Source organism: Streptomyces sp. NBC_01294 (genome assembly GCF_035917235.1).
In the GTDB taxonomy this organism is placed as follows: Bacteria; Actinomycetota; Actinomycetes; order Streptomycetales; family Streptomycetaceae; genus Streptomyces; species Streptomyces caledonius.
The window spans coordinates 625,197-738,314 of sequence record NZ_CP108423.1 but is presented as its reverse complement, the minus strand read 5'-3'; the positions used below and the strand labels follow the sequence as shown (position 1 = coordinate 738,314).

Sequence of the window (113,118 nt, the reverse complement as noted above, 5' to 3'; positions counted from 1 at the left end):
GGGCGCTCCAGAAGGTGGGCCTTGGCCAAGGGATCTCAACATATGCCCATGCCCTCCTCGCCGCCTTCGAGCCAGACGGCAGCCCCGGGATCGCGGCGAACGCCGACCTCACCGACCCCGGCGCCGTCCAGACCATGGTCGAGCTCGTCCGCGCCGAGATCGGCCCCATCGACATCCTCGTGAACAACGCCGGCTCCTACCCCCGCGTCCCCTGGAAGGACACCGACGAGGCAGCCTGGAGCTACTCCCTCGACGTGAACCTCACCGCCCAGTACCGCACCTGCCACGCGGTGACCCCCGGCATGATCGAACGCCGCTGGGGGCGGATCGTGAACATCGGCAGCGTCAACGCCCGCGTCGGCCGGACGAACCTGGTCGCGTACAGCACCGCGAAGGCCGGGCTACTGGGACTGACCCGCTCCCTCGCCCGCGAACTGGGCCCGTACGGGGTCTGCGTCAACACGGTCATGCCCGGCGCCATCCAGGTTGAGGCCGAGAACGCCATCCCCGCCCAGCACCTCGCGCGCCCGGAGGACCAGATCAAGCGCCAGTGCGTCCCTCGCCGCGGTCGACCCGAAGATGTTGCAGCCCTGGTGGCGTTCCTCGTGGGCCCCTCCGCATCGTTCATCACTGGGCAATCCGTCCACGTCGACGGTGGCCGGCTGCTGCACTGGGACCGTCAACAAGCAAGGAGACAGACCGACATGATCGAACGAGTCCGAGCCGTCCTCGTCACCGCTGACGACACGATGCTGGTCATCCGCCGAACCAAGCCCGACATCCCCGTGTACTGGGTACTGCCCGGCGGCGGCGTCGAACCCAGCGATGAGTCGCGGGAGGCCGCTCTCCACCGGGAGATCCACGAGGAGATCGCGGGGAAGGCCGACATCGTCCGGCTCCTCCACACGATGGAGTCCGACGACGAACGTCAGCTCTTCTACCTCGCCCGCATCGCCACCTGGTCCTTCGAGGATCGCACCGGGCCCGAGTTCAGTGCAGAAGGCCGTGGTGAGTATGCGCTGGAGGAGATCCCGCTGACCGTGGAGGGGATCGACGGCATCGACCTCAAACCCGAGGAGATCGCCCATGTCCTCCGGGGTGCTATCGGCTCCGGCACCGTTCGGGCAGGGGCTGCGAAGTAGCCGTCCGGTTGTGTGGACTTGCCGTCGGGGACCGACGCCGAAGTGCATCGGGCCTGACGGCGCCTACGGAGTGCGGCGGCTGTTGGTTGCTGTGAGCTGCTCGGGTTGGGACGGACGCAGTGGGGTGGTACGGGCCAGACGGCGGGCGTTGGCCAGGGATCTCAGTGGTCGTTAAGTCCGACTTCTCTTCGTTCGTGATCGCTCGATCGTGGTACTGATCGCGGTCCGGGCTGCTCGATGGGCATGTCCATGTTGAGATGCGGGGCGTGATGAGAGAGCCGTATCTCAGCGATTTGTCGGATGGGCAGTGGGCGTTGATCGAGCCGATGATCACGGCCTGGAAACAGGGCCGGGTGGCGCGGTCGGCGACCGGGGATCCCGGGTCCTGTGACCTGAGGGAGGTCGTGAACGCGATCTTCTACCAGAACCGGACGGGCTGTCAGTGGCGCATGCTGCCGCATGACCTGCCGGCCTGGTCGGCGGTGTTCTACTACTTCAGGTTGTGGCGCGAGGACGGGCTCGACCAGCGGATTCAGGAACTCCTTCGCTGCCAGGTCAGGGAGAAAGCCCGCCGATTAGAGGACCCGTCCCTCGTGATCATCGACACCCAGTCCGTCCGCGCTGCGGCGGGTGTCCCCCGGACCACGACCGGGCTGGACGCGAACAAGAAGGTCTCGGGACGCAAGCGGGGACTGGCCGTCGACGTGCTGGGGCTGATCATCGGCGTCGTCGTCATGGCCGCCTCGGCGCACGACAACGCCGCCGGCATCGCCCTGCTCGACCAGGCCGCCGAGCGGTGCGGAATGCGCCTGGAGAAAGCCCTGGTCGACCAGGGCTTCAAGGAAGCGGTCATCGTTCACGGCGCACTGCTGGACATCGGCGTCGAGGTCGTCCGCCGCAACCCCGCTGACCAGGGCAAAGGGTTCGTCCCGCAGCCCAAGCGGTGGGTGGTCGAGCAGACGAACGGCACGCTGATGCTCCACCGGCGCCTGACCCGTGAGTACGACCACCGGCCCGACACCTCCGCCTCACGCGTCTACTGGGCCTCCACCGCCAACATGGCCCGCCGCCTCACCACACCCACGCCGACCTGGCGCGACACCATCGGGCTGGCCGCGTGAACATCACCGAACTCCTGGTGGACCTTCACCTCCGGGAGAACGAGGCCACGGCCCGGGCAGACGAACTCCGCCATCAGATCGCGCACTTCACCGCCGCCCTCACCGAGACCGAAGCTCGCCTCGCGGACCTCGCCACCACCCGCAAGGTCATCACCGAACTCGCACCTACCGGCACCGAACCCGATCCGCCCGAGTCGAGCACCGCCTACCAGACCATCGTCGACGCCTTCAACCAGCACCCCGACCAGGCGTTCCGGGCCCGCGACCTGCACGAACTCCTCGACATGCCCACCGACGAAGCATCCGTCAACATCACCCGCAGCCGCCTCGGACGACTCACCCGCCAAGGCTTCCTCACCCAACCCGGACGAGGCCGCTACCAGAAACGGACTTAACGTCCACTCAGTGGCCTGGCGGGCCGGTGGTGACCGGCGCGGGCTTCCACGGTGCGGGGGCAGGCGATGGCTCGAACGGTCCGGCCCGGTTGGCCATGAGGATCAGCATCGTCCCGACGACGAGCACCGTGAGGACGATGAGGGCGAGCCCGACGGGGTTGCGAGGGTTGTAGTAATAGCGGTTCGTTCCCCACTTGCTCCGCTTGAAGACCGGTTCGTGGTCGTGATGCACAGGCTGCGTCCTACGTCGAAGGGTATGGGGCGGCGCGGATTCCCCAGCGGCCGTTCCGGTCAGGACGCGCAGCCCACTGCCTTCTGGGCCGCGGGGAAGTACACGGTCATGAGACGGGTGAGGGCCTCACGGCGTGCGGGTACGTCGGAGGCCATGATGGGCGGGTAGATCTCGACGACGAACTGGCCGGGTTTGCCCTCGTAAGTGCACCGTGCGACCGCGACGGCCATGGAGTCGGCAACGCGGGCGGCGTCGCCCACGTCGATCTGTGCGGGATCGCCGGAGCTCGCCAAGCGCTGTCCGATGCCACCCATGACGTCTTCGTCCGGCGTGGTCACGTCGCCTTTTACGGTCAGGACGGTGTTCTTGTCCACGGTCAGTTCGCACCGCGGAGCGTGCGGCCTGGCTGAGTACGTCGACTGCTCCAGCTTGGCGCCAGGCGGAAGCAGCGGTGCGATGAGGGCCGAATCGACGACCACGCCGCATATGTCGCCTGGCAGCGCGTACTCCCTGCCCTCGCTGCACCCGGTCACTGCGATCAGTGCCGCGGCCCCCGCAGCGGCCATCATGGCCGTGCGCAGGCGCCTCACTGGGTGCCTGCCAAACCCTTGGCCGAGACGTTTCCCGTCACCGCGGACGTGTTGATCTCCTGCTCCAGCGTGCGCGGAGTGTAGGAGTGCCCGGGGTTCGCCTTGGCCCATTCCTCGGAGAGCGCCCTCAGCTGGTTCTCCCGGTGCGTGAACGTCTTCGCGTTCTGGTCCTGGACTCCCGCGTCGATCCGCGCCTGTTCGTCGAGCTGCCACTGGTAGGCGAGGGCGTCGACACCCCGTTGTGCTATGTCGCCGACCACGGGGATGAAGTTGGCTGCTCCGCCGAAGCCGTGGTAACGCCACTTGGCTTCCCACGTGGGGTCATCCTTGTCGGTCTTGAGGGCCTGGTAGCGGGCCTCTTCGAGGAAGCCGACCGTACGGCCCGCATTTTGCAGCGTCTCGTTGGGGTCACGCGGGTGTTCTGCGTGGACGTCTTTGATCATTTCTCGGTTCATGGCCTCGTTGAGCATGCCGTAGGAATTCTGGTCGCGGGAGACCTGCTTGCTCACCTCCAGGAGGTGGTGGCGGTCGAGCTGGCGGGGGTCGTCCGGCGTGTCCGACATGGCGCTGGCCGAGTGGTGTACGACATCGCTGTGGGCGGAAAGGACCTTGGCCATGTCGTCGCGCATCTCGGAGGGGAACTCGTCGCCGCGCTCGGAGAGGTACTTCAGGGAGCGGTCCAGAACCTGGCGGTGTTCAGGCGTGAGGTCGTCGGGACGCGTTGTCATGTTGTTGGGGTCGACTCCCGTGGCTGCAGAGACCAGGGCGGCGCCCGTGGCCTCCCGTGCGGCGTTGCCGTCCTTGGTGTTGAGGGGCGTGTCGTCGAAGGTCTGCCGGTCGCCGAGGACGTACTGGGCGTTGTCGGTGGGCTGGGTGGTGTTGAAGAACTCCGTCGCCGCGTTCGGGCTGGCGGCCAGAGCCGTCATGAAGCCGGTCAGGGGGTCGCGGCCGAAGTCCTCGCCGATGAAGTTCATCTTGGGGACAGGGGGGACGCCGCCGTTCCAGTAGTTGGCGGGGAGCTTCATCTTCTTCTCGGTGGCGACGAGGGCGTTGCCGTATTCGTTCAGGAAGCGGTTGTCCCAGTCGCCGCTGCGCATGAGGTTGCTCATCACCTGGTAGCCGTAGACCTGGCTGCCGCGGGTCTGGACGCGCTCCTCGCCGAGCTTGACCATGTCGTTCTCCCAGCTGCGCATGGCCGGGCTGTCGGACTGGGTGGCGCCGGCCAGGGTGAGGGAGAGGTTGCGCTGGAAGTCGCCGAGCTGGTCGTGGCGGGAGCGCTGCAAGGTGCCGCCGTCGGAGGGGTCGGCGAGGTCGGCCCAGAAGTCGAGAAGGCCGCGCGGGCCGATCGTGGTGGCGAGCTTCTCCTGGAAGAGGCAATCGTCCCTGTACTTGGCGAGATCGCGGTTGAGTCTGTCGAACTCCTCCGGGGACATGTCGTCCCCCTTGGCCCCCATGAGTTTGGCGATCCGGTCGGCGTCCTTCATGGCGTCCGCGGCGCGGTCACGGTCGTAGTACGCGGCGTCGGGGAACCCGTACGGGGTCTGGCCGACCAGCATCGTCAGAGCCTGTGCCGCAGTCGTATCGCTCTCGGTCGCCCCTTCCAGGATCCGCTGTACTTCGTCGCGCAGGGCGGTGGCGTCGGCCTCGGTGTGCTCGGGCACAGTGGCGCCCTTGGCCGCACGGTCGGGGTGGATGTTCATCGTGACGGTGAAGCCGCCGCCCGTCGGCACCACGGTCAGGTTCTTTTCGAGGCCGCGTGAGATGGCCTCGTTCAGCCGCTTCTTGTAGTCGACGAGCTCGCTGTGGGTGTCCCGCAGGATGTTTCCGATGCTGGTGGCCTCGGTGGCGGCGTCGCTGAACTCCTTGGCGGTCTTGCCGATGAACTCCCGGGTCACGGTCGCGTTCACGCCCGCCCAGTCGGCCTTGGCCGCCTTCCCGCCGAGGTCGCCTCGGGCATCCGACTCCAGCTCCCACAGCTTCGTGGCCATGGCCGTCCAGTCGGCCACCGCGGTGGACAGCTTCGAGAAGTCCGCGAAACGCAGTGCGTCCAGATCCATCAGTGCTGCGCCCTTTCCTCGAAGCCCTTGTCCAGCTGGGCGAACTTGAACTGCGTCGCGATCCGGTACTCGTCGCCGGCATGAGCCTTCTGCGTGTAGTCCAGGTGGTTGGAGATGTGGGCGCAGGCGTCCAGCAAGGTGCCCACCTGGTCGTGCCACTTCTCCGCGACCGTCGAGAGGGCGGCGCCCAGGGCGAAGTCCTTCTTCAGCGTGCCTGCCGCCTCGTGCGTGCTCGTCTTGGCGTGGTCCCCGTCGGTGCCGAGCCTCTGCCGCAGTGTGAATGCCGCGTCGCCGACCGCAGCCAGGTCCTTCTGGGCGACCACCAGATCCCCCTGTGGCCCCGGTCCGCCGCCTCCTCCGGGATCCAGGTGATTGAGCCGCATCGCAGTCTGGTTCCGGGCAGCCGCTGACCTGAGCTCCGCCCATTCCTCATCGAATGACATAAGACCCCCATGGTGAAAATGACGTAACCGGACCGGACCGGACCAGGGTTCAAGGTGACCGGCGCCGCGATTCCGGTTCAGGTGAGATCGATGGCTGGAAGTGCCCGGAGGCTCTCTCGTTGCGACGGCAGGACGACCGTGATGGTCTCGCCGCACACGGCGTCGAGGCCCTGTGCCGCGCGGTGCGCGAAGCCGTCGTCCCCGCAAACGACCACGTGATGGGCGTGATAGCCGAGTCCAGCTCGCAGGTGGAGAGTGCGGAAGGATGAGGACATGCGATCAGGACCGCCCTGCTGTCACAACGGTGGCAACGGGCAGGGACAGGACCATGGTCAGTCCTCCTCCCGGGGTGTCCTCGGGGGTGAGCGTGCCGTCCATCGCCTCGGTGAGTCCCCTGGCCAGGGCGAGCCCGAGCCCGAGTCCGGCGGTGTTGTCGCGGTCGCCGAGGCGCTGGAAAGGCTCGAACGCGCGCTCGCGGTCGTCGGTAGCGATCCCGGGGCCGCGGTCGGCAATCCTTATGTCGACCCGCCCGGCCAGGGCGCTGGCGGTCACCAGCACCGGGCGGTCCGCGGGTGCGTGGCGGACCGCGTTGCCGACGAGGTTGGCCAGTACCCGTTCGAGCAGGGGCGGATCGGCCTGAAGCGCCGGTACCGATTCGAGGTTCTGCACATCGATGGCGGGCCCGCTCCCGGGCGTCAGGTCCAGCGACTCCAGTGCGGCCGGCAGGACCTCCTCCAGCGTGGTGGCCCGCAGGTCGAGCGTGAGCGCGCCGGCTTGCAGGCGGCTGAGATCGAGCAGGTTCTCCACCAGGCGGTTGAGCCGGTTCAAGGACAGCTCGGCGGACTCCAGGAGTTCCGCGCGGTCCTCGGCGGAGAACTCGACCTCCTGGTTGCGCAGCGAGCTGACCGAGGCCAGCGCCCCTGCCAAGGGGGTTCGCAGGTCGTGGCTCACGGCTCGGAGCAGGGCGGTGCGCAGGCGGTCGGCGGCCTTGATGGGTTCGACCTCGGCGGCGGCCTCGGCCAGCCGGGCCCGCTCGACCGCCGCGCCGACATGCGCGGCGAAGGCGGCCAGCACGCGTCGCTCGGAGGACGGCAGCGTACGACCGCGCAGGACGAGGAAGGCTTCGTGCCCGGCCGCCACCGCAAGGGCGGGGCCCGCCTCGCGACGGGCGGGACGTCCGATCTCCGTTCCCGGACCCATGTCGGGCGGTTCGGGAGTCAGTTCGACGGTGTCCATGCCGAACGTCTCCCGTGTACGTTCCAGCAGGGCCGGAATCGTCTGGTCGCCTCGGATGATGCTGCCCGCGAGCGACGACATCGTTTCCGCTTCTGCCGTGGCCCGTGCGGCACGGCGGGAGAGGCGCAGGGACCGGTCCGCCGCTGCGGCCACGGTGGCGGCGACGACGGCGAAGACCACCAGCGCCAGCACACTGTCCGGGTCGCTCATGGTGAACTCGCCCACTGGCGCCATGAACCAGTAGTTCAGGAGCAGGGCAGCGGTGAGCGCCGCGATCAGAGCGGAGACCACCCCGCCGATGCAGGCCACGCCCACGACGGCCACCAGGAACAACAGCGCCTCGCTGGTGAGGTTCAGCGTGCCGCGCACGCGGTCGAGCGTGAGGGTGAGCAGTAAGGGAAGCAGCAGGGCGGCCACCGGTCCGGCGATGAGGCGGGACGTGGGGAGCGTACGGCGGCGGGAGGGGAGCAGCCGGCCGTGGCCGGCCCGCTCGTGCGTGACCATGTGGACGTCGATGTCCTCCGACAGCGCCACGACCGTGTCGCCGATGCCCCGGCCGGTGAGGAATCGTTCCAGCCGACGGCGGCGGCTAGTACCGAGGACCAGTTGGGTGGCGTTCTCCGCCATGGCGAAGTCCACCAGGGCGGTGGGTACTTCGTCGCCGACGACGGAGTGGTAGCTGCCGCCGAGGCCTTCGACGAGGGCCCTCTGTCCGGCCAGCGCCGCATGCGAGACGCCGACGGCGAGCCCGTCGCTCCGGGCGACGTGTACGGCGAGCAGTTCGCCGCCGGCGGACCGGCTCGCGATGCGTGCCGCGCGGCGGATGAGGGTCTCACCCTCCGGGCCACCGGTGAGAGCCACCACGACCCTCTCCCGGGTCTCCCAGACGTCCCCGATGCCGTGCTCGGTGCGGTACTTGTGGAGGGCTTCGTCCACACGTCCCGCCAGCCACAGGAGCGCCAGCTCCCGCAGTGCGATGAGGTTGCCGGGACGGAAGTAGTTCGCCAGCGAGGCATCGATCCGCTCCGGCGGATAGATGTTGCCGTGCGCCATCCGGCGCCGCAGCCCCTCGGGCGGTATGTCGACCAGCTCGATCTCGTGGGCGCGGCGCACGAACTCGTCGGGTACGGTCTCCCGCTGCGGCACCCCGGTGATCTTCTCGACGACGTCGCTGAGTGATTCCAGGTGCTGGATGTTGAGCGTGGTGACGACGTCGATCCCGACGGCGAGGATGTCCTCGACGTCCTGCCAGCGCTTCGGGTGCCGCCCGCCCCCGGGGACGTTGGTGTGGGCGAGTTCATCGATCAGCACCACCTGCGGCCGCCTGGCCAGCAGCGCCTCCCCGTCCAGTTCGGCGTACCGGCCACCGCGGTACTCGCGGGCGGCCAGGGGCAGGGTCTCGAGCCCGTCGAGTTTCGCTTCGGTGTGCCGGCGCCGGTGGCACTCCACGAAGCCGGCCACCACATCCGCGCCACGGGCAGCCCGGCGGTGGGCCTCGTCGAGCATCCGGTACGTCTTGCCGACTCCGGGGGCCGCGCCCAGAAACACCTTGAGCCTGCCGGGGGGAACGACGGACCGCCCCGCCTTCGCCTCCGGGGCGGCCTCGTGCGTGAACGCCATCGTCAGAACTTCTCCGGGAAGAACAACGCCAGGACCAGATAGCCGACCAGACACACCGCGACGATGACGCCTACGACAGTTTCCGTGCTCACCCGTACCCGACTCCTCCGTGCGCCCTCGACCTCACCAGCGAACACCAGTGACGCAATGAGGAGAACGCCCCTGACGCACTCCTGACGCCCCTCCGCCGGGACTTTGACGGTGCATTGACGGCCAGGAGGCCGATAGGGTGAAGGCGGTGTGCCGGGAAGCCTGGTCGGCGTCGCGGGCCGCGTGGCCTGCGTCGACTCGGTGGGGGCGTCATGCGCAGTGTCGGTACGGTCTTGTTCCTCGTGGTGCTGGCCACGGTCGTGGCCACAGGGGCCCGGCGCTGGCGGATTCCCGCGCCCTCACTGCTCGTTGTGGCGGGCCTCGTCGTCGCGCTGACACCAGGTACTCCGGAGATACGGGTCAGCCCCGAAGTGATCGGTCTGGTCGTCCTCCCGCCCCTGCTGTACGCGAGCGCGGAGGAACTGTCCTGGCGCGAGCTGCGCCTGGTGTGGAAGCCGGTCAGTGTGCTCGCGGTCGGTCTGGTGCTGGCCTCGGCAGCCGCGGTCGGGGCCGTGGCGTCGCTGCTCACTCCGCTGACCTGGCAGATGGCGCTGGTCCTGGGTGCCGTCCTCGCGAGCACGGACCCGGTCGCCGTCACTGCCCTCGGCCGCCGCCTCGCCCTGCCACCCCGCGTCCAGGTCCTGGTACAGGCGGAGAGCCTCTTCAACGACGCGACGTCGCTCGTGCTCTTCCGAGTCGCGGTCGTCGTAGCCGTGGCCTCCGCCGGGGTGTCCTGGCAGGCCGCGGGCACCGAGTTCGCGCTGCTCGCCGGCGGCGGCGTCCTGGCCGGGGGAGTGGTTGCGGGTGTGGTGGCTCTGATCCGCCGCAGGACCGAGGACCCGGTACTGGAGACCGTCATAGCCCTGGTGACCCCGTACGCCGCCTACGTGCTGGCCGAGGAGGTGCACGCGTCCGGCGTGACCTCGGTCGTGGTGGCGGGCGTCGTGCTCGGCGGTCAGGCGGGCCGGTTCACCAACGCCCGCATCCGGATCCAGCTGCACGCCGTCAACGGCACCGTTGTCTTCCTGTTGGAGAGCGTCGTCTTCAGTCTCATCGGCCTCACCCTGCCCGGACAGGTCGCGGCGCTGACCGATGCCGACCGACTCTGGCCCCTGTACGCCCTCGTCGTCGCCGCGACCCTGATCGCCGTGCGCCTGCTGTGGGTACTGCCGCTCTCGGTCATCGTCCAGCGCGGTGCGGGTACGCGGCCCTCTTGGCGGGTGCCGGCCGTGCTGACCTGGGCGGGCACGCGCGGCGTCGTCCCGCTGGCCGCGGCTCTCTCCATCCCTGCCGCGGCGGACGACGGCAGCCTGCTGGGCCAGCGCCCGCTCGTCCTCGTACTGACCACATCGGTGGTGGTCGTCACCCTGGTCGCCCAGGGCTTCACCCTGGCCGATGTGGTCCGCCGCTCCGGCATCGCCCTCGAACCGGACCACACCGAACGCGAGGAGGCATCCGCCCGGTGCGGCCTTGCCGCCGCCGGGATCCGGCGCCTGGACGAGATGTCCGACATCGAAGCCGTACCGGACGTCGTGGCGGACCGTTTGCGACGCAGCCTGCAGGCCCGCCTCGACCATGCCCGCGACCGCTTGGATGAAGCCGACCTGGCGGAGTCCGCAGACCATGTCTACCGGCTGCTGCGCCGCGACCTGATCCGGGTGGAGGCCGTCGAACTACAGCGGCTGTACGACGAACGCCACATCAGCGACACCACCCGCCAACGGCTGCAGCGCTCACTGGACCTGGAGGAGGCGCGGCTGGACCTGGTGACCTGAGCCGTGCTCCCCAGCGCCGACGCCGTGCGTTGCGGAGCGGGCACGGCGAGCCCGGCTACGCGGGTACTGGCGTTGCCCGGGCCTCGGATGCCACGGCGCGTCCGGTGGCGTGGTGGACGTATTCGAGGGTCAGCCGGAAGCTGGCCGTCCAGGCCAGCAGCCGGCTCGGCCGGTTGTCGCGCGAGCAGCACCAGCTCGCCGTGTGTCCACGGGCCTGGATGTCGGCCGTCAGGCCGGCGACACAGGCCAGTGCGGTGGGGGCCCCTCCCAGCGGTAGCTGGGGGAGTTCGCGGCGGCGATCCGGCACGGTGACGACCGCGATGTCCTCGTAGGCGCTGCCGAGGAAGTAGGTGCAGGCGACGGACAGGATCCGGTCCTTGGCGAATGCGGCCCAGCCGTGGCCGGAGGCGGCGAGGCCGCCGGGTCCGCCCCAACTGGCGTGGATCCAGGCGTTCCCGGAGTGCAGTTCGGCCAACGCCGCAGCGTCCCCGGACGTCAAGCGTCTCACCGTGACGCCGCGCGGCGGGCGGGTGAGGGTCGCAGGGGCCTGGTGGACGTACAGCATCCGTTCCCAGGGGACGACGCGCTCGAAGGCAGGGCCGAGCGTGGGCCAGAAGCGCGCGGGAGTTTCGACGTACTGGCCGGCGAACCGCTTCAACGAGTCCGGTGCGAGGACGCCCGGGTCGCCGCGCAGCAGCACGTGGTCCGCGCAGCTGACGGCGAGGACACGGGGCTGATCCGGGCGGTCGGCCCACCAGTGGCCGACGCCCGTGGTCAGCACGTGCTCGGCGAGGGCGCCGGGACCGGGCGAGCCCGTGGGGAACCAGCGGCTCAGGGCCGGAAGTTGCCGCGGTGCGATTTCGATCACGACGTTCTCCAAATGGTGCTCGGCTACGAGAGCGGGGAGGCGGGGGCCCATGCGGGCACGCGGGTCCGATCGCCGACCGGGGCGGGCGAACGGGAGGAGGCGAAGGGTGAGGCCCCGCGCCGCCCCGGAGCGGGGGCAGGCACGGGGTGGAGCGGCCGCCCGCGCAACGGGCGGGGGCGGGCGGCCGCGGATGGGGCGGTGCGTCAGCGCACCGGCAGGTGAGCAGCGTGCGAGGCCGGGCGCACCGTATGCGGCGGCCGGTCGTCATGGCGCAGAGCGCTGTTCACACCGCTCATCCAACTGGTTCGCGAGGCGGGGCTCAAGGAGGTATGCGAGTCCTTGACGCAGCTCTGATGAGGAACGTTGACCTGGTCGTACGCGGCTCACGCCCCGCCCGCCGGGCGAGTCGTGGCGTAACAAGGGCGTCAAAGTAGCGCCCACGGTCGTATGGACGTCGTCAACGCCTGCCGAGGCGGCCGATAGCCGCTGTTTCCTCTGGTTGACTGCCCTGTCCGAAGCTCGTCAGCAGCTCACGACGGCCGGATCTCCAGGGGACGTACGACAGGAAGGCGGCACGCCGATGACCCGGGTGCTGGTGGTGGATGACGAACCGCAGCTGGCTCGGTTGCTGGTCATCAATCTGAAGGCGCGGAAGTACGAAGTGGACTCCGCCCAGGACGGGGGCGCGGCCCTGGACGCCGTGGCGGCGTGCCGCCCGGACGTGGTCCTGCTCGACCTCGGGCTGCCGGACATGGACGGCATCGATGTGATCAAGAACCTGCGTAGGTCGTCGCAGGTGCCGGTCCTGGTGGTCTCCGCCCGCCACGGCTCCGAGGAGAAGATCCGGGCCCTGGACGCGGGCGCCGACGACTACGTCACCAAGCCTTTCAGCATGGACGAACTGCTGGCCCGCCTGGGAGCCGTCATCCGCCGCACGCCGCGTCAGGAGCCGGCCGCCGCGGAGGAAGCGGTCGTCGAGACCGACGAGTTCACCGTCGACCGGCCTGCCGCCGCTTTCCCGGTCGCCGCCGGTCTGCCGACGGCGTAGTGGGCGTACTCCAGCTCGGGGCGGAAGCCGGCGGTCCAGGCGAGCAGGCGGCCGGGGCGGTTGCCCGCCGAGCAGGTCCAGCTGGGCTGAGAGCGCGCGTGTCCCGGGCGGTCGGCCTGCGTACGGTCACCCCCCTGGGCGGCCGGGTGGCGGGCACGGGGGAGCGCTTGACGTACACCACGCGCTGCCAGGGCGCGACCCTGTCGAACGCGGCCCCGATCAGCGGAAGGAAGCGGCCCGGTGCCTCGATGGAGCGGTCCGCGAAGACCCTGAGATCCGTCGGCGTCAGGGCCTGCGGGTCTCCGCGCAGGAGTACGTGGTCCCCGCACTCGGCGGCGATCACGCGCGGCTGGATGACGCGGTCCACCCACCAGCGGCCGGCCTCGGTGGTCAGTACGTGCTCGGTCAGGGCGGCCGAGCCCGGGGCCCCGGTGGGGAACCAGCGGACGAGCGCCGGGAGTTCGGTGGGACGGCAAGTTGATCACGAGGGTTCCTGTCGGGACATGGAGGCGGGGCGGCCCGGTTCGGAGGGCCGCCCCGCGGATGGGGCCTATGGCTAGCAGGAGGGCTTGCTGCCGTGGTTGGAGCCCTTCTTGCGGCGGGCCCTCTTCTTGCGTGCGCGCTTCGACATGTGCGGGTATCCCTTCAGGCGGTGTGGCCGACGAGGAGGTCGGCGAGCTTGTTGAGGCGCTTGATCGTGCGGTCCTCGGTGGCGGCGGCGGCCGGGGCGACGCGCTCGGAGCGGTCGTAGTAGGCGCCGTTGACGATCTCGGTGGCCGGGTCGCAGAGACGAACGACGTGCTGGGCGCCCTCGGCGGCGGATTCGCCCTCGTTCCCGTACAGCGGCAGGAGACCGGTCGCGCAGACACCGGGGTGGACGGAGACGGCGGTGACGCGCGGGTCGGAGGCGAAGACGGTCAGGGCCAGCTGCGACTGCGCGTAGGCGGCGAGCCGTGAGTAGCGGCGCTCCCGGTTCGGGTCGCTCCACTGGATGGCCGCGGTGCGGTGGAGGGAGGAGGAGACGTTGACGACGCGCCCGCCGGGGTCGGTGGTGAGGGCGGATTCCAGGAGGTTGGTGAGGAGGTAGTGGGCGAGGAAGTTGACCTGGAAGGCGACCTCGTTGCCGTCGACGGTGAGCGTGTGACGCTCGGGGGCTGCGATGGCCGCGTTGTTGACGAGTACGTCCAGGCGCGGGTGCTCCCGTACGACGGCGTGGGCCAGGTTCTCGACTTCCTCCAGGCGGGCGAAGTCGGCGGCGAGCGGTCGGAGACGGGCGCCGTCCACACCGGCGGTGGCAACGAGCCGGTCGGCGGCGGCCTGGGCCTCCTCGGGTGTGCGGCCGTGGAGGAGGACGGTGGCGCCCCGCTCGGCGAGCTGGCGGGCGGTCTCGTAGCCGATGCCGGCGGTGGCGCCGGTGACGAGGACGGTACGTCCGGACAGGGAAGAAGACATGTCGGATTCCTGGAAGCAGGCATGGCTGACGCGCCCGGCGCCCCGGCGTCGGCAGGGGCGAGGGATCAGGTCATGCGGTGAAGGGGAGGACGCGTACGGAGCCCCGGCCGGAGTCCTTCGGGACGCCGGCGGCGGGTGGTACGCGCAGGACGCGCGGCCGAAGTCAGAGGGCCGGGCGGACAGCGGGCGCTGTCGGCTGCACCTGATTCGGTGGCCGATCGTCGTAGCGCGGACCGCTGTTCATGAGCCCATCCCAGCGCATCAGGGATGCCGGGGCAAGATCCCGAACGGGACCTTGACGGCCTTCTGATGTATGTCGGGTGACGGTGCGAATCCGGCTTTCGCGCAGGTCATCAGGGGCGCGTCAAAGATCGGCAGCCGGGTGGAAGGAACGCGTCAAGGAGCGTTGTCACGGAGGTCGGCCGGGAGCAGACTGGCGGAGCGACGGAGCCGGTGACGGTCCGGTGGCACGCGGCTGGAGGCCGGTGACCTGAACACCGACCAAGACGCGCACGGTCCGGCCGTGGGGGTACGGGCCGGTGCGACCGCGTGCTGGTCAACCGTCGCACAACACATGAGCCGTCCAGCTCTCGGTGTGGGGATACCGGAGCTGGGCGGCTCGCGTGTTTCGGTCGTCGACGTGTGCACCGGGCGAAGTGGACTCGCGGCCCTTCCCGCGCCGGTTGTGCGTCTGTCGGTCGTCGTGGCTCTCGATTTTCGGGCCCGCCCGCGGGCCGATTCAGGTGACCGCCGAGGTCGGGAGATCCGCGGTGACCGGCGGTGTGCCGCCCGCTATGGGGAGGGTGATGACCATGGTGAGGCCGCCGCCGGGGGTGTCCTCGGCCGTCAGGGTGCCGCCGATGGCCTCGGTGAAGCCGCGGGCGACGGCGAGGCCGAGGCCGACTCCGGCGCCCCGTGGGGCGTCGCCGTGGCGCTGGAAGGGTTCGAAGATCCGGCTCTTGGCCTCGTCAGGGACGCCAGGGCCACGGTCGACGACGCGCAGTTCCACCCGCTCGTGCAGGGCACTCGCCGTGACCTTGACCGGCTGTCCGTCGGGGCTGTACTTGACGGCGTTCTCGACGATGTTGGCGACCGCCCGCTCCAGCAGGCCCCGGTCGACGGCGACCATCGGGAGCGTTTCCGGGATATTGAGGTCGACACTGTCCTCCGGTACGCCGCGCAGCGCCATCGGGACGACCTCGTCGAGGTCGGTCTCCCGGATGAGGGGGACGACGGTGCCGGTGTTGAGGCGGGACATGTCGAGGAGGTTCCCGATCAGTGCGGCGAGACGGTCGGCGCCGTCCTCGATGCCTTCGAGGAGTTCGGCCTTGTCCTCCTCGGACCAGTCGACGTCGTCGGAGCGCAAGGAGGTGACGGAGGCCTTGATCCCGGCGAGCGGGGTGCGCAAGTCGTGGCTGACGGCGGCGAGCAGGGCGGTGCGGATGCGGTTGCCCTCGGCGAGTTCCTTGGCCTTGCCCGCCTCGTCGACGAGGCGCTGGCGATCGAGTACGACTGCGGCCTGGGCGGCGAAGGCGCCGAGCACGCGCCGGTCCTCGGCGGGCAGTACCCGGCCGGTGAGGGCGAGCGCCATGTTGTCGCCCATGGGCAGGTCCACGTCCGCGTCTTCGGGCCGGCTGACAGGGCTGGTGCCGACGGACGAGGCGGTGTTCCAGGGATCGACCTCACTGCTCCGTTCGAGGAGGACGACCGACTGCATGGCGAAGGTCTCGCGCAGTCGCTCCAGGAGGGCTTCGAGGGAGTCCTCGCCGCGCAGGACGCTGCCGGCGAGGAAGGAGAGGATCTCGGACTCGGCGCGCAGCCGGGCGGCCTGGTGGGTCCGGCGGGCGGCCAGGTCGACCACGGAGGCCACCGACACCGCGACGCCGACGAAGATCGCGATGGCGACGATGTTCTTCGGGTCGGAGATGGTGAACTCGTGCAGCGGCGGGGTGAAGAAGTAGTTCAGGAGCAGGGATCCGAAGGCCGCCGAGGCGAGGGCGGGCAGCAGGCCTCCCAGGAGGGCCGCCGCCACCGTGAAGGTGAGGAACAGCAGCATGTCGTTGGCGAGCCCGAGGTCGGGAACGACCTGGTTCAGCAGGACGGTGAGGAGCGCGGGTCCGGCGATACCGGTCAGCCAGCCCCAGATGATGCGGGACCGGCCGAGACGGGCACCGCGGGCGATCGGCAGGCCGCGGCCCTTGGCGGCCTCGTCGTGGGTGACGATGTGGACGTCGAGGTCGGGTCCGGATTCGCGGGCGACCGTGGCACTCACGCCCGGTCCGAACACGTACTGCCAGGAGCGGCGGCGGCTGACGCCGAGGACGATCTGGGTGGCGTTGCAGCCGCGGGCGAACTCCAGCAGCGCGTCGGGGACGCTCTCGCCTATCACGTGGTGGAACGTGCCGCCCAGGTCCTCGACCAGGGTGCGCTGGACGGCCAGCTCCTTGGGCGAGGCCGAGGTCAGTCCGTCGCTCGCGGCGATGTAGACGGCGAGGACCTCGCCACCCGCTCCCTTCTCGGCGAGGCGCGCGGCGCGTCGGATGAGCTGACGCCCCTCGGGGCCGCCGGTCAGACCGACGACGATGCGTTCGCGGGCCTGCCAGGTGGAGCGGATGTTGTGCTCGCCGCGGTACTCCTGCAGGTACTCGTCCACGCGGTCGGCGACCCACAGCAGCGCGAGCTCACGCAGGGCGGTCAGGTTCCCGGGACGGAAGTAGTTCGAAAGCGCCGCGTCGACCTTGTCCGGCTTGTAGACGTTGCCGTGTGCCATGCGGCGGCGCAGCGCCTGCGGGGACATGTCGACGAGCTCGATCTGGTCGGCGCGCCGGGCCACCTCGTCCGGGACGGTCTCGCGCTGCCGCACCCCGGTGATCGTCTCGACCACATCACCCAGGGATTCGAGGTGCTGGATGTTGACGGTCGAGACGACGTCGATGCCAGCCTGGAGCAGTTCCCCGACGTCCTGCCACCGTTTGGCATTGCGCGAGCCGGGGACGTTGGTGTGGGCGAGCTCGTCGACCAGCGCCACGGCGGGGCGGCGGGCGAGGATCGCGTCCACGTCCATCTCGGTGAAGGTGCTGCCCCGGTACTCGATCTCGCGTCGCTCGATGAGTTCCAGGCCGTGCAGCATCACCTCGGTCCGCGGCCGGTTGTGGTGTTCGACGAAGCCGACGACGCAGTCGGTGCCCCGCTCGATCCGGCGGTGCGCCTCGGAGAGCATCGCGTACGTCTTGCCGACGCCCGGTGCCGCGCCGAGGTAGATGCGGAGCTTGCCGCGTCCCATGTTCCGACTCTTCTTCTCTGCTGACGACGGGGGTTCGTGCCGTGGATCGGGCGGGTGATCAAGGTTCGAAGCGGTAGCCCATGCCGGGTTCGGTGATCAGGTACCGCGGATGCGAAGGATCCGCTTCCAGTTTGCGCCGTAGCTGGGCCATGTAGACGCGCAGGTAATTGGTGTTCTCGCCGTAGGTCGGGCCCCAGACCTCCAGCAGAAGCCGACTTTGGGTGATCAGCCGGCCCGGGTGGGTGATGAGGATTTCCAGCAGGTGCCACTCGGTCGGGGTGAGCCGTACGGTGCGCTCGCCACGGCGAACCTTCTTCGCGACCAGATCGACGGTGAACCCGTCGGTCGTGACCACGGTGACTTCGTCGGCCTGCGAAGCCGTGGGCGCTTCATGTCTCCGCGCCGCCGCCCGCAGCCGTGCCAGGAGTTCGTCCATGCTGAACGGTTTCGTCACGTAGTCGTCGGCGCCGGCGTCCAGGGCCCGGATCTTGTCCTCGGAGGTGTGGCGGGCGGAGAGGACCAGGATGGGGACCTTGCTCCAGCCGCGGACGGCCTTGATGACGTCGATGCCGTCCATGTCCGGGAGGCCGAGGTCCAGCACTATGACGTCCGGCTTGCGTGCGGCCGCGAGCCGCAGGGCCGAGCCGCCGTCGGAGGCCTCTTCGACCTCGAACCTGCGCGCCTGGAGGTTGATCTTCAGCGCGCGGACGAGCTGAGGGTCGTCCTCCACCACCAGCACCCGGGTCATCGGTGTGCAGCCTTTCCTTCGTAACGGGCACGGTGAGAGCCGGCGGGGGCGGGGCCCTGCCCAGCGGCAGCTGGGGGAGACTCCGCGCCCTGCCGGCTCCCGGTCCGTGCGATGTGGAGCTCAGCTCTTGGAGAGCGCCTTCAGGGCGATGTTCAGCTCCAGGACATTGACGCGGGGCTCACCCATGAAGCCGAGCGTGCGGCCCTCTGTGTGGTCCTCGACCAGCTTCTCGACCTGCTTGACGTCGAGTTTGTTCTGCTCGGCGACGCGGTGGACCTGGAGCTTGGCGTATTCCGGGGAGATGTTCGGGTCGAGGCCGGAGCCGGAGGAGGTGACGGCATCGGCCGGGACGTCCTCGGGCTCGACCTGGTGGCCCGTCGTGGAGTTGTCGGCGATGACGGCTTCCTTGGCGGCGACGACCTGCGCGCAGAGGGTGCCTTCCTCGGCGTCCTTGGTGCACCGGCCGCCCACGGCACCGTTGTCGGCGGACCGGTTGGTGGCTCCGGAGAGGATCAGCGAGTACTGGGTGTTGACGCTGTTGGAGCCGAGGCCGTTGGAGGGGCGCGGCTGGAACCACTTGAGGTCCGGCCTGGCGGCTTCTTCGGCGTCGTTCGGGTCGTTCTTCGGCAGGTTGTAGCTCTGCCCGATGAGGGAGGAGCCGACGACCTGGCCGCTCTGGTCCTTGATCTCGGAGCCGTTGGCCTTGTCGTTGAAGAGGGCCTGGGCGACGCCGGTGACGGCGAGCGGGTAGAGGACCCCGCAGATCACGGTCAGGACGAGCAGGGCTCGCAGGCCCGCGCCGATCAGCCGGACGGTGTTGCCTACTGAGTTGTTCATTGTCGTCTCAGCCGATTCCGGGGATGAGGGAGATGAGCAGGTCGATGAGCTTGATGCCGATGAACGGGGCGATCAGACCACCCACGCCGTACAGCCCGATGTTGCGGCGGAGCATCTTGTCGGCGCTGGTCGGCCTGTACTGGACGCCCTTCAGGGCGAGCGGCACCAGCGCGATGATGATCAGCGCGTTGAAGATGACCGCGGAGAGGATCGCCGACTCGGGCGAGGCAAGGCCCATGATGTTGAGCTTGTCCAGGCCCGGGTACACCACCGCGAACATGGCCGGAATGATCGCGAAGTACTTCGCGACGTCGTTGGCGATGGAGAAGGTGGTCAGAGCCCCGCGGGTGATGAGGAGCTGCTTGCCGATCTCGACGATCTCGATGAGCTTGGTGGGGTTGGAGTCCAGGTCCACCATGTTCCCGGCCTCCTTGGCGGCCGAGGTACCCGTGTTCATCGCCACGCCGACATCCGCCTGCGCGAGCGCCGGGGCGTCGTTCGTGCCGTCGCCGGTCATCGCGACCAGCTTGCCGCCGGCCTGCTCCCGCTTGATGAGGGCCATCTTGTCCTCGGGAGTGGCCTCCGCGAGGAAGTCGTCCACGCCCGCCTCCTCCGCGATCGCCTTGGCCGTCAGCGGGTTGTCACCCGTGATCATGACGGTCTTGATGCCCATGCGGCGCAGCTCGTCGAACCGCTCGCGCATGCCCTCCTTGACGACGTCCTTGAGGTGGATGACACCGAGGACGCGGGCGCCCTTGTCGTCCCTGACGGCGACGAGCAGCGGCGTACCGCCGGCCTCCGAGATCTTGTTGGCGAGGGTGTCGGCGTCGTCGGAGACCTGGCCACCCTGCTCCCGGACCCAGGTGATGACGGATCCGGCCGCACCCTTGCGGGTCTGCTTGCCGTCCACATCCACGCCCGACATACGGGTCTGCGCGGTGAAGGCGATCCACTCGGCCTGGGACAGTTCGCCCTGGTGGCGTTCCCGCAGGCCGTACTTCCCCTTCGCCAGGACCACGATGGAGCGGCCCTCGGGGGTCTCGTCCGCGAGGGAGGACAGCTGGGCGGCGTCGGCCAGCTCCGCCGCCGTGGTGCCCTTGACCGGGACGAACTCGGAGGCCTGGCGGTTGCCGAGGGTGATGGTGCCGGTCTTGTCGAGCAGCAGCGTGGAGACGTCGCCGGCGGCTTCCACCGCACGACCGCTCATCGCGAGGACGTTGCGCTGGACCAGGCGGTCCATGCCCGCGATGCCGATGGCGGACAGCAGGGCGCCGATGGTGGTGGGGATGAGGCAGACCAGCAGGGCGGTGAGCACGATCATCGACTGCTCGGCGCCCGCGTAGATCGCGAACGGCTGCAGGGTCACCACGGCGAGCAGGAAGACGATGGTCAGCGAGGCGAGCAGAATGTTGAGCGCGATCTCGTTGGGTGTCTTCTGCCGGGCGGCGCCCTCGACGAGGGCGATCATGCGGTCGATGAAGGTCTCGCCGGGCTTCGTCGTGATCTTGATGACGATCCGGTCGGAGAGGACCTTGGTGCCGCCGGTGACCGCACTGCGGTCGCCGCCGGACTCCCGGATGACCGGGGCGGACTCGCCCGTGATGGCGGACTCGTCCACCGAGGCGACGCCTTCGACGACGTCACCGTCGCCGGGGATGATGTCGCCGGCCTCGCAGACCACCAGGTCACCGATACGGAGCTCAGCGCCGGGCACCTGCTCCTCGCCCTTGCCGTCCTTGGTCAGGCGGCGGGCGACGGAGTCGGTCTTGGCCTTGCGCAGCGTGTCTGCCTGGGCCTTGCCACGGCCCTCGGCGACGGCCTCGGCGAGGTTGGCGAAGATCGTGGTCAGCCACAGCCAGGCGGTGATCGCCCAGCCGAACCAGTCCGTCGGGTCCTTGATCGCGAGCACGGTGGTGACCACCGAGCCGATCAGAACGACGAACATGACCGGCGACTTGATCATGATCCTGGGGTCGAGCTTGCGGATCGCGTCGGGGAAGGACTTCAGGAGCTGTTTGGGGTCGAAGAGACCGCCGCCGACCCGCCCGGCCGGCTTGTGGCCTGTCGGGATGTCTTCGTGTGGTGCGCGGGTGGGGGTGATGGTGCTCATGAGGCGAGCCCTTCGGCAAGCGGGCCCAGCGCGAGGGCCGGGAAGTAGGTCAGACCGGTGACGATGAGGATGGTGCCGACGAGCAGCCCCGTGTAGAGGGGCTTGTCGGTGCGGAGCGTGCCTGCCGTCTCCGGTACGGGCTTCTGCTCGGCGAGCGAGCCGGCCAGCGCCAGGACGAACACCATCGGGAGGAAGCGGCCGAGCAGCATGGCGATGCCGATGGTGCTGTTGAACCACTGGGTGTCGGCGTTCAGGCCCGCGAAGGCGGAGCCGTTGTTGTTGGCGCCCGAGGTGTAGGCGTACAGGATCTCCGAGAAGCCGTGCGCCCCGGTGTTGGTCATCGAGTTGGCCGGCGTGTCCAGCGCCATCGCCGCCGCGGTGAAGCCCAGCACCAGGGCGGGCGTGATGAGGATGTAGCAGGCCGCGAACTTGATCTCACGGGTGCCGATCTTCTTGCCCAGGTACTCCGGGGTGCGGCCGACCATCAGGCCGGCGATGAACACCGCGATGATCGCCATGATCAGCATGCCGTAGAGGCCGGAGCCGACACCACCAGGGGCGATCTCGCCGAGCTGCATGCCCAGGAGCTGGATGCCGCCGCCCAGGCCCGTGTACGAGGAGTGGAAGGAGTTGACCGCGCCGGTGGACGTCAAGGTCGTCGCCACGGAGAAGATCGCGGAGGCGCCGACGCCGAAGCGGGTCTCCTTGCCCTCCATCGCCCCGCCCGAGACGTCGAAGGCCGGGCCGTGGTGGGCGAACTCGGTCCACATCATCAGCGCGGTGAAGCCGATCCAGATGGTGGCCATCGTGGCGAGGATCGCGTAGCCCTGGCGCAGGTTCCCGACCATCCGGCCGAAGGTGCGGGTCAGGGAGAACGGGATGACGAGGATCAGGAAGATCTCGAACAGGTTCGAGAACGGGTTGGGGTTCTCGAAGGGGTGGGCCGAGTTGGCGTTGAAGTAACCGCCGCCGTTGGTGCCCAGCTCCTTGATGACCTCCTGCGAGGCGACGGCGCCGCCGTTCCACTGCTGGGTGCCGCCGAGGAACTGGCCGACCTCGTGGATGCCGGCGAAGTTCTGGATGGCGCCGCACGCGACGAGGATGACCGCACCGATCACGGAGATGGGCAGCAGGATGCGGAAGACACCGCGGACCAGGTCGGACCAGAAGTTGCCCAGCTCACCGGTGCGGGAGCGCGCGAAGCCCCGTACGAGGGCCACGGCGACGGCCATGCCGACCGCGGCGGAGACGAAGTTCTGGACCGCGAGGCCGCCGGTCTGCACGACGTGGCCCATGGCCTGCTCGCCGTAGTACGACTGCCAGTTCGTGTTGGCCACGAAGGAGGCGGCGGTGTTGAAGGCCTGGTCAGGGTCGATCGCGGAGAAGCCGAGCGAGCCGGGCAGGATGCCCTGGGCCCGCTGGAGGCCGTAGAGGAACAGGACCGAGACCGCGGAGAAGGCGAGGACGGCGCGCAGGTAGGCGGGCCAGCGCATCTCGGCGTTCGGATTGGCGCCGATGGCTTTGTAGATCCACTTCTCCGGCTTGTAGTGCTTGTCGGAGGAGTAGACGCGGGCCATGTAGTCGCCCAGCGGGCGGTAGGCCAGCGCGAGCGCGGCGATCAGTGCGAGGAGCTGGAGCACACCAGCGAGAACGGGACTCATCGGTGGCTAGAACCTCTCCGGGTACACAAGCGCGAGGACGAGGTATCCGAGCAGGGAGACGGCCACGACGAGGCCGATGATGTTTTCGGCGTTCACAGCTTGGTCACCCCCCGGGCGATGAGAGCCACCAGCGCGAAGACCGCGACCGTGGTGACGACGAAGGCCAGATCGGCCACCGTGAGCTCCTGGATGAATGAGGAAGGAATTGAATCGGCCAGATGGCCGATGTCGAGATAACCGTGTCTTCATCCCGGCGTTAAGACACCTTGATGGGGTCCATACGGAAGCAGGGGAACTCTTAACGCGGCGCATACGCGAGTGGTCGCGAACCGCCGGTCAGCCCTGGTGGGAGAGGCCGGCCGTGTCCAGCGCGGCACCGGCCTGAGCGGCCGGCGCGACCGCGACCAGGCGGGCCTCCTCGGGAGGCAGGGGACGGTCCGGGAGCGGATCGAGGAGGAAGCGGCCGTAGTAGTGCCCGCCGCCGACGACGCGCAGCTCGGTCTCTCCGTCCGGCCAATCGGCGTACTCGACGATCCGGCTGCGGCTGCGCAACCACAAGCCACCGTCGTGCTCCAGGCGCGGCCGGTGCCCGAGCAGCCTGCCGTATTCGAAGCGGCAGCCGCGCAGCCCCAGCAGGCTCACGAGCTCCCGACGCACGTACTCGACCACCGCTTCCGGTGAGGCGCCGTCCTCGACCAGACGGGCGGTTCCCTGGAGGCTCGACAGATGCGAGGCGTCAGTGACCACGACCGTCCGGAGCCGCTGTACCCGAACGGCCAGCTGCGAGACGATCAGGCCGACGACGAGCAGGAGGACAGCCGTCTGGATCTCATCACGGTCGGCGATGGCGAACTGCTGGTAGGGCCTGGTCAGGAAGAAATCGAACCAGGCAGCCGCAGAGAGTGCGGCCAGCGCCCCGGCCGCCCGGGTCCCGAGCGCGGCGACGGCGACCACCGCGACGACCATGATCAGAGCTTCGTTCGTCGCTGAAATGCCCGTGCGGAACGGCACGAGGGCGAGCGCCACGAGGAACGGCACCACGAGGGCGGCGAGCAGAACGGCACGGTCGTGCAGGCGGTGCGAGGATCCGGACATGTGATGCCTCCCGTCCGGACGGGGCGGTCTTGAATCAGAACCTCTCGGGCCTGATCAGGGCGGCCACGAGGTAGCCGAGCAGAGCGACGGCGACGATGAGCCCGACCACGTTTTCCGCGTTCATCAGCGTGTACTCCCTTGACTTCGGCGGACGTGTGTCGCGCCTTTCAAGCGTGCCCCCGGCCGATGAAGGAGCCACGTGCCCTGTTGAGATCTTGACGCACCTCGTACGACTTTGCGGCCCCGGCGTCAGGAGCACGTGAAGAGTGGCGCGGCGGTCATATGGAATTCGCCAAGAGCACTGGTCATGCGGCCACGCCATCCGGACGCTGTCCTCACTTTGCCCAATCGGAGGAACAGCGAAGATGGCCATAGACATGGGAAAGACGACCGCGGCCGGGCAGGCACCGGGCACGGAGGAACCTCCTGATACCGGCGTGCGGACGCCTCACGAGGCGGGGGACCGGCACCGGCTGACCGCCCTCCAGGGCCTGGCCGCGCTGTCGCTCGACGCGATGGCCTCCGTGGCGTACGGGCCCGAGTCGATCGTGCTGGTCCTGGCGGCAGCCGGTGCCTACGGCCTCGGGTTCACCCTCCCCGTCACCCTCGCGATCGCAGCTCTGCTCGCCGTGCTGGTGGCCTCGTACCGGCAGGTCATCGCCGCGTTCCCGGACGGTGGCGGTTCGTACGCCGTCGCCAAGAAGCATCTCGGCCGGCGCACGAGCCTGGTCGCCGCGGCCTCGCTGATCCTCGACTACGTCCTGAACGTCGCCGTCTCCGTCACCGCCGGCGTCGCGGCGCTGACCTCGGCGTTCCCCGAGCTGTACGGGGAACGGGTGTGGATCTGCCTCGGGGTCCTGGTTCTGGTCACGGCGGTGAACCTGCGCGGGGTCGTGGACTCCGCCAAGGCGTTCCTCGTACCGACCGCGGTGTTCGTCGGGTCGATCCTCACCATGGTGGCGGTCGGTCTCTTCCGCGACGGCCCGGTCAGCACCGCCTCGGCCGCCGGCCACGCCTCCGCGCTCGGCGAAGGGGCCACCGGGGTCGGCGCGCTCCTGCTGCTGAAGGCCTTCGCGGCCGGCTGTTCCGCCCTGACCGGCGTCGAGGCCGTCGCCAATGCGGTGCCGGCCTTCCGTGCCCCGGCCGCGCGACGCGCCCAGCGGACCGAGGTGGCCCTCGGCGCCCTGCTCGGCGTGATGCTGATCGGCCTCTCGGTCCTGATCGGCCGCTTCCACCTCCAGCCGGTCGAGGGGGTGACCGTGCTGGCCCAGCTCGCGGACGCCTCCTTCGGCCACAACCTCGCCTTCTACGTGGTCCAGTTCGCGACGATGGTGCTGCTCGCGCTGGCCGCGAACACCTCCTTCGGCGGGCTTCCCGTGCTGATGAGCCTGCTGGCCCGGGACAACTACCTGCCGCACGTCTTCGCCCTCAAGGCGGACCGCCAGGTACACCGGCACGGGGTGGTGTGGCTGGCCCTCGTGTCCGCCGCCCTGCTGGTGTTCTCAGGCGGCGACACCAACACCCTCGTTCCGCTCTTCGCGATCGGCGTCTTCGTCGGCTTCACCATCTGCCAGGTCGGCATGGTCCGACACTGGTACGGCGAACGCCCCAAGGGCTGGCAGGCCAAGGCCGGCCTCAACGGCTTCGGCGCCCTGCTCACCGGAGTCTCGGCGGTCGTCGTGACCGCCACCAAGTTCACCGAGGGCTCCTGGCTGATCGTGCTCGCCCTGCCGCTGATCGTCCTCGGCTTCGAGAAGGTCAACCGGGCCTACGCCCAGATCGGCGCACGCCTGGAGCTCGGCCGCATCCCGCAGCCGCCCCAGCGCTCCCGCTCTCTGATCGTCGTGCCCGTGTCGGGGCTGTCCCGACTGACCTGTCAGGCGCTGACCGCGGCCCGCTCGCTCGGCGACGAGGTCCTCGCCGTGACCGTCACCCACACCGGTCCTGAGGACCGGCAAGCGGCCGAAGCGCTGCGCCGGGACTGGGAGTTGTGGAAGCCCGGCATCGAGCTGATCGAGGTCGCCTCCGATACCCGCTCGCTCGGCCGGCCGGTGTCGGCGTACGTGCGCGAGCTCATGCAGAAACACCCGGATGCCCAGGTGACCGTCCTCATCCCGGAAACGGAACCCACTCACCTGTGGCAGCGGATGCTGCAGAACCAGCGTGGCTCCGTGGTCGCCCACGCGGTACGCCGCGACACCGACGCCGTCATCTGCCGACTTCGCTTCCGCATCACGGCCGACGCGCGTTGACGTGCCCTTGACGGCGGCTTGATGCGTCTTGTGCGCCGCCGTCAAGAAGGTGCCAAATCCCCTGCCCACAGGGGGATTTCCGCTGGCACGGGCAGTAGTTTCCTGCCTGTTGCGCCGCCGGGGACCTCGACCACTCACATGACGGCCGAGGGGGTCCATGCGAGACAGTCCCCGGCGGCGACACCTCTCACCCGCACCCGCCGCGTGCCGACCGGCCCGGCAGGGGTGCCCCGCCGAACTCACCAGAAGGTCTCCTCCCCATGCCTCCCGCCGCCGCGCAGCACGTGCCCCCGGGTCTAGGGACCCCTCCGCGGACCCCGCTCAACCGGCCGTCCCGGAAACGCTCCGGCCAGGTGAACGTGCTGGAGCCCGAGCTCCTCGCCACCTCCGCCCGGGAGGCCGTCGCCAAGCTCCACCCGCGCGAACTGGTGAAGAAGCCGGTGCTGTTCGTCGTGGCCGTGGGCTCCGTCCTGACGACGCTCTCGGCGCTCATCCACCCGTCCGTCTTCACCTGGGTGATCAGCGTCTGGCTCTGGCTGACGGTTCTGTTCGCCAACCTCGCCGAGGCCGTCGCCGAGGGCCGTGGCCGAGCCCAGGCCGAGTCGCTGCGCAAGGCGCGTACCGACACCGTCGCTCTCCGGCTGAAGCGCTGGACGTACGGGACGAACCTGCGCCACGCCGAGACCGAGGTGGTGACCCCGGCCGAGCTCCAGCCCTTCGACTTCGTCCTCGTCGAAGCGGGTGAGCCGGTACCGGCCGACGGGGACGTGGTCGACGGCGCGGCGATGGTGGACGAATCGGCGGTGACCGGTGAATCAGCCCCCGTGCTCCGGGAGTCGGGCGGCGACCGGTCCGGAGTCACCGGCGGCACGACCGTACTGTCGGACTCGATCGTCGTACGGGTCACCTCGCGCTCCGGGAACAGCTTCATCGACCGGATGATCGCGCTGGTCGAGGGTGCGTCCAGGCAGAAGACCCCGAACGAGATCGCGCTGAACATCCTGCTGGCCGCCCTGACCGTCATCTTCATCCTGATCGTGGTCAGCATCCAGCCGATGGCCGCGTACGCGGGCGCCGCCCAGTCCACGACCGTACTGGTCGCGCTCCTGGTGACCCTCATCCCCACCACGATCGGCGCCCTGCTCTCCGCGATCGGCATCGCCGGCATGGACCGCCTCGTGCAGCGCAACGTCATCGCGCTGAGCGGCCGCGCCGTCGAGGCCGCGGGTGACATCAACACCCTGCTCCTCGACAAGACCGGCACCATCACCCACGGCAACCGCGAGGCCGCCGCCTTCATCCCGCTCCCGGGCATCGACCACACCAAGCTCGCCGACGCCGCCCAGCTGTCCTCCCTCGCCGACGAGACCCCCGAAGGCCGGTCCGTCGTGGCCCTGGCCCAGCGGTACGGGCTCCAGCCGGCCGCCGCCGAGGACCTCAGCAACCCCCGCTTCACCGAGTTCAGCGCCCGCACCCGGATGAGCGGCGTCAACCTGAGCTGGGACAACGGCGCGGGATGCGCCATCCGCAAGGGCGCGGTGGTGGAGGTCATGGACTGGGTGGTGATGCGCGGCGGGACCGTACAGGCGGAGGCCGCCGCATGGTCCGCCCAGGTCTCCCAATCCGGCGGGACCCCTCTGCTGGTGGCGGTCCACGACTGGGACGGGCCGCGGGTCCTCGGCATCATCCACCTCAAGGACGTGGTCAAGGAAGGCATCCGGGAGCGGTTCGCGGAGCTGCGGAGCATGGGGATCCGTACGGTCATGGTGACCGGCGACAACGAGCTGACGGCCCGCGCCATCGCCGCGGAGGCGGGGGTGGACGAGTACCTCGCCCAGGCGACGCCCGAGGACAAGCTCGCGCTGATCAAGCGGGAGCAGGCGGGCGGCAAGCTGGTCGCGATGACCGGTGACGGTACGAACGACGCCCCGGCGCTCGCGCAGGCGGACGTCGGCGTGGCGATGAACACGGGTACCTCGGCCGCCAAGGAGGCCGGGAACATGGTGGACCTGGACTCCAACCCGACCAAGCTCATCGAGATCGTCGAGATCGGCAAGCAGCTCCTCATCACCCGCGGTGCGCTCACCACCTTCTCCATCACGAACGATGTCGCGAAGTACTTCGCGATCATCCCGGCGATGTTCACCGCGGCCTACCCGGGGCTCGAAGCCCTCAACATCATGGGCCTGAGCAGTCCGACCTCTGCGATCACCTCGGCGATCATCTTCAACGCGCTGATCATCGTGGCCCTCATCCCGCTCGCCCTGCGCGGTGTCCGCTACCGGCCCGCCTCCGCGCACGACCTGCTGCGCCGCAACCTCGGTGTCTACGGCCTCGGCGGGCTGATCCTGCCCTTCGTGGGCATCAAGCTCATCGACCTGGTGGTGTCCACCATTCCCGGCCTCGGCTGACCTCGGGAACACTGCGGCTACGCCACAGGTGGCTCTGTTCGCGTTAAGGACGCGTCAGGATTGCCTCAGCCGCGGGCATATGAGATCAATCTGCGTACGCTTGCTCCGCCGTCGGTGTCGATGGCTGATTCTTTGCCGTACGACAGGAGCTCCCCACGATGGCCACCCCGGCCCGCTCCTCGCGCCTGCGCGCGTGGATGCTGGAAGGCTTGACCGCCGAGAACAGTTCGCCCGCCGCCAAGGAGGCGGCGGCCCGGCCCCACGGGCGGCCCTGGTGGCGGGTGATGTGCCTGACGGGTCTGGACTACTTCTCCACCCTCGGATACCAGCCTGGCATCGCGGCGCTGGCGGCCGGGCTGCTGTCGCCGCTCGCGACCATCGTGCTGGTCCTGCTCACTCTCTTCGGCGCGCTACCGGTCTACCGGCGAGTGGCCGAGGAGAGCCCGCACGGCGAGGGCTCGATCGCCATGCTGGAGCGGCTGCTGACGTTCTGGAAGGGCAAGCTGTTCGTCCTGACCCTGCTCGGGTTCGCGGCGACGGACTTCCTGATCACCATCACCCTGTCGGCGGCGGACGCGACCGCCCACTTGGTGGAGAACCCTCACCTCACGAGCACTCTGCACGGTCACGAGGTGCTGATCACCCTCATCATGATCGCGCTCCTCGGGGCGGTGTTCCTCAAGGGGTTCAGCGAGGCCATCGGCGTCGCAGTCGTCCTCGTGGCCACGTACCTCAGCCTGAACGTTGTCGTGGTGGCGCGCGGCCTGTGGGAGGTGGCCGCCGAACCGCATGTCGTCACCGACTGGACCGAGGCGCTCACCACCGAGCACGGCAACCCGCTCATGATGGTCGCCATCGCCCTCATCGTGTTCCCGAAGCTCGCGCTCGGCCTGTCCGGCTTCGAGACCGGCGTGGCGGTAATGCCGCACGTCAAGGGCGACCCGGATGACACCGAGGACAAGCCGGCAGGCCGGATCCGCGGTGCGAAGAAGCTGCTGACGACCGCGGCCATCATCATGAGCGTCTTCCTGATCACCAGCAGCTTCATCACGACGCTGCTGATTCCGCCAGCACAATTCCAGCCAGGTGGTGAGGCCAACGGACGGGCCCTGGCGTACCTGGCCCACGAGTACCTGGGCTCTGCCTTCGGCACGGTCTACGACATCTCCACGATCCTGATCCTGTGGTTCGCCGGGTCGTCGGCGATGGCCGGTCTGCTGAACCTGATGCCGCGCTACTTGCCCCGGTACGGCATGGCGCCCCACTGGGCGCGAGCGCTGCGCCCCATGGTCATTGTCTTCACCCTTGTCGCGTTCCTGGTGACCTGGATCTTCGACGCCGATGTCGACGCGCAGGGTGGCGCGTACGCCACCGGTGTCCTCGTCCTGATCACCTCGGCCGCGGTCGCCGTGACCATCGCCGCCCGCCGGGCGGGGGAGCGCGGCTGGACCATCGGCTTCGGCGTCATCTCGGCCGTCTTCATCTACACGACCGGCGTCAACATCGTCGAGCGCCCTGACGGCGTGAAGATCGGCGCCTGCTTCATCGCCGGCATCATGGCCCTGTCCCTGCTGTCCCGCCTGGCGCGGGTCTTCGAGCTGCGTGTCACACACATCGAGTTCGACGACATGGCACAGCGGTTCATCCGTGACACCGCCAACCGCACGATCCGCTTCATCGCGAACGAGCCCGACAACCGGGACCTCGCCGAGTACCGGCAGAAGAAGGAACAGATCCGCGCGGACAACGACATCCCCGCCGGGGACGACGTCATGTTCGTCGAGGTCACCGTCCTGGACGCGTCCGAGTTCGAATCCGGCATGCGCGTACGCGGCGAAGTGCTGCACGACCGCTACCGCGTCCTGACCCTGGAGAGCTCCAGCATCCCCAACGCTCTGGCCGCCCTCCTCCTCCACGTCCGGGACGAGACCGGCCAACGCCCCCACATCTACTTCGAGTGGACCGAGGGCAACCCCTTCGCCAACTTCTTCCGCTTCTTCCTCTTCGGCCAGGGCGAGGTCGCCCCCGTCACCCGCGAGGTCATCCGCGAGGCCGAACCGGACCGCGCCCGCCGTCCCCACGTCCACGCGGGCTGACATCAGTGCCAAGATGCCGACAGGAAACCCTCCGGATACTCGCCCCCACGCGGATCCGGAGGGATGCTCGCTGTCGTGACCATCTCCTGGCGCCCCGATCGCGCCGTCCGCCGGACCGTACTCGTCCTCGGGGCGGCAGGCCTGACCGTCATCGCCACCGGCGCGATCCTCGATGCCCTGTGGCTGCTCGGCATCGGGGTCTGGGCGGTCATCGCAGCGATGGTGATCGAGCTCGTCTACCGGCCCTAGCCGCCGATGTCCCGGTTGCGGTAGCCCTCCGGCGTTTCGCGCCGTACAAGGATCCGGGCCGCGCCCTAGTGGACCGTTGCCAACCGCGGGAGGGCGGACGAGCGTCTCAGGGGTCATGTTGTCGACGCCAGCGGGGAACCAGAGGTACCCGCCGTGCCGCTGCGGTGCCGGCCGGTCAGATGGCATGGGTCGGTGACGTTCGGCAGGAACTGGTCCGCCGGCGGACCAGACGGTCCCGCTGAGACCCGTCACGCCAGGAGGCGGCGGCATCGGTCGGCCGACTCCAGCATGTCCAGGCTGACCTGTTCCAGGAACGCGCCCACCTTGGCCAGCCGCTGACCCACGGGGCTCTCGGGCCTGTACGTCTGCGCCGCGGCCGTCGAGGCCCGCGCTGCCTCGAGCGTCTGCCGCGAGCTGATCACGATCGAGTGGTACCAGGCGTCGTCGTCGACCACGTAGATGTCGCGACGCCGCTGCGGATCGCGCTCGCGCCGGACATACCCATGCTCGACCAGGAAGTTCACGGCTACGGAGACGGAGGCCGGACTGACCTTCAGTCTGCGGGTCAGCTCGGCTGCTGTGCGCCTGCCGTCCTCGGACAGCAACAGGTCGACGTGCACGCGTGCTGTCATCCTCGGCAGTCCCGATCTGACCGCCAGCTCGATGATCTCCTCTTCCATCGTTCCGCCGGGCGCTTCGGCCGCGCGTGGGGGTGCTGGTGTGCCGCGCTGCGCCCGCTGGACCGTAGCCAGCTGCGCCTGCTGGGGCCGGTAGCCGCCGGGACCGCCGTTGCGTGCGATCTCCCGGCTGATCGTCGAGGTCGGCCGGTCGAGCCGCCTGGCGATCTCGGCGTAGGAGAGCTTGCCGGTGAGTCCGGCCGCGATGCGCTGGCGTTCCTGCTGGGTCAACCGTCCTCCAGGCATGCCGCCAGTATTGCCTTCGCCGCCACTCAGTGCAACGCGCCATTGCATTCGAGCGCAGCGTCATTGCATCAATTTGGCACTCTTCACCTGCACTTATGCGTTCCAGTGGATTGCAGCAATCCTGAATGCAACGTAGCTTTCGAGTTGTATCAAACACGCACTATCGCGAGGTGAGGAATGGTCATGGATGAATCGGTCCACACTGTTACGACGCTGCCGACGGAGCGTCCGTCCGGCTGTCCCTTCGACCCTCCGGCAGAGCTGATCGACGCCCGCCGGCACGGCCCCATCAGCCGCCACACCCACCCCGGCGGGAAACCCGGCTGGATGATCACCGGATACGACCTGGTCAGGTCGGTCCTGGCCGACCCGCGGTTCAGCTCGCGCAAGGACCTCCTGAACGTGGTCGACTTCGAGATCCCTCCGGCGCCGCCCGGCGAGTTCCTCCTCATGGACGACCCCCAGCACAGCCGCTACCGGAAGCCGCTGGTCGGCAAGTTCACCGCGCGGCGGATGCGACTGCTCACCGAGCGCATCGAGCAGATCACCACCGACTGCCTGGACGCCATGGACAAGGCGGGGCCGTCGGCGGACCTGGTGACCGCGTTCGCCAAGCCCATCCCCACCATCATCATCTGTGAGCTGCTGGGGGTGCCGTACGAGGACCGGGCCTCCTTCCAGGAACAGATCGACAAATTCATGAACGGGGAGACGGGCGACGAGGAGCTGATGGCGGCCTACACCGCGACCCAGACCTACCTCGCGGAACTGGTGGCCGCCAAGCGCGCGAACCCCACCGACGACGTGCTCAGCGAACTCACCGACAGCGACCTGACCGATGAGGAGCTGCAGGGGATCAGCCTGATCCTGCTGGCGGCCGGCTTCGACACCACTGCCAACATGCTGTCCCTCGGGACCTTCGCGCTGCTGCAGAACCCGGAGCAACTGGCGGCGCTGCGCGCCGATCCCGCGCTCATCGACCAGGCCGTCGAGGAGCTGCTCCGGTATCTGAGCGTCGCCAAGTCGTTCATGCGGACGGCGCTGGAGGACGTCGAGGTGGGTGGTCAGACCATCGAGGCCGGCACGACGGTCGTCCTGTCGTACAACACCGCCAACCGCGACCCCGAGCGGTACCCGGATCCCCACACGCTCGACCTCGGGAGGGAGTCCGGCGGGCACCTGGCCTTCGGACACGGCATCCACCTGTGCCTGGGCGCGCAGCTGGCCCGCATCGAGATGCGGGTCGCGTTCTCCGCGCTGCTCAAGCGCTTTCCCACGCTGCGCCTGGCCGTACCGGCCGAAGACGTCGCCCTGCGCCCGGAGACCGCGGACATCTACGGGGTGAAGAGCCTCCCGGTCACCTGGGAGGTGTGACCACCGGCCGGTGACGGGAGAGGTCGCGTACGGCCGCCGCGGCCGAGCTGTGGTTGCCGGCCTGCGCGGATCGCGTCCGCGGCGCCGGCTGGACAGTGAGCAAGGTCCTGGCCGCGCTCGATCTGGCAGGGGCTCACGTGCGCGTCGGGAATCGCGACGGGTCCGAGGAGGGACACACCTCGCAGGCCGCTCCGGGGGCGCTCACGTCATGCGTCCAGTCGGGCGCGAATGAGGGAGTCGAGCCGCTCCCATGCCGGGGACGAAGCGTTGACCCGGCTCTGGATGAGGGCGGGGATCTCGGAGCCCGTATCCAGCCCGGGCCGTTCGCCGGACCCGTAGCGCTCCCGATTCGCCTCGGCGATCCTGCGGGCGAGGTCCTCGAGCCGCGGGTCGTCGGCGTCGAGGTCGTGCGCGTGGTCGTAGCCGAGGAAGAGCCGCCGTAGAGTCGGGTCGGCCAAGATCTCGGCCTGCTCGTGAAACAGGGTGGTCGCACGGTCCGGGTGGGTGGCGAACACGAGGATCCACAAGTCGCGTTGCAGGTCCACCCATCGAGGCGTGAATCCCCATCGGGCCAGATCCTCCAGATGGGCGAAGGCCTCGCCGGGCAGTGGCACCAGACGCCCGGCGGCGAGCCGGCGCAGGCGCTCCTGAGTGTCCTGCAGGCTGCGGATGCGGGCGTCGAGTTCGACGTCGATCTCGCCCAGCGCCTGCCGGAATTCCTCCTCGCCCGCCGCTCTCAGATACCGGATACGAGCGAGGGGGACACCGGCTTCTGCCAGTGTCCGGATCTTGATCAGGTCGACAGCGTCGTTCGCGCCGTACCGCCGGTAGCCGGACGCGTCGCGGTCGGGCTCGGGGAGCAACCCCTTGTCGTGGTAGACGCGGACGGTCTTGATCGACACTCCGATGTAGCCGGCCAGCTGTCCGATGGTGATCACCTCGTCATCGTCCCACTTGACCTTGCCCCAGGGGCAGGGTTGCAGCATGGCGTCATGGAGAACACGAACCCCGATCGGGAGACCCTTCGCGACCTGGCCGACGCGGGCAACGAGACCGCGCTGGACCGGCTGGCCGATCTCGCGGACGCGGCCGGCGACGTCGAGGAGTTGAGCGATCTGTTGGACGAGGGATCCCGACACGCCGGAATGCTGCTCACGCGACGCGCGGCCGCGGCCGGTGACCTGCGCGAGCTGCAACGGATCTCCGACGCCGGATACGAAGAGGCCGGAACGGAGCAGGAGCGGCTGCTGCGGGCACCGGGCGGTCGTCAGGACTGACGATCCGCCCGGCCGCCGCACCTGCCGCGATCCTGCATCTCACCGTGACGATATGGAGAAGCCCAGGCGGCGGCGAACGTGCCCTGACGTGGGCTTAGACGCCGATGTCCCGGCGCCGGTGGTCCTCCAGGGTTTCGCGCCGGACGAGGAGCCGGGCCGTGCCCTCGTGGACCGCTACGACGGCGGGGCGGCCGACGAGGTTGTAGCCGGAGGCCATGGACAGCAGGTAGGCACCGGCCACCGGTACGGCGAGCAGGTCGCCGGGGTGGATGTCGCCCGGCAGCTGGACGTCGGAGGCGAGGATGTCGCCCGCCTCGCAGTGCCGGCCGACGACCGTGGCCGTACGGGGTGCGGCCGGCGAGTGGCGGCCGACGAGCCGGGGCGCGTACCGCACCCCGTACAGGGCGGGGCGGGGATTGTCGCTCATGCCGCCGTCCACGGCGACGAACACGTTCTCGCCGGTGTGCTTGACGGCGAGCACCCGGTAGAGGGCGACTCCGGCGGGGCCCACGACGGCCCGTCCGGGTTCGACGGCGAGCCGGGGCACGGGAAGTCCCGCGGCGGCGCAGCCGTCGACGAGTTCGGTACGCATCCGCCGGGCGAACGCGGTGAGGTCGAGGGCGGGTTCGCCGGGCTGGTAGGCGATGCCGTGGCCGCCGCCCATGTCGAGCTCGGGCAGGACCACGCCGTGGGTGTCACGGATGCGGGCCATGAGCCCGATCATGCGGCGCAGGGCGACCAGGTAGGGCTTCACCTCGGATATCTGGGATCCGATGTGGCAGTGCAGCCCGGTCAGTTCGAGCCGCGGCTGGCCCAGGATCCGGGTGACGGCGTGCTGTGCGCCGCCGTCGGTGAGGGACAGGCCGAACTTCTGGTCCTCCCTTCCGGTTCGGATCTTGTCGTGGCCGCCGGCCGAGACGCCCGGGACCACCCGCACCATCACCTTCTGGCGGCCGCCTGGCCCGACGGCAGCTGCGATCCTGGCGATCTCGGACGGGCTGTCGATGACGATCCGTCCCACACCGAGGCGCAGGGCGGCCTCCAGGTCGTGCAGGGACTTGGCGTTTCCGTGCAGCACGATGCGCTCGGGCGGGAAACCGGTGGTGACGGCGAGCTCCAACTCCCCGGCCGAGCACACGCCCAGGCCCAGCCCCTCCTCCTCCACCCAGCGCACCATCGCGCGGGACAGGAACGCCTTGGCCGCGTACAGCACGTCCGCGTCGGGGAAGGCGTCGCGATACGTCCGGCAGCGCCCGCGCACCTCGCCCTCATCCAGCACGTAGACGGGGGTGCCGAACCGCTCGGCAATCTCGGTCAGGGGAACTCCGCCGACGGCCAGGCCACCGTGCGGGAGCGGCCTCGTGGACGCGGGCCATACGGATAGCTCACCGGCAGCGGCGGGCATCTCAGGGAGAACGGCGATGGTCATGTTCCGCTCCCCTTCAGACCGTGCGGGCCGTGGTCTCGGATACCCATGTGAGCGGTGCTCCGGTGGGTCCGGCATCCGCCGCAGTGACCGGGGGCGCGGTGAGGGCCGGGTCCACGGTCAGCAGGGACGCGCCGAGCGGCCGGGCCATCGCGCGGAGTGCGGCCTCGGAGAGCCGGATCCAGGGCTGGGCCGTACCGAGCGTGGCGGCCAGCCGTTCCGGGCTGGTGAAACCAACGGCGGTACGGGCTCCCAGTGGAGTGCGGAACAGCCGCACGACGACGTGCGCTCCTCCCGGCCGGGCGGGCACGTACAGAGGCCCGGCCGGGCTCTGTTCCTCAGGCTCGGAGTCGGAATCGTCGTACTGGAACAAGCACATGGGGCCCTCCTTGGGGAACCACGAGTGACAGGTCACGCCCCGGCGCGGGGAGGCGGTCCGGGACGTGCAACCGAAGCTATCCCCGCCCCAGCGCCCCGGCGGCCACCCCGTAACGGGACCCATACGGCCCCCGGGCCATTCCATACGCATCACTGACGGCAGGACCTGGAGTCCATCAGCAGGGCGTCAGGGTTGTGGACCTCTCCGCCAGAAGTCCGTGAAGGACATGGCTCCGCCGTGCCTCATGGCCTTTCCCTCGGGACCGGTGACTGGACGGCGAGGAGAGGGAACAGGTCGTGCGAAGAGTCGTGGTCGGCGTGACCGGCACCCTGGGGAGTCCGGCCGCCCTGCACAGGGCGGCCGCAGAGGCCCGCGCACGGGATGCGGAGCTGCGAGTCGTCCTGGCGTGGCAATCGCCGGGCGGTGAACTCGGCAGCCGGAACGGCCTCAGCCCCTCCGCCCTGGCGGAATGCCGTACCGCTGCCGTCGAAAGACTCCGCGAGATACTCGACACGGCGTTCCGTGCGGCGAAGCCCGGAGCCGCCCTCACGGGCCTCACCGTACGGGGCACGCCCGGCGCCGCTCTGGTGGACACCGCCCGTGGCATGGAGGACCTCTTGGTCGTCGGCACCGGCTCACGTACCCCGTTGCGCCGCCCCTGCGGCCCTCGGTGGCCCGCTACTGCCTGGCGCGCACCGCCTGCCCCGTACTCGTCGTGCCGCCCTCGCCCCTGCAGAACGAGCTCGACGCGGCGCACCGACGCAACTGCAACGTGGTTCCGGCAGATCAGTTCCCGCGGGGTGCGTACATGATCACAGCCATGCCGGCGAGGCAGACCAGGGCGCCGATGACGTCGTATCGATCGGGGCGATACCCGTCGGCGACTACGCCCCAGGCGATGGACCCGGCGACGAAGATCCCGCCGTAGGCGGCGAGGATCCGGCCGAAATTGTCGTCGGACTGGAAGGTGGCCACCACCCCGTACAGGCCCAGTGCGATGACGCCGGCACCGATCCAGACCCAGCCCTTGTGCTCGCGGATGCCCTGCCACACCAGCCAGGCTCCGCCGATCTCGAAGAGGGCGGCCACGGCGAACAGGGCAACGGAACGAGCGACGGTCATACCGGCTGACCCTACTGGCGGCCGCTGCCCGTGATCTCCAGCGGGACGGCGCCCTCCCGGCAACCGCACCCGCCCTCGCCTGCGCTCTTCGCTCCGCAAGAGCAAGAGCAAGAGCAAGAGCAAGAGCAAGAGCAAGAGCAAGAGCAAGAGCAAGAGCAAGAGCAAGAGCAAGAGCGGCGGCGTTGCCTTCGCGCCATTCGTTTGAGCGGTAGCGGCTGGAAGCCGGTCGCGAAGTACCAGGAGGACGGTAGCCGTTGGGGAACGGGTGGACTGGATCGAGGCCGGCGATCCAGTCCACCGTGCGGTGTCGGCCCGCGCATCCCGGCCGCCGTGGTGAGGTACAGGCGAGCGTCCTTGGCCGTCCGTTTCATTCGGCGATCTCTGTTCGTTCCCACCACTCGTAGACCGCCAGTTGTCCTTCCGGGCTGTCCTGGTGCCGCGACGTGTTCTTGAAATGCTCGTACCCGCCGCGGTGTGGAATCTTCAGGTCTTGTCCGGGGTCGGAGATCGGAACGATCCGCTCGGGCAGATCGTCCGGGCCGCCCTCAAGCACTGCCTTGGTCGCCATGCTTCCAGTCTTCCCAACCGCGGGCCCGCTCGCATCACGAGGTCGACACTGGCGTGGCTCAGCACCACCGGCAGCGCCCCGCCCCGACGCGGTGACGGGGCAGGGTCGGTTTGTGGGCACGGGGTACGCAATGTGGTGGGGGGCCGACCGAACGGCAGGGGGTGGGCAGGGTCAAACGCCCTGGCGTCGTGCATCGGTCTGGGACCTGGTCCTCACCTGGGAGCGGAGGGATCGGGCCACGTCCAGGTCGAAGGGCTCGGTGCTGGGGGTGAGCATCGCTGCGGCGGCTGCGGCCACCCCCAGCGCGCAGGCGCTGACGGGTTCCTCTCCGGCGGCCAGCTGTGTGATGAGGGCGGCGACCATGCTGTCTCCCGCCCCGGCGTCGCTCAGGGGCTCGCCGGGCAGCGGCGGCGCGTAGAGCTCGGTGTGGCCGTGGCCGGTCGAGCACAGTGCGCCCAGCTCTCCGAGGGTGGTGACGGCGATCTCGGCGGCTCCTGTCGTGAGCAGGTGCTCGTTGAGGGCCCGGGCGTCGTCGAAGTCGCGGACGGGCCGGCCGGTCAGGCTCTCGGCCTCGGTCCGGTTGCACCTGAGCAGGAACACGCCCTCGGCGAGTGCTCCGCGGAGCGCCGGCCCGGAGGTGTCCAGGACCAGTCGGGATCCGGCTTCCCTGATGCGGCGGGCGACGGCCGCGTAGAAGTCGTCGGGCAAGCCGCCGGGCAGGCTGCCGCTGGCCACGACGTACGGGCAACCGTCAACGGCTTGCACCAGAGCATCCAGGGATCGCCGCCCCTCGTGGTCGTGCAGGTGCGGCCCGGGTGGCACGATGTGGTAGCCGCGGCGCGATTCGGCCTCGAACAGCACGAGTGCTTCGCGGGTGTCGTCGTCGATGTCGACGGCGACGTGGTCGATGCCCTCTTCGTCCAGCAGCCGGTTCAGGCGCAGGCCGACTTCGCCTCCGGCGGTGTGGAAGGCGGTGGCTCGTCCTCCGAGCCGCACGACATGACGGGCGACGTTGATCCCTCCACCCCCGGCGGCCACCGACCTGACCCGGGCACGGTTCTTGCCGATGTCCTCCAGGTGCCCGACCTCCCAGCAGAGATCGACCGCAGGATTCATCGTCAGGGTGAGGATCGACGGCTTGGCCGCACTCTCCGATCCTCCTGCGCCGTCGGTACTCCTGGCTGTGGTGGGTTCCGGCGTCGCGGCCGTCCTCATTGCGGTACCCAGGTGGTCGCGCCGACCGTTGCCCGGCGCACCGTCCGCTGGGCATGGCCCCGCTCACTGCAGCTCGAGGAGATCGGGGCCTGTTCCCACGCGCTGCGGTCGATCCCGTTCCCGATCCCGGCCGCTGCCAGGACAGAGGTCGAGCGGAACGTCGCGTGCCGTGGGGCCAGATGGGTGTACGGGCGGAGGGGAGGAGCGTGATTCTCCCGGCTCGCCTCTGGGCGAGGAACTACTGTCGCGATAAGCCCTCGGTGGTCAGGCGTGCTCGTCCGATGGCTGTTGGTCAGGCTGGGCCGACCAGCTTGCCGGCTCGTCGTCGCCTGAGTCCTCGTCGCGCTCCGCGTCGGCGGCTGTCGCGTGGATCTTGCCCGACGCGTGGTGGACCGGTGCGTATACGGCGTAGAGCTGCAGGGTCTCGTCACCGATGTTGGTGACGTTGTGCCAAGTGCCGGCGGGTACGAAGATTGCCCAACCATCCTCGACCTCCTGGTCGAAGTCGAGTCGATCCTTCGCGCGGCCCATCTGGACGCGGCCCCGGCCTGCGTCGAGTCGTAGGAATTGGTCAGTCTCCGGGTGTGCTTCCAAGCCGATGTCCTCACCCACCGGGATCGACATGAGGGTCAACTGAAGATACTTCCCAGACCAGGCGACGGCGCGATAGTCCGTGTTTTCAAGCGTCGCCTTCTCAAGGTCGAAGCTTTGAGGTTCCGGCCCGATGTCCTTGATGGTCATCTTCTCTCCCGGTCAACGAAGGCGGTACGCGGTACGCGGTACGCGGTCGCGGTCTTGGCCAGCGCACGTCGACATTCTCAGAGCCCTGGGCGCTTCTGGCCACAAGTGCGCGAGCTGCTACCGCACGAGCAACCGGTTGTGACCAGTTGCCGCATTCCGCCGTGCGTGCAGTCGATGACGGTCTTGCCGGCCATGCGCCGACGCGGCACCTCCATGATCGAGTGTTTGTCCGCGCACTCCAGCACAATCCGCGACTCCTGAATCAGAGCCTGCGTCGTTGCGCGACAACGCACCCCCCCGGCACAGCCTGCTGGGCATCGATTATCGGCTCCTGGCGCTACTGCGGAACAGGACTCCTACCCGCCAGGATGACACTTTGCGTGATGTTTCGCGCCATTGGTGTCACCTGGCGCGGTGGGCGAGTGACACCGGGACGCGGGTGGCCGGGTCGGCGTGCGGGCCGTGCGCGCACTACCCACGATGGGCGACGCACCCATCCACTACCGCCCGTCAGGAGCACCCATGCTGGAGCGCACGCTGCGCAAGGACCGCACCGAGGTCACCTTCATCCTTCCCGCCGACAACCCGTCGGGGCCGGTCAGCGTGGTGGGCGACTTCAACGGCTGGCAGCCCGGCGTGCACACGCTCAAGGCCCGCAAGGACGGCAAGCGCGCCGTCACGGTCGAGCTGCCCAGCGAGGGCACCCATTCCTTCCGGTACCTGGCCGCCGGGGACTACTGGTTCAACGACGAGAGCGCCCGGGACCAGGACGGCCCCAACAGCCGCCTCCACACCTGAGCCAGCTTCCGCCGCGACCGGCCCCGGCCGTCGGCCACACCAGCAAATTCAAGGGTGGAGGGCTGGAGATCTGCGATGTCTTGGGCCCTGACGGTCAGCTGATCTGCGTCAAGAAGGCCACCTCCAGTACCGCCCCCTCAACCACCTCTTCGCCCAAGGCGTGGTCGCAGTGGAGACCTTGCTGAGCGATTCGGAGGTACGGGCCAAGCTCCTCAAGCAGGTGGCTGCCCAAATCCCAAACCACCGTCTCATCCAAGACTTCGGCACGCTCCGCGTGGTCTTCGGCATCCTGCTGAAGGACGGCGAGGGCATTGCCGTCGACTCGCTCTTCGCCTTCGCTCAAGTCTCGCTGCTGCAAGCGTGACCACCAGGGACCGGCTGACGCCGGCGAAGTGAGAGCTGACGCTCGGCAGGGGGCCGGCTTCGCACTGTGGGCTGTCCGTGCCGCTTGTGGTCACGCGGTGCCCGCCGGTCAGACGTGGCGGTCGCAGTCACTTCCTGACGTCACGTCGTTGAGCAGCCGGAATTCGTGGTCCATGGCCGCCCGGCACCGCACCTGATCGCCTTGTCGGAGGTTCCCGAGTCCGTACAGTGCGCAGGAGCACCTCCGCCTTGCGATGTCGGGGACCGGACCCGCCGTGTACGCGAGGTGAGGTTCGATTCCGGCCGATTGGCGGATGTTGTCGGACCGTGAGCCCGCATGCATGGCTAGGGTGAATTTCCCTCAACTAGCTTCTTTGGAGAAGGAACATGCGCATATCAGCCCTGTCTGTCACCGCTGCGGCAATGGCCGCGACGATAGCGGGAGGAGCAGTCCCGGCCGCTGCTGACACGTTGGTCAGTACGGTCAACCTGGAGGCCGGCGCCGGCCTCCACCGCAATTCCGCGACTGTGACCTATGAGCGCGTCGACGGCGCGGTGAACTCGGTCAAGATCATCTCGCTGCAGGCCTTCTCCGGCGAGCCCGACTGCGTCTGGGTGGAGTGGAACGACCCGAAGGACGTGGAGGACGGCTGGACCGCCCTCAATTCAGAGCCTCCATGTCACGGCGGCAGCCTCGGGGAGACGATCAACCAGATCATCAAGGCGCCCAAGGGATATCAGCTCAAGATCCGCCTGGTCGCCTACCACGACGGAGGGATCGAAGTGATCCACAAGGACATCGCAAAGCTCTAACCGGACCGTGCGGAGACACCGGACGCCGAAGGCGGTCTGGTGTCTCCGCACCACCAGAAGACACGGGGGACCTTCGGGCCGGTGCCCGGGTCACTCACACGCCGTGCGTATTGCCCGTGACGGTGTCGGCCGGCAAGGCGCACTCAGGCCATCCACACCGCATGGTCAGCCGTTCTTGAGCATCTCGCGCATCTGGGTGATCTCGGCGGTCTGGGAGGTGATGATGTCGTCGGCAAGGGTCTTGGCCGGGCCGTAGAGGCCTTGCCGCTTCTCGGTTTCCGCCATGTCGATCGCGCCTTCGTGGTGCTCGATCATATGGATCAGGAACATGGTGTCGAAGGCGTTGCCCCGCGCGCTCCCGATGCGGTTGAGGTCCTCGTCATCCATCATGCCGGGCAGGGTGGAGTCGTCATCGCCGTGTCCCATGCCATCCATGCCTTCCATGCCGGAGGGCACTCTCTCGCCCCATGCCCTCAGCCAGCCGGCCATGGCGTCGATTTCCGGCTGCTGCGCCTTCTTGATCCTCTCGGCGAGGGCCTTGACCGCATTGGACGCGCCGTGCGACTGGGCCATGTCGGACATGACGATGGCTTGGCGGTGGTGGGGGATCATCCCTTGCGCGAAGGCGACGTCCGCCTTGTTGTGCTGTTCGGCCTCGGACGGAGCCGGGGCGGTCGTGGAAGTACCAGCAGCGGTGCCGGCAGTGTTTGTACTGTCGTCGGTGCCGCAGGCCGTGAGGACCAGGCCGACGGCGGCCGCGGTGGCTGCCAGGGCCGCACGACGCGGTACGGATCGGTTCGTGTTCATTTCGCTGACTCCAGTGATCGAGTGCGGAGGGAACGGGCACTGTGCGGTCGCGGGAGGCGCACCGCAGGAGGAGTCCCTATATCCGCAGGAGCTGGAGTTCGGCGAGCGACGGCGGCGCCCGCTTTCCGACGGCTTTGTAGGCCGCCGAGAGCAGGTTCGGCACCGGGGCAACGGCATCGGCTTCGTGCTCCGCGCCGGTGATGGGTACTTTGTCCGGTGCGGTGATGTCGGGGGCGCTGGGCAGGGACGCGGAGGCGCACATCGTGTCCGCGTGGCTGATGTGGCGGCCCGTGTTGTGGTCGTCGTCGGGGCACAGGTAGTGCGGACCGGCATGTGCAGTGGGCGGGTGGTGGGACGTGTGCTCGACGGTGACCGGCGACGGCAGAGCGGCCGCAGGGCCCAGGGCGTGCATACCGAGCAGCCCGACGGTGAGGGCCAGGACGAGCATCTTGGTGAGCCGCATCAGCACCCGTGGTGCCGTGCGGGGCTCGCGGCCGGTCATATCTCCCAGCGTAGGGCGCGCCCGCGAATGGCGCCCCGGGACAGCCCTTAGCCCCGCTCGCCGTCTCCGCCCGCCGGATCCGTTCGCTGAGGGCGGGGCAGGTGGAGGCGCTTGAGCGCGAGGGCGTTGACAGCGACGATGATGCTGGACCCGGACATGGACAGGGCGGCGATCTCGGGGCGGAGGATCAGGCCTGTAGTGGGTTCGAAGACCCCAGCGGCGATGGGCAGGGCGATGGCGTTGTAGCCGATGGCCCAGCCGAGGTTCTGGCGCATTTTGCGCAGGGTGCCCCGGCCGATACGCAGGGCGGTGGGGACGTCCAGGGGGTCGGAGCGCATCAGAACGAGGTCGGCGGTCTCGATGGCCACGTCGGTGCCGGCGCCGATTGCGATGCCCAGGTCGGCCTGGGCGAGGGCGGGCGCGTCGTTGACACCGTCACCGACCATGGCGACTGTGCGGCCGCCCTGCTGAAGTTCGCCGATCTTGGCGGCCTTGTCGCCGGGGAGGACGTCGGCGATGACGGTGGTGATGCCCAGGCGCTGCGCGATCCGTTCGGCGGTCGCCCGGTTGTCGCCCGTGAGCATGACGACCTCGATGCCAAGGCTGTGGAGGTCGGCCACCGCTGCCGGGGAAGTCTCCCGCAGCGCGTCGGCGATCCCGAGGAGGGCCGCCACCCGGCCGTCGACAGCGGCGATGACGACGGTGCGGCCGGTGGCGTCCAGTTCCTCGCGCCGGCCGCTCAGGGGCCCGAGGTCGACGCCTTCACGTTCGATCAGGCGGCGGTTGCCGACCGCGACCCGGTGGCCGTCGATCACGGCCGTCGCGCCGTGGCCCGGTACGTTCTCGAAGTGGCGGGCCTGTGCGGCGGCGACGCCGCGCGTGGCGGCGTACCGTACGACCGCAGCGGCCAGCGGATGCTCGGATTCCTGCTCGACGGCCGCGATCAGCCGCAGCATCTCGTCCTCGTCGCCGCCGCGAACGCTGATCACGTCGGTGACTTCGGGTTCGCCTTTGGTGAGGGTGCCGGTCTTGTCCATGACCACGGTGCGGATGCCTGCGGACGCCTCCAGGGCCATGGCGTTCTTGAACAGCACGCCCCGCTGGGCGCCCAGCCCGGTCCCGACCATGATCGCGGTGGGGGTGGCCAGGCCAAGTGCGTCCGGGCAGGTGATGACGACCACGGTGATGGCGAAGAGCATGGCCTCGCCGAAGGGCCGGTCGGTGGCGAGCAGCCACACGGCCAGGGTGAGGGCGCCGCCGACGAGGGCGACGAGGACGAGCCAGAAGGCGGCCCGGTCGGCGAGCCGCTGACCGGGGGCCTTGGAGTTCTGGGCCTCCTGGACGAGCTTGACGATCTGGGCCAGTGCCGTGTCCGCACCGACCTCGGTCGCCCGCACCCGCAGCGTGCCGTTGGCGTTGAGGGTGGCGCCGACCACCGGGGAGCCGGGGCCCTTGTGCACGGGCATGCTCTCCCCGGTCACGGTCGACTCGTCGACCTCGCTCTCACCCTCCTCCACGACCCCGTCCGCGGCGATCTTCGTCCCGGGGCGTACGAGCAGCAGATCCCCGACGACCACCTCGGCGGTGGCGACCTCCACGGGCACACCATCCCGCAGAATCACGGCTTTCGGCGGGGCGAGGTCCAGGAGAGTACGAATGGCATCGTTGGCACCGCCGCGGGCACGCATCTCGAACCAGTGGCCCAGCAGGACGAAGGAGGCCAGCACGGTGGCCGCCTCGTAGAAGACGTCCCCGCCCCCGGTGAGGGTGACAATCAGCGAGTACAGCCAGCCGGCACCGACGGCGACCGCCACGAGCACCATCATGTCCAACGTACGGGCACGCAGGGCCCGGACTGCGCCGACGAAGAAGATCGAGCACGAGTAGAAGATCACCGGCAGGCTCAGCAACAGTGCCCACACGTCCTGGCGCAAGCCGAACGGAACGGGTGCGTGCCAGCCGAAGACCTCCTCGCCGATCGGCGACCAGACCACGATCGGGACGGAGAACGCCACCGCGACCAGGAAGCGGTGGCGCATGTCGGCGACCATCGCGGCCATCGACATCTCGCCGTGGCCCCCGTGGCCGCCGTGCCCCTTCGCCTCGTCGGGCGAGCGCGTGCCTGCTGTAGTGACGGGCGTCGTCTGCGGGCGCTGCGGCGCAGCCGTCAAGCCGGGCGGGTCCGGTTCCTGCATCGGATCGCAGATGTGCGAGGGAACCGACTGGCCGGCGCAGTGATATCCGCATTCGGTCACCCATGCGCGCAGCTCGGCGAGCGAGGTCCGCCGGGGGTCGAAGACGACCGTGGCCGACTGCGCCACCGGGTTGACCTCGACGTCGAGCACGCCGGGCCGACGGCCCAGTACGGTCGCGACGGTGCTCTGCTGGCTCGCGCGCACCATGCCCCGCACATCCAGCACCGCCGTGCTGCGCTCCTTGCCCGTAGTGCGGTGGTCTGCGGGGTGCGCCATACTCTCGTTCGCCTCCCGGATGGGCTCGGCTCCGCCTGTACAGAAGCCTGCGCTCCTGGTGAGAGCGCCGCAACGGCTGCTGCCGCGCCAGGAGCCGGTGGCGCTTCCGTGACCTGCTCTGCACCAGCAGCGGGAGACGCTGGTCCTGCTCCTGACCGGGCGGCGTGTTGTCATTCGGGTGGGCGGGGTCCTGGGCGCACACTTCTCGCATGCCCGAGGACGAGGCGCAGACCATCCCTCCCGAACCGCTGTTGCAAGTGATCGCCAACCTCGCACGGTTCCATCGAGAACACGAGCAGTTCTACTCGCAGGCTCCGTTGCGGCAGGCGGACGAGCTTCAGGCGCGGTCCCGGGCACTGAAGTCGCTGGCAGGCCGGTGGAGCGTGACCGACGTCGGTGAGCCGACAGGGAATCCGTTCGCCGGTGCGGAGGATCTGAATGCCCCCGGGCTCGTCGCGGAGTCGGGGATCCTCTTCATGGAAGGGGAGGACGAGCCCGTCGAGCTCCAGCGGCTGAAGCGGGATGTCAGGGAGCTTGCGGAGGACAGCGACCAGACCGGAATCTGGCTCGCGCACGCCATGGGGCAGGCGTGGGAGGCCGTAGGCCTGCTGGCAGCCTATCCGGCGCTTGCCGATCTGCTCGGGGAGCGCCATCGCATCATCGCCAACGACTGGCAGTCGGCGGGGTTGCTGGCGCTGGTGGCCAGGCTGCTGCGCCGCTCCCTTGACCTGTTGGACCGGGTCACGTTCTCTCCCGCGGCGCTGCGGTCCGACCTCCGGTCCGAGCGGAACGCCCCCGCCTACCTCTACTCGGCGTCCGAGCTGCTCGACCGAGCGGCGGACCTCCTCGCGGAATCGGCAACACTCGTGCGCGACAACGAGCGGCGCTGGCGCGTGTTCGGCACCCGGATTCACCGGCTGCGGTCCGGGTGAGGCGGGTTCCTCATAGTGGCTGCCGCCGAGAGGGAAGCCAGGGACGATCGCGGTGTGCTTGTGTACCTGCAGTGTCGGATCCGTTGTAGATCCGTTCACCGCGCTGCCCGCGGATGGCCGGATGATGTGCCCGCTGGTACGCGACCAACCATCCGGTTGGCGACCATCGGATGGGGGCGCGTGGCCGACCCGTTGAGTGGGCTCGCGGAGTACCGGATGGTTGTCAGGCCAGGGTGAGGAAGAGCTTTTCGAGTTCTTCCTCGGTCATGGGGGCCTGGGTTTCGTCGGCGTTGTTCAGGCACTGGCGCATGCCGCTGGCGACGATCTTGAATCCGGCGCGGTCGAGGGCCTTGGAGACGGCGGCGAGCTGGGTGACGACGTCCTTGCAGTCACGCCCAGCCTCGATCATGGCGATGACACCGGCGAGCTGCCCCTGGGCGCGGCGCAGCCGGTTGAGGACTGCACTGACCGCGTCGTCGTCGACCTTCACCGGGTACCTCCTGCTTGGTGTGCTGTTCGTCTCCATGGTACCCCAGGGGGTATTTGCCCTCGAGGTCAGCGATCGAGGAGGGTCGCGAGTGTGGCATCGATGTCGCCAGGCTGCGGCCGGTTGTGGGGGAGCTTGGCTAGGACGGCCGCCATGCCGCACGTGTTGGTGAGGGCGGAGAAGGCAAGGCCGCCCGCCATGGCGGCGGAGATGAGCTGGAAGGCGGGGTGGATCAGTCCGAGCCCGAGGCCCGCGAGGACGAGGGCGCCGGCTGTCAGGCGGACCTGGCGTTCCATGCCCCACGTCGTGCGCGGGGCTTGTTCGGGGTGGTGGAGGTCGTGTCCCGCTGCGGCCCAGGCGCCGGTTCCTCCTGCAAGGGTGGCGGTGTCGATGCCGTGCTCGGCGAGGGTCTGGCAGGCGCTGTCGGAGCGTGCTCCGGAGGTGCAGACGACGAGGATGTCGCCGCGGTCGGCGGCGTGGCGGATGGCGGGAAGGGCGCGTGAGATCTGGTCGAGCGGGATGTTCAGGGCGCCGGGCAGGTGCCCTGCGGCGTATTCGCCGGGGGTGCGGACGTCGAGGACGGTGAGCTCGTGCAGGCGGGTGTGGGCCTGGTGGGCGCTGAGGGCGTGGGGGGTGGTCATGGCGGAGTGTCTCCTGCTGGTTGTGGGCGGTGTCCGGGTGCGGATACCGGGCGTGCTGTGGGGGTGTGGCCGTGGGGTGGATCCGCTGTCAGCGGACCGCGTCGGTGAGCATGAAGGCCGCGACGGACAGCAGCACGACAGCGAAGATCCGTTGCAGGGTCGGGCCCTTGATCGCGGCGGCCAGGCGCTTTCCGTCCCAGGCGGCGAGGATCGCCGCCCCTGTGAAGGGCGCGACGACCGCCCAGTCCAGAGGTGCGGCGCTGCCGGTACGGACGGTGAGCGCGGCGAGCGAGTTGACCGTGATGACGAGAAGGCTGGTCCCGATGGCCACCCGCATCCTCAGGCCCAGCACCCCTACGAGGGCGGGGACGGCGAGGAATCCGCCGCCGACACCCAGGAATCCGGTGACCGCACCCAGGCCCGCGCCGGCTCCGGCGGCCCGTACGGGGCGGACCGGGTGGACCTCGTTCTCGGGCGCGGGGGACTTGAGCATGCGCAGGGCCGCGAGGCCCGCGACGGCTGCGAACGCGGCCGTGAGCAGCTGTCCGGGCAGTCGTGCGGCGAGGGCGGCTGCCGCCATGGCGGGAGGGATGCCGGCGGCTGCGAAGAGGGCACCGGTTCTCCAGCGGACGTTGCCGGAGGTGGCGTGGGTGTAGAGGGAGGTGGCGGACGTGGCGGTGACGATGATCAGCGACGCCGTGGTGGCGGTGGCCGGCGTGAATCCGAGCAGGTAGATCAGTGCCGGGACCGCGAGCACGCTGCCTCCGCCGCCCAGGGCGCCGAGTGCCAAGCCGACAAAGGCTCCTGCGATCAGGGCGAGGACGAGCGTGCTCACGCTATCGAGCCGCGGTTTCCGTGGCCGTCGACGACCGGAAGTCCCGCTGCGGCCCAGGCGTTCATGCCGCCCGTGACGTCGACGGCCTCGGCTCCCCGTTCGGTCAGGAGTCTCGCGGCCTGCCGGGACCGGTGCCCGGAGCGGCAGATCACCATCAGCGACCGTCCCTCGGCGTCCCGAGGCAGGGCGGCGCCTGCCAGCAGGGCGGAAAACGGGGCGTGCACGGCGCCGGGTGCGTGCCCAGCCGTCCATTCCGCCCGCTCGCGCACGTCGAGCAGGACGGCACCCTCGTCTCGGGCGCGCTGATGGGCATCGGCTGGAGTCACGCGGGCAGGGCCGCGCCGGAAGAGGAACATCATCGGGTCCTTCTCTCGTGGGGAACGGGGAGGGTGAGCAGTCAGCTGCCGGAACGGGGCCCGGTGACCATCGGGAGGCCCGCGCTTCGGGCGGCGTCGAAGGAATCGTCGACGGCCACGACATCGCGTCCGGCGGCGTCGAGCAGGGAGGCGGCGATCCCCGCGCGCATTCCGCCCGCGCAGTGGACCCACACCACTCCGGCCGGCAACTCGTGCTGGCGTCGGTGGAGCTGGTGGATCGGGATGTGCACCGAGTCCTTGATCCAGCCGTCCGCGCGTTCGGAGTCCCGCCGTACGTCCAGCACGATCCGGTACTCGTAGGGGTCCAGGGTGGCGAGGTCGGCGAAGGTGGCCCGCGGGAAGCTCCGCAGTTCTTCGTTCGCGGAGATCCACTCGGCAGGCTCTCCGGTGGCGGCTGCGGCCGGGCGGTCGATCCCGACCCGGGCCAGTTCCCGCTGCGCCTTCGCCAGCTGCCCGGGAGATTCCGCGAGGAGCGTGACGGGCTTGCCCCAGGGGATCAACCACGCGAGGTAGGTCGCGATCTTCCCGTCGGCCTCGAAATTGAACGACCCCGCTACGTGCCCCTGGGCGAACGCGATGCGGTTGCGCAGGTCGACCACCCACTCCCCGGCGGCCAGGCGGGCAGCGATGTCGGCGGCGTCCGCCACGGGAGGTGCGGTGAGGTCGACCGGAGCCGGGCCTGCGGCATTGGCCGGCCCCATGTAGGCGTAGTACGCGGGCACGTCGTCGAGCCCCGCCAGCAGGGCGGAGACAAAGGCGTCGACGTCCTGGACCAAGGCGTCGTTGCCCGCCTTTTCCTTGCCGATGGTGGTGGCGTCCCCGTCGGCCTGGGCGGAGGAGCAGAAGCTTCCGAACCCGTGGGTGGGCAGCACCTGGGTTTCGTCCGGCAGTTCAGCGGCCAGCCGGCGTGCGGAGGCGTGCTGGGCGCGGGCCAGCTCCTCGGTCAGCCGCGGCTCGACCAGGTCGGGCCGTCCGACCGTCCCGATCAGCAGGGAACCTCCGGTGAACACGGCGACGGCCGCACCCTGTTCCTCCAGGACATAGGAGGTGTGGTGCGGGGTGTGGCCGGGGGTGGCCAGGGCCCGCAGCGTGATGCCGTCGTCCACGGCGAAGGTGTCGCCGTCATGGACGGGGGTGCGGTCGAAGGACACCCGGGCCGCGGCGGGCACCAGGTAGGCCGCGCCGGTGAGGCGGGCCAGGTCCAGGCCGCCGGAGACGTAGTCGTTGTGGACGTGCGTCTCCACGACGTGGGAGATCCGCACCCCGCGCCGTGCCGCCACGGCGAGCACCTGGTCGACGTCGCGCGGCGGATCCACTGCCACGGCCGTGTGGGCACCGCCCGCCAGGTAGCTGCGGTTGCCGAGCCCTTCCAGTTCAAGGGTGTCGATGAAGAACACGCTGTCGCTCCTTCTCGCGAGAATTACCCCCGGGGGTATATCTCGAGCGTAGCACTAGTACCCCCGGGGGTATTTTCGGTGGTGCCGTGGGGCCCGTTCTCGGCTCACTGCGCGTCGGTCCGGGCCAGGGCACAGACTGGTGGGGTGGGCGCCATGGACGCGATCGAGCTCAGAGGACTGACCAAGCGGTACGGGGCAGTGGTCGGGGTGGAGGAACTCACACTCGGCATCGGTCCGGGCGAGGTGTTCGGCTTCCTCGGACCGAACGGGGCCGGCAAGACCACCACCCTCAGATGCCTGACCGGCTTGCTGCGTCCGACGGCCGGGCATGTGCGGGTGCTGGGGATGGACCCGCTCGCCGATCACCGCCGGGTGGCTCGGGAACTCGGCTATCTCCCAGGTGAGTTGCGGCTGTACCCGGAGCTCACCGGGGCGCAAACCCTCGACCTGCTGTGTTCCCTCCAGGGCCGGCCCTGCACACGGCGAGCCGAGCTGTGCGATCGGCTGGGACTGACGCCCGCGGTCCTGCGGCGCACGGTCGGCGGGTACTCGCGGGGCATGAAGCAGAAGCTGGGCCTGGTGCAGGCGCTGCAGCACGATCCCCGGTTGGTGGTACTGGACGAGCCGACCGAGGGGCTGGACCCTCTGGTGCAGGAGACGTTCTTCGAGCTGATGGAGCAGGCTGCGGCCGACGGCCGCACCGTGCTGTTGTCCAGCCATGTGCTCCCGGAGGTGCAGCGGGCCTGCGGACGCGTGGCGATCGTCCGGGACGGGCGCCTGGTGACGGTGGAGAGCGTGGCCGCCCTGCGGGAGGCGCGTGCGCGGCGGATCCGCCTGACCTTCGGTGACGGGAAGGGGGCGCGCCCTCTGGGGCGCGCGGAGCAGTGGGCGCCCCGCTGGGAAGGCGATTGGGTGGAGCTGCTCGTACCCCCGAGCGAGGTGGTGGGGGCGCTGCGCGAGCTGCTGGCCCTGGGGGTGGCCGACGTCATGGTGGAGGAGGCGGGTCTGGACGAGGCGTTCCTGGACCTGTACCGCAACGGCAAGGCGGAGGGGGCGGCGCCGTGAAGGCGCGGTGGCCCCTGCTGTGGCTGGCACTGCACCGGCGTCGGCGGATGCTGATGGCCCTGGTGGTGGGGATGGTCGTCTTCGAGGCGCTGATCGTGGTGGTGGCGAACACGATCGCGCCCGGGCAGCTGTTCTCGGCGGGCGGGAAGGGACCCCCGTCGGCGTACCGGGCGTTCAGCGGGTCAGGCGGAGACGTCTCGATCGCGAGCTATCCGGGGCTGCTCGGGGCCGGACTGGTGCATCCGTTCTGGATCGCCATGCAGCTGACCGCGATCGGTGCCCTGGCCGCGGCGGCGGTGGCGGCCGACGTGGAATCCGGGACGATCGAGCTGATCATGGTGCGCCCCGTGAGCCGCAACCGGCTGCTCGCCGAGCGGACGGCCGCCGTGGTGATCGCCGCCCTCGCTCTGAACGCCGCGGCGACGCTGACGGTGGCGGCGGGCGTCTGGCTGTCGCCGGACATCCACCGGGACGTGCCGCTCAGCGGTGTCTTCGCCGCCGGGCTGATGGGGTGCGGCTTCGCCCTGTGCCTGGCCGGACCGGCTCTGGCCGTGTCGGCCTGGGGGAGCAGACGCGCCCAGGTGATCGGTGCGACGATCGCGATCGGGGCGGTCGGCTTTGCTCTGAACTTCATCGCGCTGGCCTGGTCGAAGGCGGCGCCCCTGCGGTTCATCAGTCCCTTCCACTACTACACACCGGGCGACGCACTTGCGCAGGGCCACGTGCTGTGGCCGCAGTTGGGCGTTCTGGTCGGCGTCGGAGCAGTGGGGCTCGTCCTGGGCCACGCGTTGCTGATGAAGCGGGACCTGGCCCCGTAGCGCAGGGACAGCGGTCAGGGGGATGCGGGGCCTTCGAGTCGGGAGTGCACGCCGACCACGCCTTCGACAGCCCGGGCGAGGCGAGTGGCCACGGGGATGAGGTGGGGGTCGCGGGTCTGTCCCCTCAGGGTGACGACGCCGTGCGTCACCTCAACCGTGATGTCACGGCGAGAGAGCGGGAACAGGCGCTCGACGACCTCGCGGCGGACTTCGGCGGCCAGGTCGTCGTCGGCGCGGAGGAAGACCTTCAGGAGGTCGGCGCGGCTGACGATGCCGAGGAGAGTGCCGTCGGCATCCACGACCGGAAGGCGCTTGATGCGGCGGTCGGCCATCAGCCGGGCGGCCCGCGGGAGCGTGGCGTCGGGGCGGATGGTGACGGCCGGGCTCGTCATCAGCTGCTCCGCGCGGACCGATCCGGCCTTCGCGGTGTCGCCGAGGCGGCGCATCTGCTCGATCAGGCTCGGTCCGTGTTCGTGGAACTCCTCCTTGGTGAGCAGGTCGGCCTCGGAGACTACGCCGACGACACGGCCTTCGCCCTCGATGACGGGGACCGCGGTGACCTTCCAGCGCTCCATCGCGGTGGCGATCTCCTTGAATTCGGCGGCGGGCGTGACGGTGACGACGGTCTTCGTCATGACGTCGTTGACGGTGTACGGGGTGGAGGTCATGGCTGGTCCTCAGCGGGCGTAGGCGAGGGGCATGTCGCTGTGGTGGGGTGCGAACAGATCGAGGATCCGGGTGCGGGACGAGTCGAGCCGACGGGCGACGACCGCGGCAACAGCGGTGGATATGCAACCGCCCACGGGCGGGTTCTCGTCGCAGCGCTTCCGTACGGCCACCGCGTCGAATTCGAGTGCGCGGACAGGGTGGGTGGTGACGGCGCCCAGGTGCCAGGCTCAGGACGGACCATCCAGGACCAGCCGAGGAGCTCTCCCGAACCGAGGGTGTCGACGAGGGCGGCCTTGTGCCCCGGGATGTGCAGGTCGAGGTCGACGGTGCCGTTCTCGATGATCCAGAAGCGGTCCGCCCGCTGCCGTTCGTTGAAGATGCGGGTTCCGGCGGGCACGTCCACGCGGTGAGCGTGGGCGAGCAGGGCCTCACGCGCTTCGGGTTCCATCTCGCCCAGGAGAGTGTTCACGGTGGTCATGGTGTGCCTCCAGTCCTTCCCCTCCAGGCTCGCGCCGGTCCTCGGAGTGCGGGAGGGCCTCGCGGTGCATATCGCAGGGCCCATACGGCCCGGGTCAGCGGACCAGGACGGCCTCCCCGGGCTTGGGTACGACGGCCGTCCAGCCCAGCTCGCGGTCGATGCGCTCCCGGAGGGTCCCGGCCGCTGCTTCTTCGCCGTGGACCAGGTAGGTGGTGTGCGGGGCGGGGGCGGCACGCAGCCAGTCGATGATCTGGTCGGCGTCGGCGTGGGCGGAGAAGTGGGGTACGTCGGCCACCTCGGCACGTACGGGGATGTACTCGCCGAACATCTTCAGGGTGCGGGCGCCGTCGACGAGGTCACGCGCCCGCGTTCCGGCGGCGGCGAAGCCGACGATGACGACGGCGTTGCGGGGGTCGGGCAAGAGCCGGTGGAGGTGGTGCAGGACCCGACCACCGGTGGCCATGCCGGCGGAGGCGACGATGACTGCCGGCCCGGTGGTGCTGTTGATGTCGATCGACTCCTGGACGGTACGAGCGGCTAGGAACGGCTCCGGGCTGAACGCCGCCTCGCCCTGGGCCAGGATCTCGGGCCGCAGCTCGGGGGAGTGGGAGCGCAGGGCGTCCCGGTAGACGTCCAGGGCGGCCAAGGCCATGGGGCTGTCGACGTAGACGGGTACGCTCCGGGGCAAGGTGCCGTCGCGGCGCAGCTCGGCCAGCTCGTGCAGGACGACCTCGGTCCGATCGATCGCGAACGACGGGATGACCACGGTTCCGCCACGCGACAGCGTTCTGGTGACCGCGGCAGCGAACTCGCGCCGCGCCGTCTCGTGGTCGTGGCGGCGGTCGCCGTAGGTGGACTCCATCAGTAGCACGTCGGCGCCGGAGAACGGCTCCGGGGGCAGCAGCAGGGGGTGCCCGGGACGGCCCAGGTCGCCGCTGACGGCCAGGGTGTGGCCGTCCTCCAGCGTGAGGTGGGCCCAGGCGGAGCCGAGGATGTGCCCGCCGTGGTGCAGCCTCAGCTTCGTTCCGGCCATGATCTCGATTTCGCTGCCGATCTCGACCGGGTCGAAGAACTTCAGCGTGTTCTCGACGTCCGCGTCGTCGTAGAGCGGCTTGGCGGGGCGGTGCTTGGACCAGCCGTTGCTGTTGGCGTGCTCGGCTGCCTCCATCTGGAGGCGGGCGCTGTCACGGAGCACGATCTCGGCGAGCCGGGCGGTAGGGGCGGTGCTCAGAATCGGACCACGGAAGCCGTGCCGGACCAGGCGCGGCAGATAGCCGCAGTGGTCCAGGTGAGCATGGGTGACGACCACGGCGTGGAGGTCGGAGGCATCGAAGCCGGGCTTCTCCCAGTTGCGACGGCGCAGGTCCGCGAAACCCTGGAAGAGCCCGCAGTCGACCAGGATGCGGGCGTGGTCGCTCTCGACGAGGAACTTGCTGCCGGTGACCGTGCGTACGGCACCGAGCAACCGCAGAAGTGCGGGTCTGGGCGAGGTGGCAGCGGGGCGCGGGGCTGTCTCGGACATGACCCGCCCTCCCTTCGGTAAGGGGATCCGGTTCTCACCATTGCACCGCGTGCATGGGCCGGCAGGGGGCCGACAGGCCCCGGCAGGGGACCGATCGGCCCATGCGCGGCCGGTCGAGTCCGGTCCAGCCTGGCGGTGACACCTCAAGCGGTGGGAAATGGAAGAAAGGGACGTCATGGAGGCACTCGTCTTCCACGGCGCCGGACAGACCGCATGGCAGGGCCTACCGGACCCGGGCATCAATGACGCCGCCGACGCGATCGTTCGTGTCGACGACGTCACCATCTGCGGTATCGACCTGCACGTCGTCAAGGGCGACGTGCCCGAGGGGACCCCGGGCAGGATCCTCGGCCATGAGGCGGTCGGCACCGCCGTCGAGACCGGCGGCGACGTCCCTACGGTGCGGCCCGGGGGGACCGGGTGCTCGTCTCCTGCATCTCGGCCTGCGGCCGCTGCCGCTTCTGCCGAGAGAGCCACTACGGCCAGTGCTGCGGGAGCAGCGGGCGGGTGCTGGGCCACACGATCGCCGGCACAGCCCGTGCGGGCGACACCGGTGCCCTCAAGGTCGCGCTCGGTGGGGCCCGGCACGACGCCGTCACCGTCCCGGCCACCCGGCCGTGACACCGAGAGGACGTGAAGACGATGAGCAGAACCCAACACAGGCCGGGCGCCGCGGAGGCGCCGGCCGGACGCACGGACCTCGGACGGCGGATCGCCATGCGCCGTGAGGAGCTCGGCCTCACCCGGGACCAACTGGGTGAGCGCTGCGGGGCTGACGGCGCGTACATCACCTACCTGGAGGAACACGCGGCAGCGCCGGCGATCGGCTCCCTCCTGCGTCTCGCCGACGCGCTGGGGACGACCGCGGCGGAACTCTCCGGCGCGACGACGGAATACCCGCCCGGCAGAGGAACGGCCGTGCGGGACGCCGAGCTGGTCGAGTTGTCCGACGGCGAGTGTCGGCGGCTGCTTTCCACGCACGGCGTCGGCAGGATCGCCGTCTTCACCCCGGACGGTCCGGCGATCTTCCCGGTCAATTACGTAGTGGCGGGCCGCGACATCGCCTTCAGGACCTCGGGTGACGCGGTGCTCGCGCGGGCCGCCGGGACGGAAATGGCCTTCGAGGTCGACCGCATCGACGACGTCACGCGCCTGGGTTGGAGCGTCATGGCCGTGGGTGAGGCAGAAGGCGTCACCGATGCGGAGGAACTCGGCCGGCTCGATGCCGTCTCGTACTCGCTGCCCTGGGCCGGCGGTCCGCGGACCCACTGGATGAAGGTCACTGCGATCCGGATCACCGGGCGCCGGGTGATCCGGCAGTGAGCCCGCTTCGAGCCGTCGTCCTGGATACCGACGGGGTCCTCCTCGACTCCACCGCGCTCCATGCAGCTGCGTGGAAGTCCGCCTTCGACGGCTGCCTCGACACATGGGCGGCCGTCCCCGGCCACGCAGCTCAGCCGCCCTTCGACACCGAGCGGGAGTACCGGGAACTGGTGGACGGGAAACCCCGTCTCGACGGCGCTCTCGCCTTCCTGACCGCGCGCGGCATCGAGCTCCCGCCGGGCGACGCCGCGGATCCGCCGGGGTGCGGTACGGCGTGGGCGGTCGCCGCCCGGAAGGAGCGCGCGTTCACGGAAGCGCTCCAGGCCGGAGCCGTCGAGGCGTTCTCGGAAGTCCGGCCCGCACTCGAAGCGCTGCGTGCCCAGGGGATGCGGTGCGCCGCGGTCTCCGCATCCAGACATGCCCGCCCGTTGCTGGAGTCCGCCGCGATCACCCCCCTCGTCGACGTGCTCGTGGACGGCACGGATGCCGAGCGGCTGACCCTGGCGGGCAAGCCGGACCCCGCCCTGTTCCTGGAAGCGGTACGCCGGCTGCATGTGGACCCGGCCGACGCGGCGATGGTCGAAGACGCTCTGGCGGGGGTGGAGGCAGGCCGACGCGGGCACTTCGGCCTGGTGATCGGCCTCGACCGGTCCGGCGGCACGTCCGCCGCAGCGAACCTGCGGGATCGCGGCGCGGATGTCGTCCTCCATGACCTCACCGCCGTCGTCGACACCGTTGCCGGAGCGCGGCCGTGAACACCGCGTGGACCTGGACTTTCGACCGCTACGACCCGAAGACGGAGCGGGTCGTCGAGGCCCTGTGCACGCTGGGAAACGGCCGGTTCGCCACGCGCGGAGCCGCCCCCGAATCACCCGCCGACGCCGTGCACTATCCCGGCACCTACGCGGCGGGCTGCTACAACTGGCTCCCCTCGCAGGTCGCCGGCAAACAGATCGGCAACGAGGACATGGTCAACCTCCCCGACTGGACCCGGGTGCGCTACCGCTGCCTGCCGGAGGACGGGCCGGCGGGGGAGTGGCTCACTCCCGACGACCCGAGCCTGCGCCACCACCGCGCCGTCCTGGACCTGCACGCGGGGACCCTCACCCGCCGCATGCTGTTCCAGGACGGCCACGGCCGCCGGCTCGGTGTCACCCACACCCGGCTCGTTCACATGGCGGACCCCTACCTCGCCGCCCAGCAGAGCACCTTCCGCGCGTCCGGATGGCGCGGAACCATCGAGATCCAGTCCGTACTCGACGGTGACGTCACCAATGCCGGCGTCGCGCGGTACCGGGCCCTCAACGGGCGCCACCTCACCGGCCACCGCACCGGCGTCGGCGCGGACGGCATCGCCTGGCTCTCCTGCGAGACGACCTCTTTCCGCACCCGGATCGGCATCGCGGTACGCACATCCTCCCGCCCCCTGGCCGCCGTGACCCTGAGCTGCACGGAGGAGGCGACCGCGCAGACGTTCCGGTTGCCGATCTCCCGCGGACATCCCGTCGTCGTCCTCAAGGCAGCCGCCCTTTACAGCTCGCTGGACCGACCCGCGGGCGATCCGCTCACGTCTGCGGTCGAACACGTCACGCACGCACCGGACTTCGCGACCGCGCTCGCCGGCCACAAGGCCGCCTGGGAAGACCTGTGGAGCCGAGGCGAGGTAAAGGTGCCCGGTGAGGCCGGCCGGATCCTCCGCCTCCACGCCTTCCACGTCCTGCAGACCCTCTCCCCGCACACGGCGGAGCTCGACGTTGGCGTACCCGCCAGAGGCCTGCACGGAGAGGCATACCGGGGCCACGTCTTCTGGGACGAGCTGTTCGTCACCCCCTACCTCACCCTGCACCTCCCCGAGGTGGCACGCGCCGTGCTCATGTACCGCCACCGGCGCCTGCCCGCGGCCCGTGCCGCAGCGCGGCGGGCCGGGCGACCGGGCGCGATGTTCCCCTGGCAGAGCGCCAGTTCGGGGCACGAGGAAACGCAGACGTTGCACCTCAATCCGCGCTCCGGCCGCTGGCTCCCGGACCACTCCCACCTCCAGCGCCATGTGGGCTCCGCGATCGCCTGGAACGTCTGGCGCTATGCGCAGACCACCGGTGACACCGGCTTCCTGTACGGCCCCGGCGCCGAACTGCTCATGGGTATCGCCCGCTACTGGGGGGCGGTCGCCGACTACGACACCGACCGGGAGCGCTACCGGATCCGCGGCGTCGTGGGCCCGGACGAATACCACGACGCCTACCCCGGGGCCGCGACTCCGGGGATCGACGACAACGCCTACACGAACGTGACCGCCGCATGGGTGCTGGCCCGCGCACTCGAGCTGGCCGCAGAGCTGCCGAGGACGCGCATGCGTCAACTTGAGCAGCAACTGGATGTCGATGCAGAGGTGTTGAACCGCTGGGAGGACGTGTCACGCCGTCTTCACGTCCCCTTGCACGGCAATGTCATCAGCCAGTTCGAGGGCTACGGCGATCTGGCCGAGCTGGATTGGGACGCCTATCGCGCTCGGTACACGGACATCCGCCGCCTCGACCGGATCCTGGAGTCCGAGGACGACACGGTCAACCGCTACCAGGCGTCGAAGCAGGCCGACACCCTCATGCTCGGCTACCTCTTCCGCCCCGACGAGCTGCACGACATCTTCGCCCGGCTCGGCCACCGGCTCGACGATGACCTCTGGCGGGCGACCGTCGCGTACTACTTGCAGCGCACGAGCCACGGTTCGACGCTCAGCAGCCTCGTCCACGGCTGGGTCCTGGCCCGCCACAAGGGACCCGACGCCTGGCGGTACTGCGAGGAAGCACTGCTCGGCGACGTGATGGACATCCAGGGCGGCACCACCGGCGAAGGCATCCACCTCGGAGCCATGGCCGGCACCCTCGACCTCATCGAACGGGGCATCGTGGGGCTCGAGGTCGGCCCGGACGGACTGCGCATCGACCCCGTCCCGCTCCGGGAGGTGCCGCGCTGCTCCTTCACCGTCGACTGCCTGGGGCACCGCGGCATTCATGTCCGGTTCGTCCCAGGAAAACTGGGCATCGCGGTCCCCTCATCCCGAACGGCGCCTCCCCTTCCCCTGTGCCTGCCCGATGGCGTGACTGCGGACCTGCCCGCAGGTCGGCAGAGGTGGTTCCGCATGGAAGCCGGCTGACCAGTGGATACCGTTCAGGAGCGCGCACACTCCCTCGCAGGCACGGCACCGTCATCGTCGCCTCGTAGACGTCCGCGATGGTCGTCTCGGACTTGCCCGCCGCCTGCACGGCCTGCGCCTGTCGGGCATGAGCCCTGCGGTCCCCTGCCCGGCCCGCCATGGGCAGGTCGGCCCCTCCGAGGTACGGACCGGTCGGCCCCTCGCTCCTGTCCCGCTCGGCACTGCGGCACAGCCACCTCCAGGCGTGACCGTGGAAGCCGGATGCCGATCCAGGCTCCGTTTCCCGAAGAGGTGGCCACGATGCAGCGCATCCGTATCCAGCCCCACCAGAAGCAGCCCCACAAGCCCGCGCCGCTGGACCTCCGCACGCCGTCCGGCCGCCCGCTCCCGTACTGAGTCCGGAGGTCGTCATGGCAAGCACACGGCACGTCATTCCGTTCGCGGAACTCGGCCGACAGGACGTCGGGAGTGTCGGGGGCAAGAACGCCTCCCTGGGGGAGATGACCGCGCACCTGGCCGGTGCCGGTGTGCGCGTCCCCCCGGGGTTCGCCACGACGGCCGACGCATACGGAGAGCTGCTCGCCGGACACGGACTGCGCGGGCGGATCGAGGAACAGATCGTGCGCCTGCGCGAAGGCGCCGCGCTCGACGAGGTCGGGGCCGCGATCCGGTCGATGACCCTCGCCGAGCCGCTGCCCCCAGGGCTGCGGGCCGAGATCGTCGCCGCGTACGAGCAGCTGGGGCGCGACGAAGGACGTGCGGACCCGGAGGTCGCCGTACGCAGCAGCGCCACCGCCGAGGACCTGCCGGAGGCGAGCTTCGCCGGCCAGCAGGAGACGTACCTGAACGTGCGCGGGACCGCCCGGCTGCTGGAGTCGGTGCACCGCTGCTACGCGTCCCTCTACACCGACCGCGCCATCGACTACCGGGAGCGGATGGGCTTCGACCACCTCCAGGTCGCCCTGTCCGTCGGCATCCAGACCATGGTCCGCTCGGACCTGGCCGGCGCCGGCGTGATCTTCACCCTCGACCCCGAGAGCGGATTCCCCGAGGTCATCGTCATCAGCGCGGCGTTCGGGCTCGGTGAGACAGTCGTCAGCGGGCAGGTCGACCCCGACGAGTACACCGTCTTCAAGCCCAGCCTGAAGGACCCGGAGCTGGACCCGCTGATCGACGTACGCGTCGGAGCGAAGCGGCGGAAGGCGGTCTACGCCGAGCACGGACTGACCCGGACCGTCGACACCACCCCCGAGGAGCGCTCGCAAAGGGTCCTGACCGACACCGAGGTCCGGCTCCTCGCCGACTGGGCACTGACCGTCGAAGGGCACTACGGCTGCCCCATGGACCTGGAATGGGCCAAGGACGGCCTCACCGGAGACCTGTGGATCGTGCAGGCCCGGCCCGAGACCGTGCAGTCCCGCCGCGCCGCCTCCACCCTGCGCCGCTGCCGCCTGACGGCCGCGCCCGGTACGCCTCTCGTGGACGGCACCGCCGTGGGCGAAGCCATCGGCAGCGGACCGGTCGTCGTTCTGGACACTCCCGTCGACCTCGACCGCTTCCCGGCCGGCGGGGTGCTCGTCACCGGCATCACCGACCCGGACTGGGAACCGATCATGAAGCGTGCCTCCGCCATCGTCACCGACCACGGCGGCCGCACCTCGCACGCCGCGATCGTCAGCCGCGAACTCGGTGTCCCCGCCGTCGTCGGCACCGGCCGGGCGACTCAGGCCCTGCCCGACGGACAGAAGGTGACCGTCTCCTGTGCCGAAGGGGGACGCGGCAAGGTCTACGACGGGCTGCTCGCCTACGAGGAGACCGAGACGGACCTTGCCGGCATTCCCGCCACCCGGACGCACGTCATGCTCAACCTCGCCGACCCCTCCGCCGCTTTCCGATGGTGGCGCCTGCCGGCCGACGGTGTCGGCTTGGCCCGGCTGGAGTTCATCGTGGCGCACCAGGTCAAGGTCCACCCCATGGCCCTCCTGCACCCCGAACGCCTCGACCACGCCGACCGCTGCGCCGTCGATCAACTCACCGAGGGCTACCTCGACCGCACCCGCTACTTCACGGACCGCCTGGCGTACGGCATCGCCCGGATCGCCGCCTCCCGCTGGCCCGCCCCCGTCGTCGTACGGACCAGCGACTTCAAGACCAACGAGTACGCACGCCTCCTCGGCGGCCGTCCGTTCGAGCCGGTCGAGGCCAACCCGATGATCGGCTGGCGGGGTGCGAGCCGCTACTACAGCGACGGATACCGGGAAGGTTTCGCTCTCGAATGCCGGGCCCTGCACCGGGTCCGCGACGAGATGGGCCTCACCAACGTCATCATCATGATCCCCTTCTGCCGCACCCTCGAAGAGGCCGACCGGGTCCTGGAGGTCATGGGCGAGGAAGGCCTCAGGCGAGGGGAGAACGGGCTGAAGGTGTACGTCATGGCGGAGATCCCTGCCAACGTCATCCTGGCCGAGGAATTCGCCGAACGCTTCGACGGCTTCTCCATCGGCAGCAACGACCTCACCCAGCTCACCCTGGGCGTCGACCGCGACTCCGAAGCCCTCGCCCGCGTCTTCGACGAGACCAACCCGGCCGTCACCCGCAGCATCGAGACCCTCGTCCCGCGCGCCCAGTCCGTCGGCCGCACGGTCGGCCTGTGCGGCCAGCGGCCCAGCGACGACCCCGCCTTCACCGAGTTCCTGGTCAAGACCGGCATCGACTCGATCTCCGTCGCCCCGGACAGCTTCGCCTCGGTCAAGCAGCACGTGGCCGCCGCCGAACTGGCCCGGTACGGGGAGGGCCGAACGGCCCCATCCGGGACCCGATGGCCCCAAGCGGAGCAGCCGTCCCCCTCGCGACAGTGAAAGAAAGCAGCACAGGAAGGCGCTGACCAGGCGCCGGAACGGAGCACACCATGCCAGGAACGCACCCAGAGCGCAGGCGCAGCCCGTTCCCCGACGTGAGGGACTGGTTCGGCACCGACTTCCCCCGGTTCCCGCTGTGGCGGACGTCGTTCGACACCCACCCGATCGCGATCGAGGTGACCAACAAGGACGGGCAGTACACGCTGCGTGCCGAACTTCCCGGGATGGACCCCGACAAGGACATCCAGATCACGGTCGAGGGGGACACTCTCACCGTCAGTGCCGAACACACCGAGAGCAAGGAGGAGAAGGATCACTCGGAGTTCCGCTACGGCTCCTTCCAGAGGATTGTGCGCCTGCCCGGGCCGATCCCCTCCGACGGAGTCGAGGCAGCGTACGAGGACGGCGTACTCACCGTGCGCGTGCCGATGCCGGCCGCGCCCGAGGAGTCCAGGCGCAGCGTCCCCGTCAAGCGCACCACAGCAGATGGCAAGGGAGAGTCGTCATGACTTCCAAGCGCGTCCTGGTCGCCTACGGCACCAAGCACGGTGCGACCGCCGGAATCGCGTCCGAGATCGGCAGGACCCTGCGTGAGGACGGCCTCGACGCCGTCGTCGTCCCCGCCGACGACGTGGACGACGTACGCGGCTACGACGCCGTGGTGCTCGGAGGCGCCCTGTACGCCGGGCACTGGAGCGGCAAGGCCAAGCGCTGCGCCGAACGCAACGAGCACCTCCTCAAGCATCGACCGGTCTACCTGTTCAGCAGCGGCCCCGTCGACAGTTCCGCCGAGCAGCACGACATCGCGCCGGTGCCGGCGGTGGCCCGGGAGATGGAGCGCCTCGGCGCACGCGAGCACGTCACGTTCGGCGGCAGCATCACCTCCAGTACGCCCGGGTTCATCGCCCGGGCCATGGTCCGTGCGGGCAAGGGCGGGGACTTCCGCAATCCCGAGCGGATCCGGACGTGGGCCCACCACATCAGCGCCGAACTCGCCGCTCCCCGCTGAGCGGCCGGGCAGGATCAGAGCGCACGGAGGTGCACGATGTCCGAGGTCGGCACGCCCGGAGACGGGCCCACGCGATCGCGTCCGGCGAGAGCCGGCCGGGTGCGTCGGCTGTTCGACGGACGTCCCAACGGGCTGCTTCGGCCGGTCGACCGGACCCGGCGCCGCTGGAACGTCGTCTTCGTACTGTCCTTCCTGATCGCCTTGCTCTGCGGCGTCGTCGTCACGACGGCCGTCTGGGACTCCGAAAGCCGGACCGCCAGGGAAACGGCCCGCCACCGGCACCGGATCGAGGCGACGACGGTCGGCTCCGCGGAGCGCGCGGTCTCCAACCGCTCCGGCGGCACCTCGCGGGTGGTTGCACCAGCCGTCTGGGAGTACCCGGCCGCTCACCAGCACTCTGACACGATCTCCGTCCCGTTCGGCACTCCGGCAGACCGGACGGTCGCGATCTGGGTCGATGACGCGGGCAGGGAAGCGCAGGCGCCTTCGTCCGAAGCTCAACGCGCGCTCACGGCCGCAGCGGCGGGAGCCGGAGCTTTCGGACTGCTCGCCCTTGCCTCGGGGGCAGTGATCCGTCTTCGCCTCCACCTCGTCGAGACCCGCAGCCTGGCCCAGTGGGAGCATGAGTGGGAGGCCGTGGAGCCGCGCTGGTCCGGCAGGCCGCGGCGCGAACAGGGGCCCGGCGATGACTGAGGCAGCCACCCGGCCCCCGTCCCCCGCCAACGGGCCGCCCCCGAGCCCTGACCCTCTGGAACCGTTGCCGCTCCTGAGGCGCGAACTCGGCACCGGGCCGAGTGGACTTTCCGCACGCGAGGCGGCCCGCCGCCTTGCCGTCTACGGCCCGAACGAAGTCCGCCGCAAGGCCAGTACCTCCCTGGGGCGTGAACTCGTACGGCAGTTGGTCCACCCCTTGGCCCTGCTGCTCTGGGCGGCCGCCGCGCTGGCGTTCGTCGCAGGCATCCCCGTGCTCGGGTGGGCCATCATCGCCGTGGTTCTCGTCAATGCGGCGTTTGCGCTCCTTCAGGAGCGGCAGGCCGAACAGGCGGTGGAGACTCTGGCGAAGTACCTGCCCGAGCACGCCCTGGTGATCCGCGACGGCCGGCCCTCGGCGGTGGAGGCAAGGGAACTGGTGCCGGGCGATCTGGTCGTTCTGGAAGAGGGCGCCAAGGTTCCCGCCGACGCACGGCTGACCGAGGGAGGCATCGAGGTCGACCTGTCGATGCTGACGGGGGAGTCCACCCCCGCCGAACGCATCGCCGGCCCCGGACTCATCGGAGCACCGCTGCTGCAGGAACCCAACCTCGTGTTCAGCGGCACCGTCTGCACCGGGGGCCAGGCCCAGGCGATCGTGTTCGCCACCGGAGACCACACGGAACTCGGCCGCATTGCCGCACTGAGTCAGCGCACCCGGCGCGACCCCAGCCCCCTGGAACAGCAGGTCAAGAAGGTCGCCTGGCTCATCGCCGCCGTAGCGGTCGCCATGGGCGGCGTGTTCCTGGCGGCCGGAGTGGCCGTGGGCCTGCCGCTGACGGACACCCTCATGTTCGCGATCGGGCTCCTCGTCGCCAACGTCCCCGAGGGCCTGCTGCCGACCATCACCCTCGCACTCGCCGTCGGCGTACGCGTCCTCGCCCGCCAGGGAGCGGTGATCAAACGCCTGAGCGCCGTCGAAACGCTCGGCTCCACCAACGTCATCTGCACCGACAAGACCGGAACCCTCACCCAGAACCGCATGCGACTCCAAGCCGTGTGGACGCCGGAGCACGGAAGGGAGCCCGGCCCCTGGGACGGAGAGCTGCTGCGAACCAGCGCGCTGTGCACCACGGTCACCCGCGACGAGGAAGGCGAACTTCACGGCGACCCGACGGAAATGGCTCTGGTGGAAGGCGCTGCTGCCCACGCCGCTCCCGTCGACCTCGACGGCCGTGGCACCGGGCGCCGGGCACTCTTCCGATTCGACCCCAGGCTGCGTCTGATGTCCGTCGTCCATGCCGATGGCGTGCACGGTCTGCGCGTCATCGTCAAGGGAGCGCCGGAGACGGTGTTGCAGACCCTGGAAGGCAGTTCGGGGTCCGCGGCCGCCGCGGCGGAGGAGCTGGCGCACGAAGGCATGCGCGTCCTGGCGGTCGCCGTCCGAACCCTGCCGTCCGGTGCCGAGGTGCCGAGTCGCCGCCAGGACGCGGAGACCGGGCTCCGCCTGCTCGGGCTCGTCGGCCTGTACGACCCACCGCGTCCCGAAGTCGCCGCCGCCGTCCGTCGCTGCCACGAGGCAGGGCTCCGCGTGCACATCGTGACCGGTGACAACGGCGCCACCGCCGCGGCCGTCGCCCGCGAAGTCGGCATCGGCCTACCTCGTCTGCGGGTGGTGGCACAGTCCGAGTCGATCGGCGACCACGAACTCGACGCACTCCTCGCACCGTCGGACGCCGAAGTCGTCTTCGCCCGCTCCTCACCCGAGACCAAGCTGAAGGTGGCCGACGCCCTGCGCGCACACGGGCAGATCGTCGCAATGACCGGTGACGGGGTCAATGACGCCCCCGCCCTGCACCGGGCCCACATCGGAGTGGCGATGGGACTCTCCGGCACGGACGTGGCCCGTGAGGCGTCCACCATGGTGCTGACCGACGACAACTTCGCCACCATCGTCACCGCGATCGAATCCGGCCGCCGCGTATACGACAACGTCCGCAAGTTCATCGTCTACATCTTCGCCCACCTCACCCCCGAGGTCGTCCCCTTCCTGGTCTTCGCGCTGTCGGCCGGCACGGTCCCGCTCCCGCTGACCGTCCTGCAGATCCTCGCCATCGACCTCGGCACCGAGACCCTCCCCGCCCTCGCCCTCGGCCGCGAACGAGCCGAGCCGGGCACCATGAGCCGCCCGCCCCGCCCGAGCTCGCAAGGAGTCATCTCCCGGGACATGCTCATCCGTAGCTGGGGCTACCTCGGTACCGTCTCCGCAGTCCTGGTCATGGGCGCGTTCTTCTACGTACTGTGGCGTGCGGGCTGGCACCCGGGCGACCCCACCAGCGCGGGCAGCCCCCTGCACCACGCGTACGTCACCGCGACCACGGCCACGTTCGCAGGCATCGTCACCTGCCAGGTCGGCACCGCCTTCGCCGCCCGCACCGACCACGCGGCCCTGCGCGACATCGGCCTGTTCACCAACCCCCTGCTCCTGGCCGGCATCGCCTTCGAGCTCGCCTTCACGGCAGCCCTCGTATACGCGCCGCCCCTGCAAGGCCTGTTCGGTACCGCCGCCCTGCCGCTGGACGTCGTCGCCCTCATCGCGACCTTCCCCGTCCTCGTCTGGGGCACCGACGAACTGCGGCGCTGGGTCCGGCGCACTCACCAGCACAAGACGCCCTGACACCCATACCGGAGGCACGCCATGACACACACTGCCGAATGGAAGGTCCGTCTCTACCTCTTCGAGGAGGACCACACGACAAAGGCCCGCCTGGAACTCGACACGGGCACGAACAGGCTCACGGGCCACGGCACCGCCCGCTGCGCACCCCAGGACACCGACGTCCCGGAGATCGGCGACGAACTCGCGGTGGCTCGCGCCATGGAGGATCTCGCCCTCCAGATCAAGCGAGCCGCCTACGGTGACATGCGGCCCGCCGGTGCCCCGTCCCTCCCGGAGTCCCTCAAGCCGTACCCCGGGTGGCTGGACACCGGAGCGTGAACAGGAAGGACTGGGGGCCGGTCCGACCAGTGCGTTCGAAGGGGATCAGGGGATCTTGCACGCCGTCCTCGACAGGGACCTTTGGCCCCCATGAAGGTCCTGAGCGGCCCTCTGCCTGGCAAGGTCCTCGGTGTCAGCGTGAGATCAGACCCCCAGTGGCCCCGGGCGAGGAGGAATCATGAAGAACACCGTCAGCGGCTCGGAACTCGGCTCCGTCATCGTCGGCGTCGACGGCTCCGAGCCCGCCCGTCAGGCCGCGCTCTGGGCAGCGGGAGAGGCCGAACGCCGCGGGCGTCCGCTGCACATCGTGTACGGCGCCGACACGGATGGCCGGGCCCTCTACGTATCCGTCGAGACCATCGAGCGCGTCCGTGGCGCCGGCCGCGAACTGCTCGACGAAACCGCCGCCGCGGTCAAGGAACAGCACCCCGGCCTGGTCGCCACCACGGAATTCAGTCGTGGCGACCCCGTGGCCAGCCTGCACCGGGCGGCCGGCCTTCGCGGCACCATCGTGGTCGGCAACCGGGGTCTGGGCGGATTCAACTCGCTCATGCTCGGATCCGTGGGCCTGAAGGTCGCGGCCGGCGCGAAGACGCCCGTCATCGTCGTCAGGGGAACCGACAATCGCGCCGAGAGCGGCACGGTGCTCACCGGGGTCCGTGACGAGCACGACCTGGACTGTGTCCGTCACGCGGCGCGGGAGGCCGAGCTCCGCAAGGCCGAGCTGCGGCTGCTCCACGTGTGGAACGTGCTCGAGTCCGTCGGCAGCGTGGTGACCATGATGGACGACGTCACGGAGCTTGCCGACGAGGACGTCCGGCACCTGACTGCGGTGACCGAGCAGATCCGCCAGGAGTTCCCGGACCTCACCGTGCGGGCGGACGCCGAGAAGAGCGTGTCCGTCGCCGGTGTCCTGGTCGAGGCCTCCCGACACGCCGACCTGCTGGCCATGGGCGGACGGCGAGCGTCCGCTTATCTGGGACCCACCCTCGGGCGGCACACCCACAGCCTCGTGCACCACTCCCACTGTCCCGTGCTGCTCATCCCGCGCCACACGGACAAGCACGGAGACGCATCGTGATGGCCGCCGCCGAACGCCGCGAGATCGTCGTCGGCATCGACCCGGCCAGGGACTGGCACCTGCCCCTGGCCTGGGCGTCGGACGAGGCCCACCGTCGTGGGCTCCGGCTCCGACTCGTCGTGACCGTGCCTCCGCCGCACCAGAAGCGGCAGGTCAATGGCACCCCTCGCACCACGGCCCTGCACCAGGCGGGCTCGGAAGCCCTGGCATCCGGTACCGAGTGGGCGAGGGAACGGCACCCGGGGGCCGACGTGGCCACCGATCTGATCGAAGGATTCCCCGCCCCCGCCATCGGCCGCCTGTCCCACCAGGCCTGCATGCTCGTGCTCGGATCCCGCCACCTGAGCCGGACCGCGGAGTACTTCAGCGCCGGTTCCACGGTGGTCCCGGTCACGGCCCAGGCGCACTGTCCGGTCGTCGTGGCCGGAAACCCCGAGCACATCACCCAGCAGCCGCCCTACCTGGTCGTGGGCATCGACGGCAGCGAGTCCTCCAAGGCCGCGCTCGCGCTGGCCTTCGAGGAAGCCGACCTGCGCGGCGCCGCACTGCGCGCCATCGCGGTATGGCAGCCGCCGGTCTTCCTGCTCCACGACGAGGAGGTCGCATTGCAGGCCCAGCGGCGGATGCTGTCCGAGGCCACGGCCGGCTGGTCGCAGAAATACCCGGATGTGGTGCTCTCCCACGAGATCCCGATCGGACATCCGGTCGAGGAGCTCGCGGAGGCCGCCGAACACGCCCTGGCGGTGGTGGTGGGCCGCCGCGGACGCGGAGGCTACTCCGGCATGCGCCTGGGCTCCGTCGTCCACGGACTGCTGCACCGGGCGTTCTGCCCGGTGATCACGGTTCCGGCCGGATAGGAACCGCCATGGCGATGACCCCGGCCACCGCGGAGGTACCTGTCCGCACGCCCGACGGCCTCACCGACGTCGAGGCGGAAAGCCGACTGGCCGAGCACGGCCGCAACGAGATCCCGCCCGCCCCGGCGACACCCTGGTACGCCAGGGTGCTGGCCCAGCTGCGCGATCCGCTGATCATGGTGCTCCTGGGCGCGGTGGTACTGACGATCGCGATCGGTGACCACGCCGACGCGGTGGTCATCGCCGTGGTGATCGTCGTCAACACGACCGTGGGCGTCGTGCAGGAGACCCGTGCCGACCACGCCGTGGCCGCTCTCTCCGCGATGTCGGCACCAAAGGCGCGGGTCCTGCGGGACGGCGCTCCGCGCGAGGTCCCGGCCGCCGTCGTGGTGCCCGGCGATGTCCTGCTTCTCGCCGAGGGTGACATCGTGGCGGCCGACGCCGATGTCACCGAGGCGTCCGCCCTGATGATCGACGAATCCATGCTCACCGGGGAATCCGTCCCCGTGGACAAGGAGGACGATTCGACGGTGGGCGCGGGGACCGTGGTCGTGCGAGGCCGGGGTGTGGCGACTGTGAGGGCCACCGGCCCCGACAGCGCGCTCGGCCGGATCGCCGCCCTCCTCGACACCAAGCGGGAGCCGACACCCCTGCAACACCGTCTCGCCTCGCTGGGGCGCATCCTGGCCATCGTCACCCTGGCCCTCTGCCTGGTGGTCTTCGGCCTCGGGCTCGTACAGGGCCTGCCGCTCGGAATCATGGCGGTGACGGCGATCAGCCTCGCCGTCGCAGCGGTCCCGGAATCCCTGCCGGCCGTCGTGACCCTGGCCCTCGCACTGGGAGCCCGGCGCATGGCGGCCCGGCACGCTCTCATCCGCCGGCTCCCCGCCGTGGAGACCCTCGGCTCTGTCACCGTCCTCGCCACCGACAAGACCGGCACCCTCACCGAAGGCCGCATGGTCGTCCAGCACGTGTGGACGCCACGGGCCGCCGTCGACTTCTTCGGAGTGGGGTACGAACCGCAGGGAGACGTCCTGGTCGAGGGCAGGCAGCCGACGGCGGCCGAGCTCGGCCCCGTACAGGAGCTGCTGACGGCCGCGTCGCTCTGCAACGACGCCTCCCTGCGGCGGCCCCAGGGAGAGCCCCCGGACGAGGGCCGCTGGACCGCGGTCGGCGACCCCATGGAAGCCGCTCTCTTGTCGGCCGCAGTCAAGGCCGGGTGCGGCGAGCCGGAGCCTCTCAGGCGCACCCACCCCAGGACGTGGGAGATCCCCTTCGACAGTGGGCGCAAGCGCATGACGACAGTCCACCGCCTGCCATCCGGCGGCGCCCTGGTGTGCCTGAAAGGTGCCCCGGAGGTGGTGCTGGACGCAGCCGTTCTCGCCGACCGCACCGACCTGGTGGCCGGCGCCCGGCAGCAGGCGGCGATCCTGGCCTCCCGCGGATACCGGGTGCTCGCTGTGGCGTCCGCCGAACACGCCGAGCAGCCAAACAGCGCGGAGACGGCCGAAGCGGGGCTGAGGCTCTTGGGCCTGGTCGCCATCAGCGATCCGCCGAAGCCCGCGGCAGCGGCCACTCTCGCCGCTTGCCACGCGGCCGGCATCACCCCGGTCCTGATCACTGGAGACCATCCGGCCACGGCACGCGCGATCGCCGTCCGCGTGGGCCTGGCCGACGCGGACACCGATGACGAGACCGTGGTCAACGGCCCCGATCTGGCGGCCGGCCGGGTCGCCGACCTCACCGCCGCACGCGTCTTCGCCCGGACCGATCCGCAGCAGAAGCTCGACATCGTCGACGCCTGGCGGGCCAAGGGGGCCGTCACCGCCATGACCGGCGACGGGGTCAACGACGGCCCCGCCCTGCGCCGCGCCGACATCGGGGTGGCCATGGGACAGCGGGGCACAGAGGTCGCCCGCCAGGCTGCCGACCTCGTGCTGACCGACGACGACCTGTCGACTGTGGTCGCGGCCGTCGAGGAGGGCCGGCGGGTCTACGACAACATCCGCCGCTTCCTCGTCTACGGCCTGGCCGGAGGCGCCGCCGAGATCCTCGTCATGTTGATCGGCCCCCTCCTCGGCCTTCCGCTCCCGCTCAGGGCGGGCCAGATCCTGTGGATCAACCTCCTGACCCACGGGCTGACCGGGGTGGCCATGGGCGCCGAACCGGTGGACCCGGAGGCGATGCACAGGCCCCCGAGGCCGCCCGGCCAGCACATCCTCGGCGCGGGCGCCTGGCAGCGCCTCGTGGTGCTCGCCGCGGTCGTCACAGCCGCCTGCCTCACCGCCGGGACGGTCGCACGGGCCTGGGAGCTGCCCTGGCAGAGCGTCCTCTTCCTTTCCCTGCTCGCTGCACAGCTCGGCGTCGTGCTGGGCCTGCGAACCCGCCTGCTGACCCGGGAGAACCTGTTCCTGCCCCTGTCCGTCCTCGCTTCCGCCCTGCTCGGGGCGGCAGCGCTCTACCTTCCGCCGCTGCAGTCGGTTCTGGAGACCGAACCTCTGGGATGGCCGGGCCTTGCCCTGGCATCAGCCGCCCTCGTGAGCGGCTTCGCGGCAGCCCGACTCGCACGGCACGCATTCCGAAGGAGCTGATCATCATGAAGGCGCACGCATTCGAGCACGGTACCCACGCCCGCGTCGGCGACGAGATAGTCGTGGGCGGTCCCTCGGTGGGCCAAGCGGGTCGCGACGGCGAAGTCGTCGGTCTGCACCACGACGACGGCACCCCGCCCTACGACGTCCGCTGGTCGGACACCGGCAGGACAACCCTCTTCTTCCCCGGGCCGGACGCACACATCCGGCATCTCGGCGCGGACGACTCAGGCTGACGCCTTCAGCCTGCGCGGGAAGGCGGTGGCGGGGATACGGTGAAGAAGCAGGCCGGACTTCCCCCTGGGCACCGCTTGGAGGTATTGCATGGGCGGGGACGAGCAGGGTGCCATGCGTCCGGGGGTACCGCGGCTCCGGCTGGACGAATTGCTCGAAGAGCTCCAGGTCCGCATCGACGAAGTGCGCGGCACGCGGGACCGGCTCAACGGGCTCCTTGAGGCCGTGATGTCCGTTGGCCGGGAGCTCGACCTCCCCCAGGTCCTGCGGGGCATCGTCGAAGCCGCCGTCGTCCTGGTGGACGCGGAGTACGGCGCCCTCGGCGTCATCGGCGACGACGAGAAGCTCGCCCAGTTCCTCCCCGTCGGCATCAGCGACGACCTCCGGGCCGAGATCGGCGACCTGCCCTCCGGCCACGGCATCCTCGGCGAACTCATCCGCCACCCCGAGGCCCTTCGGCTGTCGGAGTTGTCCGATCACCCCGCCTCCTACGGGTTCCCGGCCCACCACCCCCCGATGCACTCCTTCCTCGGCGTCCCCATCCGGGTCCGCGAGGACGTGTTCGGCAACCTCTACATGACCGAGAAGCGCGGCGGCATCGACTTCGACGAGGAGGACGAGGCGGTCCTGTCCACGCTGGCGGTGGCAGCCGGCATCGCCATCGAGAACGCCCGCCTCTACGAGGAAGTGCGTCTCCGGGAACGCTGGCTTACCGCCAGCTCCGACTTCACCAGCGCTCTGCTCTCCGGCTTGGCCGAAGCGGAGGTACTGGAGGGCATGCTGGAGCGGGCCCGCGACATCACGGGAGCCGACATCGGCGTCTTCTACCTCGTGGGCCAGGGCGGGGAACTGCGCGGCTCGCTGGCGCTGGGAGACGGCGCCGAGGCGCATCGCGGCATCGTGCTGCCCAGCAGCGCGGGAACCCTGGCAGCAGCCGCCCTCGGCGAGGAGGACGGACTGATCACTGTTGCCGACGTCGGAACCGAGGTCCGGATCACGGTGCAGCCGGAACGCTGGAAGGGCTTCGGCCCCGCCGTTGCCGTCACGGTCGGCACCAAGGAGAAGCTGAGCGGCGTCCTCATCCTGGCCCGCAGGTGCGGCCGCCCGGCGTTCGCCCGCGCCGAGATCGCAGCCCTGCCCGGCTTCGCCGGCCAGGCCGCCCTGGCCCTGGAGCTCGCCGACCGGCGCCGGGACACCGAGCAGATGAGCATGCTGGCGGACCACGACCGCATCGCCCGTGACCTGCACGATCTCGCCATCCAGCGCCTCTTCGCCACCGGCATGACCCTGCAGAGCGCCCGACGCTTCGTCGAGCATCCCGAGGCCTCGGAGCGGCTCGCCCGCGCGATCGACGACCTGGACGCCACCATCAAGATCATTCGCTCGACGATCTTCGGACTCCGCGAACACGAGGTGCCCGGGGTCACGCCGAAGCTGCGGCTGCGTGCTGTCCAAGCCGTGGAGGAGGCCGCCCGGACACTCGGCTTCGCCCCGGCCCTGCGGATGGAGGGCCTGATCGACACCGACGTACCCCTCGAGACCGCGGACGAGGCGCTCGCGGTGATCGGGGAGGCACTCACCAACGTGGCCCGCCATGCACAGGCGGGCCGCGCAGAAGTGTCCCTCTCGGCCGTCGAGGGCGTACTGACCGTACGGGTCACCGACGACGGAGTGGGAATGGCACAGGGAGGCCGTCGCAGCGGGCTCCGCAATCTCGCCGAGAGAGCCGAACGCCTGGGCGGCGAGCTCTCCGTATCGGCGCACGGGTCGACCGGGCGCGGGACGAAACTGGAATGGCGGGTACCGCTGGATGGAGGCGACTTCCCACCCCCCGGGTGACCCCCGTCGACACTCAGCTCCGGCCCTTGCCGTGCTCCGACTCGTGCCCGCGCCCGTGTTCGTGTTCGTGGACCTGCGCGGCGAGGACGGCGGCCTGCACCCGGCGCTCCACCCCCAGCTTGCCCAGCAGCCGCGAGATGTGGTTCTTGACCGTCTTCTCGGACAGGTACAGCCGCTTGGCGATCTGCGCGTTCGTGAGGCCCTCGCCGATCAGTTCGAGCACGGAACGCTCCCGCTCGGAGAGAGCGGCCAGCCGATCGTCGTCCGGAGCCTTGACGGTCTCCGGGTCCCTCAGCGAGTGCATCAGCCGAGCGGTCGTCGCAGGGTCCAGCATGGACTGTCCGGTCGCCACGGTCCGTACGGCCGAAACCAGGTCCGACCCCTTGATCTGCTTGAGGACGTAGCCGGCCGCTCCGGCCATGATCGCGTCGAGCAGCGCGTCCTCGTCATCGAACGAGGTCAGCATCAAGCAGGCGAGATCCGGCATCCGCGAGCGCAACTCGCGGCACACGGTGATCCCGTCGCCGTCGGGCAGCCGGACGTCGAGCACGGCGACGTCCGGGCGCAGCGCCGGCCCGCGGGTCAATGCCTGCTCGGCGGTCGATGCCTCGCCGATGACGTCGATGTCGGGCTCCGCGTCCAGCAGATCGTGCAAGCCGCGGCGTACGACCTCGTGGTCGTCCAGGAGGAAGACCCGGATGGGGGCCTCGGCGGAGGTTGCCGGTCCGTCGGACATGTACGCCCCTGTAGTCGATCGGCTGTGCGTACGTCTCGTACGAATTGTCTCAGTGGAGCGGGCGGATGCACCTTGTGGCGCGCCCCAGAGCCCAGCGGGGCGGCCAAGGGGCCTCAGGCAGCTCCGGCGGGCTGCCCTTCCAGCTCCATCCTCACGTCCACAACGCCTTCAACGGCACGGATGGCGCGGGCCACCAGCGGCACCAAGGCGCGATTACGGAGAGATCCGCGCAGGGTGACGACACCGTCCGTCACCGATGCCTGCAGATGGACCGGGGGAGCGAGTTCGGCGAGAACCACGTCGCGGATCTCCTCCTCGATCTCCTCGTCGGGGCGCAGGAAGACCTTGAGCAGGTCGCTCCGGCTCACGACCCCCTCCAGCATCCCCACGCCGTTCACCACGGGGAGGCGCTTCACGCGCTTGCGGGCCATGATCTGGGCAGCTTCGGCGAGCGTGGCGTCGGGGTGCACAGTTACGGCCGGACTCGACATCAGCTCCTCGGCCAGCACACCCCCCGCCTTGGAGGCCTCTTCCAGCTGATCGGGAAGCCGGGGGTCGTCCTGCCGGAACTCCTCCTTCGGCAGCAGATCGGCCTCGGAGACCACCCCCACGACACGCCCCTCGCCCTCCAGGACGGGAACGGCGCTGACCTTCCACTGGTCCATCAGCTCGACGATCTCCTTGTACGAAGCCTCACGGCCGATGGCCACGGCCGTATGGGTCATCACGTCGCTGACGGTGTACCGGGACGCGGGCATGACGCCCTCCTCACTGCTGGGGGTTCAGGTGCGGGACACCGGCCGTCAGAGATAGCTGCCACTGCCGTGCGGGGCATAGAGATCGAGCAGCCGGATGCGGGCGGCGTGCAGCCGGTGCGCGAGCACCTGCGCGACCCAGTGGCCCATCGCGGAGCCGAAAGCAGGGTCGGCATCCATCATCGTGCGCACCGCGGCGGCGTCGAATTCGTACGTGCGCACCGGCGTCGTGGCCACCGCGCCCCAGTCTCCAGGCACTGGGCTGCAGCATCCACGAGCACCCCACGAGTTCGCCCGGTCCGAGCCTTTCGATCACTGCCGGCTGCCTGCCGGGCACATGCACGTCCAGGGCGACGATGCCGGTTCGGACGATCCAGAACCTGTCCGCCCGGCCACCCTCGTTGAAGAGGCGGGCGCCCTCGGGGAAGTTGACCTCCCGCGCGATGTCCATCAGCCGGGAACGGTGCTCAGCCGGCAACGCGCCGGCGATCTTCGTAGGGGGAGTGGTCCTCATGGCGGCCTCCGGTCGATTCCTATTCAATTCTGTGCGGCTCCACAGGCACTGGTCATGGGCCGACCGGCCCCCGATTCCGCAGGACAGGGGACCGTTCGGCCCTGGCACGGCACGCGAGGAGGCAAGGACGCTGGGTGAAGCCGACACCGACACGATGCGGTCGGAGCGGAGGGCCGTGTGATGGATCACGAAACCGCCTGGAGGCCCGACCGCGGCCCCGTCCTGGACCCGATGCCGTCCACGGAGCAGCTGGACCGCTCTGAAGCGCTGCGGCTCCTGGGCACCGTGCCGCTGGGCCGCATCGTCTTCACCCACCAGGCGCTGCCGGCCATCCGACCGGTGAACCACGTGGTCGAGGGGGAGGACGTGATCGTCCGGCTCGACGAAGGCGCTTCGCGCGCGTCGCTGGTGGCGATCCCCGGCACACCCGGCATCGTCCTCGCCTACGAAGCCGACGCCATCGACCCCGACACGCATCTCGGCTGGAGTGTCGTGGTGATCGGCTACGCCGAGCTCGTCGAGAACCGCAACGACGCCGAACGGCTTGAGGCGCTGCTCGACCCGTGGACGAACCAGCCGATGGCCGGCGTGCTGCGCATCCGGGCCGAACTCGTCACAGGGTTTCGCCTGGGGCCGGAACCTAGGCCGATTTCCGCCGCCGGGTGAGTCCCGGCGCTGCTTCTGACACCTGGCGACGGCGTGGGCTGCGATCAGCGGCTACGGAGGTGCGCGAACCTGGGCTGAACGCGGTGGAAAAGGGGTGCCGGATGGATTGGCTGGTGACGGTCACGGGCGCGGCCCTGGTCCTGCTGATCCTGCGGGACGTGTTCCACACGCTGTGGCACCCGACGCGTCACGGAGGGCTGAGCCGCCTGGTCATGACCACACTGTGGCGGCTGCCGTCCGTCTTGGGCACCCGTCGCACGGCAGCCGGCCTGGCCGGCCCGCTCGCCATGGTGTCCGTCGTCGCCCTGTGGGCCCTGACCGTGGCGGCGGGCTGGGCGCTGATCTACTGGCCTCACATGCCCGAGGCGTTCGTGTACGCGGGCGGGTTGCACCCCGACGATCATGCGAGCCTGCTGGACGCGACCTACGTCTCGCTGGTCACGCTTTCCACGCTCGGCCTCGGTGACGTCGCACCCGCCGAGGGGTGGCTGCGCCTCCTCGCACCCCTGGAGGCGCTGGTCGGGTTCGCCCTTCTGACGGCGACGGTCTCGTGGATCCTCGGCATCTATCCGGCTTTGGCGCGCCGCAGGGCGCTGGCGTTGCGGCTCTCCCACCTCTCCCGTACTCATCCCTCGAAGGAACAGATCGACTCCCCGGCCGGGGCGGCCATGCTGGACAGCCTGGCCACGGCGCTGTCCGTCGCAGCGGTCGACTTCCTCCAGTACGCGGAGTCCTACTACTTCCACGACGGCGACGACCGGACCTCCCTCGCCCACCAGATCGGCTACGCCCTCGACATCGCGGATGAGGCTTCGGAAGCCGGACACCGGGATGTCCGGCTCGCCTCCACGGTGTTGCGTTCCGCCCTGGAAGACCTCGCGAGCATCCTGGACGAGCGCTTCCTGCATACCCATGGCCCGCCCAGGCAAGCTCTCGATGCGTTCGCGCGCGACCACGGGCACCGGTGACCACGCCCTGCCGTGAGTCTTCCGGCGTGGACGACGACCTCGACCGTCACCCCGTTTCGACGCCGCGGCGTCGACACCGCGCTGCCCGGAAGACTCCGTCGAGGTCCGGACCGGCGATGTGCTCGTGGTGAAGACTCCAGGTGCAGCACGTGCGGGCCTCATACGGCGATGATTCGATCGGTCACCTCCTTCACGCCGTCGATCTTGCGGATTTCGGCAAGCATTCCGGCCGCGTTGGTTCCGCCCGCTGAACCGGTGAGCGTGACGTTCCCCGCGTGCACGGAGACCTGGAAGGTGTCCGCGGCTTCCGGTGCCGTGGAGCGCACTACAGCCTCGATCTCGGCGCGCAACGCGTCATCACCGGCCAGGGCCTCGAGCAGGGCGTGCCGGAGGACCGTTCCCACCAGGTGTCCCTCGGTCGACGACAGGGAGGTGCTTGAGAGGGGACAGACTTGCCGGCCAGGCCGCCTCCGCCACGGTCGCGCCTGGTCGCACGATGATGGCCGGAGCGGTCATGAGCAGCTCCGCCGTCTCCTTGCGGGCCTCGCCGCTCAGCGGTACTTCGCGGTACCGGGCGAGGACCCCAGGCAGGGGGCTGCGCCGTGCGCCGTTTGCCCCATCGCGCAGGACTCCGTTCCGCGAGTAGGGCAGGCTGTGCCGGGAGACGCCCGAAGAGGGAAGCGGGTACCTATGAAGCCGCTCGCCGGCACGGCGGTCATCGGGATCGGCAACGAGTTCCGGCGCGATGACGGGGTGGGGTGGGCCACCATCGCGTTGTTGTGTGAACGGCAAGCACGGCGACCTCTCCCCTCCGGTACTGAGCTCGCCCGGAGCGACGGAGACCCCGGCCGCCTGATGACCCTCTGGGAGGACAAGGCCCTCACGCTCGTCATCGACGCCTGCTTCCCACCTGCGGCGCAGCCCGGGCGGACACACCGGTGGTGTGTGGCCCCGGGCGAGATGCCGCACCTGGCTGCCGCAGGCAGGCAGAGCACCCACGGGCTGGGGCTGGCCGAGGCCTTGTGCCTCGCCGACCGTCTCGGGCGCGGCCCCGGCCGCCTCATCGTGTACGCGATCGAGGGAGCGGACCGCTCGCTGGGCACGGGGCTCACCCCGGCGGTGGCGGCCGCCCTGCCGCTTCTGGTCCGGCGCATCGAGGAAGACGCCAGATTGCACGGCGAGCGAACTCGCCGGACCAGGTTCGAACCCGGGAGCCCGCTGGCCTGACATGCTGTCAGATCCAGGCGCGTGGAGACCGAGAGGCGAACCATGACCGATGCTTCGGATGCCGGAGCCACCCTCGACCAGGCCGAGGCGGTTCTCGACCGCGACGGTCTGGCCGCGCTCGTGCGTGTCCTGAAGGCACGCGGCCGCACGGTGATCGGCCCGACCGTGCGCGACGGAGCGATCGTCCTCGACGAGCTGGAATCCGCCGATGCCCTTCCCTACGGGTGGGGGGTCGAGCTGGAGGCGGGTCGGTATCGGCTCCACCGCCGCGAGGACGGGGCGGCCTTCGCACACAGCGCGGGACCCCAGTCGTGGAAGTCGTTCCTGCACCCGGAGCGCGTCCGCCAGTGGTCTGCGGACCGCGGGCCGGACGGTGCGGCGGTCGTCCGCGAGGAGAAACAGGAGAGCCTTTCGTACGCGTTCCTCGGCGTGCGGCCCTGCGATCTGCGTGCCATTCAGATCCTGGACCGGGTGATGAGCGGAGGCCGGTACCGGGATCCCGCCTACCTCTCCCGGCGGACGGGCGCCTTCCTGATCGCGGCCGAGTGCACCGAGCCGGGTGCCACCTGCTTCTGCGTCTCGATGGGGAGCGGGCCAGCCGTCGACGCCGGGTACGACCTCGCCCTCACGGAGGTCGTGGACGATGCCGGTCACCGCTTCCTGTGCCGGAGCGGGAGCGAGGAGGGAGCCGCGGTCCTCGCGGAACTGCCGGGCCGGAGCGCCGATGGCTCCACCCGAGCGGCTGCGACCCAGGCCGTGAGCGCCGCCGCCGAACGCATGGGCCGCTCCATGCCGCCGGTGGACCTGCGCACGCTGATGCGGGACAACCTGGAAGCGGAGCGCTGGGACGACGTCACCGCCCGGTGCCTCAGCTGCGGCAACTGCACCATGGTCTGCCCCACCTGCTTCTGCACCACCACGGAGGACGTCACCGACCTGACCGGCGATCACGCCGAGCGCTGGCGCCTCTGGGACTCCTGCTACGACCTGGACTTCTCGCTCCTCCACGGCGGCCCGGTCCGGTCCACCCCGCGCAGCCGCTACCGCCAGTGGCTCACTCACAAGCTGGGTACCTGGCACGACCAGTTCGACAGTTCCGGCTGTGTCGGATGCGGCCGGTGCATCGTCTGGTGTCCCACGGGCATCGACCTCACCGAGGAAGCCCACGCCCTGCACCAAGAGGCCACGCAGCGGGAGAGCACGCCGTGACCTCGCATCCGGTTGGGTCTCCCGGTGAGGGGGTGTTCGCCGCTCTGACGGCGGAGCACCGCGGGAAGCTGATGGCCCTCGCCCGTGAAGTCGCCCTTCCGGGCGGCACGCGGATCTTCGAGGAAGGGGAGAAGGCCGACCGTTTCTGGATCATCCGCTCGGGCACGGTCGCGCTCGATGTCCACATGCCGGGCCGGGGGCGAGTGGTCGTCGAGACCATCGGTGCGGGCAGTCTGCTCGGCTGGTCCTGGCTGTGCCCGCCTCGGCAGTGGCACCTCGCGGCCGAGACCCGGGACCCCGTCCGTGCCTGGGAATTCGATGCCGCGGCCGTCCATGACCTGTGCGCCGAGGACACGGCGCTGGGCCTGTCGCTGGTCACCGTCGTCGCTGAGACCATCGGCGACCGGCTTCGAGCCACCCGCACCCGGCTGCTCGACCTGTACGGACCGCCGGGATCGCAGGGGAGCGGGCCGGTGCCATGACGCTCACTCCCCTTTCCTACCGCGTGGTGGACCGCCGCGACGAGACGCACGACACGGTCACGCTCGTACTGGAGCCTGCCGCGAATGCTGTGAAGCCCTTCGCACCCGGCCAGTTCGCGATGCTGTACGCGTTCGGTGTCGGCGAGATCCCGGTGTCCGTGTCCCGGATCGCGGACGGGCACCGGCTGACGCACACGGTCCGCGCCGTCGGGGCCGTCTCGCGCGCACTGTGCGGCCTGCGGACCGGCGGGTGGGTCGGCGTGCGCGGTCCCTTCGGCACTGCCTGGGACTCGGCCGCCGCTCACGGCAACGACCTGCTCGTCATCGCCGGAGGCATCGGGCTCGCTCCGCTCCGTCCCCTCGTCGACGCCGTTCTGGCCGAGCCGCACGCGTTCGGGCGGCTGAACGTCCTTGCCGGTTCCCGAACACCGGCCGATCTGCTCTACCAGGACGAGTTTCCCGCCTGGGAAAAGCCGTTCGCCGCCGTCACGGTCGACCGGCCTGCCAACGGCTGGACCGGCCGAGTCGGAGTCGTTACCACGCTGCTCCGCGAGGCCCGGTTCACACCCTCGGACACGGTGGCCTTCGTCTGCGGGCCCGAGGTGATGATGCGCGCGACCGCACGCGCGCTGATCCACCAAGGGGTACGTCCCGACCTCATCCGGGTCTCCCTCGAACGCAACATGCGCTGCGCCACCGGCCACTGCGGACACTGCCAGCTCGGCCCCCTCCTTCTCTGCCGCGACGGCCCGGTCGTCGGCTACGACCAGGCCGAACCCCTGCTCGCCGTCCGGGAACTGTGAGATGAGCACCCCCACCCCACCCCAGCCCCCTGCCCGCCCCCGCCTCGGCGTGTTCAAGTTCGCCTCCTGTGACGGCTGCCAGCTCACCCTCCTCGACTGCGAGGACGAACTGCTCGGCATCGCCGCCGAACTGGAGATCGCCCATTTCCTGGAGGCGTCCAGCGAAGCCGCGCCCGGACCGTACGACCTCGTGCTCGTCGAAGGCTCGGTCAGCACACCCGAGCACGTGGAGCGCATCCGGCGCATCCGCGCCGATGCCCGCCACCTCGTCACCATCGGGGCCTGCGCCACGGCCGGCGGCGTGCAGGCGCTGCGCAACTACGCAGATGTCGAGGGGTACCTGGCGACCGTCTACGCCCGCCCCGACTACATCGAGACCCTCGCGACCTCCACGCCGGTCTCGGCCCACGTACCCGTCGACTTCGAACTGCGCGGCTGTCCCATCGACCGCGGTCAGCTCGTGGAGGTCATCACCGCGTTCCTCGCCGGACGCAAGCCCGCCATCCCGAACCACAGCGTCTGCTTCGCCTGCAAACGGCGCGGCAACGTCTGCGTCACCGTCGCCCACGGCACTCCATGCCTCGGCCCCGTCACCCACGCGGGCTGCGGGGCGCTGTGCCCGACCTACGGGCGTGGCTGCTACGGCTGCTTCGGGCCGGCCGGAACCACGAACCTTCCCGCGCTGGTCCCGCTCATGCAGCGTGACGGGATGAGCGAGGAGGACATCGGCAGGTTCCTGCACACCTTCAACGTGACCGCCTTCACCGCCGTGGAGGAGCAAGGACAGCCCGGCGTGACCGACGCTGAAGGACCGGGATGAGCGACCCCGCGCCCCGATACCAGGAGCTGCGCATCCCCTCACTCGCCCGTGTCGAGGGTGAGACCGCGCTGCACCTGAGGATCCACGACGGCACGGTCACCGAAGCGCGGCTCAAGATCTACGAGCCGCCGCGGTTCTTCGAAGCCTTCCTCCGGGGCAGAGCCCACACGGAGCCACCCGACCTCACCTCCCGCATCTGCGGGATCTGCCCCGTCGCCTACCAGATGAGTGCCTGCCGTGCCATCGAGGACGCGTGCGGCGTTGTCGTCGACGGACAACTGGCCGCCCTGCGCCGCCTGCTGTACTGCGGCGAATGGATCGAGAGCCAGACGCTGCACATCCATATGCTGCACGCACCGGACTTCCTCGGCGAGGACGACGTGATCGGTCTGTCCCGCTCCTATCCGGAGCACGTCAAGCGCGGACTGCGCTTGAAGCAGACCGGTAACGCCGTGGTCGAACTGCTCGGAGGCCGGGCCATCCACCCCGTCAACGTCCGGGTCGGAGGCTTCCACCGCGCTCCGCCCCGCGCCGAACTCCGCCCCCTGGAAGAACGGCTGCGCACCGCCCTCGACGACGCCTGGGACACGGTGCGCTGGGTCGCCGGCTTCGAATTCCCGGACGCCGAGTGCGACGCCGACCTGCTCGCCCTCGCCGAGGAGGGCACTTACGCCATCGAGTCCGGCGTGCCCACCGTGCTCCCGTACGACGAGACGCTCCCGCCCTACAGCTTTCCCCTGCGGGACTTCACCGACCACGTGGCCGAGGAGCAGGTCTCCCACTCCACAGCCCTCCACTCCCGTTTGGACGGCCGTAGGCATCTCACGGGCTCCCTGGCGCGCTGGGCGGTCAGCGGCTACCTGCTGTCCCCGCTGGCCCTGGAAGCGGCACGGGAGGCCGGGCTGGGCGACCCCCTGTCGCGCGCAGGTGTCGGGCGGGCAGAGGTCTGCAGGAACCCGTACCGAAGCATCCTCGTCCGGTCGGTGGAAGTCCTGTACGCGGTGGAAGAGGCCCTCCGGATCATCGCGGAGTACGAGCGTCCGGCCAGCCCGTACGTGGAGGTGCCGGCCCGGGCCGGCATCGGGCACGGTGCCACGGAGGCGCCGCGCGGCCTGCTCTACCACCGCTACGCGTTCGACGGCGGGGGGCGTGTCACGGACGCCCGCATCGTGCCACCGACGGCCCAGAACCAGGGCGCCATCGAGGAGGACCTGCGCCGGCTGGTCCAAGCCGGGCTCGATCGGGGTGAGGGCTCGGAGGCCGAGCTCACCCGGCTGTGCGAGCGGGCCGTCCGCAACCACGACCCGTGCATCTCGTGTTCGGCCCACTTCCTGGAACTGGACATCGAGCGCACCCACTGATCCCGCCCAGGCGTGACCGGCTGTCCGGGCGAGGTTGCGGCCCGGGCTTGCGGCCGGTCTGCAGGTGTCGTTACGTCGGATGGCGGCGTCGGAGCCGACCGGCAGCCGCAGCCGCATGCAGGCTCGCCTCTGCCTTCTGCGCGCTGTCGGGAGGCTTCAGGTGCTCCTCGGATGAGATACGGCCGTGTGCTCGGCGCGTTGGCACAGATGCTTCATCGAGTACCGCTTACGGTCGCTTCACGGCTACCGGCGCGAGCGCGGGGACGACAGGGCTCCGGCCGGCCGGAACCGGACACCTCACCGCCATTCCAGTCACCTACCAGACGGAGCAGCCGGCATGGAGCCAGTCGTCACTGTGGGCCTCGACGGCTCACCCGAGAGCCTCGCCGCTGCCCGTTGGGCCGCTGACGAAGCCGACCGCCGCAAACTCACGCTGCGCCTGTTGCACGCGTGGCCCCTGCTGGCTCCGGAACCGACCCACGTCCCCTCCGAGATGGATCAGAACTACTGGGCGAAGCGGATCGTGCACAACGCGAAGGCGGAGCTCCAAGCGCGCCACCCGGGCCTGACCATCGTCGGCAACCTGGTCGCCGAGGATGCTCAGGAGGCGCTGCTGAAAGCGTCAGCGGAGTCCGAGATGACCGTGCTCGGTTCGCGAGGACTGGAGCCCGTCGAGAGCTATTTCCTGGGCGACATCAGCATGCCCGTCGTCGCACGGGCCGAGCGGCCGGTGGTCCTGGTGCGCGCCGGGACGCGCGAAGAGGGTCCGCCGTCCGCTCCAGGTGCCTCAGGCGGCGTTGTGGTGGCATTGAAACTGCACGGTCCGTGCGACGACCTGCTCGCGTTCTCCTTCGCCGCCGCCGCGGCCCGGGGCGTGCCCCTGCAAGCCGTCCACGGCCGGAGCGTTCCCCTCCACGCGCACGCTCCCTGGGGCACGGACCACGACGTGACCGAGAAGATCACGCAGGACGCGCAGAAGCTCCTGAGCGACGCCCTTCGCCCCTGGCGCGAGAAGTTTCCGAGCGTGGAGGTAACTCCCGGTATCGGTCTTGAAAGCCCTACCAAGGCCGTGGTGCGGGCCGCAGAGGGCGCAGGACTACTGGTCGTCGGCCGACGCAGGCACCGCCCTGCCCTGGCACCCCCATTGGGTTCCGTGGCCACCGCCGCGATCCATCACGCGCGCTGCCCCGTCGCCGTCATTCCCCATGACTGAGCCGAGCCACCACGAGGAGCCGCCGGCGCCGGCGCACCGGACCGACGCGTCCGCGCTCCGGACCGGCACCGGCCTCCAGGTTCCGCCACTACCGCGCGCAGAGGTGTGCGAGACGCACACCGCGGTCCTGTTCTTCGTCGGTGACCGCGCCTACAAGCTGAAGAAGCCGGTCGACCTGGGGTTCCTCGACTACACGACCACGGCGGCCCGGCGGGCCGTGTGCGAACGAGAAGTCGCCCTCAACCGTCGCTTCGCCCCTGATGTCTACCTGGGCCTGGGTGAATTTCGCGGACCGGACGCGGACACGCCCGAACCTCTCGTGGTGATGCGCCGCATGCCGGCGGAACGCCGCCTGTCCCTGCTCGTGAGTCAAGGCGCCGACGTCGACGAAGCCCTGCGGTCTGTCGCACGCCTCCTTGCCTCCCGTCACGCGGACGCGCCCCGCGGCCCGGACATCGACGAGCAGGGCAGGCGGGACGCGCTGTCCGCGCGCTGGGAAGCAAGCTTCACGCAGGTCAGGGGACTGACCGAGGACGGCCAGCTGCTCGACGGGGTGGAGGAGACCGAGCGCTTGGTGCGTCGCTATCTCGCCGGCCGCGAGAAACTGTTCGACGCGCGTATTGGGCAGGGGCGGGTGGTCGACGGCCATGGCGACCTGCTCGCCCAGGACATCTTCTGTCTCGACGACGGCCCCCGCGTCCTGGACTGTCTGGAATTCGACGACCGCCTTCGCTCCGTCGACGGTCTCGACGACGCGGCCTTCCTCGCCATGGACCTGGAGCAGACGGGTGCCCCGGAGGCCGCGGCGTTCTTCCTCGCCCAGTACAGCGAGTACTCCGGCGACCCCGCACCGCCGTCCCTATGGCACCACTACGTCGCTTACCGCGCGTTCGTCCGTGCCAAGGTCTCCCTGATCCAGGCAGCTCAAGGCGCCCGCGGCGCGCATGCGGCAGCGCGGCGACTGGTCACCACGACGCTGCGCCACCTGCGTACCTCCGCTGTCGGCCTGACCCTCGTCGGCGGCCTCCCGGGCAGCGGAAAGTCCACGCTCTCCGGCGCACTGGCCGATCGCCTGGGCGTCACGCTGCTCAGCAGCGACCGCCTCCGCAAGGAGCTGGCAGGCATGCCGGCGGAGGAATCCGCGGCCTCCGACTACGGCGAAGGGCTGTACACGCCCGAATGGACCGCGAGGACGTACGCGGCCCTGCTCGACCGGGCGTCCGCCCTCCTGTCCCGCGGCGAGTCCGTCGTCCTCGACGCCACCTGGTCCGATGCGGGACAGCGCGAAGCCGCCCTGCGCATGGCCGAACGCGCCAGCGCCGACCTGGTGGCCCTGCACTGCCAGGCTCCGGGCGAGGTGTCGGCCGCACGCCTGAGCACCCGCGCCCCCGGGGCGTCCGACGCCACCCCCGATGTGGCCAGGGCCATGGCAGCCACGGAGCCGCCGTGGGACGAGGCCGTCCCCATCGACACCGGCGGCCCTTTGGAGGCCGCGGTCATCCAGGCGATGGCGGCCGTACGCCCGTACGGCGCCGGCCAGGCCCCGGTCTTCCGCCGCCCCTACATGGAACCGGACTGAGCAGCGTGGCGAGCCTGTGTGCAGTCGCCCGCTCGCCGCAACGAACGTCCTGTTCCAAAGGGCCCGGGCGAGCCGGTGGTCCCAGCACGAAGCCAGGGCGGCTGATCACGACGACCGGGTGAATCAGGGTCTCTCCGGCATGACGCACGTGCAGGGGGAGGTAGTGCGGCCTCTATTGCCGGTGCCGGCCCGGCCGGAGAGAAGAAGCGCGAAGCGGACGGCCGCGGTGATTGCTTTGCCCTGCGGCAGATCTGTCTCGCCCCCGGCAAGAGCAGGTGCCGAATGCCTCCGGTGGACCCGCCCCTTGGCATGGCGCACAGTGGCACGTGACGCCGTACACCCGCTGTCTTGATCACGGAGGCTTTGTCATGACCCAGAGCACCCCTTCCGAACAGGACCGTTTGTCCCTCGTCGAAGCACAGGTGCAGACGCTCGCCCAGGCAGTGCGGGCACTGGCCGAAGGGTTGGAGGCCAACCCCTCACAGGAGACAGAAGGATCGGCCCACGCGGCGCGCGGCGCACGGCTCGCTCATGAGCTTCTCCTGGCCCAGGGCCTGTAGTGCCACTGGGAGGACCGCATGGTGGAAGGCGACGAGGGGGGTAGGAGACGTCCACTCCCTCCTCATCGGCACAGCCGCTCGAGGAGCCGCCCAGTGGGCGGCTCCGGGGCTTTCCGTGGATCAGTAGAGGCTGGCGACGATTCGATCGTTCATGATGGCTTCCCCATGCATGGGGGATGACCGGGATCCACTTGACGGGCCACGTTCACCGTGAGGAGGGGATGGTTCGACCGCGCCGACGTGCTGACCGGCCGCGGGATCCGGAGGTACTCGACACGGTGGTTGGCTCGCTCAGGCTGAGGGCGTGTCGTCGATGGCGTATCCGAGACGTGAGGTGACGGAGACCACGCCGTCCACGGTCCGGCAGAGGCGTTCGATGAGTGGGATGAGGCTTTTGTAGTCGACCGTTCCTTGCAGCTCGACCCGGCCGTCGGTGACGCCCACGGTGATGGCCGAGGGGCTCTGGCGCAGGCTGAGTTCGAGCACGTCACCCATGATTTCGTGACGGATGTCCTCGTCGTCCCGGAGGAAGATCCGTAGCAGGTCCCGTCGGCTGACGATTCCGATCAGTACGTCCGCGTCGTCCACGACCAGGAGCCGCTTGACTCCTTGTGCTTCCATCAACCGGGCGGCTTCGGCGACGGTCCAGTCGGGTCTGGCGCACACGGGGGGCGAGGACATCAGCTCCTCGGCGCGCGTACCTGCGGCCTTGTCCTCCTGCCAGGCCTCCCGTTCGGGAAGTGACCTGAAGTAGTCGCTTTGGCCTGCGGATTTCGGCAGCAGGTCCCGTTCCGAGATCACGCCGAGCGGGTGGCCGGAATGGTCGACGACTGGGACGGCCGACACTTTGTGTTCCGTCAGGGTGCGGGCGATCTCCTTGAAGGGGGCGTTGTTGGGGACGGTGACGACCTCGCGGGTCATCAGCTCGCGGACTTCCCGATGCTTCATGCTCTTCTCCTACCGCTCGGTGGGCGTTCGAGCGCCGACCGACACGTCGTCCTGTGCGTAGTCGAGCCGGTTGACCACGTCGACGACGCCGTCGACGCTCTGGCACAGGCGCAGCACGATGGGGACCAGGCTGCGCCGGCTTACGGTGCCGCTGAGGGTCACCAGCCCGTCGGTGACCTCGACGGTCAACGACGACGGGCTGAGCCCGAGGGTGTGGGTCACCACGTCTTCGAGGATTTCCTCCTGGATCGCGTGGTCCCTGCGCAGGAAGAGCTGGAGCAGGTCGCTGCGGCTCAGGATGCCGATCAGTCGGCCGGCGGCGTCCACCACGGGCAGCCTCTTGACCTGCCGCCCCCGCATGACCCGCGCTGCGCGGACGACGCTCCATTCGGTCTGTGCGGTGATGGCGGGGCTGGTCATGAGATCGGCGGCCGTGTTCGTGCCGCTGCCGGAGCTGCGCTTGCGCAGCAGGTCGGCCTCGGAGACGACGCCCACGGGACGTTCGGCCTCGTCCACCACGGGCACGGCGGAAATGTCGAACTCCTTGAGGAGCCTGGCGATTTCCTTGAACGGGGTGCCCCGCTGGACGCTGACGGCTGTCGGGGTCATCAGGTCGGCGACGCTGCGGTGCCTCATCGTCGGCCTCCCTCACGTGCGGACTTCGGCGTCGAGGCGCACGGCCGTGACGTCCACTACCCCCGGTACGGTGCGTGCGACTCGGACCAGCACGTCCTTCAGGGCCGGGTCGGGGATGGAGCCGTCCAGATGCACGATGCCGTCGGCCACATGCACCTGGACCATGGCCGATCCGGCGGGGATGAGCTCTGCCATGATCAGTTCGCGGAGCTCCTCGGCGATGTCGGCGTCGGGGCGGAGGTAGATCTTGAGGAGGTCGCTCCGGCTGACCACGCCGACGAGGCGGCCGTCGCCGTCGACGACGGGGAGCCGCTTGAGGTGGCCGCGGGCCATCAGACGGGCGGCGCCGGGGATGGTGGCGTCCTTGGTCACCGTGACCGCCGGTACGGTCATCAGCTGCCCGGCGGTGACTGCCCGGGACTCGTCCGTGCCCTGGGCCTTGAGCAGCAGATCCGCTTCGGATACCACGCCGGCGACCCGTCCTTCCTCCGACAGGACGGGCAGGGCGCTGATCCGCCACTGCCGCATGGCCTCCACGACGTCCTTGAACGGTGCTCTGCGGTCGACGGAGATGACGGCATGAGTCATCACGTCCTCGACGGTGCGAAGCTGCTTCATGATGCCTCCAGTAGCGGCGTCTTGATACATCCGATCGTGGACACCTGTGCCCGCCTGGCGGTAGGGCCGTCAGGGGATCACTTCGGGCTGATTGGCCCTGTTCTCCAGGTGACGGGCGTACTTCATGAACGGATGAAATTGACGGCAAGGGTCCCTGGGAGGATGCGGAGAAGCGGCTGGCGGCCGTGCACCGCACGATCGGGATCCGCGAGAAGCAGGCGGAACTCTTTCCGCCCTGTGTCGCGGGGGTCAATGCGTGGCATGGCGAGGGTCGGCAACTGGAGACAGGTCGTCGATCGCGTAGCCGAGGGCTTGGTCCACGCTGACGACCCCGTCGACCGACTGGCACAGTCGTTCGACAATCGGAATGGTTGACCGCTCCTGGACCTGGCCGCTCAGGGAGACGACCCCTTCGTTTACGGTCACGGCAACGCCTCCCGGGGTCATCCTGAGCGTCCGGCCCAGTACGTCGTCGACGATTTCATCGCGGATGGCGTCGTCGCGACGGAGCATGGGCCGCAACAGGTCGGTGCGGCTGACGATGCCCACCAGGGTTCCGGTCTCGTCGACCACCGGCAGACGCTTGACACCTCGCTCGTGCAGGAAGCGGGCCGTCTCGACGATGCCCCACTCCGGACGGGCGGTCAGGACCGGGGTGGACATCAGATCGCCGGCGGTCCGGGCGCCCATGGAGGCACGGTCCATGGGCGCCGCGGCGCGCATGGGGTCGCGCCCTTCGGTATCGGGCAGCCCGGCCTGCCTGCGAAGCAGGTCGGCTTCGGAGACGATGCCGATCGGATGGTGACGGGTGTCCACGACGGGCAGGGCCGAGACCCCGTTGTCATCGAGGCTCCGGGCGACCGTTTTGAGTGACGCTTCAGGGGCGGCCGTGGCCACGTTCCTGGTCATGACGTCTGCGACAGTGCGGTGAGACATGGTCCGATCTCCCTTGTGAGTAGGTCCGTCAGTCGTGAGCGATGACCGCGACGGGGGCGGCGGCGTGGTGCAGGACCGCGTGGGCCACGGACCCCAGATGCGCCCCCAGAGGCGAGCGGCGCAGATGGCGGCCCACCACGACGAGGTCCGCGTTCGCTGCGGCTTGGACGAGCTGGTCGCCGGCGGGCCCCATGAACGCCTCGTGGGTGACGCAAACGGACGGGAACTTGTGCCGCCACGGCATCAGCATGTCGTCGAGCATCACGGTGACACTCCGGCCGACCTCCCGCTCGTTCTCCGGGTCGAAGAAGGGCGCGTACTGGTACATGGAGGGCAGCTTCCAACCGTGGACCGCACGCAGGGCGCAGCCGCGACGGTCGGCTTCCTCGAAGGCGAAGGCCAAAACCTTGTCCGCTGCCTCGTGGATGTCGATCCCCAGGACGATCTCCCCGTACCGGACGGGCTGGGCCTCCTCGGGCGCGTCCGACACGCGTACGAGTGCCACCGGCGTCTCGGTGGCCGCCAGAGTCGACAAGCTCACCGAGCCGATGAGGAATCCGACGAGACCTCCCACCCCGCGGGAGCCGAGTACGAGCAGCCCGGCGTCCACCGCCTCCGCGGCCAGGGCTGCCGCAGGCCTGCCTGAGAGGCATCTCGTCGAGACCTCCAGCCCGGGATGCCGGCGTCGCACGTCCTCCAATGCCTCGGTGAGCGCCTCGTCGGCCCAACGGTCGGCCGCTTCGCTGCCCAGCCCTGGTACCGCGGGACTGATCAGCCAGTCGACAGCGTGGACGAGCCTCAGCGGCACGTCCCGCAAGGCCGCCTCCCGGGCGCCCCACAGAGCCGCAGCCCGGCTCTCGCGAGAGCCGTCCACGCCGACGGTCACATGGTGCTTCATGGCCAGAACCTCCTTGGGCGGCGCGGGACGGCGGTCCTCTTCCAGCGTCACCTGCGGCGCGATGACCGAGGAGGGGCCGAGTGGCCCCATGTGGGACCGATCAGCCCCCCGCTACTCCATGGAGGCGCGCGAGGCGACGTAGTCCGCGCAGCCGTCCAGGGTGTTCACCGCCGGATAGTCGGACTCGGGCAGGGCGAGACCGGTGCGCTCGCTCAGCGCCTCGATGAAATTTGAGGGAGTCGAGCTGTCGGCAAACCGCCGTGCGCCGGCGCGCCCATACTCGGGAGGGGGGAGTGATCCGTCGCAGGCATCGTTCTCCGCGGCCGGGACAAGGCGTGTGTGAGGGCGAAGGCACACGTTCAGGAGGGCGGCCCGGGTGGTTCCTCGAGGACGCTCCACGCGACGGGACCGAGTAGGTCCGCCACCCGCTGGAAGACGTCCATCAGCAGGTCATCCACGGTCAGCATGCCCACCACCTGGCTTCCGTCCAGCACGGGCAGGCGGCGGACCCCAGTTCTCCGGAAGGTCCGGTACGCCTCGTGGATGTCGTCGGTCGCATTCACGGTGACGACTGGGGATGTCATCACCGCATCCACCGGCTCGCCCATATCCAGGCCCTCGGCCAGCGCGCGCAAGGCCAGGTCACGGTCGGTGACGATACCCCGAAGCGCCCCACCTTCCGTGACCACCACGGAACCGATCCCGTACTCGCCCATCTGCCGGGCCACCTCACCGACCGGTGTCCGCGGAGGAATCGTCACTGCTGGTGCGCTCATTCGATCGGATACGTTCATCGTTCAGCTGCTCCCTGAAGCCTGCAGCCCGTGGGGCAGCAGGAGGTTGGAGTTCATGCTGCGGCTTCGGTGTCCACGGGCCGTTCTGACAGCCGCCCTTCCAGCATGCCGTCGGTCAGCTGCACGGCGCGATGGCCAAGGGCGTTGAGGAGCCGAACGGCGTCGTGGGGCAGGACGCAGTACTCGCTGCGGCAGTAGGCGACGACTTCGGAGCTGGGCGGCAGTTCCGCCTGGCCCGACGTGGCAGCGGGCACCCGTCCGGGTGAGAGAACCACGGCTGATCGGCGGGTGCGCAAGCGGTCACGCCCCTGGTCTCCCGAAGCTGCCGCGACTTGCAATGTAACTCAGCGTGTCATGCGGGCCTTGGCCTCGGACTTCCAGCGTCGCCACTCGGATGTTCTTCCGCTCGGACTGCGCCATCGCCGCGAAGCGCAGCGCGCGGGGCATGAGCGTTGAGTGCGTATCCGGTTCGGAATGTCGTGGGTGGGGTGCTGTGCCGCCCGGGCCGGCCCGGCAACACGCACCGACAGGAACTACCTCGATGCCGGCCCGTGTGTCCGGCCGGGGGCGGTGCCGAAGCCACCCATGTGGCCGCAGGCTTTCACTGGTGGCCCGAGTTGACAGTCATCACCTCTCGTTTAGGCCGAATGGTCCCCTCAAGGGACCCGATGGTCTCAAGACCGTTCTCCAGGCCAGGCGCAGATTGGAGGAGTCCCTGTTGGGCGCTCGAGCCCAGGGCAGATGAATCGAGGAGGGGGAAACTTAGGCACAGCGTGTTCCCGGACCCTCAGAAAAGGTCACTCGGAGTTCCGTGCTCTGTCACCACAACCAACCAGGAGGCGGCCGTGACGACCGCGCGAGAGATCATGCACGAGGGCGCGTCCTGCGTCCGCGAGGAGGAGACGCTCATGGACGCGGCACGCCGCATGAGCGAACTGGGAGTGGGAGCACTCCCGATCTGTGGGCCGGATGACCGGCTGCACGGCATCATCACCGACCGTGACATCGTGATCAAGTGCCTGGCCAAGGGCAAGGACCCGCACCACATGACGGCGGGCATGCTGGCTGAGGGCAAGCCGTTCACGGTGGCCGCGGACGCGGACAGCGGACAGGTCCTGCAGATCATGCAAGAGCACCGTGTCCGACGACTGCCCGTCATCGAAGACCACCGGCTCGTCGGCATGATCAGCGAAGCCGACCTGGCACGCCATCTGTCAGAAGACCAGGTTGGGCACTTCGTCGAAGCCGTCTGCGCCGTCCCTTGAAGCCCTGTGCGGGCGGGTAAGGGATCTGGGGCCCGGCTGGCTGGCAGCTCACGTGCTACGCCGGGCGGCCCACCGGCGGACCCCAGAACTGCCGATTGGAGAGACCGTGACGGCACATGCGACTCCACTCGGGGAACTCGTGGCAGCTCCCCCTGAACCGGTCTGTCGTGGTCCGAGTGGCACGCTGCCGACGCGCACGACGCCGACGCCTCCTCCCGGGGATCCGGGGAGGGACCAACCCGGGCTGCGTCCCATACACACCATCCGGGTGCTTGATCTCTTCGGCTGATCCGTCGGCCTCGTGTCGGAGATGTGCAGTGACTGTGGCGCGGCCACGGGGACGGCCGGCGCAACGCGTGACAAGAGACGGCACTGCTTGCAGCGACGCTGCTCCGTCCGAGGAAGCGGAGCCGCGCGGACACCCAGCTCCGCCCCAGGGCGTCGACATGGCATCCGCCGATCGCGGCGAAGAAGCCGCTGCCGAGCGCCCGCCCACGTGCCGGCGGCCGCGCGTAGTGGCCAGGTTGAGAAAGTACATCGCGGGGCCGAGGGCCGAGGCACCGGGGAGGCCGACGCGTTCGGCGACCGCCGGTGCCCAGGTCCGTCGTATGCGCAGGAGCAGAGCGTCCTCCTTGCAAGACGATGAACCCTGACACCACAGGAAGCGGCATCCATGCACACCTGGGGGACCAGATGGTCGTGGGCGGCCCCACGGTCGGCAAGCCCGGCCGTGACGGCGAAGTCGTCGGACTGCACCATGACGACGGCACTCCGCCGTACGACATCCGCTGGTCGGACACCGGCCGCGTCACGCTCTACTTTCCTGGTCCGGATGCCCACGTCAGGCATTTGGGCGACGCCGAGGGAAAGCCGGCAGACCGCCAGGCACAGCGGCGGCCGCGCACGTCTCCGAAGTGAACCCATCGCAACGCGGGGCTACCGTGGAGAGAGACGTCAGTTCCATTCCCGCGTGCCCTTGGAGGTGCCGTGGTCGGGGAGGGCCACGACACCCCGCGCACCCCGCTGCCCCGTCTGAGGCTGGATGAACTGCTCGACGAACTCCAGGTACGGATAGATGAGGTACGCGGCACCCGGGACCACCTGAACGGTCTCCTGGAAGCCGTCATGTCGGTCGGTCGTGAACTCGACCTGCCGCAGGTCCTGACGGGGATCGTGGAAGCTGCAGTGGTACTTGTGGACGCGGAGTACGCGGCCCTGGGAGTGATCGGGGATGACCGCAAACTCGCGGAATTCCTCCCCGTCGGCATCAGCGACGAGCTGCGTGCCCAGATCGGTGATCTGCCTTCCGGGCACGGCATCCTCGGAGAGCTGATCCGTCACCCCGAACCGCTGCGCCTGACGGAACTGTCCGACCATCCGGCCTCGTACGGTTTCCCGGCCCACCACCCGCCCATGCACACCTTCCTCGGAGTGCCCATCCGGGTGCGCGAGGAGGTGTTCGGCAACCTCTACATGACCGAGAAGCGGGGCCGGGCGGACTTCGACGCCGAGGACGAGGCCGTCCTGTCGACTCTGGCTGTCGCGGCCGGAATCGCGATCGAGAATGCACGGCTCTTCGAGGACGTCCGGCTCAGAGAACGCTGGCTGGAGGCCAGCTCCGACTTCACGAACGAGCTGCTGTCCGGCTCCTCCTAGATCCAGGTATTGGAAGGGATGCTGGAGCGGGCCCGCGAGATCACTGCGGCCGACATGGGCGTCTTCTACCTGGTCGGCCCGGGCGGCGAGCTGCGCGGCTCACTGGCCGTCGGCGAGGGAGCCGAGGCACATCGGGGCATCGTGCTGCCGAGCAGTGAGGGAACCCTTGCCGCAGCGGCCCTCGCCCAGGACGGATTGATCACGGTCCCGGACGTCGAGAGCGACGAGCGCGTGACCGTACAGCCGGAGCGGTGGAAGGGCTTCGGGCCCGCGGTAGCGGTGACGGTGGGCACCAAGGAGCGGCTGAGCGGCGTACTGATGCTGGCCCGTCGACGCGGTCGCGCACCGTTCGCGGCTACGGAGACCTTGGCCTTGCCTGGCTTCGCGGGGCAGGCCGCGATCGCCCTGGAGCTTGCCGATCGCCGGCGGGACGCGGAGCAGATGAGTCTGCTCGAGGACCACGACCGCATTGCCCGGGACCTGCATGACCTCGCGATCCAGCGGCTGTTCGCCACTGGAATGACCTTGCAGAGCGCCCAACGCTTCGTGGAGCACCCCGAGGCGTCCGAGAGGTTGAGACGGGCCATTGACGACCTCGACACCACCATCAAGATCGTCCGGTCGACCATCTTCGGCCTTCGAGAACACGAGATGCCGGATGCGGAGCCGAAACTCAGGCTCCGCGCAGTCCGAGCGGTTGACGAGGCCGCTGCCGTGCTGGGCTTCGCCCCCGCCTTGCGGATGGAGGGGCTGGTAGAAACCGACGTGCCAGTGTCAGTGGCCGATGAGGCGCTGGCCGTGATCGGTGAGGCGCTCAGCAACGTCGTTCGGCACGCCCGTGCCCGGCATACGGAAGTCTCCATCGCGGCGGTCGACGGCGTACTCGTGGTCACCGTGACCGACGACGGCGTCGGAATCCCAGAACATGGGCGCCGCAGCGGGCTCCGCAACCTGGCCGAGCGGGCAGAGAAGCTGGGCGGCCGACTGACCGTCTCGACACGAGGCGCGGCGGGACACGGCACCCGCCTCGAATGGACGGTTCCCTTGCCCAGGGCCGACGCCTGACCCCGTAGCGGTTGTCAGGGCTTGCCCGCTTCGTGCTCGTGTACTTGGGCGGCGATGACCGCGGCTTGGACCCGGCGTTCGACGCCCAGTTTGCCGAGCAGCCGGGAGATGTGGTTCTTGACGGTCTTCTCGGACAGATAGAGCTGCTTGGCGATCTGCCGGTTGGTCAGGCCGCTGCCGATGAGTTCTAGGACGGCCCGCTCGCGCTCAGTGAGCGCGGTGAGGCGCTCGTCCTCCGGCGGCTTGGCGGCTTCCGGGTCCCGCAGTGAGTGCATGAGCCGGGCGGTGGTTGCGGGGTCGAGCATCGACTGCCCCGTTGCGACCGTCCGCACGGCGGCGACCAGGTCGGATCCCTTGATCTGTTTGAGCACGTAGCCGGCGGCGCCGGCCATGATCGCGTCGAGGAGGGCGTCCTCGTCGTCGAAGGACGTGAGCATGAGGCAGGCGAGCTCCGGCATGCGCGAGCGCAGCTCGCGGCAGACGGTGATGCCGTCGCCGTCCGGCAGCCGTACGTCCAGGACCGCCACGTGCGGCCGCAGGGCCGGACCCCGGGCTAGAGCCTGCTCGGCGGTGGCGGCCTCGCCCACCACTTCGATGTCGGGTTCGGCGTCGAGGAGGTCGTGCAGCCCCCGGCGGACGACCTCGTGGTCGTCCAGGAGGAACACCCTGATGGGCGCCTCCGCAGAAGCAGCCGGTGTATCGGACATCCACGCCCCTGAGGTCGGTGTACGTCTCAGTCGCATTGTCGCAGGAAGGGTCGGAAAGTACCGGGGAGCGGGTCATACGGCCGTACCGACCGGACCTGCGAGCTCCATCCGCACGTCCACGACCCCTTCGACGGCGCGGGCGGCGCGGGCGATCAGAGGTGCCAGGGCGCGGTCCCGTAGGTCGCCCCGCAGGGTGACGACGCCCTCCTCGACCGTGCAGTCGATGCCTACCGGGGGAGCCAGTTCCGCGAGGACGGCATTGCGGACCTCGTCTTCGATTTCCTCGTCGGGCCGCAGGAACACCTTGAGCAGGTCACTGCGGCTGACGACGCCCTCCAGCAGGCCGATGGCATTGACCACCGGCAGCCGTTTCACGCCCTTCCTGGCCATGATGCGGGCGGCTTCGGTGATCGTGGCGTCCGGGTGCACGGTGACGGCAGGGCTGGACATGAGCTCCTCGGCGAGCACTGCTCCGGCCTTGGACGCCTCCTCCATCTGCTCGGGCAGTCTCGGGTCGTTCCGCCGGAACTCCTCCTTGGGCAGAAGATCGGCCTCGGAGACGACGCCCACGACCCGGCCCTCTCCTTCGAGTACCGGCAGTGCGCTGACCTTCCACTGATGCATCAGCTCGACGATCTCCTTGTACGAGGCCTCGCGGCCGATGGCCACGGCGGTCTGGGTCATGACATCGCTGACGGTGTACTGGGATGCGGGCATGGCCGGCTCCCTCACATGATCTCGATGGGGAGGATCCGGTTCACAGCGAGTTGCCGCTGCCATGAGGCGCGTAGAGGTCGAGGAGCCGGACCCTGGCGGCCACGAGCCGGTGGGCGAGCACCTGGCCCACCCAGTGGTCCATGGCGGAGCCGAATCGGGGGTCGGCCTCCATCATCGAGCGCACGGCGGCCGCATCGAACTCGTGGGCGCGTACAGGGCTCGTCGCCTCCGCACCGAAGTGCCAGGTGTAGGGAGGGAACAGCCAGGACCAGCCGACCAGCTCGCCGGAACCAAGCGCCTCGATCACCGCTGCCTGTCTGCCGGGCACGTGAACGTCGAGGCCGACCGTGCCGGATCGCACGATCCAGAACCGGTCGGCGTGGCCTCCCTCATTGAAGAGGCGGGTACCTACGGGAAAATCGACCTCACGCGCGATGTCCGTCAGACGGGCGCGGTACTCCGCCGACAGGGCGTTGGCGATCCGGGTGGGGGAAGGTGTGCTCATCGCGGCCTCCGTTCGAGTCCGCCTTCAGTCTGGGACACGGCAGGGCTGCGGGGATGGGCCGATCGGCCCTGGTCGTGACCCCGACGGGCCCATGCCCTGACGCCGCAGGCCGGTGGACAGTAGGAACACGCGGACCTGCCCTGTGGCCGAGTCCCAAGCCGTTGCCCCAGGAGCGTGAACCATGTTCTGGTACGAACACGGAATGGGCGGATGGGGCTGGGTCGCCATGTCGTTCAGCATGGTCCTCCTCGTGGCTCTGGCCGTCATGGCAGTCGTTCTGCTCCTCCGCAGCGTCGACCGTTTCCCCTCAGGCCCGGTAGAGCCCCGCACTACGCCTTCCGCCAAGCAGGTGCTCGCCGAACGGTTCGCCCGAGGGGAGATCGACGAGGCAGAGTTCGAACGGAGTCTGACCGTGCTGCGTGAGCACGGGCCTGGTCGAAGCCGGCCCGGACCGGGAGAGGGCTGAACCCGGCCCTACGAGAGGGAGGCAAGGCGCGTCAGGAAGCCTCCCGGTCTCGCGATCAATCGGGAAGAGGGAGCCGAGCAAGGGGCGCGAACGATGAACCACGAAGCGACGCGGCGACCAGATCTCAGCAGCCCGGATGGGGCGCCAACTCGGAGCATGAAGCCGTTGGATCGAAGCGAAGCACTGAGCCTGCTCGGCACGGTATCGCTGGGACGCATCGTCTTCACCGAGCATGCTCTCCCGGCCGTGAGGCTGGTCAATCATCTCGTGGACGGGGAGGACATCGTCGTCCGGCTCCAGGACGGCGGAGCGCTCGCATCGCTCGTGGCGACGCCCGACGCCCCCGGGGTCGTTGTCGCCTACGAGGCAGATGTCGTGGACCCCGAGACCTGCCTCGGCTGGAGCGTCGTCGTCACCGGCTACGTCTCTCTGGTAGCCGAGGAGGACGGGGCCGACCCGTACGCGGCGCTGCTAGTGCCGTGGGTACGTCAGACGATGACCAGGGCCCTGCGCATCAGGCCGGATCTTGTCACGGGCTTCCTGCTCGACGCGGCCGAGTAGTCGCCCCCGGACCCCTGGTCGGCGGCTTACGTGTGAAGTAGAGGCCGACGGGCGGGACCTGGACTGTCGGTGCCCGTGAGGTAGGGGCGCTCGCGGGATGCTGTGGGCAGCGGCGAGAAGGAGTGCCATGCCCGAGCGTCTGAAATCTGCCTTCGAGCCACCCGCTCTGGCCGGCTACCAGCGCAGCTGGTGTCGCGGCGACCTGCTCGCGGGTATCACCGTCGCCGCGTACCTCGTGCCCCAGGGCATGGCCTACGCGGTCGTGGCTGGGCTGGCGCCGGTGGTAGGCCTGTGGGCCGTCCTGCCGGCGATGGTCCTGTAAATACTTGGACATGTTTCGGAGGAAAGGTGCCGCTGGGTGAGGCGCTGATGCTGACTTTTGCTGACTTCCAGGAACCCATAACGCCCTGACCTGCGGAAATTCCCAGAGGTTTAATGGTTCTGGAACTGGATCGGACGGTCCCAAGAGGACATCGCACAGGCCCGCGAAGACTGGATCAACGGCACCCGCTACGGCGAGGTGAAGGGCTACGACGGCCCTCCGATTCCGGCTCCAGAGCTTCCCGCAACTCGCCTGAAACCTCGGGGTCGTGTGCGCTGACCTGTGTTGATGCCGGAAGCGGGGTCGCGTGAGTGGCAAGTGTGAGCTGCTTGGCCCAACAGGCGGGCGCTCGTAGATCGGCCCCACTCAGGGGTGCCTGACCTGCTCGTCGGCCCGGAACGCGGCGTGGACACCCCGCAGCACCTCCCACAGCGCCTCGCCCTCGCCTGGCAGTGCGGATATCGCGTTCGTCGTACATCTAGCGGCCTTTGTGCTTGTAGCAGCGCACCGGGACGTCACCGAAGAAGACGTGGCCGCGCTGCAACAGGCCTGGTATGTGGGGGAGTTCGTCGGGATCCAGCGGGACCGACGCGCTGTGTCAGCTCCGAGAAGAGGGAGCGCGCGTATGGCCGGACACCCGCCAGCCCTCAACGACCAGCGGGCACCCGGTCCTGCCCACCCCCACCCTGACCTGCTGCTATTTACGCGCCAGTGATCGCGTAGTAACCATGCCTTGATCATGGTCTTGGAGTTCTCGACGTACGGGGCGCCCCGCAGCGTGGGCGCCTTCCCCGGGCCGAAGACGCCCGGCTGCACCGCGTCCGGATCCGAGCCGGGCGCGCACGCGCCGCGCGAACCGTCCAGCACCGCCAGCCCCGAGGCCGGGTACGTGGCCCGGCCCAGCGGGGTCGAGCAGCCGGCCGCCAGCTCGTCGGTGATCCGGGGGAGCACCTGGGTCTGGGTGAACAGGGTGCCGCCCGCCGAATCCGCGGCCACCGTGTTGACCCACGGCAGGCCCTGGGTGCGCTTGAGGGCCTCCTGGATCCCGGCGACCGAGCGGGCCTTGCCCATCGCGAGGGCGGTGTCGGAGCCGCGCAGGTTCGCCGCGTTCGGGTCGTTCAGCGCGTACGCCGTCCGGTCGGTCCAGGGCAGCGGCAGACCGGCGCCGAGGTTCGAGACCACCGGTCCGTAGCGCGTCCACCACTGGGTGCGGGTGACCGGAGCGCCGCCCGCCACCGGGACGGTGACGGTCCGCCGGGTCATCTTCTCCGGCGTGCCGTCGACCAGGTAGGCGGTCGGGTCGGCCGGGTCGAGGGTGAGCTGATGCAGGTTCACGGGGGTGCCGGTGGCGACCGTGTGGCTCCAGGCCACCTTCTCGTTGAAGCCGATGTTGACCACGGTGGTGCCGAGCAGGGAGCCGCCAGACACGTTCAGCTCGCCCGGGATGGTCTGCTGCGACTGCCAGAAGCGGCGCCCGCCCTGCCACGGGTAGTGCGGGTTGCCGAGCAGCAGTCCGCGCCCGCTCGCCGTGGTGGAGCCGGCGAAGGCCACCGCGTTGGAGCCCATGTCGTACCGGCTGGTGTCGAAGAACTCTCGCGCGGCCTCGGCGGCGGCCGCCGGATCGACCTCCGGTGCCGGAGCCGGTACCGGTGCCGGTGCGGTGCGGGCGCCTGTCGCGCCCGCTGTGCCCGACGCGCCCGGTGGCTGCGCCGCCGTGATGCCGTCGATGCCGCTCCCCTGGCCGCCGAGGACCGAGACCGCGAAGCCGCGGGCGGCCACGTCGGTCGTGGTGACCGGGCGGACCCAGCCGGCGCCCTTGCACGCCGGGTCGGTGACCTTGTTCTGCGCGAGCCACGCGTTGTAGCCGGCGGCCCAGCCGCGCATCAGCTCCTTGAGGTCCTTGGTGGGACCGGCCGGGGCGGGGGTCGCCAGCAGTTTCTCCACGGTGCCGGACTCCCGGACGCCCCTGAAGTACAGGTCGCTGGAGAGGTTCCGGGTGGCGGAGGAGAGCGATCCGTCGGGTGCGGCGTCGGGCCCGAACCAGCGCGAGCGCTCACCGGCGACGGTCACGAACCCGTCCGCCAGGACGCAGACCTGGTCGGCGGCCTGCGCCCAGCCGGTGCCGAAGCCGAGCCGCGCGTAGTCGCGGGCGAGGATGTGGGGTATGCCGTTCTCGGTGTACCGGATGACGGCGGACAGGCCGCCGCCGGCCGGTATCCGGTCCGCGGTCGCCGCCGAGGCCTGCGGCATCGCGGCCGTCGCGGCGAGCAGAGCGGATCCGGTGACGGCGACGCGGCGGAGTATCGGACGGGTGCTGAGGTGCAACATGCCTCCCAAGTAGCCTGCGGATGGGTGTGGTTACCCGATGAACAGGCGGTGCGTCCGTGCCCCCACACTCATGCAGGCGGTCCGATGATCTGTCAACATCCCGTTTGGTATCCCGGTCATTGACCTCGGGCGCGCGCGGGACGAGGATCGCGCCATGACGGCAGCTCGAGCAGGGCAAGCAGGGCAAGCAGGGCGGGCGGGACAGGCGGGACAGGCAGGACAGGCAGGACAGGCAGGACAGGCAGGACAGGCAGGACAGGCAGTGCGGCACCGGACGGTCGACGGGCTGGTGCACGAGAGCGCGCGTCGGGTCCCCGACCGCCTCGCCGTCCGCTACCGCGAGCGGAGCTGGACGTACGCGGAGCTCGACGCGGCCGTCACCACCGGCGCCGCCGTGCTGCGGGAGCGGTACGGGCTGGCCGACGGCGACCGGGTCGCCACCTTCGCGCACAACTCCGACGCCTACCTCATCGCCTTCCTCGCCTGCGCCCGGGCCGGACTCACCCACGTACCCGTCAACCAGAACCTCACCGGCGACGACCTCGCGTACATCCTCGACGACTCCGCCAGCGCCCTGGTGCTCGCCGATCCGGACCTGGCCGGTCGGGTCCCCGACGGCAAACGCGTACGGGCACTGCGCGACGCCCCGGATTCCTTCCTGGCGGAGCTGGCCGAGCCGCTCGCCTTTGAACCCGACAGGGAACCGGGCGGGTTGGCGCAGCTCCTGTACACCTCGGGCACCACCGCCCTGCCCAAGGGCGCGATGATGACGCACCGGGCCCTCGCCCACGAGTACGAGAGCGCGATCGAGGCGCTGGACCTGGCCGAGGAGGACCGGCCCGTGCACTCGCTGCCGCTGTACCACTCGGCGCAGATGCACGTCTTCCTGATGCCGTACCTGGCGGTGGGGGCGCGGAACACCATCGTGGACGCGCCGGTCGCGGAACAGCTCTTCGACCTCGTCGAGGCGGGGGAGGCGAACAGCCTCTTCGCGCCGCCCACGGTCTGGATCGGCCTGGCCAACCACCCGCAGTTCGCGGTGCGTGAGCTGGGCGCGCTGAGCAAGGCGTACTACGGGGCCTCGATCATGCCGGTCCCGGTCCTGGAACGGCTGCGCGAGCGGCTCCCCGGGCTCGGCTTCTACAACTGCTTCGGTCAGAGCGAGATCGGGCCGCTGGCCACGGTGCTCGGGCCGCGGGAGCACGAGGGGCGGATGGAGTCCTGCGGGCGGCCGGTCCGCCACGTCGAGGCGAAGGTCGTCGACGAGGACGGCAAGGACGTGCCGGACGGCACGGCAGGCGAGGTCGTCTACCGCTCGCCGCAGCTGTGCCTGGGGTACTGGAACGACCCGGAGGCCACGGAGCGGGCCTTCCGGGACGGCTGGTTCCGCTCGGGCGACCTCGCGGTGCGCGACGCGCACGGGTACTTCACGGTGGTGGACCGGGTCAAGGACGTCATCAACTCGGGTGGGGTGCTGGTTGCCTCGCGGCAGGTGGAGGACGTGCTCTACACCCACCCGGGCGTGGCCGAGGTGGCGGTGGTCGGGCTGCCCGACGAGCGGTGGATCGAGGCGGTCACGGCGGTGGTGGTGGCGCGTGGGGAGGCGACGGAGGCGGAGCTGATGACCTACGCGCGGGAGCGGCTCGCCCACTTCAAGGCCCCGAAACGCGTGCTCTTCGTCGACGCCCTCCCGCGCAACGCCAGCGGCAAGATCCTCAAGCGGGAACTCCGCGACCGCTTCGCCCCGCCTCCGGCCCCTGCGGACTGATCCGGCCGGGGTCCGGATCGGGGCCCGGGTCGGGGTGCGGTGGGGTGCTGCCGGTCAGGCCGGTCAGGCCGGTCAGGCCGGTCAGGCCGGTCGGGGCGGGCCGGGATGGTCGGGGTGGCCGCTGTCGGCGGGCAGGATTCCGGTGCGCCGGAAGCGGCGCAGGGTGAGGTACTCGTGGAAGAGGCGGCCGACCAGCGCGCCGCCGTAGACCACGAAGCCGACTCCGACGAGCCAGGACTGGACGACCAGCAGGGTGCCGAAGGGGCCGTAGGTCACGGCGTTGGACGCGATGAGCGGCGAGAACACCAGCTGCGAGAACATCCGCAGCCCCAGCAGCCCGAGACTGGTCGCGAGCGTGCCCGGCACCAGGGCACGCCAGCGGACCCGGCCGCCGAGCAGCAGCCGCTGGGAGCCCCAGAAGAAGAGGCACGTGCCGATGAGGTCGCCCAGCGTGCCGAGGACGGTCCCGACGGCGTCGTCCGACGGTTGGGGGATCCCCACGAGCAGGGCGAGGTAGCAGACCAGCAGGGCGAGCCAGACGACGTGCCGCCACATGGTGTGCCAACGGGCGGTCGGCAGGTCCCACACCTTCTCGTAGCCCGTCTGCACGGCCGAGCCGAAGGTCAGGCCGAACACCGCGAGAGCGGCCAGACCGAAGGCGGTGGTCCGCTCCAGTGCCATGTCCGCAGCGCTGAACAGCATCTCGACCCGGCCACGCGAGGACTCCGTCACCCCGAGGGCCTGGCCGAGCCAGCGGCCGAAGCCCGAACCGCTGCCCGGCGCGGCGGCCGCGACGACGACCAGCAGCGGCACGAGGGTGAGGAACCCGAGGGCCGCGAAGCCCATCGCCCGGTGCATCAGCTCCATCTCCCGGCCGCGGCTCCAGGCCAGCCCGGCGGGGGAGGCCTGGAGCCGGACATAGAGCTTCCGGAAGGTCGAGGTCACGCCTCATGCACTACCCGCGAGCGCAACCGCGCTCCCGGGAGCCGCCCCGAAATGGACCCGAAGGGGTGGTTTCAGCCGCCCGGACGCGAGTCTGTGCCCCTACCCTGCGCCGCGGAGGTCCACCAGTCTCTTGATCTTCCCCACCGAACGCTCCAGGCTCTCCGGATCGACCACCTCCACCCGGACGGAGACCCCGATCCCCTCCTTGACGGCCCGGACCACCTCGGCGCCCGCGGCCTCCCGCCGATCGGCAACCGTCTCCCGGCGCGCCTCCACCCGTACGGTCAGGGCGTCCATGCGCCCCTCGCGGGTCAGCCGCAGCTGGAAGTGAGGAGCCAGGCCGGGCGTGCGCAGCAGGACCTCCTCGATCTGGGTCGGGTACAGGTTCACCCCGCGCAGGATGATCATGTCGTCGCTGCGGCCCGTGACCTTCTCCATCCGCCGGAAGGCCGGCCGGGCGGTGCCGGGCAGCAGCCGCGTCAGATCCCGGGTGCGGTAGCGGATGACGGGCATGGCCTCCTTGGTGAGAGAGGTGAACACCAGCTCGCCGTGCTCGCCCTCCGGCAGCACCGCGCCCGTCAGGGGGTCGACCACCTCGGGATAGAAGTGGTCCTCCCAGATGTGGAGACCGTCCTTGGTCGAGGCGAACTCCTGCGCGACACCCGGCCCGATGACCTCGGACAGGCCGTATATGTCCACCGCGTCTATGCCGAGCCGTTCCTCGATCTCCCGGCGCATCTCCTCGGTCCACGGCTCCGCGCCGAAGATCCCGGTCCGCAGTGAGGTGGCGCGCGGGTCGATGCCCTGGCGCTCCATCTCGTCCAGCAGGGTCAGCATGTAGGAAGGCGTCACCATGATGACCTCCGGCCGGAAGTCCTCGATGAGCCGGACCTGCCGGTCCGTCATCCCGCCCGAGGCGGGCACGACCGTACAGCCGAGGCGTTCGGCGCCGTAGTGCGCGCCGAGGCCGCCCGTGAAGAGGCCGTAGCCGTAGGCGATGTGGATGATCTGGCCGGGCCGGCCACCCGCCGCGCGTATGGATCGGGCGACGACATCGGCCCAGGTGGAGAGGTCATTGTCGGTGTACCCGACGACGGTGGGACGCCCGGTCGTGCCGCTGGAGGCGTGGATGCGGCGCACTTCGGACCGCGGTACGGCGAACATCCCGAAGGGGTACTGGTCGCGCAGGTCGGTCTTGGTGGTCAAGGGGAACAGGGCGAGGTCGGCGAGGGAGCGGCAGTCGTCGGGATGCACGCCGGCCTTGTCGAAGGCCTGCCGGTAGAACGGCACCCGTTCGTAGGCGCGGTGCAGGGTCGCGCGCAGCCGCGTCAGCTGGAGGGCGGCCAGCTCGTCGCGGCCGAGCCGCTCGCCGTCGTCGTGGAAATCCGGGTGCACCGCCATGTCGTCACCTCATCGTGAATCTACCGAACGATCATTCGGTAGATTGCCAGGCCTCCGCAGGTGAAATCAATGACTCGAACGAGTGATCGTCTGTTGTGATGGCCCCCATGCCTACCTTCACCACCTACGACGGAACCGAACTCGCCTACCACCTCCAAGGGGAGGGTGAACCGCTGGTGTGCGTCCCGGGCGGCGCCATGCGGGCCTCCGTGTACCTGGGCGACCTCGGCGGACTGGCCGACGGCCGCCGTCTCATCCTGCTCGACCTGCGCGGTACGGGCGACTCCGGGATGCCGGCGGACGAGTCGACGTACCGCGTCGACCACCAGGTCGGCGACGTCGAGGCCCTGCGGGCACACCTCGGCCTGGAGCGCATGGACCTCCTCGCGCACTCCGCCGGCGGGAACCTCGCCCAGCTCTACGCGGCCGCACACCCGGAGCGGCTGCGCCGGACCGTGCTGGTCACTCCGACCGCGTGGGCGGTGGACCTCCCGGTCACCCCGGAGCAGCGGCTGGAGGCGGCCCGGCTGCGCGCGGGGAGCGAACCGTACGACACGGCCATCGATGCCTACGAGCGGATCCTGGCGGACGCGGGCGCGGGCGGGAGCGAGGTGGACTGGGATCTGGCCGCGCCGCTGTTCTACGGGCGCTGGGACGCGGCGGCCCGGGCGCACTGCGCGGCGAACGCGCACCAGCAGAACGAGAAGGCCGCCGAGGCCTATGCGGGCCCCGGAGCCTTCGATCCGCCCGCGACCCGTGCGGGCCTCCGCCGGGTCTCGGGCGAGGTCCTGGTGCTGGCCGCGGAGCTGGACGGCAACCCCCGTCCGGTGCTGGCGGCGGAGCTTGCAGGCCTGTTCCGGCGGGGCGCGGTCGACGTCCAGCCCCGGGCCGGGCACTTCCCGTGGCTGGACGACCCGGGGTGGTTCTCGGCTCGGGTGGAACGCTTCCTCTCGTCCGGGGTTTGACCGACGGTCGCCGACGAGGCGCGGGGCGGGTGCGCCTCAAAGATCGGGGCTCCGCCCCGGGCCCCGCGCCTCAAACGCCGACGGGGCTGAAGGGTGGGGCTCCGCCCCGGGCCCCGCGCCTCAAACGCCGGCGGGGCTTGAAGATCGGGGCTCCGCCCCGGACCCCGCTCCTCAAACGCCGGAGGGGCTGGATTTGGCCCGGCGAGGCTGGGTTTGGCTGGCGAGGGTGGGTTTGCCCGCCGGGGTGGCGTTGGCTCGGCGGGGCTGGGTTTGGCCGGCCGGGTGGGGTGGGGTGGGCTTGCCGGGGTGGGTCAGTTGATCGTGTCTGATTCCGTTGCGATCGTTTTGGCCCAGCGGTAGTCCGCCTTGCCGCTCGGGGAGCGTTGGATGGCGGGTGCGATGACCAGTTGGCGGGGGATCTTGTAGCCCGCCAGTCTGGTGCGGCAGTGGCTCTGGATCTCGTCCAGGGTCGGGGCCGGGGCGCCCGACCGGACCTGGACCACCGCGGCCACGTGGCTGCCCCAGGTCGGGTCCGGGACTCCGGCGACCAGGGCGTCGTAGACGTCGGGGTGCGACTTCAGCGCCTGCTCGACCTCTTCCGGGTAGACCTTCTCGCCGCCCGTGTTGATGCACTGCGAGCCGCGGCCGAGCACCGTGACGATGCCCTGTTCGTCGACGGTCGCCATGTCGCCGAGCAGCACCCAGCGCTCCGCGCCCTTCCGGAAGAAGGTCTCGGCGGTCTTGGCCGGGTCGTTGTAGTAGCCGAGCGGGACGTGGCCGCGCTGGGCGAGGCGCCCCGGTTCGCCCACCGCCACCGGCTCGTGCGTCACCGGGTCCACCACCTGCGTACGGTCGTTGACCTCTAGGCGGAAGCCCTTCTCCGGACTGGAGTCGTCCGTCGCCCGGCCGTTGGACCCGGACTCGGACGATCCGAAGTTGTTCAGGAGCAGCACGTTCGGCACCAGCCGCTGGAACTCCGCGCGCACCGTCTCCGACATGATCGCCCCGGAGGAGGAGACGCTGAACAGCGAGGACAGGTCCGTCCCCTTGAGCGGGCCGTTGAGGGCGTCGATGAGCGGCCTGAGCATCGCGTCGCCGACCAGCGACACGCTCGACACCTTCTCCTTCTCGATCGTGCGGAGCACCTCTTCCGGTGCGTACTTGCGGTGGATGACCACCCGCTGGCCGTAGTTGAAGGCGATGAACGAGGTCAGCGTCGATGTGCCGTGCATCAGCGGGGGCGCGGGGAAGAAGGTCAGCCCCGCACCCTTGGAGGCGACGCGCTCGGCCAGCTCCTCCGGCCGCTTCACCGGCTCGCCCGTCGGCTCGCCGCCGAAGAGGCCGGCGAAGAAGAGGTCCTCCGCCCGCCACATGACGCCCTTGGGCATGCCGGTCGTGCCGCCCGTGTAGATGATGAACAGGTCGTCGGCGCTGCGGGGCGGGAAGCCGCGCTCGGGCGACCCGGCGGCCTCGGCGTCCGGGTACGCGATCGGCGCGATCGAGGGCTCCGGAGCCCCCTCGGGGACCTGCCCGACCCGGACCAGGTGCCGGAGCCGCGTCGTCTGCGGCAGGGCGGCCGCGACCCGCTCGGTGAACTCGCCCTCGAAGACGAGTGCGGCGAGGTCGGCGTCGTTGTAGAGGTAGACCAGCTCCTCCTCCACGTACCGGTAGTTGACGTTCACCGGGACCAGTCGGGCCTTCAGGCAGGCCAGGACGGTCTGGAGGTACTCGATCCCGTTGTAGAGGTGCAGACCCACGTGCTCGCCGGCCTTCAGGCCGCTGTTCAGCAGGTGGTGCGCGATCCGGTTCGCCGCCGCGTCCAGCTCCGCGTACGTGAGGCGGCGCTCGGCGCCGGTCCCGGGGTGGTCCACGTAGACGAGGGCCTCGCGGTCCGGGACCACGTCCACGACCGACTCGAACAGGTCGGCAAGGTTGTACTCCACCGTTCCTCCTGACCCCGAATGTTCCCGATGTTCCCGACGACTGGCCCGGTGGCCGGCCTGCTCCGGCGGTCATTAGAGCGCCGGAGCCGGCAACTGGGAAGGGCGCCGCCCAAGAAATCTGACTGGGTGTCAGAAAACTATTGAACTGCACCCTCCCCTACTGCAACCTGTTCTAGGTCTTGAGACGGGAGGACGGCAATGGGTGGGACAGAACACCTGAGCGTGGATCGGCACGGCGCCACCCTGGTGCTCACCATGAACAGGCCCGAGGCGAAGAACGCGCTCTCGCTGCCGCTGCTGGTGGGGCTGTACGACGGCTGGCTGGAGGCGGACGCCGACGACGGGATCCGCTCGGTGGTCCTGACCGGCGCGGGCGGCGACTTCTGCGCCGGCATGGACCTCAAGGCGCTGGCCGGCCAGGGGATGGCGGGCGACCAGTACCGGAACCGACTCAAGGACGACCCCGACCTGCACTGGAAGGCGATGCTGCGGCACCACCGGCCGCGCAAGCCGGTGATCGCGGCCGTGGAGGGCTACTGCGTGGCCGGCGGGACCGAGATCCTGCAGGGCACGGACATCCGGGTGGCGGGCGCGGGTGCCACCTTCGGGCTCTTCGAGGTCAAGCGGGGGCTCTTTCCGATCGGCGGCTCCACGGTGCGGCTGCCGCGGCAGATCCCGCGTACGCACGCCCTCGAGATGCTGCTGACCGGGCGGCCGTACTCGGCCGAGGAGGCGGCGCGGATCGGGCTGATCGGGCGGGTGGTGCCGGACGGCACGGCGCTGGATGCTGCGCTGGAGATCGCGGAGCAGATCAATGCGTGCGGGCCGCTGGCGGTGGAGGCGGTCAAGGCGTCGGTCTACGAGACCGCGGAGCTGACCGAGCGGGAGGGGTTGGCGGCGGAACTGCTGCGGGGGTGGCCGGTGTTCGACACGGCGGATGCGAAGGAGGGGGCGCGGGCCTTTGCGGAGAAGAGGCCCGCGGTGTATCGGCGCGAGTAGTCGGCCCGGCGTTGTCGGGGCCCCGGTGCCGTGCCTCCCTCGCCGGCGGGGCCGAAAGATCGGGGCTCCGCCCCGGACCCCGCGCCTCAAACGCCGGCGGGGCTGGATGTGCCCGGCCAGGCCGCAATGGCCAGGCGAGGCTGGATGTGCCCGACCGCCAAAGATCGGGGCTCCGCCCCGGACCCCGCGCCTCAATCGCCGGCGGGGCTGGATGTGCCCGGCCAGGCCGCAATGGCCAGGCGAGGCTGGATGTGCCCGACCGCCAAAGATCGGGGCTCCGCCCCGGACCCCGCGCCTCAAACGCCGGCGGGGCTGGATTTTGCCCGGCCAGGCCGGATTGGCCCGGCGGGGGTGGATTGTGCCTGTACCGGAATCAACCGCAACGGAGAGCCGCCCATGACAGCCGCGTCGCCGCCGGAAGTGCTCCGCGCGCCCCTCATCGTCGAGTTCCCCTTCACCCGGTCCCTCGGTCCCGTCCAGAGCGCCTTCCTCACCGGGCTGCGCGAAGGCGTCGTCCTCGGGGTGAAGACCTCCGGCGGCAAGGTGGTGGTCCCGCCCGTCGAGTACGACCCCGTCACCGCCGAGGAGGTCCGCGAGCTCGTCGAGGTCGCCGCCACCGGCACCGTCACCACCTGGGCGTGGAACGGCCGGCCCCGCCCCCACCAGCCGCTGGACACCCCCTTCGCCTGGGTGCTGGTCAAGTTCGACGGCGCGGACACCGCGCTCCTGCACGCCCTCGACGTCCCCGGACCGGAAGCCGTCCGCACCGGCATGCGGGTGCGCGTGCGATGGGCCGCCGACCGTACCGGCGCCATCACCGACATCGCCTGCTTCGAACCGTACGAGGGCCCCGCGGGCGCCGAGGCCGTCCCGCACGACGGGGTCTTCGCCGACGCCGTCACCGGCATCGTCGCCGAGGCCCGCCTCGACTACGTCTACAGTCCCGGCCGCGCCCAGACCGCGTACATCAACGCCCTCTCCGAGCGGCGGACCGTCGGCGAGCGCTGCCCCTCCTGCCACAAGGTGTACGTGCCCCCGCGCGGCGCGTGCCCCACCTGCGGGGTGGCCACCACCGACCAGGTCGAGGTCGGCCCGGCGGGCACGGTCACCACGTACTGCATCGTCAACATCAAGGCCAGGAACCTCGACATCGAGGTCCCGTACGTCTACGCCCACATCGCCCTCGACGGCGCCGGCCTCGCCCTCCACGGCCGGATCGGCGGCATCCCGTACGACCAGGTCCGCATGGGCCTGCGCGTCGAGCCCGTCTGGACCGAGGGCGGCCGCCACCCCGACCACTACCGCCCCACCGGCGAGCCGGACGCGGACTACGACGCGTACAAGGAGCTCATCTGATGGCCCGATACGCACGCGAGGTCGCGGTGGTCGCCTTCGCGCAGAGCGACCACCTGCGCCGCACCGACGAACTCAGCGAAGTCGAGATGGTCATGCCGGTGCTGCACCAGGTGCTCGCCGCGACCGGACTGAAGGCCGGCGAGATCGGCTTCACCTGTTCCGGCTCCAGCGACTACCTGGCCGGCCGGGCCTTCTCCTTCACCATGACCCTCGACGGGGTCGGCGCCTGGCCGCCGATCTCCGAGTCGCACGTCGAGATGGACGGCGCCTGGGCCCTGTACGAGGCCTGGGTCAAGATCCAGACCGGTGAGGCCGACACCGCGCTCGTCTACGCGTACGGGAAGTCCTCGCCCGGTTCGGTACGCGACGTACTGACGCGCCAGCTCGACCCGTACTACCTCGCCCCGCTCTGGCCCGACTCGGTGGCCCTGGCCGCCCTCCAGGCCCAGGCCCTGATCGACGCGGGCGAGACCGACGAGCGCGCCCTGGCCGCCATCGGAGCGCGCAGCCGCGCCGCCGCCGAGGCGAACCCGCACGCCCAGCTCCGCGGCGCCGTCCCGCAGGGCGACTACCAGGTCCGGCCGCTGCGCACCTGGGACTGCCCGCCCATCGGCGACGGCGTGGCCGCGGTGATCCTGGCCGCCGGCGACCTCGCGCGGCAGCTGTGCGAACGCCCCGCCTGGATCACCGGCATCGACCACCGCATCGAGGCCCACGGCCTGGGCCTGCGCGACCTCACCGACTCCCCGTCCACCCGGATCGCCGCCGAGCACGCGGGCGTCTTCGAAGCCCCGGTGGACACGGCGGAACTGCACGCGCCGTTCTCCTCCCAGGAGGTCGTGCTGCGCAAGGCGCTCGGCCTCGGCGACGGCGACGGCGTGGCCGTCAACCCGTCCGGGGGAGCGCTCGCCGCGAACCCGGTCATGGCCGCCGGCCTGATCCGCATCGGCGAGGCGGCCGCCCGGATCCACCGAGGCGAGTCCGACCGGGCCGTCGCCCACGCCACCTCCGGCCCCTGCCTCCAGCAGAACCTGGTCGCCGTCCTGGAAGGGGACCGAGCATGAGCAAGGAGCCAGTTGCCGTCGTCGGCATCGGCCAGACCAAGCACGTGGCCGCCCGCCACGACGTGTCCATCGCCGGACTCGTCCGGGAGGCGGCGGTCCGCGCCCTCGCGGACGCCGAGCTGACCTGGGCCGACATCGACGCGGTCGTCATCGGCAAGGCCCCCGACTTCTTCGAGGGGGTGATGATGCCGGAGCTGTACCTGGCGGACGCGCTCGGCGCCGTCGGCAAGCCGATGCTGCGCGTGCACACGGCGGGCTCGGTCGGCGGCTCCACCGCCCTGGTCGCCTCGAACCTGGTCGCGGCCCGCGTCCACCGCACGGTCCTGACCCTCGCCTTCGAGAAGCAGTCCGAATCCAACGCCATGTGGGGCCTGTCGCTCCCCGTCCCCTTCCAGCAGCCGCTGCTCGCCGGCGCTGGCGGATTCTTCGCCCCGCACGTGCGCGCGTACATGCGGCGCACGGGCGCGCCGGACACGGTGGGCTCGCTGGTGGCGTACAAGGACCGGCGCAACGCGCTGAAGAACCCCTACGCACACCTGCACGAGCACGACATCACCCTGGAGAAGGTCCAGGCCTCGCCGATGCTCTGGGATCCGATCCGCTACTCCGAGACCTGCCCCTCCTCGGACGGCGCGTGCGCGATGATCCTCACCGACCGGGTGGGCGCGGCCCGTTCGCCGAAGCCGCCCGCCTGGGTGCACGGCGGGGCGATGCGCAGCGAACCCACCCTCTTCGCGGGCAAGGACTTCGTCTCGCCACAGGCCGGCAAGGACTGCGCGGCCGACGTCTACCGGCAGGCGGGAATCAACGACCCGCGACGGGAGATCGACGCCGTGGAGATGTACGTGCCCTTCTCCTGGTACGAGCCGATGTGGCTGGAGAACCTCGGCTTCGCCGCGGAGGGCGAGGGATGGAAGCTCACCGAGGCCGGGGTCACCGAACTCGACGGGGACCTCCCGGTCAACCCGTCCGGCGGGGTGCTCTCCACCAACCCGATCGGCGCCTCCGGCATGATCCGCTTCGCGGAGGCGGCCCTGCAGGTGCGCGGCCAGGCCGGGGAACACCAGGTTCCGGGAGCCTGCCGGGCGCTGGGGCACGCGTACGGCGGCGGCGCCCAGTTCTTCGCGATGTGGCTGGTGGGGGCCGAGGTGCCCGCCTCCTGACCGCGTGCCCGGCCGGCGACGGAGGGGCCGGCCGGGGGGCCGCACAGGCCACGGGTGACTCACCGTGGCCTGTGCGGCACGCGCTGCGGTGGTTAACCTTGCCCCCGGACGACGTACCGGGAGGAGCACGCACGTGGCCGAGAGCATGACTTCACAGCCCCTCGCTGGCTGGGGGAAGCCGGACCTCGATCTCACCGAGGCGGACTGGCAGTCGAGCAGCCGGGGAGCGGGTGACGTCCAGATCGCCTTCGTCGAGGGCTTCATCGCCATGCGCAACAGCGAGCGCCCCGAGAGCCCTTCGCTGATCTTCACCCCCGACGAGTGGCACAAGTTCGTGCTGAACGCCCGGGGCGGGGAGTTCGACCTGACCTAGGACGGCCCGCGGCCGGCTGTACGCGGCGCACCACCGGGCGCGGCCCCGCCGCCCCGGTGGCCGCCGGCCGGAAAGACGGCCCTGAGGGTGGCGCACCGCCTAGGGTGGCGCACCGCCTAGGGTGGCGGCATGAGCGGCGAGAACGACCTGCGCGTACTCCTGAGCGGCATGCGGCCCGAGCTGAACGAGGGGCGGTACGTCTTCTGCACCGTCCCCGGCAGCACCGTCCCCGCCGGGACCGCGCCCGTGGCCACCGTCCTGGAGCGCGAGGGCCTCACCCTGGTGCTGCGTCAGGAGGACGCCGACGCGGCCGGCCTCGCCTACGACTACACGGCCGGCTGGATCACCCTGCGGATCCACTCCGCCCTCGACGCCGTCGGC

At 70.0% G+C, this 113,118-nt stretch carries 105 protein-coding genes and 9 pseudogenes (1 of these 114 cut by a window edge); 61 read left to right on the top strand and 53 right to left on the bottom strand.

The annotated features are described in order from the left end of the window. The first annotated feature begins 14 nt into the window (after positions 1–14). The 3 genes from OG534_RS38645 (at position 15) to OG534_RS03605 (ending at position 2,658) form a co-directional block, all read left to right on the top strand. Positions 15–1,142: an SDR family oxidoreductase gene (locus tag OG534_RS38645; RefSeq protein ID WP_442807028.1), complete on the top strand. Its 1,128-nt coding sequence runs from the start codon at positions 15–17 to the stop codon at positions 1,140–1,142. A 266-nt stretch (positions 1,143–1,408) separates the two neighbouring features. After that, positions 1,409–2,263: an IS5 family transposase gene (locus OG534_RS03610; protein WP_385229381.1), complete on the top strand. Its 855-nt coding sequence runs from the start codon at positions 1,409–1,411 to the stop codon at positions 2,261–2,263. Then, a complete protein-coding gene (locus tag OG534_RS03605; protein ID WP_326586005.1) occupies positions 2,260–2,658 on the top strand; it encodes a hypothetical protein in 399 nt (132 codons plus the stop codon). The genes OG534_RS03610 and OG534_RS03605 overlap by 4 nt, the downstream gene beginning before the upstream one ends. 7 nt (positions 2,659–2,665) lie before the next feature. On the opposite strand, the gene OG534_RS03600 is transcribed toward OG534_RS03605, so the two are convergent. The 4 genes from OG534_RS03600 to OG534_RS03585 all read right to left on the bottom strand — a co-directional run bounded on the left by OG534_RS03600 (position 2,666) and on the right by OG534_RS03585 (position 5,860). Then, positions 2,666–2,890, bottom strand: coding sequence for a hypothetical protein (locus tag OG534_RS03600; RefSeq protein WP_326594038.1), 225 nt, complete (start codon positions 2,888–2,890; stop codon positions 2,666–2,668). 59 nt (positions 2,891–2,949) lie between these two features. After that, positions 2,950–3,369: a hypothetical protein gene (locus tag OG534_RS03595; protein WP_326586608.1), complete on the bottom strand. Its 420-nt coding sequence runs from the start codon at positions 3,367–3,369 to the stop codon at positions 2,950–2,952. 107 nt (positions 3,370–3,476) lie between these two features. Continuing rightward, complete coding sequence (locus OG534_RS03590) at positions 3,477–5,537, bottom strand: hypothetical protein (protein WP_326586607.1); 2,061 nt, start codon at positions 5,535–5,537, stop codon at positions 3,477–3,479. Then, entirely contained in the window at positions 5,537–5,860 is a 324-nt protein-coding gene (locus OG534_RS03585; RefSeq protein ID WP_326586606.1) for a hypothetical protein, read from the bottom strand. Before OG534_RS03585 ends, OG534_RS03590 begins: the two co-directional genes overlap by 1 nt. Before the next feature lie 239 nt (positions 5,861–6,099). On the opposite strand from OG534_RS03585, the gene OG534_RS03580 reads away from it, so the two are divergent. Then, entirely contained in the window at positions 6,100–6,249 is a 150-nt protein-coding gene (locus OG534_RS03580; RefSeq protein WP_326586605.1) for a hypothetical protein, read from the top strand. A gap of 10 nt (positions 6,250–6,259) precedes the next feature. Here the strand turns inward: OG534_RS03580 and OG534_RS03575 are convergent, their stop codons facing one another. Beyond that, positions 6,260–8,836 (bottom strand): sensor histidine kinase, encoded by a 2,577-nt coding sequence (locus OG534_RS03575; protein WP_326586604.1) that lies wholly within the window; start codon positions 8,834–8,836, stop codon positions 6,260–6,262. 2 nt (positions 8,837–8,838) lie between these two features. Continuing rightward, positions 8,839–8,928 (bottom strand): K(+)-transporting ATPase subunit F, encoded by a 90-nt coding sequence (gene kdpF, locus OG534_RS03570; RefSeq protein ID WP_326586603.1) that lies wholly within the window; start codon positions 8,926–8,928, stop codon positions 8,839–8,841. A gap of 210 nt (positions 8,929–9,138) precedes the next feature. Here kdpF (OG534_RS03570) and OG534_RS03565 point away from each other — a divergent pair, with 210 nt between their 5' ends. Beyond that, the gene (locus OG534_RS03565) at positions 9,139–10,701 is read left to right on the top strand and encodes a Na+/H+ antiporter (RefSeq protein ID WP_326586602.1); all 1,563 of its coding nucleotides are present in this window, start codon (positions 9,139–9,141) and stop codon (positions 10,699–10,701) included. A 55-nt stretch (positions 10,702–10,756) separates the two neighbouring features. Here OG534_RS03565 and OG534_RS03560 read toward each other — a convergent pair whose 3' ends face one another. After that, on the bottom strand, positions 10,757–11,569 hold the full coding sequence (locus OG534_RS03560) for a GNAT family N-acetyltransferase (protein ID WP_326586601.1): 813 nt from the start codon (positions 11,567–11,569) through the stop codon (positions 10,757–10,759). 580 nt (positions 11,570–12,149) lie between these two features. Between OG534_RS03560 and OG534_RS03555 the strand changes: the two are divergent. After that, positions 12,150–12,578, top strand: a pseudogene (locus OG534_RS03555) (response regulator transcription factor); the annotation flags it as partial. Between the two features lie 684 nt (positions 12,579–13,262). On the opposite strand, the gene OG534_RS03550 reads toward OG534_RS03555, so the two are convergent. From OG534_RS03550 to kdpF (OG534_RS03510), 9 genes are all read right to left on the bottom strand, one after another. After that, positions 13,263–14,069 carry an SDR family NAD(P)-dependent oxidoreductase gene (locus OG534_RS03550; RefSeq protein WP_326586600.1) on the bottom strand — a complete coding sequence of 269 codons (807 nt, stop codon included), beginning with the start codon at positions 14,067–14,069 and terminating at the stop codon, positions 13,263–13,265. Between the two features lie 739 nt (positions 14,070–14,808). Beyond that, entirely contained in the window at positions 14,809–17,352 is a 2,544-nt protein-coding gene (locus OG534_RS03545; RefSeq protein ID WP_326586599.1) for a sensor histidine kinase KdpD, read from the bottom strand. A gap of 58 nt (positions 17,353–17,410) precedes the next feature. Continuing rightward, positions 17,411–18,100, bottom strand: a complete 690-nt coding sequence (locus OG534_RS03540) for a response regulator (protein ID WP_326586598.1) — start codon at positions 18,098–18,100, stop codon at positions 17,411–17,413. A 120-nt stretch (positions 18,101–18,220) separates the two neighbouring features. After that, positions 18,221–18,937 carry a potassium-transporting ATPase subunit C gene (locus OG534_RS03535; protein ID WP_326586597.1) on the bottom strand — a complete coding sequence of 239 codons (717 nt, stop codon included), beginning with the start codon at positions 18,935–18,937 and terminating at the stop codon, positions 18,221–18,223. A gap of 7 nt (positions 18,938–18,944) precedes the next feature. Beyond that, positions 18,945–21,047 carry a potassium-transporting ATPase subunit KdpB gene (kdpB, locus tag OG534_RS03530; protein ID WP_326586596.1) on the bottom strand — a complete coding sequence of 701 codons (2,103 nt, stop codon included), beginning with the start codon at positions 21,045–21,047 and terminating at the stop codon, positions 18,945–18,947. Next, entirely contained in the window at positions 21,044–22,708 is a 1,665-nt protein-coding gene (kdpA, locus tag OG534_RS03525; RefSeq protein ID WP_326586595.1) for a potassium-transporting ATPase subunit KdpA, read from the bottom strand. Before kdpA ends, kdpB (OG534_RS03530) begins: the two co-directional genes overlap by 4 nt. Positions 22,709–22,714: 6 nt before the next feature. Then, positions 22,715–22,804: a K(+)-transporting ATPase subunit F gene (gene kdpF, locus OG534_RS03520; RefSeq protein ID WP_033223114.1), complete on the bottom strand. Its 90-nt coding sequence runs from the start codon at positions 22,802–22,804 to the stop codon at positions 22,715–22,717. Positions 22,805–23,044: 240 nt separating this feature from the next. Then, the gene (locus OG534_RS03515) at positions 23,045–23,803 is read right to left on the bottom strand and encodes a DUF4118 domain-containing protein (protein ID WP_326586594.1); all 759 of its coding nucleotides are present in this window, start codon (positions 23,801–23,803) and stop codon (positions 23,045–23,047) included. Positions 23,804–23,837: 34 nt separating this feature from the next. Then, on the bottom strand, positions 23,838–23,927 hold the full coding sequence (kdpF, locus tag OG534_RS03510) for a K(+)-transporting ATPase subunit F (protein ID WP_326586593.1): 90 nt from the start codon (positions 23,925–23,927) through the stop codon (positions 23,838–23,840). A 241-nt stretch (positions 23,928–24,168) separates the two neighbouring features. Here kdpF (OG534_RS03510) and OG534_RS03505 point away from each other — a divergent pair, with 241 nt between their 5' ends. From OG534_RS03505 to OG534_RS03490, 4 genes are all read left to right on the top strand, one after another. Further along, the gene (locus tag OG534_RS03505) at positions 24,169–26,055 is read left to right on the top strand and encodes an APC family permease (protein ID WP_326586592.1); all 1,887 of its coding nucleotides are present in this window, start codon (positions 24,169–24,171) and stop codon (positions 26,053–26,055) included. Between the two features lie 260 nt (positions 26,056–26,315). Continuing rightward, positions 26,316–28,466 (top strand): potassium-transporting ATPase subunit KdpB, encoded by a 2,151-nt coding sequence (gene kdpB / locus OG534_RS03500; RefSeq protein WP_326586591.1) that lies wholly within the window; start codon positions 26,316–26,318, stop codon positions 28,464–28,466. A 158-nt stretch (positions 28,467–28,624) separates the two neighbouring features. Further along, the gene (locus OG534_RS03495; protein WP_326586590.1) at positions 28,625–30,562 is read left to right on the top strand and encodes an APC family permease; all 1,938 of its coding nucleotides are present in this window, start codon (positions 28,625–28,627) and stop codon (positions 30,560–30,562) included. Positions 30,563–30,637: 75 nt separating this feature from the next. After that, complete coding sequence (locus OG534_RS03490; RefSeq protein ID WP_237545442.1) at positions 30,638–30,811, top strand: hypothetical protein; 174 nt, start codon at positions 30,638–30,640, stop codon at positions 30,809–30,811. A gap of 248 nt (positions 30,812–31,059) precedes the next feature. On the opposite strand, the gene OG534_RS38640 is transcribed toward OG534_RS03490, so the two are convergent. Next, on the bottom strand, positions 31,060–31,734 hold the full coding sequence (locus tag OG534_RS38640; protein ID WP_442807027.1) for a helix-turn-helix domain-containing protein: 675 nt from the start codon (positions 31,732–31,734) through the stop codon (positions 31,060–31,062). A 183-nt stretch (positions 31,735–31,917) separates the two neighbouring features. Between OG534_RS38640 and OG534_RS03475 the strand changes: the two genes are divergently transcribed. Further along, the gene (locus OG534_RS03475; protein WP_326586589.1) at positions 31,918–33,108 is read left to right on the top strand and encodes a cytochrome P450; all 1,191 of its coding nucleotides are present in this window, start codon (positions 31,918–31,920) and stop codon (positions 33,106–33,108) included. Between the two features lie 206 nt (positions 33,109–33,314). Here the strand turns inward: OG534_RS03475 and OG534_RS03470 are convergent, their stop codons facing one another. Further along, positions 33,315–34,094 carry a MerR family transcriptional regulator gene (locus tag OG534_RS03470; RefSeq protein ID WP_326586588.1) on the bottom strand — a complete coding sequence of 260 codons (780 nt, stop codon included), beginning with the start codon at positions 34,092–34,094 and terminating at the stop codon, positions 33,315–33,317. Between the two features lie 6 nt (positions 34,095–34,100). Here OG534_RS03470 and OG534_RS03465 point away from each other — a divergent pair, with 6 nt between their 5' ends. Further along, positions 34,101–34,385, top strand: coding sequence for a hypothetical protein (locus OG534_RS03465; protein ID WP_326586587.1), 285 nt, complete (start codon positions 34,101–34,103; stop codon positions 34,383–34,385). 94 nt (positions 34,386–34,479) lie between these two features. On the opposite strand, the gene lysA is transcribed toward OG534_RS03465, so the two are convergent. Further along, a complete protein-coding gene (gene lysA, locus OG534_RS03460; RefSeq protein WP_326586586.1) occupies positions 34,480–35,814 on the bottom strand; it encodes a diaminopimelate decarboxylase in 1,335 nt (444 codons plus the stop codon). Positions 35,815–35,827: 13 nt separating this feature from the next. Then, entirely contained in the window at positions 35,828–36,190 is a 363-nt protein-coding gene (locus tag OG534_RS03455; protein ID WP_326586585.1) for an SAV_915 family protein, read from the bottom strand. 296 nt (positions 36,191–36,486) lie between these two features. Here OG534_RS03455 and OG534_RS03450 point away from each other — a divergent pair, with 296 nt between their 5' ends. Then, entirely contained in the window at positions 36,487–37,002 is a 516-nt protein-coding gene (locus OG534_RS03450; RefSeq protein ID WP_326586584.1) for a universal stress protein, read from the top strand. On the opposite strand, the gene OG534_RS03445 is transcribed toward OG534_RS03450, so the two are convergent. The 4 genes from OG534_RS03445 to OG534_RS03430 form a co-directional block, all read right to left on the bottom strand. Next, positions 36,977–37,312, bottom strand: a complete 336-nt coding sequence (locus tag OG534_RS03445; RefSeq protein WP_326586583.1) for a YnfA family protein — start codon at positions 37,310–37,312, stop codon at positions 36,977–36,979. The genes OG534_RS03450 and OG534_RS03445 overlap by 26 nt on opposite strands. 367 nt (positions 37,313–37,679) lie before the next feature. Next, the gene (locus tag OG534_RS03440) at positions 37,680–37,880 is read right to left on the bottom strand and encodes a DUF5988 family protein (RefSeq protein ID WP_326586582.1); all 201 of its coding nucleotides are present in this window, start codon (positions 37,878–37,880) and stop codon (positions 37,680–37,682) included. Positions 37,881–38,051: 171 nt separating this feature from the next. Beyond that, positions 38,052–39,095, bottom strand: coding sequence for a 1-phosphofructokinase family hexose kinase (locus tag OG534_RS03435; RefSeq protein WP_326586581.1), 1,044 nt, complete (start codon positions 39,093–39,095; stop codon positions 38,052–38,054). A gap of 264 nt (positions 39,096–39,359) precedes the next feature. After that, a complete protein-coding gene (locus OG534_RS03430; protein ID WP_189970037.1) occupies positions 39,360–39,836 on the bottom strand; it encodes a cupin domain-containing protein in 477 nt (158 codons plus the stop codon). Between the two features lie 522 nt (positions 39,837–40,358). Between OG534_RS03430 and OG534_RS03425 the strand changes: the two genes are divergently transcribed. The 3 genes from OG534_RS03425 (at position 40,359) to OG534_RS03415 (ending at position 41,810) form a co-directional block, all read left to right on the top strand. Then, on the top strand, positions 40,359–40,634 hold the full coding sequence (locus OG534_RS03425; protein ID WP_326586580.1) for an isoamylase early set domain-containing protein: 276 nt from the start codon (positions 40,359–40,361) through the stop codon (positions 40,632–40,634). A gap of 103 nt (positions 40,635–40,737) precedes the next feature. Continuing rightward, on the top strand, positions 40,738–40,998 hold the full coding sequence (locus OG534_RS03420; protein ID WP_326593446.1) for a DUF6119 family protein: 261 nt from the start codon (positions 40,738–40,740) through the stop codon (positions 40,996–40,998). Positions 40,999–41,384: 386 nt separating this feature from the next. Then, entirely contained in the window at positions 41,385–41,810 is a 426-nt protein-coding gene (locus OG534_RS03415) for a hypothetical protein (protein ID WP_326586579.1), read from the top strand. A 165-nt stretch (positions 41,811–41,975) separates the two neighbouring features. Here the strand turns inward: OG534_RS03415 and OG534_RS03410 are convergent, their stop codons facing one another. From OG534_RS03410 to OG534_RS03400, 3 genes are all read right to left on the bottom strand, one after another. After that, complete coding sequence (locus OG534_RS03410; RefSeq protein ID WP_326586578.1) at positions 41,976–42,617, bottom strand: DUF305 domain-containing protein; 642 nt, start codon at positions 42,615–42,617, stop codon at positions 41,976–41,978. Between the two features lie 76 nt (positions 42,618–42,693). Further along, positions 42,694–43,119 (bottom strand): DUF6153 family protein, encoded by a 426-nt coding sequence (locus OG534_RS03405; protein ID WP_326586577.1) that lies wholly within the window; start codon positions 43,117–43,119, stop codon positions 42,694–42,696. Positions 43,120–43,166: 47 nt separating this feature from the next. Then, complete coding sequence (locus OG534_RS03400) at positions 43,167–45,590, bottom strand: heavy metal translocating P-type ATPase (protein ID WP_326586576.1); 2,424 nt, start codon at positions 45,588–45,590, stop codon at positions 43,167–43,169. Positions 45,591–45,799: 209 nt separating this feature from the next. On the opposite strand from OG534_RS03400, the gene OG534_RS03395 reads away from it, so the two are divergent. Next, positions 45,800–46,522: a hypothetical protein gene (locus tag OG534_RS03395; protein ID WP_326586575.1), complete on the top strand. Its 723-nt coding sequence runs from the start codon at positions 45,800–45,802 to the stop codon at positions 46,520–46,522. 223 nt (positions 46,523–46,745) lie between these two features. Here the strand turns inward: OG534_RS03395 and OG534_RS03390 are convergent, their stop codons facing one another. The 5 genes from OG534_RS03390 to OG534_RS03370 form a co-directional block, all read right to left on the bottom strand. Beyond that, positions 46,746–47,012 (bottom strand): metal-sensitive transcriptional regulator, encoded by a 267-nt coding sequence (locus OG534_RS03390; protein ID WP_442807026.1) that lies wholly within the window; start codon positions 47,010–47,012, stop codon positions 46,746–46,748. 65 nt (positions 47,013–47,077) lie between these two features. Further along, complete coding sequence (locus OG534_RS03385; RefSeq protein ID WP_326586573.1) at positions 47,078–47,650, bottom strand: rhodanese-like domain-containing protein; 573 nt, start codon at positions 47,648–47,650, stop codon at positions 47,078–47,080. An 88-nt stretch (positions 47,651–47,738) separates the two neighbouring features. After that, positions 47,739–48,485 carry a sulfite exporter TauE/SafE family protein gene (locus OG534_RS03380; RefSeq protein WP_326586572.1) on the bottom strand — a complete coding sequence of 249 codons (747 nt, stop codon included), beginning with the start codon at positions 48,483–48,485 and terminating at the stop codon, positions 47,739–47,741. After that, positions 48,482–48,841 (bottom strand): rhodanese-like domain-containing protein, encoded by a 360-nt coding sequence (locus OG534_RS03375; protein ID WP_326593445.1) that lies wholly within the window; start codon positions 48,839–48,841, stop codon positions 48,482–48,484. The genes OG534_RS03380 and OG534_RS03375 overlap by 4 nt, the downstream gene beginning before the upstream one ends. 41 nt (positions 48,842–48,882) lie before the next feature. Further along, positions 48,883–50,259 carry an MBL fold metallo-hydrolase gene (locus OG534_RS03370; protein ID WP_326586571.1) on the bottom strand — a complete coding sequence of 459 codons (1,377 nt, stop codon included), beginning with the start codon at positions 50,257–50,259 and terminating at the stop codon, positions 48,883–48,885. A 153-nt stretch (positions 50,260–50,412) separates the two neighbouring features. Between OG534_RS03370 and OG534_RS03365 the strand changes: the two genes are divergently transcribed. Together OG534_RS03365 and OG534_RS03360 are read left to right on the top strand one after the other, a co-directional pair. Further along, positions 50,413–51,324 carry an ABC transporter ATP-binding protein gene (locus OG534_RS03365; protein WP_326586570.1) on the top strand — a complete coding sequence of 304 codons (912 nt, stop codon included), beginning with the start codon at positions 50,413–50,415 and terminating at the stop codon, positions 51,322–51,324. Beyond that, positions 51,321–52,142, top strand: coding sequence for an ABC transporter permease subunit (locus OG534_RS03360; protein WP_326586568.1), 822 nt, complete (start codon positions 51,321–51,323; stop codon positions 52,140–52,142). Before OG534_RS03365 ends, OG534_RS03360 begins: the two co-directional genes overlap by 4 nt. 14 nt (positions 52,143–52,156) lie before the next feature. Here the strand turns inward: OG534_RS03360 and OG534_RS03355 are convergent, their stop codons facing one another. From OG534_RS03355 to OG534_RS03345, 3 genes are all read right to left on the bottom strand, one after another. Beyond that, complete coding sequence (locus tag OG534_RS03355) at positions 52,157–52,810, bottom strand: CBS domain-containing protein (RefSeq protein WP_326586567.1); 654 nt, start codon at positions 52,808–52,810, stop codon at positions 52,157–52,159. Next, a complete protein-coding gene (locus OG534_RS03350; RefSeq protein ID WP_326586566.1) occupies positions 52,807–53,289 on the bottom strand; it encodes a cyclic nucleotide-binding domain-containing protein in 483 nt (160 codons plus the stop codon). Before OG534_RS03350 ends, OG534_RS03355 begins: the two co-directional genes overlap by 4 nt. Before the next feature lie 94 nt (positions 53,290–53,383). After that, the gene (locus tag OG534_RS03345) at positions 53,384–54,811 is read right to left on the bottom strand and encodes an MBL fold metallo-hydrolase (protein WP_326586565.1); all 1,428 of its coding nucleotides are present in this window, start codon (positions 54,809–54,811) and stop codon (positions 53,384–53,386) included. A gap of 157 nt (positions 54,812–54,968) precedes the next feature. On the opposite strand from OG534_RS03345, the pseudogene OG534_RS03340 reads away from it, so the two are divergent. The 16 genes and pseudogenes from OG534_RS03340 to OG534_RS03270 form a co-directional block, all read left to right on the top strand. Beyond that, positions 54,969–55,307, top strand: a pseudogene (locus OG534_RS03340) (alcohol dehydrogenase catalytic domain-containing protein); the annotation flags it as partial. Beyond that, positions 55,232–55,432 carry a hypothetical protein gene (locus tag OG534_RS38635; RefSeq protein ID WP_442807025.1) on the top strand — a complete coding sequence of 67 codons (201 nt, stop codon included), beginning with the start codon at positions 55,232–55,234 and terminating at the stop codon, positions 55,430–55,432. The pseudogene OG534_RS03340 and the gene OG534_RS38635, both read left to right, overlap by 76 nt. Before the next feature lie 21 nt (positions 55,433–55,453). Further along, entirely contained in the window at positions 55,454–56,134 is a 681-nt protein-coding gene (locus OG534_RS03335; protein ID WP_326586564.1) for a helix-turn-helix domain-containing protein, read from the top strand. Next, positions 56,131–56,889, top strand: coding sequence for an HAD family hydrolase (locus tag OG534_RS03330; protein ID WP_326586563.1), 759 nt, complete (start codon positions 56,131–56,133; stop codon positions 56,887–56,889). Before OG534_RS03335 ends, OG534_RS03330 begins: the two co-directional genes overlap by 4 nt. Beyond that, positions 56,886–59,288, top strand: a complete 2,403-nt coding sequence (locus OG534_RS03325; protein ID WP_326586562.1) for a glycoside hydrolase family 65 protein — start codon at positions 56,886–56,888, stop codon at positions 59,286–59,288. The genes OG534_RS03330 and OG534_RS03325 overlap by 4 nt, the downstream gene beginning before the upstream one ends. A gap of 410 nt (positions 59,289–59,698) precedes the next feature. Next, positions 59,699–62,146, top strand: a complete 2,448-nt coding sequence (gene ppsA / locus OG534_RS03320) for a phosphoenolpyruvate synthase (RefSeq protein WP_326586561.1) — start codon at positions 59,699–59,701, stop codon at positions 62,144–62,146. Positions 62,147–62,196: 50 nt separating this feature from the next. Then, positions 62,197–62,655, top strand: a complete 459-nt coding sequence (locus tag OG534_RS03315) for an Hsp20/alpha crystallin family protein (protein ID WP_326586560.1) — start codon at positions 62,197–62,199, stop codon at positions 62,653–62,655. Then, positions 62,652–63,155, top strand: coding sequence for a flavodoxin domain-containing protein (locus OG534_RS03310; RefSeq protein WP_326586559.1), 504 nt, complete (start codon positions 62,652–62,654; stop codon positions 63,153–63,155). The genes OG534_RS03315 and OG534_RS03310 overlap by 4 nt, the downstream gene beginning before the upstream one ends. 99 nt (positions 63,156–63,254) lie before the next feature. Then, complete coding sequence (locus OG534_RS03305) at positions 63,255–63,848, top strand: Rv1733c family protein (RefSeq protein WP_326586558.1); 594 nt, start codon at positions 63,255–63,257, stop codon at positions 63,846–63,848. 64 nt (positions 63,849–63,912) lie between these two features. After that, positions 63,913–66,522, top strand: a complete 2,610-nt coding sequence (locus tag OG534_RS03300) for a cation-translocating P-type ATPase (RefSeq protein WP_326586557.1) — start codon at positions 63,913–63,915, stop codon at positions 66,520–66,522. Positions 66,523–66,543: 21 nt separating this feature from the next. Next, complete coding sequence (locus OG534_RS03295; protein WP_326586556.1) at positions 66,544–66,843, top strand: DUF1876 domain-containing protein; 300 nt, start codon at positions 66,544–66,546, stop codon at positions 66,841–66,843. 178 nt (positions 66,844–67,021) lie between these two features. Next, positions 67,022–67,924, top strand: a complete 903-nt coding sequence (locus OG534_RS03290; protein ID WP_326586555.1) for a universal stress protein — start codon at positions 67,022–67,024, stop codon at positions 67,922–67,924. Further along, positions 67,924–68,781, top strand: coding sequence for a universal stress protein (locus OG534_RS03285; RefSeq protein ID WP_326586554.1), 858 nt, complete (start codon positions 67,924–67,926; stop codon positions 68,779–68,781). Before OG534_RS03290 ends, OG534_RS03285 begins: the two co-directional genes overlap by 1 nt. An 8-nt stretch (positions 68,782–68,789) precedes the next feature. Further along, a complete protein-coding gene (locus tag OG534_RS03280) occupies positions 68,790–71,372 on the top strand; it encodes a cation-translocating P-type ATPase (protein WP_326586553.1) in 2,583 nt (860 codons plus the stop codon). Between the two features lie 5 nt (positions 71,373–71,377). After that, positions 71,378–71,587 (top strand): annotated as a pseudogene (locus tag OG534_RS03275) (DUF1918 domain-containing protein); the annotation flags it as partial. Between the two features lie 109 nt (positions 71,588–71,696). Then, positions 71,697–73,445, top strand: coding sequence for a sensor histidine kinase (locus OG534_RS03270; RefSeq protein WP_326586551.1), 1,749 nt, complete (start codon positions 71,697–71,699; stop codon positions 73,443–73,445). A 13-nt stretch (positions 73,446–73,458) separates the two neighbouring features. Here the strand turns inward: OG534_RS03270 and OG534_RS03265 are convergent, their stop codons facing one another. From OG534_RS03265 to OG534_RS03255, 3 genes and pseudogenes are all read right to left on the bottom strand, one after another. Next, the gene (locus OG534_RS03265) at positions 73,459–74,181 is read right to left on the bottom strand and encodes a response regulator transcription factor (protein ID WP_326586550.1); all 723 of its coding nucleotides are present in this window, start codon (positions 74,179–74,181) and stop codon (positions 73,459–73,461) included. A 113-nt stretch (positions 74,182–74,294) separates the two neighbouring features. Continuing rightward, entirely contained in the window at positions 74,295–74,939 is a 645-nt protein-coding gene (locus OG534_RS03260) for a CBS domain-containing protein (RefSeq protein WP_326586549.1), read from the bottom strand. A 45-nt stretch (positions 74,940–74,984) separates the two neighbouring features. Then, positions 74,985–75,450, bottom strand: a pseudogene (locus OG534_RS03255) (Crp/Fnr family transcriptional regulator). Between the two features lie 180 nt (positions 75,451–75,630). Between OG534_RS03255 and OG534_RS03250 the strand changes: the two are divergent. Both OG534_RS03250 and OG534_RS03245 read left to right on the top strand, forming a co-directional pair. Beyond that, entirely contained in the window at positions 75,631–76,116 is a 486-nt protein-coding gene (locus OG534_RS03250) for a pyridoxamine 5'-phosphate oxidase family protein (RefSeq protein ID WP_326586548.1), read from the top strand. A 101-nt stretch (positions 76,117–76,217) separates the two neighbouring features. Then, positions 76,218–77,084 (top strand): potassium channel family protein, encoded by an 867-nt coding sequence (locus OG534_RS03245; RefSeq protein ID WP_326586547.1) that lies wholly within the window; start codon positions 76,218–76,220, stop codon positions 77,082–77,084. A gap of 158 nt (positions 77,085–77,242) precedes the next feature. Here the strand turns inward: OG534_RS03245 and OG534_RS03240 are convergent, their stop codons facing one another. Then, a complete protein-coding gene (locus OG534_RS03240; RefSeq protein WP_326586546.1) occupies positions 77,243–77,488 on the bottom strand; it encodes a BON domain-containing protein in 246 nt (81 codons plus the stop codon). Between the two features lie 286 nt (positions 77,489–77,774). Between OG534_RS03240 and OG534_RS03235 the strand changes: the two genes are divergently transcribed. The 9 genes from OG534_RS03235 (at position 77,775) to OG534_RS03195 (ending at position 86,338) form a co-directional block, all read left to right on the top strand. After that, positions 77,775–78,311 (top strand): hydrogenase maturation protease, encoded by a 537-nt coding sequence (locus tag OG534_RS03235; protein WP_326586545.1) that lies wholly within the window; start codon positions 77,775–77,777, stop codon positions 78,309–78,311. A 42-nt stretch (positions 78,312–78,353) separates the two neighbouring features. Continuing rightward, positions 78,354–79,520 carry a 4Fe-4S dicluster domain-containing protein gene (locus OG534_RS03230; RefSeq protein WP_326586544.1) on the top strand — a complete coding sequence of 389 codons (1,167 nt, stop codon included), beginning with the start codon at positions 78,354–78,356 and terminating at the stop codon, positions 79,518–79,520. 71 nt (positions 79,521–79,591) lie between these two features. Continuing rightward, on the top strand, positions 79,592–80,002 hold the full coding sequence (locus OG534_RS03225) for a cyclic nucleotide-binding domain-containing protein (RefSeq protein WP_442807209.1): 411 nt from the start codon (positions 79,592–79,594) through the stop codon (positions 80,000–80,002). Continuing rightward, the gene (locus tag OG534_RS03220) at positions 79,999–80,805 is read left to right on the top strand and encodes an FAD/NAD(P)-binding protein (RefSeq protein ID WP_326586542.1); all 807 of its coding nucleotides are present in this window, start codon (positions 79,999–80,001) and stop codon (positions 80,803–80,805) included. Before OG534_RS03225 ends, OG534_RS03220 begins: the two co-directional genes overlap by 4 nt. 1 nt (position 80,806) lies before the next feature. Next, the gene (locus OG534_RS03215) at positions 80,807–81,625 is read left to right on the top strand and encodes an oxidoreductase (protein ID WP_326586541.1); all 819 of its coding nucleotides are present in this window, start codon (positions 80,807–80,809) and stop codon (positions 81,623–81,625) included. Next, complete coding sequence (locus OG534_RS03210; protein ID WP_326586540.1) at positions 81,622–82,986, top strand: Ni/Fe hydrogenase subunit alpha; 1,365 nt, start codon at positions 81,622–81,624, stop codon at positions 82,984–82,986. The genes OG534_RS03215 and OG534_RS03210 overlap by 4 nt, the downstream gene beginning before the upstream one ends. 337 nt (positions 82,987–83,323) lie before the next feature. After that, entirely contained in the window at positions 83,324–84,199 is an 876-nt protein-coding gene (locus OG534_RS03205; RefSeq protein WP_326586539.1) for a universal stress protein, read from the top strand. Between the two features lie 103 nt (positions 84,200–84,302). After that, the gene (locus OG534_RS03200) at positions 84,303–85,778 is read left to right on the top strand and encodes a bifunctional aminoglycoside phosphotransferase/ATP-binding protein (RefSeq protein WP_326593443.1); all 1,476 of its coding nucleotides are present in this window, start codon (positions 84,303–84,305) and stop codon (positions 85,776–85,778) included. A gap of 368 nt (positions 85,779–86,146) precedes the next feature. Then, complete coding sequence (locus tag OG534_RS03195) at positions 86,147–86,338, top strand: hypothetical protein (protein ID WP_008734969.1); 192 nt, start codon at positions 86,147–86,149, stop codon at positions 86,336–86,338. 291 nt (positions 86,339–86,629) lie between these two features. On the opposite strand, the gene OG534_RS03190 is transcribed toward OG534_RS03195, so the two are convergent. From OG534_RS03190 to OG534_RS03160, 7 genes are all read right to left on the bottom strand, one after another. After that, the gene (locus OG534_RS03190; protein WP_326586538.1) at positions 86,630–87,286 is read right to left on the bottom strand and encodes a CBS domain-containing protein; all 657 of its coding nucleotides are present in this window, start codon (positions 87,284–87,286) and stop codon (positions 86,630–86,632) included. Positions 87,287–87,295: 9 nt separating this feature from the next. After that, complete coding sequence (locus tag OG534_RS03185; protein ID WP_326586537.1) at positions 87,296–87,922, bottom strand: CBS domain-containing protein; 627 nt, start codon at positions 87,920–87,922, stop codon at positions 87,296–87,298. Positions 87,923–87,934: 12 nt separating this feature from the next. Beyond that, complete coding sequence (locus OG534_RS03180) at positions 87,935–88,543, bottom strand: CBS domain-containing protein (RefSeq protein ID WP_442807208.1); 609 nt, start codon at positions 88,541–88,543, stop codon at positions 87,935–87,937. 246 nt (positions 88,544–88,789) lie between these two features. Beyond that, the gene (locus OG534_RS03175) at positions 88,790–89,449 is read right to left on the bottom strand and encodes a CBS domain-containing protein (protein ID WP_326586535.1); all 660 of its coding nucleotides are present in this window, start codon (positions 89,447–89,449) and stop codon (positions 88,790–88,792) included. Between the two features lie 55 nt (positions 89,450–89,504). Next, on the bottom strand, positions 89,505–90,374 hold the full coding sequence (locus tag OG534_RS03170) for a universal stress protein (protein WP_326586534.1): 870 nt from the start codon (positions 90,372–90,374) through the stop codon (positions 89,505–89,507). Between the two features lie 359 nt (positions 90,375–90,733). Continuing rightward, positions 90,734–91,168: a CBS domain-containing protein gene (locus tag OG534_RS03165; protein ID WP_326586533.1), complete on the bottom strand. Its 435-nt coding sequence runs from the start codon at positions 91,166–91,168 to the stop codon at positions 90,734–90,736. Positions 91,169–91,221: 53 nt separating this feature from the next. Beyond that, entirely contained in the window at positions 91,222–91,422 is a 201-nt protein-coding gene (locus OG534_RS03160; RefSeq protein ID WP_266616581.1) for a hypothetical protein, read from the bottom strand. A gap of 591 nt (positions 91,423–92,013) precedes the next feature. Here OG534_RS03160 and OG534_RS03155 point away from each other — a divergent pair. The 3 genes and pseudogenes from OG534_RS03155 (at position 92,014) to OG534_RS03145 (ending at position 95,154) form a co-directional block, all read left to right on the top strand. Next, positions 92,014–92,433: a CBS domain-containing protein gene (locus OG534_RS03155; RefSeq protein ID WP_326586532.1), complete on the top strand. Its 420-nt coding sequence runs from the start codon at positions 92,014–92,016 to the stop codon at positions 92,431–92,433. A 669-nt stretch (positions 92,434–93,102) separates the two neighbouring features. Further along, positions 93,103–93,306, top strand: a pseudogene (locus OG534_RS03150) (DUF1918 domain-containing protein); the annotation flags it as partial. 114 nt (positions 93,307–93,420) lie between these two features. Beyond that, positions 93,421–95,154, top strand: a pseudogene (locus tag OG534_RS03145) (GAF domain-containing protein). A 14-nt stretch (positions 95,155–95,168) separates the two neighbouring features. Here the strand turns inward: OG534_RS03145 and OG534_RS03140 are convergent. The 3 genes from OG534_RS03140 to OG534_RS03130 all read right to left on the bottom strand — a co-directional run bounded on the left by OG534_RS03140 (position 95,169) and on the right by OG534_RS03130 (position 97,083). Further along, positions 95,169–95,861, bottom strand: a complete 693-nt coding sequence (locus OG534_RS03140; protein WP_326586531.1) for a response regulator transcription factor — start codon at positions 95,859–95,861, stop codon at positions 95,169–95,171. Positions 95,862–95,933: 72 nt separating this feature from the next. Further along, the gene (locus OG534_RS03135; RefSeq protein ID WP_326586530.1) at positions 95,934–96,578 is read right to left on the bottom strand and encodes a CBS domain-containing protein; all 645 of its coding nucleotides are present in this window, start codon (positions 96,576–96,578) and stop codon (positions 95,934–95,936) included. 40 nt (positions 96,579–96,618) lie between these two features. Further along, a complete protein-coding gene (locus OG534_RS03130; RefSeq protein WP_326586529.1) occupies positions 96,619–97,083 on the bottom strand; it encodes a Crp/Fnr family transcriptional regulator in 465 nt (154 codons plus the stop codon). A 181-nt stretch (positions 97,084–97,264) separates the two neighbouring features. On the opposite strand from OG534_RS03130, the gene OG534_RS03125 reads away from it, so the two are divergent. The 4 genes and pseudogenes from OG534_RS03125 to OG534_RS03110 form a co-directional block, all read left to right on the top strand. Then, positions 97,265–97,549, top strand: coding sequence for an SHOCT domain-containing protein (locus OG534_RS03125; protein ID WP_326586528.1), 285 nt, complete (start codon positions 97,265–97,267; stop codon positions 97,547–97,549). Between the two features lie 156 nt (positions 97,550–97,705). Then, positions 97,706–98,110: a pyridoxamine 5'-phosphate oxidase family protein gene (locus tag OG534_RS03120; protein WP_326586527.1), complete on the top strand. Its 405-nt coding sequence runs from the start codon at positions 97,706–97,708 to the stop codon at positions 98,108–98,110. 127 nt (positions 98,111–98,237) lie between these two features. Then, positions 98,238–98,429 (top strand): annotated as a pseudogene (locus tag OG534_RS03115) (SulP family inorganic anion transporter); the annotation flags it as partial. 120 nt (positions 98,430–98,549) lie between these two features. Then, positions 98,550–98,711 (top strand): annotated as a pseudogene (locus OG534_RS03110) (pirin family protein); the annotation flags it as partial. 444 nt (positions 98,712–99,155) lie between these two features. Here OG534_RS03110 and OG534_RS03105 read toward each other — a convergent pair. Then, a pseudogene (locus OG534_RS03105) lies at positions 99,156–100,760 on the bottom strand (penicillin acylase family protein); the annotation flags it as partial. A 262-nt stretch (positions 100,761–101,022) separates the two neighbouring features. Between OG534_RS03105 and OG534_RS03100 the strand changes: the two are divergent. Beyond that, the gene (locus OG534_RS03100) at positions 101,023–102,528 is read left to right on the top strand and encodes a fatty acyl-CoA synthetase (protein WP_326586526.1); all 1,506 of its coding nucleotides are present in this window, start codon (positions 101,023–101,025) and stop codon (positions 102,526–102,528) included. A gap of 81 nt (positions 102,529–102,609) precedes the next feature. Here the strand turns inward: OG534_RS03100 and OG534_RS03095 are convergent, their stop codons facing one another. Both OG534_RS03095 and paaK read right to left on the bottom strand, forming a co-directional pair. Next, positions 102,610–103,473, bottom strand: coding sequence for a YhjD/YihY/BrkB family envelope integrity protein (locus OG534_RS03095; protein WP_326586525.1), 864 nt, complete (start codon positions 103,471–103,473; stop codon positions 102,610–102,612). Positions 103,474–103,572: 99 nt separating this feature from the next. After that, positions 103,573–104,874 carry a phenylacetate--CoA ligase PaaK gene (paaK, locus tag OG534_RS03090; protein WP_326586524.1) on the bottom strand — a complete coding sequence of 434 codons (1,302 nt, stop codon included), beginning with the start codon at positions 104,872–104,874 and terminating at the stop codon, positions 103,573–103,575. A gap of 107 nt (positions 104,875–104,981) precedes the next feature. On the opposite strand from paaK, the gene OG534_RS03085 reads away from it, so the two are divergent. Continuing rightward, positions 104,982–105,839: an alpha/beta fold hydrolase gene (locus OG534_RS03085; RefSeq protein ID WP_326586523.1), complete on the top strand. Its 858-nt coding sequence runs from the start codon at positions 104,982–104,984 to the stop codon at positions 105,837–105,839. A 311-nt stretch (positions 105,840–106,150) separates the two neighbouring features. On the opposite strand, the gene OG534_RS03080 is transcribed toward OG534_RS03085, so the two are convergent. Next, positions 106,151–107,782: an acyl-CoA synthetase gene (locus OG534_RS03080; RefSeq protein ID WP_326586522.1), complete on the bottom strand. Its 1,632-nt coding sequence runs from the start codon at positions 107,780–107,782 to the stop codon at positions 106,151–106,153. A 198-nt stretch (positions 107,783–107,980) separates the two neighbouring features. Here OG534_RS03080 and OG534_RS03075 point away from each other — a divergent pair, with 198 nt between their 5' ends. The 6 genes from OG534_RS03075 to OG534_RS03050 form a co-directional block, all read left to right on the top strand. Next, positions 107,981–108,781, top strand: coding sequence for a crotonase/enoyl-CoA hydratase family protein (locus OG534_RS03075; protein ID WP_326586521.1), 801 nt, complete (start codon positions 107,981–107,983; stop codon positions 108,779–108,781). A gap of 396 nt (positions 108,782–109,177) precedes the next feature. Continuing rightward, positions 109,178–110,137 carry a Zn-ribbon domain-containing OB-fold protein gene (locus OG534_RS03070; RefSeq protein ID WP_326586520.1) on the top strand — a complete coding sequence of 320 codons (960 nt, stop codon included), beginning with the start codon at positions 109,178–109,180 and terminating at the stop codon, positions 110,135–110,137. Next, positions 110,137–111,201, top strand: coding sequence for a thiolase domain-containing protein (locus OG534_RS03065; RefSeq protein ID WP_326586519.1), 1,065 nt, complete (start codon positions 110,137–110,139; stop codon positions 111,199–111,201). The genes OG534_RS03070 and OG534_RS03065 overlap by 1 nt, the downstream gene beginning before the upstream one ends. Then, positions 111,198–112,364, top strand: coding sequence for a thiolase domain-containing protein (locus tag OG534_RS03060; RefSeq protein ID WP_326586518.1), 1,167 nt, complete (start codon positions 111,198–111,200; stop codon positions 112,362–112,364). Before OG534_RS03065 ends, OG534_RS03060 begins: the two co-directional genes overlap by 4 nt. A gap of 145 nt (positions 112,365–112,509) precedes the next feature. Next, on the top strand, positions 112,510–112,737 hold the full coding sequence (locus tag OG534_RS03055; protein WP_374778183.1) for a DUF397 domain-containing protein: 228 nt from the start codon (positions 112,510–112,512) through the stop codon (positions 112,735–112,737). 129 nt (positions 112,738–112,866) lie between these two features. After that, positions 112,867–113,118, top strand: partial view of an ACT domain-containing protein gene (locus OG534_RS03050; RefSeq protein WP_326586517.1) — the 5' portion only. It continues 165 nt past the right edge of the window; 252 of the gene's 417 nt are visible here — the first part of the coding sequence; its start codon is at positions 112,867–112,869; its stop codon lies off the right edge, out of view.

Bases quoted from the DNA above. Each gene is read 5' to 3' on its own strand.
- OG534_RS03345 (WP_326586565.1), bottom strand. From the start codon at position 54,811: ATGTCCGAGACAGCCCCGCGCCCCGCTGCCACCTCGCCCAGACCCGCA.
- OG534_RS03350 (WP_326586566.1), bottom strand. From the start codon at position 53,289: ATGACCACCGTGAACACTCTCCTGGGCGAGATGGAACCCGAAGCGCGT.
- OG534_RS03290 (WP_326586555.1), top strand. From the start codon at position 67,022: ATGAAGAACACCGTCAGCGGCTCGGAACTCGGCTCCGTCATCGTCGGC.
- OG534_RS03070 (WP_326586520.1), top strand. From the start codon at position 109,178: ATGACAGCCGCGTCGCCGCCGGAAGTGCTCCGCGCGCCCCTCATCGTC.
- OG534_RS03185 (WP_326586537.1), bottom strand. From the start codon at position 87,922: ATGAGGCACCGCAGCGTCGCCGACCTGATGACCCCGACAGCCGTCAGC.
- OG534_RS03250 (WP_326586548.1), top strand. From the start codon at position 75,631: ATGGATCACGAAACCGCCTGGAGGCCCGACCGCGGCCCCGTCCTGGAC.
- OG534_RS03165 (WP_326586533.1), bottom strand. From the start codon at position 91,168: ATGAACGTATCCGATCGAATGAGCGCACCAGCAGTGACGATTCCTCCG.
- OG534_RS03385 (WP_326586573.1), bottom strand. From the start codon at position 47,650: ATGACCACCCCCCACGCCCTCAGCGCCCACCAGGCCCACACCCGCCTG.
- OG534_RS03535 (WP_326586597.1), bottom strand. From the start codon at position 18,937: ATGAACAACTCAGTAGGCAACACCGTCCGGCTGATCGGCGCGGGCCTG.
- OG534_RS03260 (WP_326586549.1), bottom strand. From the start codon at position 74,939: ATGCCCGCGTCCCGGTACACCGTCAGCGACGTGATGACCCATACGGCC.
- OG534_RS03210 (WP_326586540.1), top strand. From the start codon at position 81,622: ATGAGCGACCCCGCGCCCCGATACCAGGAGCTGCGCATCCCCTCACTC.
- OG534_RS03590 (WP_326586607.1), bottom strand. From the start codon at position 5,537: ATGGATCTGGACGCACTGCGTTTCGCGGACTTCTCGAAGCTGTCCACC.
- kdpF (WP_326586593.1), bottom strand. From the start codon at position 23,927: ATGAACGCGGAAAACGTGGTCGGGCTCATCGTCGCCGTCGCTCTGCTC.
- OG534_RS03440 (WP_326586582.1), bottom strand. From the start codon at position 37,880: ATGGCGACCAAGGCAGTGCTTGAGGGCGGCCCGGACGATCTGCCCGAG.
- OG534_RS03470 (WP_326586588.1), bottom strand. From the start codon at position 34,094: ATGCTGCAACCCTGCCCCTGGGGCAAGGTCAAGTGGGACGATGACGAG.
- OG534_RS03515 (WP_326586594.1), bottom strand. From the start codon at position 23,803: ATGTCCGGATCCTCGCACCGCCTGCACGACCGTGCCGTTCTGCTCGCC.
- OG534_RS03055 (WP_374778183.1), top strand. From the start codon at position 112,510: ATGACTTCACAGCCCCTCGCTGGCTGGGGGAAGCCGGACCTCGATCTC.
- OG534_RS03365 (WP_326586570.1), top strand. From the start codon at position 50,413: ATGGACGCGATCGAGCTCAGAGGACTGACCAAGCGGTACGGGGCAGTG.
- kdpA (WP_326586595.1), bottom strand. From the start codon at position 22,708: ATGAGTCCCGTTCTCGCTGGTGTGCTCCAGCTCCTCGCACTGATCGCC.
- OG534_RS03495 (WP_326586590.1), top strand. From the start codon at position 28,625: ATGGCCACCCCGGCCCGCTCCTCGCGCCTGCGCGCGTGGATGCTGGAA.
- OG534_RS03265 (WP_326586550.1), bottom strand. From the start codon at position 74,181: ATGTCCGACGGACCGGCAACCTCCGCCGAGGCCCCCATCCGGGTCTTC.
- OG534_RS03435 (WP_326586581.1), bottom strand. From the start codon at position 39,095: ATGAGGACGGCCGCGACGCCGGAACCCACCACAGCCAGGAGTACCGAC.
- OG534_RS03335 (WP_326586564.1), top strand. From the start codon at position 55,454: ATGAGCAGAACCCAACACAGGCCGGGCGCCGCGGAGGCGCCGGCCGGA.
- OG534_RS03400 (WP_326586576.1), bottom strand. From the start codon at position 45,590: ATGGCGCACCCCGCAGACCACCGCACTACGGGCAAGGAGCGCAGCACG.
- OG534_RS03075 (WP_326586521.1), top strand. From the start codon at position 107,981: ATGGGTGGGACAGAACACCTGAGCGTGGATCGGCACGGCGCCACCCTG.
- OG534_RS03375 (WP_326593445.1), bottom strand. From the start codon at position 48,841: ATGTTCCTCTTCCGGCGCGGCCCTGCCCGCGTGACTCCAGCCGATGCC.
- OG534_RS03175 (WP_326586535.1), bottom strand. From the start codon at position 89,449: ATGACCAGGAACGTGGCCACGGCCGCCCCTGAAGCGTCACTCAAAACG.
- OG534_RS03455 (WP_326586585.1), bottom strand. From the start codon at position 36,190: ATGTGCTTGTTCCAGTACGACGATTCCGACTCCGAGCCTGAGGAACAG.
- OG534_RS03170 (WP_326586534.1), bottom strand. From the start codon at position 90,374: ATGAAGCACCATGTGACCGTCGGCGTGGACGGCTCTCGCGAGAGCCGG.
- OG534_RS38640 (WP_442807027.1), bottom strand. From the start codon at position 31,734: ATGCCTGGAGGACGGTTGACCCAGCAGGAACGCCAGCGCATCGCGGCC.
- OG534_RS03060 (WP_326586518.1), top strand. From the start codon at position 111,198: ATGAGCAAGGAGCCAGTTGCCGTCGTCGGCATCGGCCAGACCAAGCAC.
- OG534_RS03195 (WP_008734969.1), top strand. From the start codon at position 86,147: ATGACCCAGAGCACCCCTTCCGAACAGGACCGTTTGTCCCTCGTCGAA.
- lysA (WP_326586586.1), bottom strand. From the start codon at position 35,814: ATGACCATCGCCGTTCTCCCTGAGATGCCCGCCGCTGCCGGTGAGCTA.
- OG534_RS03505 (WP_326586592.1), top strand. From the start codon at position 24,169: ATGGCCATAGACATGGGAAAGACGACCGCGGCCGGGCAGGCACCGGGC.
- OG534_RS03085 (WP_326586523.1), top strand. From the start codon at position 104,982: ATGCCTACCTTCACCACCTACGACGGAACCGAACTCGCCTACCACCTC.
- OG534_RS03125 (WP_326586528.1), top strand. From the start codon at position 97,265: ATGTTCTGGTACGAACACGGAATGGGCGGATGGGGCTGGGTCGCCATG.
- OG534_RS03140 (WP_326586531.1), bottom strand. From the start codon at position 95,861: ATGTCCGATACACCGGCTGCTTCTGCGGAGGCGCCCATCAGGGTGTTC.
- OG534_RS03120 (WP_326586527.1), top strand. From the start codon at position 97,706: ATGAAGCCGTTGGATCGAAGCGAAGCACTGAGCCTGCTCGGCACGGTA.
- OG534_RS03395 (WP_326586575.1), top strand. From the start codon at position 45,800: ATGCCCGAGGACGAGGCGCAGACCATCCCTCCCGAACCGCTGTTGCAA.
- kdpB (WP_326586591.1), top strand. From the start codon at position 26,316: ATGCCTCCCGCCGCCGCGCAGCACGTGCCCCCGGGTCTAGGGACCCCT.
- OG534_RS03285 (WP_326586554.1), top strand. From the start codon at position 67,924: ATGGCCGCCGCCGAACGCCGCGAGATCGTCGTCGGCATCGACCCGGCC.
- OG534_RS03545 (WP_326586599.1), bottom strand. From the start codon at position 17,352: ATGGGACGCGGCAAGCTCCGCATCTACCTCGGCGCGGCACCGGGCGTC.
- OG534_RS03220 (WP_326586542.1), top strand. From the start codon at position 79,999: ATGACGCTCACTCCCCTTTCCTACCGCGTGGTGGACCGCCGCGACGAG.
- paaK (WP_326586524.1), bottom strand. From the start codon at position 104,874: ATGGCGGTGCACCCGGATTTCCACGACGACGGCGAGCGGCTCGGCCGC.
- OG534_RS03295 (WP_326586556.1), top strand. From the start codon at position 66,544: ATGACACACACTGCCGAATGGAAGGTCCGTCTCTACCTCTTCGAGGAG.
- OG534_RS03245 (WP_326586547.1), top strand. From the start codon at position 76,218: ATGGATTGGCTGGTGACGGTCACGGGCGCGGCCCTGGTCCTGCTGATC.
- OG534_RS03235 (WP_326586545.1), top strand. From the start codon at position 77,775: ATGAAGCCGCTCGCCGGCACGGCGGTCATCGGGATCGGCAACGAGTTC.
- OG534_RS03355 (WP_326586567.1), bottom strand. From the start codon at position 52,810: ATGACCTCCACCCCGTACACCGTCAACGACGTCATGACGAAGACCGTC.
- OG534_RS03475 (WP_326586589.1), top strand. From the start codon at position 31,918: ATGGATGAATCGGTCCACACTGTTACGACGCTGCCGACGGAGCGTCCG.
- OG534_RS03550 (WP_326586600.1), bottom strand. From the start codon at position 14,069: ATGTCTTCTTCCCTGTCCGGACGTACCGTCCTCGTCACCGGCGCCACC.
- OG534_RS03215 (WP_326586541.1), top strand. From the start codon at position 80,807: ATGAGCACCCCCACCCCACCCCAGCCCCCTGCCCGCCCCCGCCTCGGC.
- OG534_RS03445 (WP_326586583.1), bottom strand. From the start codon at position 37,312: ATGACCGTCGCTCGTTCCGTTGCCCTGTTCGCCGTGGCCGCCCTCTTC.
- OG534_RS03425 (WP_326586580.1), top strand. From the start codon at position 40,359: ATGCTGGAGCGCACGCTGCGCAAGGACCGCACCGAGGTCACCTTCATC.
- OG534_RS03410 (WP_326586578.1), bottom strand. From the start codon at position 42,617: ATGAACACGAACCGATCCGTACCGCGTCGTGCGGCCCTGGCAGCCACC.
- OG534_RS03565 (WP_326586602.1), top strand. From the start codon at position 9,139: ATGCGCAGTGTCGGTACGGTCTTGTTCCTCGTGGTGCTGGCCACGGTC.
- kdpB (WP_326586596.1), bottom strand. From the start codon at position 21,047: ATGAGCACCATCACCCCCACCCGCGCACCACACGAAGACATCCCGACA.
- OG534_RS03190 (WP_326586538.1), bottom strand. From the start codon at position 87,286: ATGAAGCATCGGGAAGTCCGCGAGCTGATGACCCGCGAGGTCGTCACC.
- OG534_RS03280 (WP_326586553.1), top strand. From the start codon at position 68,790: ATGGCGATGACCCCGGCCACCGCGGAGGTACCTGTCCGCACGCCCGAC.
- OG534_RS03205 (WP_326586539.1), top strand. From the start codon at position 83,324: ATGGAGCCAGTCGTCACTGTGGGCCTCGACGGCTCACCCGAGAGCCTC.
- OG534_RS03310 (WP_326586559.1), top strand. From the start codon at position 62,652: ATGACTTCCAAGCGCGTCCTGGTCGCCTACGGCACCAAGCACGGTGCG.
- OG534_RS03315 (WP_326586560.1), top strand. From the start codon at position 62,197: ATGCCAGGAACGCACCCAGAGCGCAGGCGCAGCCCGTTCCCCGACGTG.
- OG534_RS03065 (WP_326586519.1), top strand. From the start codon at position 110,137: ATGGCCCGATACGCACGCGAGGTCGCGGTGGTCGCCTTCGCGCAGAGC.
- OG534_RS03415 (WP_326586579.1), top strand. From the start codon at position 41,385: ATGCGCATATCAGCCCTGTCTGTCACCGCTGCGGCAATGGCCGCGACG.
- OG534_RS03540 (WP_326586598.1), bottom strand. From the start codon at position 18,100: ATGACCCGGGTGCTGGTGGTGGAGGACGACCCTCAGCTCGTCCGCGCG.
- ppsA (WP_326586561.1), top strand. From the start codon at position 59,699: ATGGCAAGCACACGGCACGTCATTCCGTTCGCGGAACTCGGCCGACAG.
- OG534_RS03225 (WP_442807209.1), top strand. From the start codon at position 79,592: ATGGCCCTCGCCCGTGAAGTCGCCCTTCCGGGCGGCACGCGGATCTTC.
- OG534_RS03270 (WP_326586551.1), top strand. From the start codon at position 71,697: ATGGGCGGGGACGAGCAGGGTGCCATGCGTCCGGGGGTACCGCGGCTC.
- OG534_RS03575 (WP_326586604.1), bottom strand. From the start codon at position 8,836: ATGGCGTTCACGCACGAGGCCGCCCCGGAGGCGAAGGCGGGGCGGTCC.
- OG534_RS03465 (WP_326586587.1), top strand. From the start codon at position 34,101: ATGGAGAACACGAACCCCGATCGGGAGACCCTTCGCGACCTGGCCGAC.
- OG534_RS03430 (WP_189970037.1), bottom strand. From the start codon at position 39,836: ATGACCATCAAGGACATCGGGCCGGAACCTCAAAGCTTCGACCTTGAG.
- OG534_RS03135 (WP_326586530.1), bottom strand. From the start codon at position 96,578: ATGCCCGCATCCCAGTACACCGTCAGCGATGTCATGACCCAGACCGCC.
- OG534_RS03230 (WP_326586544.1), top strand. From the start codon at position 78,354: ATGACCGATGCTTCGGATGCCGGAGCCACCCTCGACCAGGCCGAGGCG.
- OG534_RS03130 (WP_326586529.1), bottom strand. From the start codon at position 97,083: ATGAGCACACCTTCCCCCACCCGGATCGCCAACGCCCTGTCGGCGGAG.
- OG534_RS03405 (WP_326586577.1), bottom strand. From the start codon at position 43,119: ATGACCGGCCGCGAGCCCCGCACGGCACCACGGGTGCTGATGCGGCTC.